Source organism: Streptomyces sp. NPDC027663, from assembly GCF_055566415.1.
Genome location: NZ_JBVHSK010000009.1, coordinates 1 through 115,343, shown reverse-complemented (window position 1 = coordinate 115,343; position 115,343 = coordinate 1). Strand labels below are relative to the sequence as shown.

At 72.2% G+C, this 115,343-nt stretch carries 90 protein-coding genes and 3 pseudogenes (1 of these 93 running past the window's edge); 42 read left to right on the top strand and 51 right to left on the bottom strand.

Annotation, left to right across the window (positions count from 1 at the left end; all coding sequences use genetic code 11):
• A protein-coding gene (locus ACZ4SF_RS23790) for an ABC transporter substrate-binding protein (protein WP_468387768.1) crosses the window boundary here: on the top strand, positions 1-951 show its 3' portion. It extends 324 nt beyond the left edge of the window; the window shows 951 of its 1,275 coding nt (coding positions 325-1,275); its start codon lies off the left edge, out of view; it ends in the stop codon at positions 949-951.
• 85 nt (positions 952-1,036) lie between these two features.
• Positions 1,037-2,266 carry a macrolide-inactivating glycosyltransferase gene (gene mgt, locus ACZ4SF_RS23785; RefSeq protein ID WP_468387766.1) on the top strand — a complete coding sequence of 410 codons (1,230 nt, stop codon included), beginning with the start codon at positions 1,037-1,039 and terminating at the stop codon, positions 2,264-2,266.
• A gap of 225 nt (positions 2,267-2,491) precedes the next feature.
• Here mgt and ACZ4SF_RS23780 read toward each other — a convergent pair whose 3' ends face one another.
• Positions 2,492-4,741: an MMPL family transporter gene (locus ACZ4SF_RS23780; RefSeq protein ID WP_468387764.1), complete on the bottom strand. Its 2,250-nt coding sequence runs from the start codon at positions 4,739-4,741 to the stop codon at positions 2,492-2,494.
• Between the two features lie 409 nt (positions 4,742-5,150).
• Between ACZ4SF_RS23780 and ACZ4SF_RS23775 the strand changes: the two genes are divergently transcribed.
• From ACZ4SF_RS23775 to ACZ4SF_RS23765, 3 genes are all read left to right on the top strand, one after another.
• The gene (locus ACZ4SF_RS23775) at positions 5,151-5,702 is read left to right on the top strand and encodes a DUF1697 domain-containing protein (RefSeq protein ID WP_468387762.1); all 552 of its coding nucleotides are present in this window, start codon (positions 5,151-5,153) and stop codon (positions 5,700-5,702) included.
• Between the two features lie 266 nt (positions 5,703-5,968).
• Positions 5,969-6,985, top strand: coding sequence for a ketopantoate reductase family protein (locus ACZ4SF_RS23770; protein ID WP_468387760.1), 1,017 nt, complete (start codon positions 5,969-5,971; stop codon positions 6,983-6,985).
• A 1,368-nt stretch (positions 6,986-8,353) separates the two neighbouring features.
• The gene (locus ACZ4SF_RS23765; RefSeq protein WP_468387759.1) at positions 8,354-8,677 is read left to right on the top strand and encodes a hypothetical protein; all 324 of its coding nucleotides are present in this window, start codon (positions 8,354-8,356) and stop codon (positions 8,675-8,677) included.
• A 42-nt stretch (positions 8,678-8,719) separates the two neighbouring features.
• Here ACZ4SF_RS23765 and ACZ4SF_RS23760 read toward each other — a convergent pair whose 3' ends face one another.
• The 22 genes from ACZ4SF_RS23760 to ACZ4SF_RS23655 all read right to left on the bottom strand — a co-directional run bounded on the left by ACZ4SF_RS23760 (position 8,720) and on the right by ACZ4SF_RS23655 (position 35,031).
• Positions 8,720-10,057 (bottom strand): protein kinase domain-containing protein, encoded by a 1,338-nt coding sequence (locus ACZ4SF_RS23760; protein WP_468387757.1) that lies wholly within the window; start codon positions 10,055-10,057, stop codon positions 8,720-8,722.
• 26 nt (positions 10,058-10,083) lie between these two features.
• Positions 10,084-10,908: a protein phosphatase 2C domain-containing protein gene (locus ACZ4SF_RS23755; RefSeq protein WP_468387755.1), complete on the bottom strand. Its 825-nt coding sequence runs from the start codon at positions 10,906-10,908 to the stop codon at positions 10,084-10,086.
• A gap of 8 nt (positions 10,909-10,916) precedes the next feature.
• Entirely contained in the window at positions 10,917-11,585 is a 669-nt protein-coding gene (locus ACZ4SF_RS23750; protein ID WP_468388074.1) for a vWA domain-containing protein, read from the bottom strand.
• Between the two features lie 173 nt (positions 11,586-11,758).
• A complete protein-coding gene (locus ACZ4SF_RS23745) occupies positions 11,759-13,450 on the bottom strand; it encodes a TRAFAC clade GTPase domain-containing protein (protein WP_468387753.1) in 1,692 nt (563 codons plus the stop codon).
• Positions 13,447-16,248 (bottom strand): GTPase-associated protein 1-related protein, encoded by a 2,802-nt coding sequence (locus ACZ4SF_RS23740; RefSeq protein ID WP_468387751.1) that lies wholly within the window; start codon positions 16,246-16,248, stop codon positions 13,447-13,449. Before ACZ4SF_RS23740 ends, ACZ4SF_RS23745 begins: the two co-directional genes overlap by 4 nt.
• Positions 16,245-17,486: a TRAFAC clade GTPase domain-containing protein gene (locus ACZ4SF_RS23735; protein WP_468387749.1), complete on the bottom strand. Its 1,242-nt coding sequence runs from the start codon at positions 17,484-17,486 to the stop codon at positions 16,245-16,247. Before ACZ4SF_RS23735 ends, ACZ4SF_RS23740 begins: the two co-directional genes overlap by 4 nt.
• 3 nt (positions 17,487-17,489) lie before the next feature.
• A complete protein-coding gene (locus ACZ4SF_RS23730) occupies positions 17,490-19,688 on the bottom strand; it encodes a hypothetical protein (protein WP_468387747.1) in 2,199 nt (732 codons plus the stop codon).
• A gap of 159 nt (positions 19,689-19,847) precedes the next feature.
• Positions 19,848-20,600 carry a sirohydrochlorin chelatase gene (locus ACZ4SF_RS23725; protein ID WP_468387745.1) on the bottom strand — a complete coding sequence of 251 codons (753 nt, stop codon included), beginning with the start codon at positions 20,598-20,600 and terminating at the stop codon, positions 19,848-19,850.
• Between the two features lie 5 nt (positions 20,601-20,605).
• A complete protein-coding gene (locus ACZ4SF_RS23720) occupies positions 20,606-21,490 on the bottom strand; it encodes an ABC transporter permease (protein WP_468387743.1) in 885 nt (294 codons plus the stop codon).
• Positions 21,477-22,280 (bottom strand): ABC transporter ATP-binding protein, encoded by an 804-nt coding sequence (locus ACZ4SF_RS23715; protein WP_468387741.1) that lies wholly within the window; start codon positions 22,278-22,280, stop codon positions 21,477-21,479. Before ACZ4SF_RS23715 ends, ACZ4SF_RS23720 begins: the two co-directional genes overlap by 14 nt.
• 11 nt (positions 22,281-22,291) lie before the next feature.
• Entirely contained in the window at positions 22,292-23,401 is a 1,110-nt protein-coding gene (locus ACZ4SF_RS23710) for an aliphatic sulfonate ABC transporter substrate-binding protein (RefSeq protein WP_468387739.1), read from the bottom strand.
• A gap of 273 nt (positions 23,402-23,674) precedes the next feature.
• Entirely contained in the window at positions 23,675-25,009 is a 1,335-nt protein-coding gene (locus tag ACZ4SF_RS23705) for a sulfate adenylyltransferase subunit 1 (protein WP_468387737.1), read from the bottom strand.
• Positions 25,010-25,011: 2 nt separating this feature from the next.
• Positions 25,012-25,947 (bottom strand): sulfate adenylyltransferase subunit CysD, encoded by a 936-nt coding sequence (gene cysD / locus ACZ4SF_RS23700; protein WP_468387735.1) that lies wholly within the window; start codon positions 25,945-25,947, stop codon positions 25,012-25,014.
• The gene (gene cysC / locus ACZ4SF_RS23695; RefSeq protein ID WP_468387733.1) at positions 25,944-26,480 is read right to left on the bottom strand and encodes an adenylyl-sulfate kinase; all 537 of its coding nucleotides are present in this window, start codon (positions 26,478-26,480) and stop codon (positions 25,944-25,946) included. Before cysC ends, cysD begins: the two co-directional genes overlap by 4 nt.
• Before the next feature lie 86 nt (positions 26,481-26,566).
• On the bottom strand, positions 26,567-27,283 hold the full coding sequence (locus ACZ4SF_RS23690; RefSeq protein ID WP_468387731.1) for a phosphoadenylyl-sulfate reductase: 717 nt from the start codon (positions 27,281-27,283) through the stop codon (positions 26,567-26,569).
• Complete coding sequence (locus tag ACZ4SF_RS23685) at positions 27,280-27,462, bottom strand: hypothetical protein (protein WP_468387729.1); 183 nt, start codon at positions 27,460-27,462, stop codon at positions 27,280-27,282. The genes ACZ4SF_RS23690 and ACZ4SF_RS23685 overlap by 4 nt, the downstream gene beginning before the upstream one ends.
• Before the next feature lie 28 nt (positions 27,463-27,490).
• On the bottom strand, positions 27,491-29,188 hold the full coding sequence (locus ACZ4SF_RS23680) for a nitrite/sulfite reductase (protein ID WP_468387727.1): 1,698 nt from the start codon (positions 29,186-29,188) through the stop codon (positions 27,491-27,493).
• Between the two features lie 126 nt (positions 29,189-29,314).
• Positions 29,315-29,398 carry a putative leader peptide gene (locus ACZ4SF_RS23675; protein ID WP_310739661.1) on the bottom strand — a complete coding sequence of 28 codons (84 nt, stop codon included), beginning with the start codon at positions 29,396-29,398 and terminating at the stop codon, positions 29,315-29,317.
• 127 nt (positions 29,399-29,525) lie between these two features.
• Complete coding sequence (locus ACZ4SF_RS23670; protein ID WP_468387725.1) at positions 29,526-30,098, bottom strand: GNAT family N-acetyltransferase; 573 nt, start codon at positions 30,096-30,098, stop codon at positions 29,526-29,528.
• Positions 30,099-30,157: 59 nt separating this feature from the next.
• Positions 30,158-31,492 carry a hypothetical protein gene (locus ACZ4SF_RS23665; RefSeq protein ID WP_468387723.1) on the bottom strand — a complete coding sequence of 445 codons (1,335 nt, stop codon included), beginning with the start codon at positions 31,490-31,492 and terminating at the stop codon, positions 30,158-30,160.
• Positions 31,493-31,677: 185 nt separating this feature from the next.
• On the bottom strand, positions 31,678-32,964 hold the full coding sequence (locus ACZ4SF_RS23660; protein ID WP_468387721.1) for a helix-turn-helix domain-containing protein: 1,287 nt from the start codon (positions 32,962-32,964) through the stop codon (positions 31,678-31,680).
• Between the two features lie 429 nt (positions 32,965-33,393).
• Positions 33,394-35,031 carry an acyl-CoA dehydrogenase family protein gene (locus tag ACZ4SF_RS23655; RefSeq protein ID WP_468387719.1) on the bottom strand — a complete coding sequence of 546 codons (1,638 nt, stop codon included), beginning with the start codon at positions 35,029-35,031 and terminating at the stop codon, positions 33,394-33,396.
• A 130-nt stretch (positions 35,032-35,161) separates the two neighbouring features.
• Here ACZ4SF_RS23655 and ACZ4SF_RS23650 point away from each other — a divergent pair, with 130 nt between their 5' ends.
• Complete coding sequence (locus ACZ4SF_RS23650; RefSeq protein WP_468387718.1) at positions 35,162-36,334, top strand: YihY/virulence factor BrkB family protein; 1,173 nt, start codon at positions 35,162-35,164, stop codon at positions 36,332-36,334.
• Positions 36,335-36,515: 181 nt separating this feature from the next.
• On the opposite strand, the gene ACZ4SF_RS23645 is transcribed toward ACZ4SF_RS23650, so the two are convergent.
• On the bottom strand, positions 36,516-37,400 hold the full coding sequence (locus ACZ4SF_RS23645; protein ID WP_468387716.1) for a Rossmann-fold NAD(P)-binding domain-containing protein: 885 nt from the start codon (positions 37,398-37,400) through the stop codon (positions 36,516-36,518).
• A gap of 105 nt (positions 37,401-37,505) precedes the next feature.
• Between ACZ4SF_RS23645 and ACZ4SF_RS23640 the strand changes: the two are divergent.
• Positions 37,506-38,441, top strand: a pseudogene (locus tag ACZ4SF_RS23640) (cupin domain-containing protein); the annotation flags it as partial.
• 312 nt (positions 38,442-38,753) lie between these two features.
• Here the strand turns inward: ACZ4SF_RS23640 and ACZ4SF_RS23635 are convergent.
• A complete protein-coding gene (locus tag ACZ4SF_RS23635) occupies positions 38,754-39,623 on the bottom strand; it encodes a DUF817 domain-containing protein (RefSeq protein WP_468387714.1) in 870 nt (289 codons plus the stop codon).
• A 259-nt stretch (positions 39,624-39,882) separates the two neighbouring features.
• Here ACZ4SF_RS23635 and ACZ4SF_RS23630 point away from each other — a divergent pair, with 259 nt between their 5' ends.
• The 4 genes from ACZ4SF_RS23630 (at position 39,883) to ACZ4SF_RS23615 (ending at position 43,847) form a co-directional block, all read left to right on the top strand.
• Positions 39,883-40,449 carry a membrane lipoprotein gene (locus tag ACZ4SF_RS23630; RefSeq protein WP_468387713.1) on the top strand — a complete coding sequence of 189 codons (567 nt, stop codon included), beginning with the start codon at positions 39,883-39,885 and terminating at the stop codon, positions 40,447-40,449.
• A gap of 393 nt (positions 40,450-40,842) precedes the next feature.
• Positions 40,843-41,706: an isocitrate lyase/PEP mutase family protein gene (locus tag ACZ4SF_RS23625; RefSeq protein ID WP_468387711.1), complete on the top strand. Its 864-nt coding sequence runs from the start codon at positions 40,843-40,845 to the stop codon at positions 41,704-41,706.
• Positions 41,703-41,981 carry a hypothetical protein gene (locus tag ACZ4SF_RS23620; RefSeq protein WP_468387709.1) on the top strand — a complete coding sequence of 93 codons (279 nt, stop codon included), beginning with the start codon at positions 41,703-41,705 and terminating at the stop codon, positions 41,979-41,981. The genes ACZ4SF_RS23625 and ACZ4SF_RS23620 overlap by 4 nt, the downstream gene beginning before the upstream one ends.
• Positions 41,982-42,278: 297 nt before the next feature.
• Positions 42,279-43,847: a carboxylesterase/lipase family protein gene (locus ACZ4SF_RS23615; RefSeq protein WP_468387707.1), complete on the top strand. Its 1,569-nt coding sequence runs from the start codon at positions 42,279-42,281 to the stop codon at positions 43,845-43,847.
• A gap of 48 nt (positions 43,848-43,895) precedes the next feature.
• Here ACZ4SF_RS23615 and mmuM read toward each other — a convergent pair whose 3' ends face one another.
• Positions 43,896-44,816: a homocysteine S-methyltransferase gene (mmuM, locus tag ACZ4SF_RS23610; protein WP_468387705.1), complete on the bottom strand. Its 921-nt coding sequence runs from the start codon at positions 44,814-44,816 to the stop codon at positions 43,896-43,898.
• Positions 44,817-45,078: 262 nt separating this feature from the next.
• Here mmuM and ACZ4SF_RS23605 point away from each other — a divergent pair, with 262 nt between their 5' ends.
• Entirely contained in the window at positions 45,079-46,845 is a 1,767-nt protein-coding gene (locus ACZ4SF_RS23605) for a DUF2264 domain-containing protein (protein ID WP_468388072.1), read from the top strand.
• A gap of 126 nt (positions 46,846-46,971) precedes the next feature.
• Here ACZ4SF_RS23605 and ACZ4SF_RS23600 read toward each other — a convergent pair whose 3' ends face one another.
• The 3 genes from ACZ4SF_RS23600 to ACZ4SF_RS23590 all read right to left on the bottom strand — a co-directional run bounded on the left by ACZ4SF_RS23600 (position 46,972) and on the right by ACZ4SF_RS23590 (position 51,986).
• Complete coding sequence (locus ACZ4SF_RS23600) at positions 46,972-47,556, bottom strand: TetR/AcrR family transcriptional regulator (RefSeq protein WP_468387703.1); 585 nt, start codon at positions 47,554-47,556, stop codon at positions 46,972-46,974.
• Between the two features lie 178 nt (positions 47,557-47,734).
• Positions 47,735-50,629, bottom strand: coding sequence for a glycoside hydrolase family 2 TIM barrel-domain containing protein (locus ACZ4SF_RS23595; RefSeq protein ID WP_468387701.1), 2,895 nt, complete (start codon positions 50,627-50,629; stop codon positions 47,735-47,737).
• Positions 50,630-50,744: 115 nt separating this feature from the next.
• Positions 50,745-51,986 (bottom strand): ROK family protein, encoded by a 1,242-nt coding sequence (locus ACZ4SF_RS23590; RefSeq protein WP_468387699.1) that lies wholly within the window; start codon positions 51,984-51,986, stop codon positions 50,745-50,747.
• Between the two features lie 298 nt (positions 51,987-52,284).
• Between ACZ4SF_RS23590 and ACZ4SF_RS23585 the strand changes: the two genes are divergently transcribed.
• The 6 genes from ACZ4SF_RS23585 to ACZ4SF_RS23560 all read left to right on the top strand — a co-directional run bounded on the left by ACZ4SF_RS23585 (position 52,285) and on the right by ACZ4SF_RS23560 (position 60,235).
• Positions 52,285-53,295, top strand: coding sequence for a hydroxyacid dehydrogenase (locus tag ACZ4SF_RS23585; protein ID WP_468387697.1), 1,011 nt, complete (start codon positions 52,285-52,287; stop codon positions 53,293-53,295).
• A gap of 162 nt (positions 53,296-53,457) precedes the next feature.
• Positions 53,458-54,822, top strand: a complete 1,365-nt coding sequence (locus tag ACZ4SF_RS23580; RefSeq protein ID WP_468387695.1) for a radical SAM protein — start codon at positions 53,458-53,460, stop codon at positions 54,820-54,822.
• Positions 54,823-55,095: 273 nt separating this feature from the next.
• Positions 55,096-56,577, top strand: a complete 1,482-nt coding sequence (locus tag ACZ4SF_RS23575; protein ID WP_468387693.1) for a cellulose binding domain-containing protein — start codon at positions 55,096-55,098, stop codon at positions 56,575-56,577.
• 279 nt (positions 56,578-56,856) lie between these two features.
• Positions 56,857-57,951 carry a ribosome small subunit-dependent GTPase A gene (gene rsgA, locus ACZ4SF_RS23570; RefSeq protein WP_468387691.1) on the top strand — a complete coding sequence of 365 codons (1,095 nt, stop codon included), beginning with the start codon at positions 56,857-56,859 and terminating at the stop codon, positions 57,949-57,951.
• A 359-nt stretch (positions 57,952-58,310) separates the two neighbouring features.
• On the top strand, positions 58,311-59,705 hold the full coding sequence (locus ACZ4SF_RS23565; protein ID WP_468388070.1) for a DNA-3-methyladenine glycosylase 2 family protein: 1,395 nt from the start codon (positions 58,311-58,313) through the stop codon (positions 59,703-59,705).
• Positions 59,702-60,235, top strand: a complete 534-nt coding sequence (locus ACZ4SF_RS23560) for a methylated-DNA--[protein]-cysteine S-methyltransferase (RefSeq protein ID WP_468387689.1) — start codon at positions 59,702-59,704, stop codon at positions 60,233-60,235. Before ACZ4SF_RS23565 ends, ACZ4SF_RS23560 begins: the two co-directional genes overlap by 4 nt.
• 122 nt (positions 60,236-60,357) lie before the next feature.
• Here ACZ4SF_RS23560 and ACZ4SF_RS23555 read toward each other — a convergent pair whose 3' ends face one another.
• The 3 genes and pseudogenes from ACZ4SF_RS23555 to ACZ4SF_RS23545 form a co-directional block, all read right to left on the bottom strand.
• Positions 60,358-60,531 (bottom strand): hypothetical protein, encoded by a 174-nt coding sequence (locus ACZ4SF_RS23555; RefSeq protein ID WP_468387687.1) that lies wholly within the window; start codon positions 60,529-60,531, stop codon positions 60,358-60,360.
• A 77-nt stretch (positions 60,532-60,608) separates the two neighbouring features.
• Positions 60,609-61,265, bottom strand: a complete 657-nt coding sequence (locus ACZ4SF_RS23550; protein ID WP_468387685.1) for a maleylpyruvate isomerase N-terminal domain-containing protein — start codon at positions 61,263-61,265, stop codon at positions 60,609-60,611.
• Positions 61,266-61,543: 278 nt separating this feature from the next.
• A pseudogene (locus ACZ4SF_RS23545) lies at positions 61,544-61,909 on the bottom strand (PPOX class F420-dependent oxidoreductase); the annotation flags it as partial.
• A gap of 169 nt (positions 61,910-62,078) precedes the next feature.
• Here ACZ4SF_RS23545 and ACZ4SF_RS23540 point away from each other — a divergent pair.
• The 4 genes from ACZ4SF_RS23540 (at position 62,079) to ACZ4SF_RS23525 (ending at position 67,490) form a co-directional block, all read left to right on the top strand.
• The gene (locus tag ACZ4SF_RS23540; RefSeq protein ID WP_468387684.1) at positions 62,079-63,260 is read left to right on the top strand and encodes a GDSL-type esterase/lipase family protein; all 1,182 of its coding nucleotides are present in this window, start codon (positions 62,079-62,081) and stop codon (positions 63,258-63,260) included.
• A 143-nt stretch (positions 63,261-63,403) separates the two neighbouring features.
• A complete protein-coding gene (locus ACZ4SF_RS23535) occupies positions 63,404-64,861 on the top strand; it encodes a protein phosphatase 2C domain-containing protein (protein ID WP_468387682.1) in 1,458 nt (485 codons plus the stop codon).
• Positions 64,862-64,929: 68 nt separating this feature from the next.
• A complete protein-coding gene (locus ACZ4SF_RS23530) occupies positions 64,930-66,672 on the top strand; it encodes a pyruvate dehydrogenase (RefSeq protein WP_468387680.1) in 1,743 nt (580 codons plus the stop codon).
• Positions 66,673-67,046: 374 nt separating this feature from the next.
• Positions 67,047-67,490, top strand: a complete 444-nt coding sequence (locus ACZ4SF_RS23525; protein WP_468387678.1) for an ATP-binding protein — start codon at positions 67,047-67,049, stop codon at positions 67,488-67,490.
• A 94-nt stretch (positions 67,491-67,584) separates the two neighbouring features.
• On the opposite strand, the gene ACZ4SF_RS23520 is transcribed toward ACZ4SF_RS23525, so the two are convergent.
• Positions 67,585-68,634, bottom strand: a complete 1,050-nt coding sequence (locus ACZ4SF_RS23520) for a DUF2637 domain-containing protein (protein WP_468387676.1) — start codon at positions 68,632-68,634, stop codon at positions 67,585-67,587.
• A 320-nt stretch (positions 68,635-68,954) separates the two neighbouring features.
• Positions 68,955-69,794, bottom strand: coding sequence for a (2Fe-2S)-binding protein (locus ACZ4SF_RS23515; protein ID WP_468387674.1), 840 nt, complete (start codon positions 69,792-69,794; stop codon positions 68,955-68,957).
• Between the two features lie 178 nt (positions 69,795-69,972).
• Here ACZ4SF_RS23515 and ACZ4SF_RS23510 point away from each other — a divergent pair, with 178 nt between their 5' ends.
• The 3 genes from ACZ4SF_RS23510 (at position 69,973) to ACZ4SF_RS23500 (ending at position 72,491) form a co-directional block, all read left to right on the top strand.
• Complete coding sequence (locus ACZ4SF_RS23510; protein WP_468387672.1) at positions 69,973-70,758, top strand: GntR family transcriptional regulator; 786 nt, start codon at positions 69,973-69,975, stop codon at positions 70,756-70,758.
• A gap of 329 nt (positions 70,759-71,087) precedes the next feature.
• A complete protein-coding gene (locus tag ACZ4SF_RS23505) occupies positions 71,088-71,483 on the top strand; it encodes a peptidase inhibitor family I36 protein (RefSeq protein ID WP_468387670.1) in 396 nt (131 codons plus the stop codon).
• Between the two features lie 126 nt (positions 71,484-71,609).
• Complete coding sequence (locus tag ACZ4SF_RS23500) at positions 71,610-72,491, top strand: hypothetical protein (protein ID WP_468387668.1); 882 nt, start codon at positions 71,610-71,612, stop codon at positions 72,489-72,491.
• A gap of 297 nt (positions 72,492-72,788) precedes the next feature.
• On the opposite strand, the gene ACZ4SF_RS23495 is transcribed toward ACZ4SF_RS23500, so the two are convergent.
• Positions 72,789-73,553: a hypothetical protein gene (locus ACZ4SF_RS23495; protein ID WP_468387666.1), complete on the bottom strand. Its 765-nt coding sequence runs from the start codon at positions 73,551-73,553 to the stop codon at positions 72,789-72,791.
• Between the two features lie 167 nt (positions 73,554-73,720).
• Positions 73,721-75,394 carry a PucR family transcriptional regulator gene (locus tag ACZ4SF_RS23490; RefSeq protein ID WP_468387664.1) on the bottom strand — a complete coding sequence of 558 codons (1,674 nt, stop codon included), beginning with the start codon at positions 75,392-75,394 and terminating at the stop codon, positions 73,721-73,723.
• Between the two features lie 338 nt (positions 75,395-75,732).
• Here ACZ4SF_RS23490 and ACZ4SF_RS23485 point away from each other — a divergent pair, with 338 nt between their 5' ends.
• The 6 genes from ACZ4SF_RS23485 (at position 75,733) to ACZ4SF_RS23460 (ending at position 83,298) form a co-directional block, all read left to right on the top strand.
• Positions 75,733-76,626, top strand: coding sequence for an FAD binding domain-containing protein (locus ACZ4SF_RS23485; protein ID WP_468387662.1), 894 nt, complete (start codon positions 75,733-75,735; stop codon positions 76,624-76,626).
• A complete protein-coding gene (locus tag ACZ4SF_RS23480) occupies positions 76,626-77,225 on the top strand; it encodes a (2Fe-2S)-binding protein (protein WP_468387660.1) in 600 nt (199 codons plus the stop codon). Before ACZ4SF_RS23485 ends, ACZ4SF_RS23480 begins: the two co-directional genes overlap by 1 nt.
• A 2-nt stretch (positions 77,226-77,227) precedes the next feature.
• Positions 77,228-79,651 carry a xanthine dehydrogenase family protein molybdopterin-binding subunit gene (locus ACZ4SF_RS23475; protein WP_468387658.1) on the top strand — a complete coding sequence of 808 codons (2,424 nt, stop codon included), beginning with the start codon at positions 77,228-77,230 and terminating at the stop codon, positions 79,649-79,651.
• Positions 79,652-79,860: 209 nt separating this feature from the next.
• Complete coding sequence (locus ACZ4SF_RS23470; RefSeq protein ID WP_468387656.1) at positions 79,861-81,315, top strand: NCS2 family permease; 1,455 nt, start codon at positions 79,861-79,863, stop codon at positions 81,313-81,315.
• 47 nt (positions 81,316-81,362) lie between these two features.
• On the top strand, positions 81,363-82,514 hold the full coding sequence (locus ACZ4SF_RS23465) for an XdhC family protein (RefSeq protein WP_468387654.1): 1,152 nt from the start codon (positions 81,363-81,365) through the stop codon (positions 82,512-82,514).
• Between the two features lie 142 nt (positions 82,515-82,656).
• On the top strand, positions 82,657-83,298 hold the full coding sequence (locus tag ACZ4SF_RS23460; protein WP_468387652.1) for a LysE family translocator: 642 nt from the start codon (positions 82,657-82,659) through the stop codon (positions 83,296-83,298).
• Positions 83,299-83,475: 177 nt separating this feature from the next.
• Here ACZ4SF_RS23460 and ACZ4SF_RS23455 read toward each other — a convergent pair whose 3' ends face one another.
• Positions 83,476-83,916 (bottom strand): SRPBCC family protein, encoded by a 441-nt coding sequence (locus tag ACZ4SF_RS23455; RefSeq protein WP_468387650.1) that lies wholly within the window; start codon positions 83,914-83,916, stop codon positions 83,476-83,478.
• Positions 83,917-84,066: 150 nt separating this feature from the next.
• Positions 84,067-84,885, bottom strand: a complete 819-nt coding sequence (locus ACZ4SF_RS23450; protein ID WP_468387648.1) for a polysaccharide deacetylase family protein — start codon at positions 84,883-84,885, stop codon at positions 84,067-84,069.
• Between the two features lie 111 nt (positions 84,886-84,996).
• Here ACZ4SF_RS23450 and ACZ4SF_RS23445 point away from each other — a divergent pair, with 111 nt between their 5' ends.
• From ACZ4SF_RS23445 to ACZ4SF_RS23420, 6 genes are all read left to right on the top strand, one after another.
• Positions 84,997-85,641 (top strand): phosphoribosyltransferase, encoded by a 645-nt coding sequence (locus ACZ4SF_RS23445; RefSeq protein ID WP_468387646.1) that lies wholly within the window; start codon positions 84,997-84,999, stop codon positions 85,639-85,641.
• A gap of 255 nt (positions 85,642-85,896) precedes the next feature.
• Positions 85,897-87,588, top strand: a complete 1,692-nt coding sequence (locus ACZ4SF_RS23440; protein WP_468387644.1) for a S1 family peptidase — start codon at positions 85,897-85,899, stop codon at positions 87,586-87,588.
• On the top strand, positions 87,585-89,831 hold the full coding sequence (locus ACZ4SF_RS23435) for a serine/threonine-protein kinase (RefSeq protein ID WP_468387642.1): 2,247 nt from the start codon (positions 87,585-87,587) through the stop codon (positions 89,829-89,831). Before ACZ4SF_RS23440 ends, ACZ4SF_RS23435 begins: the two co-directional genes overlap by 4 nt.
• Positions 89,832-89,863: 32 nt before the next feature.
• On the top strand, positions 89,864-91,786 hold the full coding sequence (locus tag ACZ4SF_RS23430; protein WP_468387640.1) for a VWA domain-containing protein: 1,923 nt from the start codon (positions 89,864-89,866) through the stop codon (positions 91,784-91,786).
• Positions 91,783-92,871, top strand: a complete 1,089-nt coding sequence (locus ACZ4SF_RS23425) for a hypothetical protein (RefSeq protein WP_468387638.1) — start codon at positions 91,783-91,785, stop codon at positions 92,869-92,871. The genes ACZ4SF_RS23430 and ACZ4SF_RS23425 overlap by 4 nt, the downstream gene beginning before the upstream one ends.
• A complete protein-coding gene (locus tag ACZ4SF_RS23420) occupies positions 92,868-94,184 on the top strand; it encodes an extracellular solute-binding protein (RefSeq protein WP_468387636.1) in 1,317 nt (438 codons plus the stop codon). The genes ACZ4SF_RS23425 and ACZ4SF_RS23420 overlap by 4 nt, the downstream gene beginning before the upstream one ends.
• A gap of 19 nt (positions 94,185-94,203) precedes the next feature.
• Here the strand turns inward: ACZ4SF_RS23420 and ACZ4SF_RS23415 are convergent, their stop codons facing one another.
• The gene (locus ACZ4SF_RS23415; protein ID WP_468387635.1) at positions 94,204-95,046 is read right to left on the bottom strand and encodes a patatin-like phospholipase family protein; all 843 of its coding nucleotides are present in this window, start codon (positions 95,044-95,046) and stop codon (positions 94,204-94,206) included.
• 65 nt (positions 95,047-95,111) lie between these two features.
• Positions 95,112-95,294 (bottom strand): annotated as a pseudogene (locus ACZ4SF_RS23410) (CorA family divalent cation transporter); the annotation flags it as partial.
• A 722-nt stretch (positions 95,295-96,016) separates the two neighbouring features.
• Between ACZ4SF_RS23410 and ACZ4SF_RS23405 the strand changes: the two are divergent.
• The gene (locus tag ACZ4SF_RS23405) at positions 96,017-96,655 is read left to right on the top strand and encodes an NAD(P)H-dependent oxidoreductase (protein ID WP_468387633.1); all 639 of its coding nucleotides are present in this window, start codon (positions 96,017-96,019) and stop codon (positions 96,653-96,655) included.
• A 637-nt stretch (positions 96,656-97,292) separates the two neighbouring features.
• Here ACZ4SF_RS23405 and ACZ4SF_RS23400 read toward each other — a convergent pair.
• Positions 97,293-98,951 carry an ISAzo13 family transposase gene (locus ACZ4SF_RS23400; RefSeq protein WP_468388068.1) on the bottom strand — a complete coding sequence of 553 codons (1,659 nt, stop codon included), beginning with the start codon at positions 98,949-98,951 and terminating at the stop codon, positions 97,293-97,295.
• A gap of 726 nt (positions 98,952-99,677) precedes the next feature.
• On the opposite strand from ACZ4SF_RS23400, the gene ACZ4SF_RS23395 reads away from it, so the two are divergent.
• Entirely contained in the window at positions 99,678-100,658 is a 981-nt protein-coding gene (locus tag ACZ4SF_RS23395) for an Lrp/AsnC family transcriptional regulator (RefSeq protein WP_468387631.1), read from the top strand.
• Between the two features lie 341 nt (positions 100,659-100,999).
• On the opposite strand, the gene ACZ4SF_RS23390 is transcribed toward ACZ4SF_RS23395, so the two are convergent.
• The 10 genes from ACZ4SF_RS23390 to ACZ4SF_RS23345 all read right to left on the bottom strand — a co-directional run bounded on the left by ACZ4SF_RS23390 (position 101,000) and on the right by ACZ4SF_RS23345 (position 111,268).
• Positions 101,000-102,514, bottom strand: a complete 1,515-nt coding sequence (locus tag ACZ4SF_RS23390) for a GMC family oxidoreductase (RefSeq protein WP_468387629.1) — start codon at positions 102,512-102,514, stop codon at positions 101,000-101,002.
• A gap of 114 nt (positions 102,515-102,628) precedes the next feature.
• Complete coding sequence (locus ACZ4SF_RS23385) at positions 102,629-103,993, bottom strand: aldehyde dehydrogenase family protein (RefSeq protein WP_468387627.1); 1,365 nt, start codon at positions 103,991-103,993, stop codon at positions 102,629-102,631.
• On the bottom strand, positions 103,993-105,093 hold the full coding sequence (locus tag ACZ4SF_RS23380) for a phenazine antibiotic biosynthesis protein (RefSeq protein WP_468387625.1): 1,101 nt from the start codon (positions 105,091-105,093) through the stop codon (positions 103,993-103,995). The genes ACZ4SF_RS23385 and ACZ4SF_RS23380 overlap by 1 nt, the downstream gene beginning before the upstream one ends.
• A gap of 105 nt (positions 105,094-105,198) precedes the next feature.
• Positions 105,199-105,837 (bottom strand): phenazine biosynthesis FMN-dependent oxidase PhzG, encoded by a 639-nt coding sequence (gene phzG / locus ACZ4SF_RS23375; protein WP_468387623.1) that lies wholly within the window; start codon positions 105,835-105,837, stop codon positions 105,199-105,201.
• 14 nt (positions 105,838-105,851) lie between these two features.
• A complete protein-coding gene (locus tag ACZ4SF_RS23370) occupies positions 105,852-106,673 on the bottom strand; it encodes a PhzF family phenazine biosynthesis protein (RefSeq protein ID WP_468387621.1) in 822 nt (273 codons plus the stop codon).
• An 11-nt stretch (positions 106,674-106,684) separates the two neighbouring features.
• A complete protein-coding gene (locus ACZ4SF_RS23365) occupies positions 106,685-107,038 on the bottom strand; it encodes a hypothetical protein (protein ID WP_468387619.1) in 354 nt (117 codons plus the stop codon).
• Entirely contained in the window at positions 107,035-108,900 is a 1,866-nt protein-coding gene (locus ACZ4SF_RS23360) for an anthranilate synthase family protein (RefSeq protein WP_468387617.1), read from the bottom strand. The genes ACZ4SF_RS23365 and ACZ4SF_RS23360 overlap by 4 nt, the downstream gene beginning before the upstream one ends.
• Positions 108,897-109,520, bottom strand: coding sequence for an isochorismatase family protein (locus ACZ4SF_RS23355; RefSeq protein WP_467760770.1), 624 nt, complete (start codon positions 109,518-109,520; stop codon positions 108,897-108,899). The genes ACZ4SF_RS23360 and ACZ4SF_RS23355 overlap by 4 nt, the downstream gene beginning before the upstream one ends.
• Before the next feature lie 24 nt (positions 109,521-109,544).
• The gene (locus ACZ4SF_RS23350) at positions 109,545-110,711 is read right to left on the bottom strand and encodes a 3-deoxy-7-phosphoheptulonate synthase (protein ID WP_468387615.1); all 1,167 of its coding nucleotides are present in this window, start codon (positions 110,709-110,711) and stop codon (positions 109,545-109,547) included.
• A gap of 47 nt (positions 110,712-110,758) precedes the next feature.
• Positions 110,759-111,268, bottom strand: coding sequence for a PhzA/PhzB family protein (locus tag ACZ4SF_RS23345; RefSeq protein ID WP_468387613.1), 510 nt, complete (start codon positions 111,266-111,268; stop codon positions 110,759-110,761).
• A gap of 337 nt (positions 111,269-111,605) precedes the next feature.
• On the opposite strand from ACZ4SF_RS23345, the gene ACZ4SF_RS23340 reads away from it, so the two are divergent.
• The 3 genes from ACZ4SF_RS23340 to ACZ4SF_RS23330 all read left to right on the top strand — a co-directional run bounded on the left by ACZ4SF_RS23340 (position 111,606) and on the right by ACZ4SF_RS23330 (position 115,016).
• A complete protein-coding gene (locus ACZ4SF_RS23340) occupies positions 111,606-112,004 on the top strand; it encodes a transposase (RefSeq protein WP_468387611.1) in 399 nt (132 codons plus the stop codon).
• Positions 112,005-112,532: 528 nt separating this feature from the next.
• On the top strand, positions 112,533-113,891 hold the full coding sequence (locus ACZ4SF_RS23335) for an FAD-dependent oxidoreductase (protein WP_468387609.1): 1,359 nt from the start codon (positions 112,533-112,535) through the stop codon (positions 113,889-113,891).
• 12 nt (positions 113,892-113,903) lie between these two features.
• The gene (locus ACZ4SF_RS23330) at positions 113,904-115,016 is read left to right on the top strand and encodes a hypothetical protein (protein WP_468387607.1); all 1,113 of its coding nucleotides are present in this window, start codon (positions 113,904-113,906) and stop codon (positions 115,014-115,016) included.
• Positions 115,017-115,343 lie beyond the last annotated feature (327 nt).

Below are 115,343 nucleotides of genomic sequence, written 5' to 3'. Positions count from 1 at the left end.
GGCCTGCTGCCCGGCCGGCTGAAGTCCGCCATACCGCGCAGCAGCTGGGACACCGCCACCTTCGGGACCGGCGTCTACGGCGTGCCGTTCCTCCAGGAACCCCGGGTGCTGATCGCCAACTCGGACCTGCTGCGGGCGGCGAAGGTGCGCATACCCACGCCCGGACACCCCTGGACCTGGACGGAGTTCCGGCAGGTCGCCAAGCGGCTCAGCGGACCCGGGCGGTACGGCGTGGCCTGGCCGCTGAAGGAGCCCGTCTCCGCCACGCTCAACCTGTCCCTGTCGGCGGGCGGGCGACTCTTCCACCGGGGCGCGGACGGCAAGGTCACCGTGCGCTTCACCGAGGGGGACGCCATCGTGCCCCGTACCGTCCACGACCAGGTCGCCGTCGACCACAGCGCCCCTGCCTCGACGCTCGGCAGCGGCGGTTCGGACACCCTGCCCGGCTTCTTCGGCGGCCGGTACGCGATGGTGCCGCTGGGCTTCTCCTACCGGCAGCAGATCGTGCAGCAGGCACCCCGGGGCTTCCGCTGGGAGGTGCTGCCGGCCCCGGCGGGCGCCGACGGGCTCGCCCAGGGCGTCAGCCCGCAGACGCTGTCCGTCTCCGCCGACTGCCCGCACAAGAAGGAGGCCGTGGCGTTCATCGACTTCCTGCTGCGGCCGCAGAACATGGTCCGCCTCGCCCTCGGCGACTGGATGCTGCCCACCGGCACCCGGGCCCTGCAGGACCCGGCCCTGCACACCACGAAGTACGGCTGGGCCACCGGCACCGCCCTCGCGGACCGGCTCCGCCCGGCGCCCGCGCAGTCGGTCCGCGGCTACCCGGAGTGGAAGGACAAGGTGGCGACCCCGGCCTACCAGGAGTACTACAGCGGCGCGATCGGCCTCGCCGAGCTGCGCGGCCGCCTCCAGCGGGACGGCAATCTCGTGCTGGCCCGCTACCAGCGCTGAGAGTTCCTGCCCCCGGCTCCCGGAAGAACAGCGGGCACGGAAAATGAATTAGACGATACGTATCGTCTCGTCTAACCTCTGTGGCATGACTCCAGTGACCGCACCCGCCCACATCGCCATGTTCTCCATCGCCGCGCACGGCCATGTGAACCCCAGCCTGGAGGTGATCCGGGAACTCGTCGCCCGCGGCCACCGGGTCACGTACGCCATCCCGCCGGTCTTCGCCGACAAGGTGGCCGCCACCGGCGCCCGGCCCGTGCCCTACGCCTCCACCCTGCCGGGGCCCGACGCCGACCCGGACGCCTGGGGGAGCACCCTGCTCGACAGCGTGGAGCCGTTCCTGGACGACGCCGTCCAGGCGCTGCCCCAGCTCATCGCGGCCTACGGCGACGACACACCCGACCTCGTCCTGCACGACATCGCCTCGTACCCGGCCCGCGTCCTCGCCCATCGCTGGGGCGTCCCGGCGGTCTCCCTCTCCCCGAACCTGGTCGCCTGGGAGGGGTACGAGGAGGAGGTGGCCGAGCCGATGTGGAAGGAGCCGAGGCAGACCGAGCGAGGACGGGCCTACTACGCCCGGTTCGAGGCCTGGCTGGCCGAGAACGGGATCACACAGCACCCGGACGCCTTCGTCGGCCGCCCGGCCCGCTCCCTCGTGCTCATCCCCAAGGCCCTCCAGCCGCACGCCGACCGGGTCGACGAACGCGTCCACACCTTCGTCGGCGCCTGCCAGGGCGACCGCGCCGGCCAGGGCGCCTGGCAGCGGCCCGCCGGTGCGGAGAAGGTCGTGCTGGTGTCCCTCGGCTCGGCCTACACCAAGCGGCCCGCTTTCTACCGGGAGTGCGTGCGCGCCTTCGGGAACCTCCCCGGCTGGCACGTCGTCCTGCAGGTCGGCCGGCACGTGACCCGCGCCGAACTGGGCGACGTACCCGCCCATGTCGAGGTGCACAGCTGGGTGCCTCAACCGGCGGTCCTGCGGCAGGCCGACCTGTTCGTCACGCACGCGGGCGCCGGCGGCAGCCAGGAGGGGCTGGCCACCGCCACGCCGATGATCGCCGTACCCCAGGCCGTGGACCAGTTCGGCAACGCCGACATGCTGCAGGGCCTCGGGGTCGCCCGGCACCTGCCCGCCGAGGAGGCCACCGCCGACCGCCTCCGCGAGGCCGCCCTCGCGCTGGTCGACGACCCCGAGGTCGCGCGCCGGCTCAAGGAGATCCAGGCGGAGATGGCACAGGAGGGCGGCACCCGGCGGGCCGCCGACCTCATCGAGGCCGAACTGCCGGGCAGTCGCGCGAGCCAGGCCACGCAGCGGTGAGCGGCGGCCACGGGCACACCGGCGGCGGCCGGAGACGCACCGTGGTGCCGGGCCGGGCCTTGCGGACGAGGGGCGGCCGCTCTCGGCCCGGCCGCCGTCCTGGCCCTTCGCCCGCGGCCGACGGCCACGACCAAGCCGGTGCCGCAGGCTCGCTCGATGGCCTGAGCACGGACAGGGCCCGTCGGCTCCTCCCGGAACCGACGGGCCCTGCGTCGACGGACGGAATCAGACAGTCAGCCGCTCGCCCCGGTCGTGCACCGGCGTCACGACCGCCGCCGGCGCCTCGTCGTGGGTCAGGTCCGGCAGCCGGTGCAGCCACTTCGGCAGGTACCAGTTGCGCTCGCCCAGCAGGGCCATCACCGCCGGCAGCAGCACCCCGCGGATGATCGTGGCGTCGATGAGTACGGCCGCGGCCAGGCCCACGCCCATCTGCTTCATGGACTGCATGGACAGCGTGCCGAAGATCGCGAACACGGCGACCATGATGACCGCGGCGCTCGTGACGACCCCGGCCGTGGTGACCACACCGTGCCGGATCGCGTCCTTCGTCGTACGGCCGCGCATACGGGCCTCGCGGATCCGGGAGACCACGAACACGTGGTAGTCCATGGACAGCCCGAACAGGATCACGAACAGGAACAACGGCAGCCAGGTCACGATCGCGCCGACTCCCTCCGCGCCCACCAGCGAGGCGCCCCAGCCGTGCTGGAAGACGGCGACGAGGATGCCGTAGGCGGCGGCCACCGACAGCAGGTTGAGCACGATCGAGGTGATCGCGACGGTCAGCGAGCGGAAGGACAGCAGCATCAGCAGGAAGGCGAAGACGACCACGAACACGAAGACCGGGACGACCGAGCCCATCAACTGGTCGTTGAAGTCGTGGTTGCCCGCGACCTGCCCGGTGACCGGGGCCTGCACGCCGTCGACCTTGCCGAGCGTGGCGGGCCGCACCTCGTCGCGCAGCTTCTGAAGGCTCTGTGTCGCCTTGTCCATGTCCGAGCCGCCGACCAGCGGCACCGAGACCAGGGCCAGGTTCTGCGCGTCGTGCAGCTTGATGTCGACCGGGCCGCGCGAGGCCCCCGAGGCGATCGCCTGCTTCTTGAAGTCCGCCAGTGCCCGGCGTACTTCGGGTGCGTCGATGTCCTTGGCCTTGACGACGACCTGGGCCGGCTCGCTGCCGCCCGGGAAGGCGTCGTTGATGCGGTTGTAGGTCTGCACCATGGGCAGCGAGTCGCCGAACTCCTGGTCCAGCGTCAGCTGTTGCGTCTTCATGCCGAGCGCGGGCGCGGCAATCGCGAGCAGTGCGCCGGCCGCGACGACGACCGAGACCAGCGGCTTGGCCAGCACGCCCCGCAGCACGGCCGTCCAGAAGCGGCTGCCGTCGTCCGTGCCGCGCCGGCGTCCCCGGCGGCCCAGGAACGGAATGCGGCCCTTCTCGACGCGCTCGCCGAGCAGTGACAGCAGCGCGGGCAGCACGGTCACCGACCCGACCATGGCGACGGCCACGACCATCAGCGAGGCCAGGCCCATCGCCTCGAACTCGGCGAGCCCGGTGAACAGCATGCCCGCCATCGCCACGCACACCGTGACGCCGGAGACGATGATCGCGCGGCCGCTGGTCGCGGCGGCGATCCTGAGGGCTGTGCCGGCGTCCCGGCCGGCCTCCCGCTCCTCCCGCTCGCGGCGCAGGTAGAACAGGCAGTAGTCGACACCGACGGCCATACCGACCAGCAGCATCACGGAGTTGGCGGTGTCGCTCATCGGCTGCAGATGGCTGACCAGGCCCATCAGGCCCATCGTCGCCATGATCGCGGTGATCGCCAGGGCCACCGGCAGCAGTGCGGCCACCAGTGCGCCGAACGCGATCAGCAGGATGCCGAGCGCCACCGGCACCGCCGAGTACTCGGCCTTCTGGAAGTCGTCCCCGAAGGCGTCCTTGTACTGCTTCTGCATGCTGGCGCCGCCGATCTCCTCGATCCGCAGCGAGCCGTGGTCCTTCTGCACCCCGGCGACGGCCTTCAGCACCGGCTCGATCCGGTCGGCGGCGGTGTCCGCATCTCCGCGCAGGTCGAACTGGACCAGCGCGCCGCGGCCGTCCCGGGAGATGGTGCGCGTGTCGTAGGGCGAGGTCACGCCCGTGACCCTGCCGGTGCCTTCGACGGCCTTCACGACATCGGCGACGGCGGCACGGAATTCGCCGCTGGTGGCCTTCAACGCCCCGTCCTCGGCCTGGATCAGGACGGTCTCCGAGGCGGGTTCCTCGATCCCGGCGTCGTCGATGATCTTGGCGGCGGTGTGCGTCTCGCCCTTCAGCTGGTCGCTCTCGTCCACGTCGACCCGGCCCGCCGCCGAGCCGAGCCCCATCGCCAGGACGACGAACAGCACCCATATGCCGACGGCCGCCCAGCGGTGCCGGGCGCTCCAGCCGCCGGCCCGGGCGGCCAGCCCCCGCACCCGCACCTCTGTGTTCCCCATGACGGGTCTGCCCCCTCGTGTGCGGTGACGGCCCCCTGCCGCCACGTCTGTGCTTGCTCCGGTCTCGACGGTAGGCGCGCGACACGGCCGTCTCGTCGTGCTGCCCGGTGAAGTGCGCGGGGCCTGGATCACCGCTGGGTAGGACGGCGGCCCCTTACATCTATCGCTGGTTCTCGGGGGTGCGTCTCGGGGACGAGGGGTGGGAGCCCGGGGCGAGGAACCCGGTGTCCGTTCCGGCCGACAGAGATCCGCTTTGTGATTACGAAACCTTGTTGAACAAGTCACAGGTGCGTGTAGAGGTTGATCCGGCCCCCGCTCATCGGCCAGAGTTTCGCGCAGCCCGTCCTGGCGCGGGCGCGGCCGTCGTGCCCGCCCCCACGGGGCACGACGGCCGCTCTAGGGTGGCCGGATGACCACCTATGCGGCGCTGTTGCGCGGAATCAACGTCGGCGGCAGCAAGAAGCTCCCCATGGCCGAACTCCGCACGCTCATGACCGGCCTCGGCCACACCGGTGTCCGCACCCATCTCCAGAGCGGTCAGGCCGTCTTCGCCGCCGGCCACGGCGACGAGGAGTCCCTCGCGGCGGAGCTGGCCCGGGCGATCGAGGAGAGCTTCGGTTTCTCCGTCGACGTGCTCGTGCGCGACCACGCCTACCTGAGGGCGGTCGCGCAGGCCTGTCCGTTCCCGGCCGCAGACCTGGCGCCCAGGCAACTGCACGTCACCTACTTCTCCGCACCCGTCACCCCCGACCGGTTCGCGGAGATCGACCAGGCCGCCCACCTCCCGGAGGAGTTCCGGCTCGGCGACCGCTGCCTGTATCTGTACGCCCCGGACGGCGTCGGCCGCTCCAAGCTCGCCGAGGCGCTGGCCCGGCCCCGGACGACCAAGGGCCTCGTCGCCACGAGCCGGAACTGGAACACCGTGCTCAAGCTGGTCGAACTGACCGCTCCGGGTGCGTGACGGTCCGCCGGCCGCAGCGGGTGCCCGGCGGCGCCCCGGCCCGTCCAGGCGGCGTCTCGGCACACCTGGGCCGGGCGGGCCGGTCGACGGAGGCCGCGGGCCGGCTCACCGCGCAGGTGGGCTGCCCGCATATCTGATGTAACGTCACATCGTGGGGTGCCAACCGCGGTTCGGGCCTCCCGTGGATGCCGTCGGCCGTCCGCCCCGCGCCGAAGGGCAGGGGGGCGACCAGCGAGCGCCCAGGAGCGGTGTGCGAGGCTCTGCCCATGCGCTACATCATCATCGGGGCCGGCGCGGTCGGCGGCACCGTCGGTGGCCGGCTGGCCCAGGCCGGGCGTGAGGTCGTCCTCGTCGCCCGCGGCCGGCACCTGGCGGCCCTCCGCGAGCACGGGCTGCGACTGCGGGTCCCGCAGGGGGAGTCGACACTCCGGCTGCCCGCCGTGGACGGACCGGCCCCGCTCGGTGAGCTGCGCGCCGACGACGTCCTCGTCCTCGCCGTGAAGACCCAGGACACCGTGGCCGCCCTGGACACCTGGGCGGACGCGCCGGTCGCCGGCGGCGGTACCGCGGCCGCACGGCTGCCGCTCGTCTGCCTGCAGAACGGCGTCGAGAGCGGACGGCTCGCGCTGCGCCGCTTCCGGCACGTCCTCGGCGTCTGCGTCTGGCTGCCGTCGGCCTTCGTGGAACCCGGGGTCGTCTCCGCCGCCGGTACCCCGCTCACCGGCATCCTGCACCTCGGACGCCTCCCGCACGGCACCGACGACACCGCCCGCCGCATCGCCGCCGACCTGGCCGACGCGCACTTCGAGGCACCGGTCGTGGCCGACGTCGCCCGCTGGCAGTACGCCAAGCTGCTCGGGAACCTCGGCAACGCCCTCGAAGCGGTCAGCGGGCCGGTCGCCAGCGAGGAAGCCCAGGCCCTGTACGCGCGCGTACGGTCCGAAGGAGAGGCCGTGCTCCGGGCGGCCGGCATCCCGTACGCGAGCGCCGAGGAGCAGCGCGCGGTACGTGGCGACAAGGTCACCCTGGTCCCGCTGGACGGGGCCCCGCGCGGCGGCGGCTCCTCCTGGCAGTCCCTCGCCCGGGGCACCGGCACCATCGAGGCGGACTACCTCAACGGCGAGATCGTCCTGCTCGGCCGGCTGCACGGCGTACCCACCCCGCTGAACGAACTGCTGCAAGACCTCGCGAACCGGTTCGCGAAGGAGCGCAGGGCGGCCGGTTCCCTGCCGGTCACCGAACTGGCCGGGCTGGCCGAGGACGCCGCACGACAGGGCGGTTGACCGTCCGGCGGGGGCCGGCGCTTCAGCAGGCCCGCAAGAGAAGCATGCATCAGTACCGGACGGGGAGCGTGCGCACGGAACAAACGGGGGACATGGTGGAAGAACTCGCAGGGGACGCGGGGGAGCGGCTGGTCGCGCCCGACGCCGCAGGGGAGTCGGGGCAGCGGCCGGCGCAACCCGGCGTCACGACGGACGTGGGCAGCGGCTGGTCGCGCCCGGTGTCTCGACGGACTCGCAGCGGCTGGTCGCGTCCGGTGTCGCGGGGGACGCGGGGGAGCGGCTGGTCGTGCGGTTCCAGGCGGGCCGGGTGCACGTGACCGCCGTGGCCGTACCGGCTGCTCGGTCCGGCCGCCGAGGCCGACGACGCCCTCCAGGAGGCCTGGCTGCGCGCGGCAGGCCGACGGGCCGGCCCGGCAGCCAGACTTCTTCGAACTGAAGCGCACCCGCACCGGCGCGCTGTGCTTCGACCGACCCCCGATCACGGAATGGCCGATAACCGCCCCTGCGGAGCCCCTACGTCACCACACGTGTGACACCAGGGCGGCACCAGGCGCAGAACGAAGAGCCGACGCGGTCCGACGGCACAGGGGAGCGCCGGACCGCGTCGGCCATAGCACACCCAGGCTCCCCGGCGGCCCGGCTCGCCGAACCCCGCGACAACCACGTGAGGCTGTCCCTAGGGTGAAGCGCGCCGAACGCCGGAAGAGGGGGGACGGGTGAGGATGACGGGCCGACCATCACCGTCGTCGCCGCGGTGCCGCGAGGACGGCGTGCCCCGGCGCCCGGGCCCCTCCGACCGCCTCGACGACGGCTCCACCCGCCACGCCGCCCGGACGCTCACCGCCGACGGGCTCGGACGGCCGTGTCTCCCGCGCTCCCTGACGGGGGTTCGGGGACCGGTCAACGGACACCGCTCACCCGGACGGGTGGCGATTTTCGGCCCTCTCGGCGGCAGGCTCCCCAGCACCGGCGGGCCCTCCCGGGTCACACCGGCCGACGCACCGGCCCCGAACCGCGCGGCACCCGCACCCCACGGCGTCACCGGCAGCGCCGCAAGGGCGTTCCCGCCGCGGCAGAACGGTTCCCGCGGCACCACGACATCGCCACCGGCACCGTCGGCAAGGCCGTACAGGTCATCAACACGCAGAGCCGTGACATCGGTAACGTCAGCGGTCCCAGCAACATCGGCGCCCACGGGACGCACCCTCCCAGGCGGGCGGCAGGGGCCCGGAAACCACGGCGGCCCGGGAGCCCGGGGCGGACCCGGGCCCGCGGGATCCGCTCCGCCCACGCCGAAACCGTAACCCCAGCCTCCCGGCGGCTCCTCCGGTCCGGAAACGAGCCGCCGGCCAGAACCGAGGGCAGGACATGAGCACCTACCACTACGGAAACGTCAACGACCCGGGTAACTTCACCGGCCACGGCCGGATCCGGACCAGCTACACCACCCCCGACCTCGACATGCTGATGGACGTCGCCGACCAGCTCACCGACACCCTGCACGCCGAGTACCCCGGACTCGTCGGCAGCGGCGAAGTCATCCAGCGCGAGCTGGCCCGGTCCGCCGAGGACGGGCTGCCGCCCAACCGGGGCCGGATCCGCTCCGCACTGGAGACCATCGCCATCGCGGCGTCGGCCGGCACCGGCAGCCTCGCCTTCACCCGCGAACTCACGCAGGCGCTCGGTCTCTGAGCGGCCGGAGCCCCGCCGCCACGGGGCCCCGGGCCCGCCCGGTCACTGCGCCCGCACGACCGCCCGTACCCCGCCACCGAGGTCGAGATCGAGCCCCGCCCGCAGCGGCACGGTCTGACCGGGCTCGACCTTCTGCACGGTGCCGTCCGAACGGGCGCCCGTCCACGTCTCCTGCGAGCGGTTGGCGAGCCCGAACCGCCCAGGCCTGTCGGGATGTTCCACCAGCTCCGCCACGAGCGCCGCGTCCGAGCAGTCGTGCCGCGCCGGCTCCGGCAGCAGATGGTGCGCCTGCACACGGGCGGCCCGGCGCAGCCGGATGTGGTGCTCGGAGCGGGGCGGCGGAGTGGTCACCGTCAGCCGCGGCGGCAGCACCAGCAGGGCCCCGCACCCCCAGCAGTCCCGCGGCGGCGGATTCTCACCCGGCTCGGTCATGTTCTGCCGCCCGCACGAGGCGCACTCCACCACCGCGTCCAGCACCGCACGCAGCGCATCACGCCACTCCGACTCCCGCACCCGGGCCGCCGGATCGTGCAACCCGGTCGTGAAGGAGCGCCGGAACAGCTCCCGCAGCCGTACCGCAGCCGCGTCCCAGGTGGCCAGTACGGTGGCGTGCTCCACCGGATCGGGAGCGTTGGAATCGTCCACCGGGTCGAACACGAACAACGGGCTCCTGCCGTACAGCCTGCGCTCCGCGGCGTCGTCCAGGCAGTGGATGCCCAACTCGCGCCTGCCCTTGAGCGGGTGATGGTTCATCAGCAACATGAACAGCAGCACGGCGAGCGAGTGCAGATCGGACTGGGTGCCGGGGCACGCCCCGGGGCCGCCGCGCACCAGCTCCGGGGCCATGAACTCCATGGTCCCCGAGATACCGCTGACGTCGCCCTCCACCACCGCGTTGTCGTTGTCGCACACCAGCACGTCACCGGTGTACGGGTCGAAGAAGATGTTGCCCCAGGAGATGTCCCGGTAGGCGATGCCCCGGGAGTGCAGCGCCTGATAGGCCTCCACCGTGTACAGGCAGGCCGTCAGCAGCGCCCGGGGTGTGGTGCGCAACTGCCGCCGGAACAGCGCAGGAAGGCCCTTGAAGCGGTCCGGACGCAACCCCATCAGATAGCCGAACGAGCCGCGGTGCTCCGGTACGAAGGCCTCCGGCCACAGGAACCGGTCATCGGCGAAGTCCCGGGTCACCAGTTCCCGTACGATCGCCTCCTGCTCCGGGGTCGCGCACGTCGGGTAGTACCACTTCAGGGCCCGCTCCCCGTCCGGCGTCCGGACCCGGTACACCTCGCCCTGCCCGCCGGCGCCGAGAAGGTCCACGATCTCGACGTCGTCACCGTTCTCCGCCGCGAGGTACGTCCCGCCGTCGAGCATGCCGCTCATCTACGTCTCCGTCTTCCGTTCCGTGGTCACTCGGTGCCGGCCACCGCCGCCGCCAGGGTCGTGTCGTCGCCCGAGTAGCGGGAGGCCTGCGCCAGCCAGTCCGGCAGGGCCGTGCGGACGCCGGCGCTGCCCTGAGCGGCGAGGCGACCGGCCAGGTCCGTGACGAACGCGCGGTACCCGTCCGCCGAGGCGAAGCTCTTCGACAGTCCGTCCGTGGAGAGCACGACCAGCCGCGGAGCGCGGGCCGCGTCGAACACCGGCGCCCAGTGCATCCGCACCGACCGCCAGGCCTGCCGCCCGCACAGCGACTCGGTCTCGTCGCCCAGGTCCTCCTGGGCGGGCGCGAGCGGCCGGCGCAGCGTGCCGTCGTGCCCGACCACCGCGAGGTCCCCGTCGCCGATCTGCCAGGCCACGAACAGCCAGGGCGTGACCACCGCACCGAGCAGGGTCGTGCCGTACAGCAGGAGTTTCTCCCCGGGGTCCGGCTCCCGGCCGGCCACCCCCACCGCCGGCCGGTGCCGGTCCCAGTGGCCGAGGGCCGCCTGCTGCCATTCGTGCACCACGGCGCGCGGGAAGCCGTCCCGGGCGTAGGCCATGAGCCGGGCCAGCCGGCCCCGCTCCTGGCAGCCGTGGGCCGCCCGCCCGAACCCGGCGGCCAGGGACACGAACCGGTCCACGGCGAACCGCGCGCCCAGCCCGCTGCGCGCGTGCGCCGCCGAGCCGTGCCCGTCGGCCACGGCCAGCACCAGCGGATCCGTCTCCGAGCCGGTGCCCCGGCACTCGTACCAGTCCTGATTGCAGTGCTTGCCCACGCCCTGGACGCTCCCGGCCAGCGTCTCCCACCGTCGCACCCGGAGCGTCACCACACGTCGTCGTCATCGTCGTCGTTCAGCACCGGCGGCGCATACGGCTGCTTCGCCATGTTCACCGTGAAGCCTTCGTCGGCGACCGGCCGGGAGGCCGCCTTCACGGCCGCCGTCGACGCCCAGCGGATCGCGGCCGCCAACTGCTTGGGGCTGTTGGCGTCCAGCGGCTGCAGTTCGGGGTTGCCGAGGAACTCCTGCAGGACCCCGCGGTCCGCGTCCGCGCCGATCGCGACGGCCACCCGCACCGCCTTGCGCCCCCAGGGGGTGGCGTCCACGGCCTTCAGGCCGGCCCTCCAGTCGTCGGTGGGCGAGCCGTCCGAGACCAGCGCCAGCACCGGCTTCAGCGCCCGCTGCGGCATCGGCGGGGTCTGCAGCTCCCGGGCCACCAGGTGCAGCGCGTCACCCATGTTCGTCATGCCGTCGACCTGCACGTCCTGCCAGGTGAAGTCGTCCACGGGAACCGGCGTCCCGTGGTGCCACCGGGCGGTGGTTGAGAAGGTGACCGTGCGCAGCAGGAGTTGTGCCGCGGGGTTGTCGTGGGCCACCGACCGCATTTCCGGGACGGCTTCCCTGATCGCGTAGTTGAGTCGGGCGATCTTCTCGCCCTGCATCGAGTACGAGCAGTCGAGCAGCCAGATGAAGTGGACCGGCCGGTTGGCCATCGGCCCGCCGGGAATGTCGCTCACGCCGCAACGTCCTTTCGTGTCGGAGGGGTGGGAACGGTCAGGGCAGCAACAGCCAGACGCCGAGGGCGATGGACGCCACCGCCAGCAGCAGTGCGATGCCGAACAGGCCCGCCATCGCCTGCCGGCCCCGGCCGACGGGCGGGGTCACCTCAGTCATGCCGGGCCTCACCTGCCGTCGTCGTCGCCGTTGCCTTCGCCGGCCGCCGCCGCGGCCACCGCAGCCGTCGCGCACCGCCCCCGGCACGCCCGGTCAGCGGGCCGGTGCGCAACCCGGAGGCCGCGAGCAGCCACAGCACCGGTTCCGCGGCCCGGCGCTGCTCGCTCATCAGCGGCCCGGTGCCGGTGGCCGCGTGGGCGCTGACCGACCAGTAGCGGGCCGCCCGGAAGTCGTGGCCGAGGGACCGCACGAGTGCACCCAGCCCGATGTCACCGAGCCAGTGGTCGATCCTGGCGCCCGGCACCGGCAGCGAGGTCAGCTGGTCCAGCACGTCCCGCTTGGTGACCACGGCGGCCACCGGCAGCCGGGGCCGCCGCCCGCTCAGCGCGGCCAGTTCACCGGTCACCCGCTCGTACGTCTCCCGCGGCCCCTGGAGCGAGGGCCGCGCCCGCTCCGCACGCGCGGTGTCGGCCGGGCCCAGCCGACGGCGCACCGTGGGATCGGCGAGCACGTCGACGAGCAGGACCACCCCGTCCGCGTGCGCCAGGTAGCCCTGGGTCCGTGCCCGTCCGGCGTCGCTCACCGACTCGCCCATCGGGTCGTACAGGTACAGCAGCCGCCGCCGAAGCCCCCGCGACACGACGAGCATCAGAGCGCGCGGCGGCCCTCCGGTCGTGGCGTGTGCCCAACTGGCCCGCTTCAGCTGCTGGTCGACCGAGTTTTGGGAGACCTGGTCGAGGTCGGAGGCGTACTCGACGCGCAGTTCGCCCTCCCGGGCCCAGCCGTGCAGCCCCTCGACCACGGCCGCCACCAGCATCGTCTTGCCCGACGAGGTGCCGCCCACCACCGGGGCGTGCACCACCCGGGTGGTGGCCAGCGCCTGCGGCAGGTTGTCTTCGCAGCGCGGGCACAGCGTGGACAGTCTGCCCCGGCCGGTCAGCCGCGTGGCCGGCAGCCGGCGCCCGCAGCGGCACACATGCCACAGGGCGCCGTACGGACCCGGCCGCATTTCGGCGTGCCGCGAGCCACAGCCGTCGCAGCGGTGCAGCGCCAGCGGGACCAGCGCGTAACAGCCCGGGTGCGGGCAGGCCGGGCGGATGCCCCGCAGCATCGCCCAGCCCCGGTCCAGCCCGCGTAGCAGGAATACACTCGCCGCCCAGCCGAGCCAGACCAGGCCCAGCAGCACCGCGAAGACCAGCAGCACCCAGCCGAGCAGCACGGTGGCGAGCACCGCGCCGATCAGCGCGCCCACCGCCGTACCGGGGGCGATCAGTGTGGCCAGCAGGAACCGGCTGAGAGGCATCGCCGGACGCTGCCCGCGCGGGTACCGGCCCTGTGCCAGGTTCAACACGAAGTACATCCATCGTTGGACGAACGCGTGCCAGAGCGACCGCATACCGTTGCCGCCGGCCGAGGCCGCGTCCCTCCACGACTGCCGCCACCAGTAGGCCGGGTGGGCAGGCTCCGCACCCCGGGTCGGGGGCAGACGCGGGTCCACCATGCCCGTGTCCCATGGCTCGAGCCCCTGCCACACCCCGTCCACGCCCCGAGCCACGTACTCCCAGAGCGTCCGGAACAGACAGACCGCGACGGCCACCAGCCCGGTCCAGGCGAGCAGGGCGAGCACCACCTGCAGGGTGATGGACAACTGCCCACCGCCCCAGATGCCGTCGCCGCTCTTCACCGGACGTCCCCGCCGGCGGGCGGCCCGGCGTCCCCGGGCCCCGGCGGCTGCCGGTCCTCGTGCCGGCCGCGCCCGGACGCCCGGCCCGCCAGCCGGCCGGCCAGCCGGACCAGGGCGCCCGGCCGGTTCCACGCGCGGTACGCGTCCAGCCGGCCCCCGCCCGTGCGGCGCAGTGCCTCCTCGACCGCGGCCTGCTCCTTGTCGGGCAGCGTCCGTACCACCGGCCGCAGCACCTTGGCCAGCAACGTCGTGCGCGTCGCCTCCCAGCGGGGGTGGGTGCCCGGGTAGGCGCTCCAGTCGCAGAAGCGGGCGGCCAGGTACGACGGCGACATGGAGAGGCGGTCGGCGACCTCGATTCCGCGCGCCACCCGCTGGTAGGCCGCCAGCATGTCCGCGTCGTCGGAGCGGGCCAGCGCGTACAGCTCGCCCGGGGGCACCGGTACGCTCAGCAGCCGCCGGGCCAGGGCGTCGTACACCCGCCGGGTCACCTGCGCGGGCACGGGCTCGATCGCGCCGTCCCGCAGCGCGCGTACCCGCTCCACCCAGTTCTCGCCCTCGCCGCCGGTGCCGAGCAGCGCCGTGAACTCCAGCAGGAGCAGGGGCGGGCGGTGCGCCGGGGCCAGCTCCGTGGGGAAGCGGCGCAGCAGATCGACGGCGAGCAGGGGGGCGGCGGCATCCGCGACGGGGGCGGCGAGAGCGGCGGCCACCAGCAGGTCCCGGGTGCCTGCGTGGCGGTGCGCGTCCGAGCCCAGCTGGTTCAGCAGCAGGCTCGCCTCCTCCCCGGTGGGCAGGTCGTCGGGCCACACCAGGTGGAACGCCGTGCGCAGGACCGCCGGTTCGGCGTGCGGCGAGACCCCGGCGGTGCGCAGCACCGCGTGGAACCGCCCGAGCCGGTCCCCGTCGGGCGGGCCGGCCGTGTCGCCGAGCACGCACATCCGCAGGTGCGGGAAGCCGGGCCCCGCTGTCACGGGCAGCCAGGACCCCGCGAGCCGCGCGGCCACGACGGGCGGATTCGCCACGGCCAGCGCGTCCAGCGCGCCGAACAGGGCCGCACGCAGGGCGGGGTGCGTGTGCAGGGCGTCGAGGAGAGCGGGGGGACAGGGGGAGGCGGGGTGGCCGGCGGGTGCATGATGCCCCTTCCCGGCGGGCTCCGGCGCCTGCTGTTCGCCGCCCGGCCGGCCCTGCTTCTCGTCCCCGGACGTGCCCGGCCCGTCGTCCTTCGCCGCGGCCCGCGCGTTCACCAGCCCCTGCGCGATGCGGCCCGCGAACACCGGCAGCACGTCCGTGCAGTCGACATCGAGCAGGTCGGCGATGTGCAGCAGTTCCAGGGGCCGGCCGGTCGCCGGTCCCGTCGCATCGGCGATGCCGTCGCGCAGGGCCGGTGCCAGATCCCGGGCCAGCGCGGCTCGCACCCCGGGGGTCAGCGAGGCCGCACCCAGCGCGGGGACCGGGCCCCGTCCGTACACGGCCAGGGCCAGCACCCGCGCGGCGAGCGGCGCGGACACGGCCGTGGGCACCTTTCCGTCCAGCCGCGCCAACAGCACGGCCAGCGCCACCGCTTCGTCGTCCCGCGCGCCCCGGCCGGAGCCCTCACCGGGAGCCTCCCCGGCACCACGGTGGGCATGCTCCCCGGCGCCCCGGCCGACAGGCTCTCCCGCACCGCGGTCGGCATACCCCCCGGCGCCCCGGCCGGCGAGCCTCCCGGCGTCCGGGCCATCGCCTCCCACGGCGCCACTGCCGGCCTCGGACTGCTGCTCGGCCCCGGCGCCCCACCCCCCGTCACCGGCGGGCTCCCGGGCCAGCTGCGCCACCAGCGCCACGAGCGTCGGGCCGGGCATCCGGAACGCATGCTCCGTGGCCCACCGGGCGGCGGCCGCCCGGCCGTCCGGGCGCAGGGGGATGCCTTCGGACAGGGCGCTGGTCGCCAGCGCACCGGGGTCGCGGCAGGTGTCCCCGACCTCGCGGGCCGTCTCGCGGAACAGCTCCGGGCGCCCCGCCGTCCAGATCCGCGCGCACACGTCGGCCCAGGTGTCCGACACGGGATCCCCGGTGGCCCGGCCGATGCAGTCGTGCACCCGGAACCGGTGGTCGTGCCCGACCGGCTCCGACGAGGGCAGCGCGCCGACGATCTGCTGGCGGGCCTGTTGCGGTCGCCGGGTGTACGTCGTGAAGGTCAGCAGGTGTGCCTGCTCCCGTGGCAGGACCGCGCAGGCGAGCGCGATCCACCGGGCCACGTCCGCGCTGTCCCGCTCCACGACGACGATCTGCCGGGCGTCACTGCCGTCGGCCAGGGTGTGCAGGTCGGCGAAGAACGCGGCCAGCCGGTCCGCCCGGGACCGTGCGAACGCGACGAGCGCGTCCCGGCGCAGCAGTCCCGACGGCTCGAACCGGCCGACCGGCTCCGGCCGGCCGTCCGGGGGTGTGGTCTCCGCCCAGCGCGACGACTCCCAGGCCGTGATCGGCAGCGCCCCCTCCGGCAGCCGGGTCCCGGCCGGGAGATGCACGGCGTGCGCGTGGAAGTTGCCCCACCGCCCGCTGTAGTCGGCGCCGATGTACACGGACCGGCACAACAGGCGGCCGCCGTCGGACAGTTCACTGCACGAGAAGGCCTTCGGGAAGGACTTCAGCTGCTCGGTGTCCGGGCGGTCCGGAAGATCGCGCGGCGGCTCGTACCCGATGAGCTGTTCGGCCTCGCGCAGCACCGGTGCCGGTACGCCGGAACTGACCGCGGTGAAGCGGAAGCCGGAGCCGTCCGGACCGGGCGGAGCCGAGGTGTAGTGCAGCTGGGTGAAGCTCACCGGGCCCCCTCCTTCCCGGCCGTGCGGACCGGCAGCAGCCCGCGCAGGGCCAGCAGCCACAGCAGCGGATCCTCCACCCGCACCGGTTGCGGCCCCGACTTCGGTACGTCCGCCGGGGCGTCCGGGGGTGGCGGCGCCCCCAGCGCCGACAGCCCGAACAGCGACAGCCTCGCGAAGTCGTGCTCCAGCTGGCGCAGCAGCGCGCCGCAGTCCCAGTCCACGAGCAAGGCCCGGAGTTCCTCGTGGACGGCGAGCCGGTCCTCGGCGTCGTAGGCGCCGCCCGTGTGCGCGGCGTTGCGCAGCAGCGGCGAGTGCGGGTCGAGCAGGGACCTGAGCATGTCCGTCTTGGTGACGGCCACCGCGATGGGCGTCGTCACCCGTTTGTCCGTCCCGCCCTTGCCGTGCGTGCGCAGCTGGGCCGCGAGGTCGGCGGCGATCTGCCGGGGCGCGGTCTCCACCACGGGCAGCGGCGGCCCGTCGTGCACGGGCAACCGGTCCCGCACGGAGCCGAGCTGCAGCGGATCGACCAGCAGGATGATGCCGTCCGCGGCGCTCAGATAACGGGTGTAGCGGTCGATCGCCTCGGCGCCCGCGAGATCCTCGCCGGCCGCGTCGAAGAAGACGAGCGTGGTGTGCCGGGTACCGGAGACGCGCAGTCGCCCGCGCCGGGGCAGGCTGAGCCGGTACAGCAGCGGGTCGTTGAAGCCGAGCGCGGACGGCCGGGTCGCGTCGGGCAGCCGCAGCCGGTCGTACAGGTCCTCGGCCATCTCCTTGTCACGCGACTGCGTGTGCTGTCCCATGGCGGCCAGCGAGGCGTGATAGGCCTGTCCCACCCTGTGGTCCAGCTCGTTGCGGAGCACGGCCACATAGGTGCTCTTCCCGGAGGCCTTGGCCCCGACCAGGGCGATGATCCGGCTGTCCTGGTCGCAGTAGTCGCTGGGCAGATCGTTGTGGCACTCCGCGCACACCCGGACCGGCGTCGGTACCCCGCATCTCGGGCAGGGCACGCTGCTGCCGGCGCCGCCGAGCCCGGGGAGCCTGCGCGTGGGCGTGAACACGGGCCCGCGCTCCTGGGCACCCCGAGGCGTCCGCGGTCCCTGGAACGCGGCCCAGGCTTTGTCGGTCTCGGCCGCGCAGGGGGCACCGCCGCGCACCCCGGTCGGGGTCATCAGACAGCGGTACGGCAACCGGGCCGCCGATGCGCGAGCGAAGCAGTAGGGGCAGATCACGGTCGTCATGGCTCAGCGCACCACCAGGCTCGCGAGAGGGGGTTCTTCGAGTCGCACCGAGGCCGCGTGCTCCCCGAGCAGGAAGCCGCGCAGGAAGTAGGGGGCGGGGCAGGGGGTGGCCGGCAGTTCCTTCTCGAGGCTGCCGAGCCGGGTCAGTTCGGGGCCGGATATCCGCAGCACGGTCGTGCCGTCGGAGGCGTTCCGGGGGAGCAGGGTGCCGCTGCGCGCGACGCACACGAACTCGGGGGCCTGGGCGAGCCCTCCTGGCGCCGACAGCGTGACCCGCAGCAGTGTCGTGCGCTGCCGTCCGAACAACCGCCGGGGCACCCGCACCAGTTGGTAGGAGACCGCGGCGTCCGGCGGCACCAGCACCTCGGCCGCGTCGGGCACCACGACCACCGCACCGGGCACCCTGGGCACCGACACGGCCCGCACCCGGACGGCACCCCGGCCCACGGGCAGCTGCAGCCCGCCGCGCCGGTAGGCGTGTGCGGTGACGGTGCGTTCCCGGCCGTCCGCGGAGCCCACCGGCTGCCAGCCGACGACGAGGTGCGGGGCGTCCTCGGGCCAGTCCAGGACGATCCTCGCCTCTCCGCCGGGCAGCCGGTGAGCGGCGAGCCCGGGCACGGGGCGTACGGCCTCCACGCCGACCGTCGGACCGGCCAGCGCCCGGGCGCCGCGCACGGCCACCGCGGCGACCTCGGTGTACGTGCCGGGCGGCGGGCACAGGGCGCCCGCCGCCTCGGGCCAGTCCAGCGCGGGCGGCAGGTCGTCGGTGCGCAGCTCGGTTCCCGGCGCGGGCGCCCTGCCGGGCCACGTCACCAGCCTGACCTCGGCGTCCCGGGCGCCGGTCCAGGCGAACCGTACGGCCCCGTCGGCGGGGCCGGCGGTCAGCGTGCCGACCGGTTCCGGCCAGGGATGCACGGTGGCGGCGGCGTCGACGCCCGGCGAGGAGACCGTGCGGCCGTCCGCCGTGCCGTAGTGGCACACGATCCGGAAGCCGTGTTCGCCTGCCGGCAGTCCGGTGGCGGTGAAACCGTGTTCACCGACGGCGAGTCGGGCGGTCCGTCCGTCGGGTCCGGTGTGCTCGACCGTGATGTCGGTGGCGCCGGCCGGCCGTCGCCAGGAGCAGTCGATCCGCCCCGGGCCGTCCCTGAGCACCGGATCCTCCACCTCGGGGGCGACGACCAGGGGCCGGGACACCAGCGGCGGGCCGTCGACCCGCCCGTTGCGCAGCGGCAGGGCCGCGTACCGGACGGTGGCGCCCGGCTCGGCGTCGGTGTCCCGCACCGTGCCCGCCGTGGCCGTGGAGGCGCCGAGCACGCTGCGTACGGAGGGCTCCTCGCGCTCGTTCCTGCGGAGCCGGAGCAGCTGCCACTCACCCGGTGTGTCCCGGCGGTCCTCCCAGCTCAACTCCACGTGATAGGCGTGAAGTTCGGCTCCCAGGCCGGAGTTGCGGCCGTGTACGCGGATCAGTCCGTCCAGGGCGCGCAGGTCGTCGGCGGCGTCGCACAGCGCGCGCAGATACGCGGCGCTCGCCTCGTCCCGGTCGTCCCGCGCCTCGGCCTCCTGCGCCGCCCGCAGAGCGTCCTCGGTCGCGCGCAGCCGCTCGGCGGCGTCGGCGCGCAAGGCCGCGAGGGCCGGGTCGCCGCCGTTCGAGGGGAGCCGGTCGAGCAGGGCGCAGAGCCGGTGCAGCCGGCCCTGCGCCCGGGCGTCGGCCAGGGATTCGGCGGCGTCCCGCTGCCGGCCGTCGAGCCGGGGCCGCAGCCGGGCCGCCGCCACCAGGCCCGCAAGCTCGGAGCGATGGATCCCCGACTCCGCCGCGAGCGCGGCGCGTCGGTGCGCGGGGTGGTCCTGCAAGAGGTTGATCAGCTGGTAGAGCACGACCCGGCGCGGTGCCTGCGGGTCGGCCCGGTGCAGGGTGGCCAGCTGGGCGGCGAGCGGGGCGACGGCGGGACCCGAGGACTCGGCCAGCACCTCCAGCAGCACCGCGTCCACTCGGCGCCGGCCGCGCGGCCCCATGGGCACATACAGCCCGTCCAGGACACGTAACCCGCCGGGACCGGCCCGCAGCACCTCGCCGATGTGGCGTAAGCCGGCCGTCCGCTGGGCGGCGGCGAGGGTGTCGTACTCGCGCATCAGCGGGGTCAGCGGCAGACCCGACAGAGCCCTGGGCAGCCCCAGGTGATGCCCGAAATCCTGACCGGCCACACGCACCGTTCTCCCCCGATCGTGCTTCCCGGACCATCCCAGCAGATCCGGAGGTGGCCAGGAAGGGTTTTCGGGGAAACCGAGCAGGTCGCGGCCCGCCGTGGCGAAAGGCCCGCAGGCGGGCGCGGTGTGCGCCGGGAACGGGGCGCCGCGTGCGGATCAGGCGCCGAGCGCCTCCAGGGCCGGACGGCGGGCCGCGTCGTACCGTTCCAGCAGCACCCGCGCCACCTCCGGCGCCGGACCCAGCACCTCGGCCAGTACGTCCGCGCCGGCCGAGCCGCGCGCGATGCGGTCCGGCAGGAAGCCTGGGGCCAGCACGTACGGGGCCACGGCGATCCGCTCGCAGCCGAGTTCCCGCAAGTCACGGACCGCGTCCTCGGTGCGCGGGAACCGTGCGGGAGAACCGGCGGAGGCGAACGCAGGCCGCACGGCGCACCAACCGGTGTGCCACCACTCCCGCGCGATGTCGGCGATCACTGCGATCGCCTCCGGGTCGGAGGACCCCGCCGAGGCCAGCACGACCCCGGTCGAGGACTTGTCGCCGGGCCCCAGCCCCGCCTCGTACAGGCGCCGTTCCAGCGCCGACAGCAGCAGCGGGGACGGGCCGAGCACGTCCGCCTGCCGGATCCGCAGCCGGGCCGGCGCCTCCCGCAGCACGGCCGGGATGTCGGCCTTGGCGTGGAACGCGCGGGTCAGCAGCAGCGGCAGGGCCACCACGTTCCGGACGCCCTCCGCCGCCAGCGACTCCAGCACCCCGCTCACCGAAGGGATGTTGAAGTCCAGGAAGCCGGTCTCCACGCGCACTCCCGGCCGCAGCGACCGCACCCGCTCCACCAGGGCGTGCACGGTCGCGGCGTGCCGCGGATCGCGGCTGCCGTGGGCGATGACGAGGAGAACCGGCTCGTGGTGCACGGGACTCAGCTCTTCACCAGCAGGCCGCGGCTGCGCAGCACCCGCCGCTCCAGGGGACTGAAGATCAGCAGGTCGATGGCGATACCGACGAACAGGATGAGCAGGATGGCCTCGAAGATCATGGGCATGGAGCTGGCATTGCGGCCGTTCTCCAGCAGGGCGCCCAGCCCGATGCCCAGGTCCGGCGAGGAGGCGATGATCTCCGCGGCCATCAGCGAGCGCCAGGAGAAGGCCCAGCCCTGCTTCAGGCCGGCCAGGTAGCCCGGCAGCGCGGCCGGCAGGACGATGTGCAGGGCGCCCTTCAGGCCGGTCGCGCCCATGGTGCGGCCCGCCCGCAGGTACAGCGGGGGCACCTGGTCGATGCCGGAGACCAGGCCGTTGGCGATGGACGGCACCGCGCCGAGCAGGATCACCGCGTACATCATCGAGTTGTTCAGGCCCAGCCAGAGCACCGCCGGCGGCACCCAGGCCACGGACGGCAGCGACTGCAGACCGGACAGCACCGGCCCGATGGCGGCGCGCACGAACTTCACCCGGGCCACCAGCAGACCGAGCGGGGTGCCGATGGCCAGCGCGAACAGGAAGCCCAGCAGACCGCGCGAGACACTGGTCCAGATGTAACCCAGCAGCTTGCCCTCGAGCCAGGCGCGCTTGAACTCGTTGCCGACGTCGGCGGGCGACGGCAGCTTCGTCGGGTCGTCGACGATCTTGAAGGAGATCAGCGCCTGCCACGCGACCAGCACCAGCAGGGTGGCGACGAGGGGCGGCAGGATCTTGCTGGCGAAGGTCTGCCGGAAGGGTGTACGGCCGGTGGCGGAGGTCTCCAGGGCGTCCAGGCCGGCCTCGACGCTGCCCGCGTCCGTGGCGGTCTTCGTCTCAGTGCTGGCCATGACGGCGGATCTCCCCACGCAGTACTTCGGTGATCTCGAGGGACAGTTCGGCGACCGGCGCGTCCTCGATGCGCCGCGGCTGCGGGATGTCCACCCGCCACTCGCGGGCCACCCGGCCCGGGCGGGAGGACAGCAGCACGACACGCTGGGCGAGCCGTACCGCCTCGCGCACGTTGTGCGTGACGAACAGCACGGACACCCCGGTCTCGGCCCAGATCCGGGTCAGCTCGTCGTGCAGCAGGTCCCGGGTGATCGCGTCGAGCGCCGCGAACGGCTCGTCCATGAGCAGCAGCTGGCTGTCCTGCGCGAGCGCCCGGGCCAGGGCCACCCGCTGCCGCATGCCACCGGACAGCTCGTGCACCCGCTTGCCGTACGAGCCCTGCAGCCGCACCAGTTCGAGCAGCTGCTCGGCCCGCGTGCGGCGCTCGTTCTTCGGAACTCCCCTGAGTTTCAGGCACAGTTCGATGTTCTTGCCCGCGGTCAGCCACGGGAACAGGGCGTGCTCCTGGAACATCAGAGCCGGACGCCCGTCGGTCGTGATGCGGCCGGCGGAGGGCTGGTCCAGCCCCGCCACCAGGTTCAGCAGCGTCGACTTGCCGCAGCCCGAGGCCCCCAGGAGGGTGACGAACTCACCCGGCGCCACATCGAGGCTGATGTCGTCCAGGACGAGCTGCTGCCCGCCCGGCGTCACGAAGGACTTCGAGACGTGCTCGAGGCGTGCCGCGTACTCGACCGACTGCTCGGCCTTGGCGAGGGTCGTGGCCATGGTCGTCACCTCCTGGGAACTCATCGGCTGGGAACTTACTTCGCGCCGAGCCCGGCGTCGCTGACGGTCGGCTTGCCCTCGGCCGCGAGGACCTTGTTCAGGAGGGTGAGGTCATAGATGCCGGACAGCTTCGGGTTCTCCAGCAGACCGGCCTTGACGGCGTGCTGCGCCTCGGTGTCGAGGGTCGCGGCCAGCGGGTCGTCGGTGATCTGGATGGACTTCCACGCCGGGTCCAGGACGTTCGCCGGCAGCGCCTTGCCGGAGTCGGACTCCAGCTGCTTGTTCGCCGCGGCCTTGGCCTCGTCGGGATTGGCGTTGATCCACTTGTTGGTCTCGACCGACGCCTTCAGAACCGCCTCGACGGCCTTCGGGTGCTCCTTCAGGAACTTCTGCGACACGATGATGTTCGTGATCACGAACTTCTTGCCGGGCCACAGCGAGGCCTCGTCCAACAGCACCTTGCCGCCCTCGGCGACCAGCTTGGACGCGGTCGGCTCCGGCACCCAGGCGCCGTCGATGGAGCCGGACTTGTAGGCGTCCGGGGTCACCTTGTTGTCCGTGCGGATGACGGACACGTCACCCTTGCCGCTCTCCGCGTCGACCTTCCAGCCCTGTTCGGTCACCCAGTTGAGGAACGCCACGTCCTGCGTGTTGCCCAGCTGCGGGGTGGCGATCTTCTTGCCCTTGACGTCCTTCAGGGACTTGATCTTCTTCGGATCGACGACCAGCTTCACGCCGCCGGACGCCGAACCGCCGACGATGCGCAGGTTCTTGCCGTCGGACTTGGTGTAGCCGTTGATCGACGGGGACGGGCCGATCCAGCCGATGTCGATGGAGCCCGAGTTCAGCGCCTCGATCTCGGAGGGTCCGGCGTTGAAGAGCCGGTAGTCGGCCTTGGTGGCGCCCAGCTCCTTCTGGAAGAAGCCCTTCTGGTTGCCGACGAGCGCGGTCGCGTGGGTGAGGTTGCCGAAGTACCCGATCTTGACGGTGTCGAGCCCGTCGATCTTCTTGGACCCAGCGGCGATCTTGGCGGTGTTGTCGTCCTTGGCCTCGGAACCGTAACCGCAGGCGGCGAGGGCGAGGAGGGGGAGCGCGGCGAGCGCGGCCAGGGCGCGGCGGCGTATGGTCGAGCTGTTGGCAGGCACGGGAGGCTTTCCTCTCGTTGGCCCGGCGGTCACGGTCTTTCAGGTCGTGGCCGGGAGTTCGGCAAAAGGTCTTCGTCGCTTCGGGGGCGGCGGTACCTCCCTGCTCGGGCGAAGCCGAGAACTCGGGGGAGGGTCGGGCAACTGGGCGCTCGAGCGGTGAGCGTACGTCAGCACACACATCGCGCGACCCCGCCCTGCCCGCTGCCGAGGGCGCCGCTGCCGACGCGGCCGCCCTCCTTCGCGAACGTCGAGTAGACGTCGGTCCTCTTCATGTCAGAAGTCCCAGCCGTCGTCGTCGGCCTCGTCCTTGACCGGCTCGGGGGCGGCGAACGACTCGCCGACCATGCCCGCGGTGAGCGTGGTGCCGTCGGCGGGGTCGATCAGGATGAAGGAGCCGGTGCGGCGCGAGTCGGCGTAGGAGTCGACCGGCAGCGGTTCGGCGGTACGGATCTTCACCCGGCCGATGTCGTTGGCGACCAGCTGTCCCGGATGCGGGTGCAGGGACAGGTCGTCGAGCGTGAGCCGGGACGGGATGTCCTTCACGATCGCCTTGACCGTGCGGGTGCCGTGCTTGAGCAGCACCCGGTGGCCGACGGTCAGCGGGGCGTCGGCGACGTGGCAGACGGTCGCCTCCACGTCCTGTGTGGTGGCCGGGGCGTCCTTGGCCGGGACGATCAGGTCGCCGCGCGAGACGTCGATGTCGTCCTCCAGCAGGACCGTCACCGACTGCGTCGTCCAGGCCACGTCGACCGGCTCGCCCAGCAGGTCGATCCCGGCGATCCGGGTGGTCCGGCCGGACGGCAGGACCGTGATCTCCTCGCCGACCCGGAAGGTGCCGGCCGCGATCTGGCCCGCGTAGCCGCGGTAGTCGGGGTGCTCGGCGGTCTGCGGACGGATCACGTACTGCACGGGCAGGCGCGCGTGGCAGTGCGCCAGGTCGTGGCTGACCGGCACGGTCTCCAGGTGCTCCAGCACGGTCGGACCGCCGTACCAGTCCATGTTCGCGGAGGGCTCCACCACGTTGTCACCGGCCAGCGCCGAGATCGGCACGGCGGTGACCTCGGGGACGCCCAGCTCGGTGGCGTACGCCGTGAACTCCTCGGCGATCGCCGCGAAGACCTGCTCCTCGTACGCGACGAGGTCCATCTTGTTGACGGCCAGCACCACGTGCGGGACGCGCAGCAGGGCGGCGATGGCCGCGTGCCGGCGGGTCTGCTCGACCACACCGTTGCGGGCGTCGACCAGGATCACCGTCAGCTCGGCGGTGGAGGCGCCGGTGACCATGTTGCGGGTGTACTGCACATGGCCGGGGGTGTCGGCGAGGATGAACCGGCGCCGGGGTGTGGCGAAGTAGCGGTAGGCGACGTCGATGGTGATGCCCTGCTCGCGTTCGGCGCGCAGGCCGTCGGTGAGCAGCGCGAGGTCCGGGCCGTCCTGGCCGCGGCTCGCGGAGGCACGCTCCACGGCCTCCAGCTGGTCGGTGAGGACCGACTTGGAGTCGTGCAGCAGCCGCCCGACGAGTGTGGACTTGCCGTCGTCGACGGAGCCGGCGGTGGCGAACCGCAGCAGGGTGGTGGCCGAGAGCGCCTCGGTCGTGGTCGTGCTCATGGCTAGAAGTACCCCTCGCGCTTGCGGTCTTCCATCGCGGCCTCGGACATCTTGTCGTCGGCGCGGGTGGCGCCGCGTTCGGTGAGCCGGGAGGCGGCGATCTCGGTGATCACGGCGTCCAGCGTGGTCGCGTCGGAGTCGACGGCGCCGGTGCAGGACATGTCACCGACCGTGCGGTAGCGCACCTGGCGCTTCTCGACGGTCTCGCCGTCCTTGGGGCCGCCCCACTCGCCGGCGGTCAGCCACATGCCGCCCCGCCGGAACACCTCGCGCTCGTGCGCGAAGTAGATCTCGGGAAGCTCGATGCCCTGGCGGGCGATGTACTGCCACACGTCCAGCTCGGTCCAGTTGGACAGCGGGAAGACGCGCACGTGTTCACCGGGGGCGTGCCGGCCGTTGTACAGGTTCCACAGCTCGGGGCGCTGGCGGCGCGGGTCCCACTGGGAGAACTCGTCGCGCAGGGAGAAGACGCGTTCCTTGGCGCGGGCCTTCTCCTCGTCGCGGCGGCCGCCGCCGAACACGGCGTCGAACTTCTCCGACTGGATCTTCTCCGTCAGGGGGACGGTCTGCAGCGGGTTGCGGGTGCCGTCGGCACGCTCCTTGAGCACACCACGGTCGATGTAGTCCTGGACGGAGGCGACATGCAGGCGCAGTCCGTGTGCGGCGACCACACGGTCCCGGTAGTCGAGGACCTCGGGGAAGTTGTGTCCGGTGTCCACGTGCAGCAGCGAGAAGGGGATCGCGGCCGGCGCGAACGCTTTCAGCGCCAGGTGCAGCATGACGATCGAGTCCTTGCCACCGGAGAACAGGATCACCGGCCGCTCGAACTCGCCCGCCACCTCGCGGAAGATGTGCACCGCCTCGGACTCCAGCGCGTCCAGGTGAGACAGGGCGTACGGGCTCTCCGTGCCGTCCTCGGCCTTGGCCACGGTCGTCATGCCAGTCCCCTCTCGCTCAGCAGGTCGTAGACGGACGCCGCGGACTCCTGCACGGTCTGGTGCTGCGACTCGATCCGCAGATCGGGCGTCTCGGGCTCCTCGTACGGGTCGTCCACACCGGTCAGTCCGGTCAGCCGGCCCGCGGCCTGCTGGGCGTACAGGCCCTTCACGTCGCGCACGCTGCAGACGTCGACCGGGGTCGCCACATGGATCTCCAGGTACGGCGTCCCGTTCTCGTCGTGCCGCCCCCGCACCGCGTCCCGGCTGTCCGTGTACGGCGCGATCACCGGCACCAGCGCCTTGACGCCGTTGCGGGCCAGCAGTTCGGCGACGAAGCCGATGCGCTGGACGTTGGTGTGCCGGTCCTCCCGGGAAAAGCCGAGGCCCGCCGAGATGAACTCGCGGATCTCGTCGCCGTCGAGCACCTCGACGCGGTGGCCCTCGGCACGCAGGCGGCCGGCCAGCTCATACGCGATCGTGGTCTTGCCGGCGCTCGGCAGACCCGTGAGCCAGACGGTGGCTCCGGTCGTCACGTGGTTCTCCTGTGTCGCAGTGGTCGTGTCCGTCGCAGCAGCCTCGACAGCCGCTGCGGACGACGTGTGAGTTGCTGTGCGCGCCGTCATCCGTGCAGCCCGCACTCGGTCTTGGCGCGGCCCGCCCAGCGCCCGGCGCGTGCGTCCTCGCCCTCCAGGACCCTGCGGGTGCACGGGGCGCAGCCGATGGAGGTGTAGCCGTCCATCAGCAACGGGTTGGTGAGCACACCGTGTTCGGCGACGTACGCGTCCACGTCGTCCTGGGTCCAGCGGGCGATCGGCGCGATCTTGACCTTCTGCCGCTTCTCGTCCCAGCCGACGACCGGGGTGTTCGCCCGGGTCGGGGACTCGTCGCGGCGCAGACCGGTCGCCCACGCCTGGTAGTCCTTCAGACCCTCTTCGAGGGGCTGCACCTTGCGCAGTTTGCAGCACAGGTCGGGGTCGCGGTCGTGCAGTTGCGGGCCGTACTGCGCGTCCTGCTCGGCGACCGTCTGCCTCGGCGTCAGGGTGATGACATTGACGTCCATGACGGCCTCGACGGCGTCCCGGGTGCCGATGGTCTCCGGGAAGTGGTAGCCGGTGTCGAGGAAGACCACGTCCACCGGGGCCTCGCCCTTTACGCGCGAGGCAAGATGGGCGACCACGGCGTCCTCCATCGAGGAGGTGACGCAGAACCGCTTGCCGAAGGTGTCCACCGCCCACTGGAGGATCTCCAGCGCCGAGGCGTCCTCCAGGTCACGGCCCGCCTGCTCGGCGAGCGCCTTCAACTCCCCGGCCGTGCGTACGTCCTGAGCCGTCGTCATATCCGGTCGTCCCCTCCGTGGTCGGCTCGCGTCAGCCCACGGGACAGCAGCCCGAGGAACTTCAGCTGGAATGCGCGGTTGCACGCCCCGCACTCCCAGGCCCCGTGACCCTGCTCGCTCGGACGCAGGTCCTCGTCGCCGCAGTAGGGGCAGTGGAAAGGTGCGGCCCGCTCGCTCATGCTGCGTCCTTCGTTCCGTTCACCGCGCTCACGACAGAGCCTCCTCGGAAGCACGTGCGGCCCAGGTGGCGAACCGCTCGCCGGCCTCGCGCTCCGCCTGGAAGCGCTTCAGCACCCGTTCGATGTAGTCGGGCAGCTCGTCCGACGTCACCTTCAGGCCGCGCACCTTGCGGCCGAAGCCCGGCTCCAGGCCGAGGGCGCCACCGAGGTGCACCTGGTAACCCTCGACCTGCTCGCCCTGGTCGTTCAGGACCAGCTGGCCCTTGAGGCCGATGTCCGCGACCTGGATGCGGGCGCAGGCGTTGGGGCAGCCGTTGAGGTTGATCGTGAGCGGCTCGTCGAACTCCGGCAGGCGGCGCTCCAGTTCGTCGATCAGCTGCGAACCGCGCTGCTTGGTCTCGACGATGGCGAGCTTGCAGAACTCGATGCCGGTGCAGGCCATGGTGCCGCGCCGGAAGGAGGACGGCCGGGCGGTGAGGTCCAGCGCCTCCAGGCCCTCGACCAGCGAGTCGACCTGGTCCTGCTCGACATCGAGGATGATCATCTTCTGTTCGACGGTGGTGCGGACCCGGCCCGAGCCGTGCGCCTCGGCGAGGTCGGCGACCTTCGTCAGGGTGGCACCGTCCACCCGGCCGACCCGCGGCGCGAAACCGACGTAGAACCGGCCGTCCTTCTGCCGGTGCACACCGATGTGGTCGCGCCACTGCTGCACCGGCTGCTCGGGGGCGGGCCCGTCGACCAGCTTGCGCTTCAGGTACTCGTCCTCCAGCACCTGCCGGAACTTCTCCGCGCCCCAGTCGGCGACCAGGAACTTCAGCCGGGCCCGGTTGCGCAGCCGGCGGTAACCGTAGTCACGGAAGATGGAGATGACGCCCTCGTAGACGTCCGGGACCTCGTCGATCGGCACCCAGGTGCCGAGCCGCACGCCCAGCTTGGGGTTGGTGGACAGGCCGCCGCCGACCCACACGTCGAAGCCGGGGCCGTGCTCGGGGTGCCGTACGCCGACGAACGCGACGTCGTTGATCTCGTGCACGACGTCCAGCAGCGGCGAGCCCGAGATGGCCGTCTTGAACTTCCGGGGGAGGTTCGAGTACGCCTTGTTGTTCAGGACGCGGCGCTTCATCTCTTCCAGCGCCGGCGTGGCGTCGATGATCTCGTCCTCGGCGATGCCCGCCACGGGGGAGCCGATCATCACGCGCGGGGTGTCACCGCAGGCGGTGACCGTGGACAGGCCCACGCCCTCCAGCCGCTCCCAGATCTCGGGCACGTCCTCGATCCGGATCCAGTGGTACTGGACGTTCTGCCGGTCGGTGATGTCCGCCGTGCCGCGCGCGAACTCCTGCGAGATCTCGCCGATCACCCGCAGCTGCTGCGTGGTCAGCGCTCCGCCGTCGATGCGGACGCGCAGCATGAAGTGCTCGTCGTCCAGCTCCTCCGGCTCCAGGATCGCCGTCTTCCCGCCGTCGATCCCGGGCTTGCGCTGAGTGTACAGCCCCCACCAGCGCATCCGGCCACGCAGATCGTTCGGGTCGATGGAGTCGAAGCCCCGCTTGGAGTAGATCGTCTCAATGCGTGTCCGCACATTGAGACCGTCATCGTCCTTCTTGAACTGCTCGTTGCCGTTGAGCGGCGTGAAGTGGCCGGCGGCCCACTGGCCCTCACCGCGGTGACGGCTCACCTTGCGGCGGGGCGCTGAGGCGGCGGGGTTCTGTGGGTTGGCGGCCATGGTTCTACGTCCTTCGGGACAGACGGAAAGATGCTCTGGCCTGCGCGTCTGGGCGCATGCAGGCATGCGTGCGCGTCCTTGCGCAAGCAGGGTTCAGATACGGGGTTCTCGGCGGTGCTGGGAGACTCAGCTCGCCGGACAGATGGCGCTGGACATGCGGCCGAGGTCGACGTGCCGCCGACTCACCAAGGCAATTCCAGTTCCAGGCATGACCGAAGCGTGTCACGGCGATCTGGACAGAGTCCAGCTTCGTCCATCATGCGGACATCCTTGTCCCGGAATATGGGACAAGGGTGTCGTCGCTCACATGCGCCGTGGGAAGTCTTGTCCTGCCAGGTCAGGCCGGGTATGCCCCCGGCCACGGCCCCGGTACGGCCACTTCCGGTTCCAGCTCCACCCTGGTGTCGAACAGCTTGAACCCCCGCCGCTGGTAGTTGGCCATGGCGTGCTCGCCGTCCTTGCTGCACGTGTGCAGCCACACCCGCTTGGTCGGCGTCCGCCCCGGCCACCGCTCGGCCAGGTCCCAGGCGCGGGCCGCACCGTACGCCAGCAGGTGGCCGCCGATGCGCCGCCCGCGGAACGCCGGCACCAGCCCGAAGTAGACGATCTCGACCGCACCCTCGTCCTGCGGTTCCAGCTCGACGTAACCGGCCGGGGTGCCCCGGTCGTAGGCCACCCAGGTCTCCACACCGGGCCGCTCCAGGTACTCCTGCCACTGTGCGTAGGTCCAGCCCAGCCGGTCGGTCCAGCGGATGTCGCCGCCGACCGAGGCGTACAGGAACCGGCTGAACTCGGGGGAGGGCACCTCGGCGCGAACGATACGGACGTCGCCGTCGGGCGCGGCGGCGGGCAGGAGGTCGGCCGGGGAGGTCTGCTCCAGGGACCAGGTGGTGACAGGGATGCTGCTCATGCCGGCCAGGGAATCATCCCGGAGTGCGGTCTGTCGATCGGTTCCCGGGCGGGGCGGGGTCAGTCCACGGAGCGGTCGAGCCCGGCCAGGGGCAGGGCGAACAGCATCCGGTCCGACAGCGACCAGACCTCGCCGGTCCCCTGCCAGAGGGACAGGGAGCCCGCGCCCTGTGCCCAGCAGCGGCGCGAGGCGTCGGCGCCGCAGTGGGCGGCCCGGGCACCCTCGGTGTCCTGCCGCCACAGACCGCCGTGGCCGTCCTGCCCACTGGGCAGCCGTCCCACATACCAGGACGGACGGTCCGCCCCGGGTTCCCGGTACGACAGCACCCCCCGGATCCCGGACGCCCGGGTCCGGTACGCCTCCACCGCGTCCGCCCGGCCCGCGGCATCCGTGGCGAGCAGCCCGGTGCGTGCCGGGTCCGTGCTGAACGCGTACCGCCACAGTCGTGCCTGCCGGTCGCTGCCGGGAGCGGTCCACTCGGCGGCGACCATGCTGTCGGGTGCCGTACCGCGGTCGAGGGCGAGCGCGCCCGGACAGGGCGGGCCGGAGGCGGAGCAGGAACCGGCGGTGAAACGGTACGAACCGACCGCCGGCAGGACATAGCGGTAGCCGTCTGCGGACCAGCCGCCCTGCACCCGGCCGACGGCGGGCCCGTCGACCGTGGTGCGCTGGATGCGGTCGAGGTCGTAGACGTAGAGCGCGTCGGCGCTGCCGGCCGTGGTGGTGACGAGCAGCTTGTTCCCGTACCAGACCATGCCGGAGATCCCGGAGGTCAGACCCCGGTAGTCCCGGCCGCCCCGGACCGGCACCACCAGCAGCACCCAGCGGTAGGCGAGGCGGGCGGGGTCGTCCGCGTCGACGAAGGCGACCCGGGCCAGACCGCGCTCGGTGGCGCGGCCGGTGCCGGTGTCGTGGGTCCAGCCGGCGAGGACGACCCGGTGGGTGCCCCACACGCCGTCCTCGTCGGCGTCCCCCGAGGTGGTCACGGAGGCCGGCCGCCAGGCGGTGGCGGCGGTGTCGGCCGGGTCCCAGCAGTAGGCGCGGGCCGCGGCCGGGGCGACGGGCAGCGAGGCGCGGTCGGCGGAGGAGCAGTCGCCGGCCTCGTGCAGGGCGCGGTCGGCGCTGCGGAGCACGGTGTCCACGCCCACCGGAGTGCCCATCGCGGCGGAGAGCCGGTCCAGCGTGCGTGCCGGGACCAGGTCCTCCTGGAGCCGGAGCCGGTCGGCCTCGGCCGGAGAGGTCAGCGCCTTCAGTGCGCCGGGATCCTCGGTCATCTGGGCCTGGGACGCGCTGATCAGGGTCGCGGCGGCGGTGAGCGCCAGCGCGGTCCCGGCCAGCACGGCGCGCAGGGCCGCGCCCCGTCTGCGCCGGCGGTGTCTGCCGCGATGCTTCATCTCTCCTCCAGAGGGCGGGCCAACTGCGCCTCTCGGTCCGTACGTTGACGCGAGGAGCAGGTGGGGAGGCCCGTACGGGATGCTACGGCAGGAACGGGCCGGGCAGGGCCAAGACCCCGGACATGGACGAAAGGAGTGCTCGGACGGCAGCGGGCCGCCGGGTCCGCGAGGTGCTCCGCCCGTGCTCAGGGAGAGCCGGCCCGGCCGTCCGGCGGGGCGTTCCGTTTCCGGGCCACTGCCGGTGCCGTCGACTGGGGGAGCAGGTCGCGGGGGTCGCCGGGAAGCAGCACCTCGACTTCCACGTCCTCGCAGAAACGATACGGCCGATGGCACAGGAGATCCCCGAGGTACCGCCGGACCCTGGACATCTCGGCCCTGACGGTCACCCTCTTGGAGGGGTCCCCGAACAGGTCCTCGGCCAGCCCTGCCGCCCCCCGTCCGCCCCGGTGCTCGGCGAGCAGGAACAGCAACTCGGCATGCCGCGGACTCAGTTCGCTCGACCAGGAGGTCGCCGAAGCCATGACCGTCACCGTGCAGCGGCCCGGCCGGGCGAGGTCCAGCACGACCCGGCGGGCGGTGGTGAGCGGTGCGTCCTCCGTCCGCAGCAGCCAGCCCCCGGCCAGCGGCTCCACCGCGCACGAGCCGAGCGAGGGCAGCCACCTGCGGCCCGGCGCAAAGGACTTCGGCAGCGTCACCCGCCGCACGTACGGCATCCCGGTCACGGCCGCCGTCCAGCCGGCCCGGTCCACCACCAGCGCCCGCCCGCCCAGCCGCGCCAGCACCGGCGCCGCCACCGCCCGCAGCTGCTCCAGCGAGGCCAGATGCAACTCCCGCAGCCGGGCCTCGGCCAGCTTGGCCACCGAGTCCACCCAGGCCAGGGTCGCCGGATGCATGGTCTCCAGCGGACCGCTCACATCCACCACACCGAGCAGCCGGCCGTCCCGCGGATCGGTGATCGGGGCGCCCGAACAGGTCCAGGTCGAGTGCGCACGTACGAAGTGCTCGGCGGCGAAGACCTGAACGGGCCGCCGCACCACCGCCGGCGTGCCCACCCCGTTGGTGCCGACGACGTCTTCGCGCCAGTCCGCTCCCGGTTCAAAACCGAGCGAGTCCGCCTTGCGCAGCACCGGCGCCGCCCCCTCCCGCCACAGCACCCTCCCGTCGGCGTCCGCGACGACCATGATGTGCTGGGTCACGTCCGCGACCGAAAGCAGACCCTCCCGCAGTACCGGCAGTACCTGTCGCAGCGGCGACTCCTCCTGCCGCCGACGCACTTCGTCGGACGACAACAACCGTGACCCCAGGCCTCGTTCGGGGTCGACACCGCTGCGCAGCATGCGTCCCCACGACTGCTCGATCACCGGTCTGGGAGCGATCCGCGCACGTTGTCCGGCGAGCGCGGCCTCGCGTATCTCGCTCAGCAGCCGCGCCGCCTGTGCCGCGTCCACGGTTGCCAGGCGGGCCACGTTCATCGGCGGGTTCCCCACTGAGGTCCTCCCGGAAAAGGGCATCGAACACACTTGTCAAGCCGTCCGGGCGGCGGTTTCCGGTCCGGCTGTGCCTCTCATACTGCCGTTCCGGACCGGTCGGTGGCACAGACTCCGCGCATGTGCCCCCATAAGTTGCAACCCCCTGCAACCCTGGTGAACCGGCGAGGGGTGGCTGAGACTTGACTCACGACGCATCACGCGTCCGCGGGCTCAACGGGGCCCCGGATGGTGGGGGTGGTGCCGTGTCGGCGCAGCACCACCCCCTTCCGCGGTGGTGCCGTTCGCGGCAAGGAACGCCGGCTTGCCGTGCGTCGGCGGTCGCCGGCCGGGGCGGGCCGGGCGCGGCCACCCGGCACAGCCGCATGCCAGGCGGAGCCCCGCGGCCCTGGGCCGGTCAGGCCGGCCGGCGCTTCACAGCGCCGGGCGGGCCCGGTCCACCACCGACTCCAGGTCCAAGCCCGCGGGCAGTGTGCCGAACGACGCGCCGTGGTCGCCGCCCAGGCGAGAGGCGCAGAAGGCGTCGGCCACCTCCGGCGGCGCGTGCCGCACCAGCAGCGAGCCCTGGAGGACCAGCGCCAGCCGCTCCACCAGCCGCCGGGCCCGGCCCTCGACGCCGGCCAGGTCGGCGAGTTCGCTGAACAGGTCCTTCACCGCCCGGTCCAGCCGGTGGTCGGCGCCGTGCGCCCGGCCGATCTCCGCGAGGCAGGCGTCCAGTGCGCCCGGCTCCCGCTGCAACGCCCGGAGCACGTCCAGCGCCTGCACGTTCCCGGCGCCCTCCCAGACGGAGTTCAGCGGCGACTCGCGCACCAGCCGGGGCAGGCCGGACTCCTCGACGTACCCGTTGCCGCCCAGGCACTCGGCGGCCTCCACGGCCACCGGCGCACAGCGCTTGGTGATCCAGTACTTGGCGGCCGGCACCGCGATCCGCAGGAAGGCACGCTCCTGTTCGCCGCCGTCGTCGTACGCGGCGGCCAGCCGCACGGCCAGCGTGGTCGCGGCCTCCGACTCCAGCGCGAGGTCGGCGAGCACATTGCGCATCAGGGGCTTGTCGACGAGCCTCCCGCCGAACGCCTCCCGGTACGTGCAGTGGTGCACGGCCTGCGCCACCGCCTGCCGCATCAGACCCGCCGAGCCGAGCGCGCAGTCCAGCCGGGTCGCGGAGACCATCCCGATGATCGTGCGCACCCCGAGCCCCTCCTCGCCGACCCGGCGCGCCCAGGTGCCGTCGAACTCGACCTCGGCGGAGGCGTTGGACCGGTTGCCCAGCTTGTCCTTCAGCCGCTGGACGAGGAAGACGTTGCGGCTGCCGTCGGGCAGGACCCGCGGCACCAGGAAGCAGGTCAGCCCGCCCGGAGCCTGCGCGAGCACCAGGAACGCGTCCGACATGGGCGCCGAGCAGAACCACTTGTGCCCGGTCAGCACGTACGTGCCGGGCTCCGCGAGGGGCTGCGCCGCGGTGGTGTTCGCGCGGACGTCGCTGCCGCCCTGCTTCTCGGTCATGCCCATCCCGAACAGCGCGCCCGGCTTCTGCCCGGCGGGCCGCAGCTGGCGGTCGTAGATCGTGGACGCGAGCCGGGGCTCCCACTCGGCCGCCAGTTCCGGATCGGTGCGCAGGGCCGGCACGGCTGCGTGCGTCATGGACAGCGGACAGCAGGTGCCCGCCTCGACCTGCGTCCAGACCAGGAACCCGGCCGCCCTGCGCACGTGCCCGGCCGGCCGGGTCCAGGCGCCGGTCAGCCCGGCCGAGACGCCCTTGCCGAGCAGCCGGTGCCAGGCCGGATGGAACTCGACCTCGTCGACCCGGTGGCCGTACCGGTCGTGCGTGTGCAGCCGCGGCGGGTGCTCGTTCGCCTGCGTCGCCCACTCCTGCAGCTGCGCCGAGCCGGCGGCCCGGCCGAGCGCGCTCAGCTCCGCGCGCACCTCGTCCAGGACGTCCGGGGCGGTGTGGCGGCCGACGGCCTCGGTGAGGGCGTGGTCGGCTGCGAAGACGTCGTAGCCGATCAGCGGAGGCGGCTGGTTCGTCACGGTGTGGGTGGAGGTGCCTGCCATGATTGCGAACCTACCCGGGAAGGCGGCGGTGATGGCCACCAGAGTGGCACAGGGACGCCGCCCGGCGCCCCGATGCGGTCACCTGCCCCGAAAGGTGAGGGCGGTCCCGTGCTGCGGATACCTTTGGGTCGTGCAGCCAGCAAGTGAACCCCCCGAGCGGCCGGCCGGTAGGCTCCACCGGGCCAGAGCCCTCTACCGGAACGTCTCCAAGCGCAGGACCGCCTGGCTGTTGCTCAAGGACACCGTCGACTCCTGCATGGAGTACCGCATCCTGGGGCTGGCGGCCGAGGCGGCGTTCTTCACGCTGCTGTCCGTGCCGCCGCTGCTGCTCAGCCTCATCGGGCTGCTCGGCTACGTCGACGACTGGACCGGCGCCGACACCATCCACAGTCTGGAGACCAACCTCCTGGAGGCCTCCCGGACGGTGCTGTCCGACAAGGGCGTGAAGGAGATCGCCGAGCCGATCCTGCACGACGTGATGCAGGGCGGCCGGCCCGACGTCATCTCCATCGGTTTCCTGTTCGCCCTGTGGTCCGGCTCGCGCGCGGTGAACGTCTTCATCGACACCATCACCGTGATGTACGGGCTCGACGGCGTCCGGGGCATCGTCAAGACCCGGATCATGGCGTTCCTGCTGTTCATCGTGGCGCTGCTGATCGGCTCGGTGGCGCTGCCGCTGATGGTGGCCGGGCCGGACGCGGTGGTGCGGGTGGTGCCCTGGTCGGAGACGGTCGTCCAGGTCCTGTACTGGCCGGTCGTGATCGTTCTGTCCATCGTCTTCCTGACCACCCTCTACCACGTCTCCGTACCGGTCCGCTCCCCGTGGATCGAGGACGTGCCCGGTGCCCTGGTCGCTCTCGGCATGTGGGTCCTGGGCAGCTTCCTCCTGCGCATCTACCTCACGAACACCATCGAGGGCGCCACGATCTACGGCTCCCTGGCCGCCGCGGTCGCCGTGCTGCTGTGGATCGGCGTGTCCGCCTTCGCCGTGCTCGTCGGCGCCGCGGTGAACGCGGCGATCGACCGGGTCTGGCCCGCCGCCGCGACGGCCGCCGCCCGCGAGGCCAACGAGCGGATTCGGGAGGCCCAGGTCGCCGAGTACGTCGCCCGTGCCGCCGCGGCCCGCGAGGCCGACCCCGACGACCCCGACATGCCGTCGGAGTTCCCCGAGCGCTGGTCCCGCTTCCTGCCCCCGGAGGACGTCACGGCCCGTCTCCGTACCCACGCGAAGAACCCCCACCACGCCCACCGGGGCAACGGGACCGACACGAGCAAGGGCGACACGCCACATCCGGAGCGGTGACGCCCCGGGTGGCCGGGGACGGGGCCGGGGCGGGGCGAGCCGGACCGGTGAGGCCCGTGGGCGGCCGGCCGGATCCGGACCGGTGAGGCCCGGGGCGGCCGGAGACGGACCGGTGAGCCCGTGGGCGGCCGGGGCGGGGCCGGAGTGCCCCGAGCGTGACCGGGGGTGGGCCGGGGAACCGTCAGCTCTTCCATGTGCCGGCCGCGGCGGCCTCCCGGACGAAGTCACCGAAGTCCCTCGGCTCACGGCCGAGCACCTGCTGCACGCCGGCCGAGAGGCGGGCGTTGCGTCCGTCGAGCAGGGACCCGAACAGCTCCACCAGGAACTCCGCCTCCTGCGGCGGCACCCCGAACCCGGCCAGCCGGTCACCGTAGGCCCGGGGCGCCACCGCCCGGTACGACAGCTCGCGCCCCGTCACCGCCGCGATCTCCGCGACCGCCTCACCGAAGCTCAGCAGCCGCGGCCCGGACACCTCCAGAATCCGTCCCGCGAACCGGTCCGCGTACCGTTCCCCCTCCGTGAGCACGGCCGTCACGACATCCGCGACGTCCCGCAGATCGACGAACGGCTCCTGGACCCCGCCGCCGGGAAAGACCAGTTCCCCGCTCTGTTCCAGTTCCTCGACCAGCGGGCCCTCGCTGAAGTTCTGTGCGAACCACGAGGCACGTACGACCGTCCAGTCCGCCCCCGAATCCGCTAGCGCCTGCTCCGCCGGCCGGGCCTGCTCCTCGCCACGGGCCGACAGCAGCACCAGCCGCCGTACCCCGAGCGTCACCGCCTCGCGGGCGAGAAGCCCGACCGCCTCCGCCGCGTCCGGCGCGCCCACGTCCGAGGGGTACACCAGGAAGGCCGCCTGCGCGCCCCGCAGCACTCCGTCCCACGTCGACCTGTCCCGCCAGTCGAAGCCATGCGCGCGCGTCGCGGCGCGTACCGTCAGTCCGGCCGCCCGCGCGGCCGCCGCGACCCGGCTCCCCGTACGACCGGTCGCGCCGGTCACCACCACCGTCGACACCTCGGTGCCCTGCGTGTTCGCCGTGTCCGCCGTGTTCTGCGTGTTCTGCGTCATGCCTGCCAGTCAACTGTCCGGCGGCGCAAGGGAACATCGCCGGACGGCTCGTTTCCATAAGCGTGCGTCTACGCTGACTCCATGGACGCTCCTCCACGCTCGGACATGCTCACGAGGGGCGACCCCCTTGCAGGCCTGCTGGACGGTCCACGCGCCCGTGGTGCGTTCATGATCCGGGCGTGTTTCGACCCGCCGTGGGCCGTGCGCGTGGCGGACCGGGCGCCGCTCACGGTGATGGTCATGGCCCGTGGCAGCTGCTGGATCACCCCGGAGGCCGGCGACCCGGTGCGACTGGGGCCGGGCGGCCTGGCGATCGCCCGCGGGCCGGAGCCGTACACCTGCGCCGACACCCCGGACACCGCCCCGCAGGCGCTGATCCTGCCCGGCGGAGAGTGCCGCTGCCCCGACGGCGGCTCCCTGAACGGTTCCATGGACCTCGGGGTGCGCACCTGGGGCGACCGCCCCGACGCGGGCACCGTGATGCTGATCGGCACCTACCTGATGCGCGGCGAGATCAGCACCCGTCTGCTCGACGCCCTGCCGCCCCTGCTGACCCTCCCCGCCGAGGTGTGGGAGTGTCCGCTCACCGCGCTGCTGACGGAGGAGATCGTCCGTGACGAGCCCGGTCAGGAGGTCGTCCTGGACCGCCTTCTGGACCTGCTCCTGATCAGTGCCCTGCGGGCCTGGTTCTCCCGGCCGGAGGCGACCGCGCCGGCGTGGTACCGGGCCCTGGCCGACCCGGTCGTGGGCCGTGCGCTGCGCCTGATGCAGGACGCCCCGGCGCACGGCTGGACGGTCGCCTCGCTCGCCGCCGAGGCCGGCGTGTCCCGCGCGGCACTCGCCCGGCGCTTCACCGGCCTGGTGGGCGAGCCCCCGATGACCTATCTGACCGGCCGGCGGCTCGCCCTCGCCGCCGACCGCCTGCGCGACACCGGTCTCACCCTGGACACCATCGCCGGCCAGGTCGGTTACGGCAGCGCGTTCGCCCTGTCCACGGCCTTCAAACGCGTGTACGGGGTGAGCCCCCAGGAACACCGGGCGGGGAACGCACGGCTCCGTGCGGAGGCTGCGGGACCGCCTGACGGCGGCCGAGGACCCGGCGAACACGCTGGAGGACACCGCCCTGGCCCTGGCGGCGCAGGCACCCGCCCCCGAACCGGTGCTGCGCCGGCTGGTGGAGCGCCTGGGCGAGGGGCGACCGGTCTCCGCCACGGCCGATGAACTCGGCGTCGGCGAACGCCGCTTGCACCGCCGCTGTCCGACCGCGTTCGGGTACGGTCCGAAGACCCTGGCCCGCATCCTGCGCCCGCGGCGCGCGCTGACGGTCATGCGGCCACCGCAGGCGGCGGCCGGTCAGCCGGTCTTGAAGGAATCGGACACCGGCGGCGGACGCCGGCCCGGCTCCCCGGACCCCGCGCGGTGCCCGGGACGCGCCCCCGCGAGGTGTTCGACGAGCACGAAGGTCACGCTGATCAGCAGGGACCAGGCGCCGAACTTGGTCAGCGGCACCGGCTGCCAGCCGCCGGTCTGCTGCGGGTAGCTCCAGGCGCCCGCGTAGGTCGCGGCGTTCTCGGCGACCCACAGGAAGAAGCCGATCAGCACGAAGGAGACGGCCAGCGGCATGCGGTAGCGGTGTGCGCCCACACTGAAGCCGACCCACGTGCCGGCGGTCGCGGCGGCCATCGCCAGCGCGAGCGGCCAGCGCAGGTCCGGCATCCAGTGATGGGTGAAGAAGTTGAGGTAGACCGCGGCGGCCACCAGGGTCGTGGCGGCGGCGCGATAGCGGGTGTAGTGCAGCCCCATCAGCCGCCGGGCCCGGCACACGTAACCGGCGACCGCCGCATACATGAAACCCCCGTACAGCGGCACTCCGGCGACCTTCGTGAGGGCGTCCTCCGGGTAACTCCACGAGCCCATGCGCACCTTGACCAGTTCGAACAGCAGGCCTACCCCATGGCACACGGCGATCACGACGGTGTCCCGCCCGGTCTCCCAGCCCACCCGGCGGGCGACGAGGGTGAGCAGGACGCCGTAGACCAGGACCAGGTCGTAGCGGGCGACGGGCAGCGGGGGCAGCAGCCGGGAGGCGCCGATGCCCGCCAGCAGCGCCACGGCGAAGGCACAGGCGCGGGCCTGGACCACCCCGAACCGCACCAGTTGCCCGAGCGCGTCCCCGAGTAGGTGCCGGAGTCTCCGCGTGATGTGCCGCTCCTCGTGCCGCATGCCCCCTCCTTCACGCCGACGGCGAGAGCCCCGATCCTAGAGGGGCAATTGAACGCGTTCAAATGCCTGGCGATCATGGTTCTTCAGGCTGGGGGCGGAGGCGTTGCGGGTCGGCGCGGCGGCAACGACGATCCGTGGTCCGGGTCGGGGGAGCGGCAGTTGGCGATGTGGCCGCCGGGTCGTGGCCGTTCGAAGGCGACGGGGCGACCGGCCCGAGCCGGCCCGGCCCCATGGAACACCTGTGCGGCACCATGGGCGCATGACCCGTCCCGTACGCGCCCTGCCGCTGTTCCTGCTCCTGCCCGCGCTCCTGACGGCGTGCGGCACCGAGAAGGCGGATGCCGGTGACACCGGCACGCCGACGCCCGGCGCCACCGGGCGGCAGACCACCGAGCGGAAGGCCGAACTCGACGAACGAGTGCGCGCGTTGGGCATCGCACCGGAACTCGTCTACGTCACCGACGTACCGGGCTTCACGCCGGCGCAGCAGTCCGTCGGGGTGAACGGGGACGACGGCTTCTCCGTCGCCTACTGGGCGCAGGGCGGTGCCGTCGTGCATCTCTACGCCGAGCGGGGCAGCGCCGTCGGCTGTCCCGACGGCTCCACCTGTGTGGCGCCCGCGAAGGGCCAAGTGGTGCGGATCGACGGCGAGAAGGTGTCGGCCGCGGTGCTCCGGAAAGCCGCGGACGCCGTCCACCGCCCCTCGCCCGCCGAACTCGCCGCACTCCTGCCCCCGGTTCCCACGGCCACGGCCCCGGTACAGCGTGGTGACCTGCCCTCCTACGGGGAGGGAGCGCCCGACAACAGCGTCCCCGAAGGCGGTTGAGCGGTCCCGCCCCGCCGGGGACGGGAAGGCGACGGCGGTGAACCCGTCCAGCGGCCGTTCGGGGGCTGTGGGCTCCTCGGTGTGCTCGGCCGTGAACGGGCCGGCGCCGGTAGCGGGTACCGGAGGTGGACGCGCGTTCGATGCGACCCTCGGTCGCCCCGCCGCGGCCGGCCGCGATCCGGTCTTGCCGAACCACCTGAACGGGGGGATCACCTGGGCGGGACGCTCGTCGAGTGACGTTTCTGCGGTGAACCGGATCCGCCATTGAGGTGAGTAAAGCTCGCATAGAAGGAAGGTCACGTGACTACCTAGAGATGCTCTTGTCTTGGCAAAGGGCGTCGAGACGCGTCGGCCCTCCGCCGCGCGTCACCCACCCACAGGAGGAGCCGGACCTTGACTTACGGTAAGAAGCTGCGCGAGCGCATCGCCGGGCCCGGGACCACACCGCTGATTGGCGTGTACGACATGTACTCGGCGTCGATCGCGGCCAAGCACTACGACGGGATGTTCGTATCGGGCTTCGGCTTCGCGGCCTCGTACTACGGGCTGCCGGACATCGGATTCATCGCCTGGCCCGACATGGTGGCCTTCGTCCAGCGGCTGCGGGGCGCCTTCCCGCACCACCACCTGCTGGTCGACATCGACGACGGCTACGTCGATCCCGAGGTCGCCTGTCACGTCGTCGAGGGTCTGGAGCGCATCGGCGCCTCCGGCGTGATCCTGGAGGACCAGAAGCGGCCCCGCCGCTGCGGCCACGCCGACGGCAAGCAGGTGCTGCCGCTGGAGGAGTACCTGGAGAAGCTGCACAAGGTCCTGGAGACCCGCAAGGACCTGGTCGTCGTCGCCCGTACCGATGCCACGGACGAGCACGAGATCCTGCACCGCGCCGAGCGGCTCGCGGCCACCGACGCCGACGTGGTCCTGGTCGACGGTGTGCGCAGCGTCGAGTGGATCGAGCGGATCCGCAAGGTCGTCGGCGACAAGCCGCTGCTCTTCAACCAGATCGCGGGCGGCAAGTCGCCCCGCCTCTCCCTCGGCGAACTCTCCGACCTGGGCGTCGACGTGGCGATCTACAGCACCCCGTGCCTGTTCGCCGCGCACGAGGCCATGGACTCCGCGCTCACCCATCTCAAGGCGGCCGACGGCCGGCTGCCGGAGGTGGACCCCGCGAGCGGGGTCGGCGTGAAGGCCTCCACCAGCCTGCTGGAGCGCAACATCGACCCTGAGCGGCTCACCCCCGAGGGCGTGGGCGTGTGAGCGGTGCCCTGCCGCGGCTCGGCGTGGCCACGGCGGTCGCCGCCGCGCTCCTCGGAGCCGGTGTCCTGCCCGCCGCCGCGTCCGGCAGCCTGATCACCGTGATCGACAACTCGCGGACGGACACCGACAATTCCGAGAACGACGCGATCGTCGAGATCGACCGCACCGGCAACCTCCAGACCGGCAGCGGAACCGCCGGCAGCGACCACGACGGCAGTGCCGTGGACGTGGTCGAGGCCTTCTTCGGTGCCGCCGGCCAGAGCGGGGAGGACTGAAGGACAACCGGACAGGACGACGGCCGGGCACCCCGTGCGGGTGGTGCCCGGCCGTCGTGGTGTCCGCAAACGCTCCCTGCCTCGTTCCTCCCCGCGCGTCTCGACACCCCTGCGCCTCCCGCCGCCGCGCCCGCGAAGCGACGGCGGGAGGCGCTCCCCCCGTGGCCGGGGTACACCGAACGGCCCAGCGAAAGGTCTGTGCACCGGAATACGACCGCGCGCTGTGGTGCTCTGATGTGAACGGCGTACATGCGCCCCTGCGCACGGCGCAGGACCGCGGCGAAGGGCTGGTGGGCGATGACGGCAGACCGGACGGACCCCCTGGTCAGAACGCCCCACGGGGTCGTACGCGGCCGCTACGAGCAGGGCATCGCGGTGTTCCGGGGCATCCCGTACGCCGCCCCGCCCTTCGGCCCCCTGCGGTTCCGCCCGCCCGCGCCGGCCGAGCCGTGGGACGGCGTGCGCGACGCCGGCGCCTTCGGGCCGACCGCCCCGAAACCGCCGTACTCCGAGGCGTTCGCCCAGTACCTCTCCGACCCGGTGATCCCCGGCGACGACTGCCTCAACCTCAACGTGTGGACCCCCGAGCCCGGACCCGGCGCCCGGCTCCCGGTGCTGGTCTGGCTGCACGGCGGCGCCCTGACCAGGGGCTCCTCCGCCGTGCCGGTGTACGACGGCGTCGCCTTCGCCCGCGACGGAGTCGTCTGCGTCTCCGTCAACTACCGGCTGGGCGTCGAAGGGTACGGACTGTTCCCGGACGCGCCCCCGAACCCCGGTCTGCGCGACCAGCTCGCCGCCCTGCGCTGGGTGCACGACTCGATCGGCGCCTTCGGCGGCGACCCCGACCGGATCACCCTGTGCGGGCAGTCGGCCGGCGCGATCAGCGCCGGTGTCCTGCTCGCGGCGCCCCGGAGCCGGGGCCTGGTCCGGCGGGCGGTGCTGCAGAGCGGGGCGCCCGAGATCGCGGACCGGGACAGGGTGCGGCGGATGGTGCGCCGTATGGCGGCCCGGCTGAAGGTCCCCGCCACCGCGGAGGCGTTCGCCGCCGTCGACCGCGAGCTGCTGCTGCGTACACAGGCCGAGGCGGGCCGGCTCAGCAGCCCGGTACTGGGCGGACCCGCTTTCGGCATCGTCGTGGACGGCGACCTGGTGCCCCGCGACCCGCTGAAGGCCCTGGTCGAGGGCGACGCCGCCCCGGGTGTGGACCTGCTCATGGGCTGGACCCGGGACGAGTACCGGCTGTGGCTGGTGCCCGGCGGGCTGGTGGAGCGCGTCGACCGGCTCGGCGCGGTGGCCCTGGCCGGGGCCATGGCCCGCTGCCGCACCGGCCACGACGTGCCCCGTGGCTACCGTGCCCTGCACCCCGACGCCGGTGCCGCCGAGATCGTGGGCCAGATGGTCACCGACCACCTGCTGCGCGTCCCGCTGCACCGGCTCGCCGACGCCCGCCCCGGCACCTCGTACCTCTACGAGTTCGCCTGGCCCTCCGGCCTTCCCGGCCTCGGCGCCTGCCACGCCCTGGAACTCGGCTTCGTGTTCGCCACCGGTGACGCGCCCGAGGCGAAGAAGCTGGCCGGTGAGGGCGCGCCGCAGGAACTGTGCGATGCGATGCACACGGCCTGGGTGCGGTTCGTGACGACCGGGGACCCCGGCTGGCCCGCCTGGGACGCCACGCATCCGGTACGGATCTTCGACGACGGCGCCCCGGACGTCGCACTCGGTCCACGGGACGCGGAAGTCGCGCTGTGGTCGACGGCAGCCGCCATCTCGCCGCCCCCACCGGCCTCCGTCCCCCGCGCCCCCGGCGCCGAACTCGCCGCCGCCATGCGCCGCCTGCGCCGCTCGGTGGGCACGCTGCGCCGGTGAGGGGCGAGCGGTCCACCGGCGGCCCGGCCGGCCGCCCGCGGGCGGAACTCACGCCACGGCGGTCGCGATCGACGCGATGGCGTCCGGCCCCACCCGGCAGCACCCGCCGATCAACCGCGCGCCCGCCACCCGCCACGCCGTGACCTGCGCCGCGCTGAACGTCGTACGACCGGCCCAGGCGCCCGCCTGCGCATCCCAGGACTCGCCGCTGTTGGGATAGACCACGACCGGCTTCCCGGTCACCCTGGCCGCGATCTCCGCGGCGGGCGCCACGTCCTGCGGAGCACAGCAGTTGACGCCGACCGCGATCACCTCGTCCGCCTCGGCGGCGAGGGCGAACGCCTCCTCCAGAGGCCGGCCGGCCCGCGTACGCCGGCCGTCGACCGTGTACGACAGCCAGGCCGGCACCCCCACCCCGCGCACCGCCCGCAGCAGCGCGGCCGCCTCGTCGGCGTCCGGGACGGTCTCCAGTGCGAGGACGTCCGGCGCGGCGGCGGCCAGCGCCTCGATCCGCGGCCGGTGGAACCGCTCCAGCTCGGCCACGCTCAGCCCGTACCGGCCGCGGTACTCGGAGCCGTCCGCGAGCATCGCCCCGTACGGGCCGACCGACGCCGCCACCCACAACGGCCGTGCGACGCCGCGGTCCGCCGCCTGCCGGGCAGCCTCGCGAGCCAGCTCCACGCTGAGCCCGAGCAGTCGCGTGGCCTCCTCGTGGCCGATGCCGCGCTTGCCGAAGCCCTCGTAGGTGGCCTGGTAGCTGGCGGTGATCGCCACGCTCGCGCCCGCCAGGAAGTAGGCGAGGTGGGCCTCGGTCACCGCCTCGGGCCGTTCGGCGAGCAGCCGCGCGGACCACAGCTGGTCGCCCAGGTCGTGCCCGGCCGACTCCAGCTGGTTGGACATGCCGCCGTCGAGCACGAGCGTCCCGGCGGCGAGGGCATCGGCGAGGCTGGGGGAGGTGTCGCTGGTCATGTCATGACGCTAGTCGAAGCGGAACGCGCACGGCCGGGGTGGCCGGCGGCGCCTCCCGGGACCGCTGCGCCGGCTGCAAGGCCGACGGTGTCCCCGTATCCGGCACCGTGAGGGGGAGCGGCTGGGACGAGACGCGCACAGGGGACCCTCCCGGCCCGCATCCGGCGCCCGTGACCGCGGTACGGATGGGGGGAGCCCCCAGGGTGCCCCGACCGGAACCGGGGTGCTCCGCGTCCCGTCAGGAAGGACAGCCACCGCCGTGATCGAACTGCCCGCCGACGACCGCGCGTCGAGCCCGTACACCGGCTACACCCGCGCCCACTGGGAGGCCGCCGCCGACGCGCTGCTCGCCGCCGTCGAGCCGTACGCCACCCCCGACCGTGCCCTCTACCACCTGCCCGGCAGGCATGTCAGCCAGTCCGGCCGGCTCTCCGACGGCCTGGAGGGGTACGCCCGCACCCTGCTGCTGGCCGCCTTCCGCCGCGACGAGAAGGCGCTCGGCCGGTACGCCGAAGGCCTCGCCGCCGGACCCGGCGGCGTCTGGCCGCGCATCAGGGACCGCAGCCAGCCGCTGGTCGAGGCCGCCTCGATCGCGCTCGCCCTGCGGCTGACCCGGCCGCTGCTCTGGGACCGCCTGGACGACACGGTGCGGCAGCGGACCGCCCACTGGCTGGCCGACGCGCTCACCGCGCGGCCCTGGCCGTGCAACTGGGAGCTGTTCCCGGTCACCGTCGGCGGCTTCCTCGCCGAGACCGGCCACCAGCAGGCGGCGGCGCGCAAGGCGATCGACCGCGGGCTGGAACGGGTGGAGGGCTGGTACCTCGGGGAGGGCTGGTACACCGACGGTGACGGCCGGAAGTTCGACTACTACAACGGCTGGGCCATGCACCTGTACCCGCTCCTGCACGCATGGCTGGCGGACGACGGCGAACTGCTCTCCCACTACGGCCGCCGGCTGTCCCGCCATCTCGCCGACTACGCCCACCTGTTCGGCGCCGACGGCGCCCCGCTCCACCAGGGCCGCTCCCTCACCTACCGCTTCGCGACCACCGCCCCGCTGTGGCTCGGTGCCCTGACCGGACACACCCCCCTGCCTCCTGGCGAGACCCGCCGCCTGGCATCCGGCACCCTGCGGTACTTCCTCGACGGCGGCGCGGTCGACGAGCGGGGCCTGCTCCCGCTCGGCTGGCTCGGCCCCGACGAGTCGCTCGTCCAGGACTACTCGGGCCCGGCCTCCCCGTACTGGGCGAGCAAGGGCTTCCTCGGTCTGCTGCTGCCACCCGGCCACGAGGTGTGGACGGCGCCCGAGGAACCGGCCCCGGCCGACCGCGCGGACGTGGCCCGTCCCGTCCCGGTCCCTAACTGGCTGCTGCAGTCCACCCGTTCGGACGGCCTGGTCCGGCTGCACAACCACGGCAGCGAGGAGGTCCGCTACGACCCCCACTACACCCGGCTCGCCTACTCGACCGCCACCGCACCCGTACCGTCGTACGACAACAGCGTGATCGTCGGAGGTGATCCGAGCCGTACGGAGATCGAGCCGCTCGGCACCGGCGAGGGCTGGATCGCCTCCCGCCACACCGTGCGCGCCGGGATCACGGTCACCAGTGTGGTGGCCGTCCGGGGAGCGGTGGAGGTGCGGGCCCATCTGGTGGCCGGCGCGGCGCCCGGAACTCCGGTGCGGGTGACGGGCTGGCCGGCCGGGAAGGGCGTACGGGCCGAACTCGTCCCGGTGACCGGCCTGGCGTCCGACCTGACCGGTGCGACGGCCGGGCCCGGCCCCACCCTCTTCGTGGCGCTCGCGCGGCTCACCGGGGACCCGGATCCGCTGCCCCTCCCCGGCCTGGTGTCCGTGGCGGTGCAGGAGCCCGGCGCCGCTCACGCCGGCCATGAAGTGCGTGTGACCTGGGCGGCGGGCCCGGAGGCCGTCTTCCGGTTCACGGCGCCGGACGGGCGGTCCGCAGGGCCGTCGTGGTCGGTGACGCCGGTGGCACCTCATCACGAGGGCACTCGAGAACTCCGCACGTGACCGCCGGGCCCGCGAGAGTCCCGTGCATGACCGCCGGGCCTGCGTGGCCCCCATCGGGGCGCCCGGCCCGGACCGGACCGATCCGGAGCGCCGGACCGCTGCCGTTGACGTCGTGATGAGGTGTGTTCAGTCCTCGTTCTTCGCGTCCCGGGGCCAGTGTTCGAGGGCGATGTGCAGGGCGTCGACCGCCTTGTCCCAGGAGGCCTGTACGTCCCGGTCCGCACCGAAGCCGCCCGCGCTCTCCAGGACGCAGTAGCCGTGGAAGGTGCTGCGCAGCAGGCGCACCGCGTCGGTCAGGTCCGGCTCCGCCAGGCCGTAGGCGCGCAGCATGCCGTAGGTGATCTCGCCCGTGCGGCGCAGGGCGGGGGAGTCGGCCACCAGAGTCTGGTCGATGCGGATCTGGGTGGCCGCGTACCGGCCCGGATGCCGAAGGGCGTACTCCCGGTAGGCGCAGGCGAACGCCGTCAGCGCGTCCCTGCCGGCCCGGCCGGCCACGGCCGCCGCGATCCGGTCGATGAGTTCTCCGCCCGCGTGCAGCGCGAGCCGGGTGCGCAGGTCCTGCAGGCTGCGGACGTGCGAGTACAGGCTCGCGTCCTTGACTCCGAAGTGCCGTGCCAGCGCGGAGATGCTGACGTTGTCGAAGCCGGCCTCGTCCGCCATCTCGGCTGCGGCCGCCACCAGCCGCTCCACGGTGAGCCCCGCCCGGACCATGCCTCGCCTCCTGGGTCGCCCAGGGGAAATCCTAGATCACCTAGGAGGGGGGAGCGTCAACCGGTGTGCGTGCCGGAGTCGCTTCGCGGTGCGGTTCGTTCCCCGCGGCCCCGCGGGAAGACGCCCGTCCGGACGACCGCGGCCGGCCGGGCGAGGAGCCGGCCGGCCGCGGTGAGCGTCAGCACTCCTCGGTGCCGGCCGCCGTGGAGAAGACGAACGAGAACTCCGCCGGCTCGGCCCTCAGGTGGTACTGGGGCAGCGGGGCCGGGCCGCAGGACTGGGAGCCGATGCCGTGCTGGGCGTGGTCGAGGTTGACCCAGACCCCCGCGGCGGCACCGCGGTCGGTGGCGGCGCCGGGCACCAGGTCGGTGCGGTGCCCCGCGGCGTCCAGCTGCTCGGTGGTCCACCGGCGGGCGGTGAGGAAGAACGCCGGGTCGCCCTCGATGCGCAGGCCGCCCAGCTCCGCCCAGCGGACGTCGATCCGGGCGCCGTTCTCCTGGGGACGGACGTACGGGGTCTGCATCTCGTCCACGGTCGACTGCCAGCGGCCCACCACCGCCGCCAGCCGGGTGTCGGGGTACGCCTCGCCGGGGCCGCCGCCGTACCAGCGCACCCGGCCGGCCGCGGGCAGCCCGAAGCGGATGCCGAGGCGGGGCAGCGGGACGGTCCAGTCGCCCTCGGGGGTGGTCGATACGGTGAGCCGGAGCCGGTCGCCGTCCGACGTCCAGCGGTACACCGCCGACAGGCCCAGCTCGCGGGCGGCCGGAGCCACCCGGGTGCGGACCGTCAGCGTGTCCTCGTCCACCTCCACCGCGTCCAGGCGGTGCCGCATCCGGTGCAGGCCGAGTTTGCGCCACAGCAGCCCGTGGCGCGGGTCGCTCTGCCAGGCGGCACCGTCGTCGTTGTCCGTGGTGGCCCGCCACACGTCCAGACGCAGACCGGTGAACGGCACCTCGCCGACCGCCCGCAGCGCTCCGGTGCGGGCGTCGAAGACGGCGGGGCCGAGGCTGATCACCCCGTCGCCGGGGGCCGGCCGGGCGGTCGCGGCGACGTACGGCACCCGGCGCTCCGACACCGGGATCTGGCCCCAGGCGACGACATGGTCCCGCGGCGCCCATGCCGTGTCGGACGCGAGCACCGCCCGGACGGTCCAGTGGGCCTCGCCGGCCGGCGCCCCGGCGGGTACGGCAGGCAGCTTCACCTCGGCCGACTCGCCGGGCGTCAGCGCGGGCACCGGCAGGGTGCCGGACGCCACCGGCTCGCCCTCGACCTCGTACGACCAGGTGAAGGCCAGAGCCGACAGGCCGGCGAAGTCGTACTTGTTGGTCACCCGGACCGTGCCGTCCGCCGCGTCGCCGGTGAGCGCGACCGGCTCGATCACCTTCTTGAACTCGAGCAGGCCCGGGGAGGGCTGCCGGTCGGGGAACAGCAGGCCGTCGCAGACGAAGTTGCCGTCGTGCAGCTCCTCGCCGAAGTCACCACCGTAGGCGTAGCCCAGCTCGGGGTGGGCGATGCCGTGGTCGATCCACTCCCAGACGAAGCCGCCCTGCAGCCGGTCGTGGCTCTCGAAGAGGCGCTGGTAGTCGGCGAGCCCCCCGGGACCGTTGCCCATGGCGTGCGCGTACTCGCAGAGCACGAACGGGAGTTCGCGACGCCTGCCGGGCCCGCCGTCGAGGCCGCGACCGATCCGCCCGACCTCGGCATGGCCGGCGTACATCCGTGCATACATGTCCGTGTCACGGCAGTTGTGGTCGCCCTCGTAATGGATCAGCCGGGAGGCGTCGCGGCCGCGGATCCATTCGGCCATCGCGGTCAGGCCCCGGCCGGTGCCGGCCTCGTTGCCGAGCGACCAGACGACGACCGACGGGTGGTTCTTGTCCCGCTCGACCATGCGGGCCGCCCGGTCCAGCAGGGCCGGCGTCCAGCGGTCGTCGTCCACGGGGTTGTCCCGCCAGCCCTGCTCGGTGAAGCCGTGCGTCTCCAGGTCGCACTCGTCGATCACCCACAGCCCGTACTCGTCGCACAGGTCGAGGAAGGCCGGGTGCGGTGGGTAGTGGGAGGTGCGCACGGCGTTGATGTTGTGCCGCTTCATCAGCAGCACGTCCTCGCGCATGGTCTCCAGGTCCAGCGCGCGGCCCCGCTCGGGGTGCCACTCGTGCCGGTTGACGCCCTTGAAAAGCAGCGGGCGGCCGTTGACCTTGATCAGGCCGTTCGACAGCTCGACCGTCCGGAAGCCGATGCGCAGCGGCACCCGCTCGCCCTCGGTGGCCAGCACCCCGTCGTACAGCTTCGGCGTCTCAGCCGTCCAGGGCGCGGCCGGGACGGTCACCGGCTCGCCGGTCGCGATGTCGATGCCGAGCTCCGGGACGGAGACCCGGCCGGGCACGTCGGAGTCGACGCGCAGGGTGCCGGTGCCGGCCGGACGGTCGTAGGAGGCGTGCACGAAGAAGTCCAGGACGCCGCCCGCGGGGCGGTGCAGCAGGGTGACGTCCCGGAAGATGCCCGGCAGCCACCACTGGTCCTGATCCTCCAGGTACGAGCCCGCCGACCACTGGTGCACCCGGACCGCGAGGACGTTGCCGCCGGATTCGAGCAGGTGCCCGACCGCGAACTCGTGCGGCAGCCGGGAGCCCTTGAACTCGCCGAGTTCCGTGCCGTTCAGCCAGATCCGGGCGCAGGACTCCACGCCGTCGAACCGCAGCACCGCCGCGCCGTCGGCCGGCCAGTCCGCGGGCAGGTCGAAGACCCGCAGATGGTCGCCGGTCGGGTTCTCGGTCGGCACCCGGGGCGGGTCGACCGGGAAGGGGTAGAGGTGGTTGGTGTAGATCGGGGTGCCGTGCCCCTGGAGGACCCAGTGGCCGGGGACCTGGATCTGTGCCCAGTCGCCGGCGTCGTAGCCCTTTCGGGCGAAGGAGTCGTCCTCGGCGTCGGCCGTCTGCGACAGCCGGAACCGCCAGCTGCCGTTCAGGGAGAGGGACTTGGCGTCCGAGGTGGCGTACCAGGCGCGGGGCGGCAGCGCCCCGGAGCCCGGTGAGACGTCCTCGACGTAGTCGACGGGATGACGGAAAGACATCGGTCTCCTCGCTCAGCCCCTGACGCCGGTCCGTTTGCTCCCCGGCACCCGCCGGTGCCGGGGGAAGCGGGTCACGACAGCAGGGGCAGGACGGACATGGCGGTCGCCATGAGGATCAGGTGATGGTCGACGGTCTGGTCGGTACGGGGGTGGCGGTACGGGTGCGCCGGCCGACGGACCGCAGCGCACCCTCCAGCGCGAACGTGGCCGCGCCGAGGGACACCGGGTCGGTGGGGATGGGGGAGAGGACGATCTCCGTGGCGGCCAGCGGCCGGCGCAGGGCGTGCCGGGCGACGGCCCTGCGGACCTCGGCGAGCAGCGGCTCGCCCAGCCGGGACGCGACCCAGCTGCTGAGGACGACCACTTCGGGGTTGAGGAGGTTGATCAGGTCGGAGAGGCCGGCGCCGAGGTGGCGGGCGGTGGCCCGGACGACCTCGAGCGCGACCGGGTCCCGGCCGGCGACGGCCCAGGCGAGTGCGTCGATGGTGGCCGTCTGGTCCGCCGGGTGCAGCAGCGGCGACCGGGGGCTGAGTTCACGCAGGTTCTGCATGATGCCGGGCGCGCCCACGTACGTCTCCACGCACCCGTGGTTGCCGCAGCGGCACAGCCGCCCGTCCGGCACGAGCGTGGTGTGCCCCCACTCGCCGGCGCTGTTGCTCACCCCCCGGTGCAGAGCGCCGCCGAGGGCCAGACCGGCGCCGACGCCGGTGCCGAGGTTGACCACCACGGCGTCCTCGCGGCCCCGGGCCGCCCCGAACCACAGCTCGGCCACCGTGCAGGCGCGCAGCGGGTTGTCCATGTACAGCGGCCAGGGGATGTGTTCGGCGAGCAGGTCGAGCAACGGTACGTCGTGCCAGTCCCAGTTGGGCGCGTACGCGGCCACTCCCGCGTCCCGGTCCACCTGGCCGGGCACGCTCACGCCGACGCCCAGCACCCGGGCCGCCGCGACGCCTGCCTGGGCGACCACCGAGCCGACGGCGTCGGCCACGTGCTCGACCACCTGCTCGGGCCGGCTCTCACCCGGCCGCACGTCCTCGTCGGCGCGGGCGAGCACGCCCAGGGTCAGGTCGAACAGTTCGACGTGGACGTACGTCTCCGCGATGTCCACGCCGATCAGCGCGCCGCCCGACGGGTTGACGGCGACCAGGCCGCGCGGCCGGCCCCCGGCCGAGTCCTGGAACCCGACCTCGGTGACCATGCGGAGGTCCAGCAGTTCTCCGACGAGCGTGGCGACCGTGGCCAGGCTCAGCCCGGTGGCCGCCGCCAGCTCCTGCCGGGAGGTGGGAGACGCGGCGATGATCTGGCGCAGCACCTCGTAGCGGTGAGCGGTGCGGATGTCACGCGAGGTGCGCTTCACGCGGCTGCCCTCCCCTCCCGTGCGGGCCGGACCGGACCAGAGCGGGCCGGGGCGGCAGGGGCACCGGCACGGGCGTCAGGCTATGAGCCTGCGCCGGCTTTCGACAAGGGTTGGGAAAGGGGCTGGAGAAAGTCCCGCCCGGGCGGCTGCCAGTGGCCGAGGAGGTCCCGCACGAAGGCGTCGGCGGACGCTCCCGACGTCCCTCCCGGAGGGGCTGCGTGTCCGTTGACCCTCTCAACTGCGGCGACCTACGGTAGAAACCGATTGCTGCCAGCCGCCGAGCCGGAGGATCACGTCCTTGACCGAGCGCCCCGAGGCTTTGCTCGCCATGTCGGCCCAGAACGTGCCCCACCTGTTCCCGCCGGAGCTGCTCGCGCGGCTGGGTGCGTGCGTGGAACTCGACCCCGCCCTGGTGGCGCAGGACTTCACCGGTGCCCGGGTGCGGGAGACGCTGGCCCGCACCGAGATCCTCATCACCGGCTGGGGCTGCCCCCGTCTGGACGCGGCCGTCCTGGACGCCGCCCCGAAGCTGCGGGCCGTGCTGCACGCGGCCGGCTCGGTCAAGGGGTTCACCACTGCCGAGGTGTGGGAGCGGGGCATCACCGTCTCCTCGGCCGCCGCCGCCAATGCCGTGCCCGTCGCCGAGTACACGCTCGCCATGATCCTGCTCGCCGGCAAGGACGTCTTCGCCTCCCGTGACCGGCTGCGCGCCGGGCGCGCGGCCCACCCCTACGGCGAGATCGTCCCGGGCGTCGGCAACCACGGCCGCCGCGTCGGTGTCGTCGGCGCCTCCCAGGTCGGCCGCCGCCTGATCGAGCTGCTCCGCCCGCACGACCTCACGGTCGCGCTCGCCGACCCTTACGTGGACGCGCCGGAAGCCGCCCGCCTCGGCGTGGAGCTGCTGCCGCTGGACGGCTTGCTGCGCACCTCCGACACCGTCACCCTGCATGCCCCCGAGACCGCCGAGACGCGTCATCTGATCGGCGCCCGCGAACTCGCGCTGATGCCCTCCGGCGCGGTGCTCGTCAACACCGCGCGCGGTGCCCTGGTCGACCACCGGGCGCTGATCGCGGAACTGAGCACCGGGCGCCTCAGCGCCGTCCTGGATGTCACCGACCCCGAACCGCTGCCCGCCGACTCCCCCCTCTACGACCTGCCGAACGCCTTCCTCACCCCCCACCTGGCCGGCTCCCAGGGCAACGAGCTGACCCGCCTCGGCCGCACCGTGGTGGAGGAGGCCGAGCGGCTGGCGGCGGGCGAGGAACTCCGGTTCGCGGTCGACTACGCGGCGCTGGCCCGGACGGCGTGACGGCGGAGAGCGGGAGAAGCGGACCCGTGCCTCACCGGGCACAGCCCACCGGGACCGCCGTACCGGAACACATCGCGCGGCGGGCGGGGACCCGGCACGGCCGAGCCGGTGGCGGGGGCATACGGTGAGAGGCGTACGCCTGAGCCGGGAGGAGACAGACGGATGGGCAGTCGTACCGCGCTGGTCGAGGATCTGATGGAGCGGTTCCCGCAGGTGCCGCGGGAGGCCGTCTTCAAGGAGGACCTGCTCCGGGGCGGTGTCGCCTTCGACGAATCCGCTCTCAGTGATACCGCCAACGAGGCAGCCGGGGACGTCAAGCCGAAGTCCTACTTCATCTTCTCCTTCGACCACGGCACCCTGCCCGAACTGGGCGAGGCCGCGCTGCGCCGGCCCCCGGAGGAGATCATCCTGACCGGTGGCCCGTACGACCTCAGGCGTACGGTCGTCTCCGTACGGGTGAACCCCGCCTCGCCGTACCGGGTCGCCGCCGACGAGGAGGGGCTGCTCGGGCTGTACCTCGACGGCAAGCGCATCGCCGACGTCGGGGTGCCGCCGATGCCCGAGTACTACCGGCACACCCTCTCCAACGGGAAGTCCGTGATGGAGGTCGCCCCGACCATCCAGTGGGGCTACCTGATCTACCTGACCGTCTTCCGGGTCTGCCAGTACTTCGGCGCCAAGGAGGAGTGCCAGTACTGCGACATCAACCACAACTGGCGCCAGCACAAGGCCGCCGGACGGCCGTACACCGGCGTCAAGGACGTGGAGGAGGTCCTGGAGGCGCTGGAGATCATCGACCGGTACGACACCCAGAAGGCGTCCACCGCCTACACCCTCACCGGCGGTGCCATCACCAAGACGGTCGCCGGCCGGGACGAGGCCGACTTCTACGGCCACTACGCCAAGGCCATCGAGGAGCGCTTCCCGGGCCGCTGGATCGGCAAGGTCGTGGCGCAGGCGCTGCCCAAGCCGGACGTGCAGCGGTTCAAGGACTACGGCGTGCAGATCTACCACCCCAACTTCGAGGTGTGGGACCGGCGGCTGTTCGAGCTGTACTGCCCGGGCAAGGAGCGGTACGTCGGCCGGGACGAGTGGCACCGGCGCATCCTGGACTCCGCCGAGGTGTTCGGGGCGCGCAACGTGATCCCGAACTTCGTGGCGGGCGTGGAGATGGCGGAGCCGTTCGGCTTCACCACCGTCGACGAGGCCATCGACTCCACCACCGAGGGCCTGCGCTTCTTCATGTCGCACGGCATCACGCCCCGCTTCACCACCTGGTGCCCGGAGCCCACCACCCCGCTCGGCAAGGCCAATCCGCAGGGCGCGCCGCTGGAGTACCACATCCGGCTGCTCCAGGCCTACCGGCAGACGATGGACGACTTCGGCCTGTCCTCGCCGCCCGGCTACGGCCCGCCCGGCCCCGGCCGCGCGGTGTTCTCCGTCAGCTCCTTCATGGACAGCCTGCCCGCGGACGAGCAGGCGGAGGGGACGGCCGACGGGACGGCGGGGGCGCCGGCGCGGGTGTGACCGGGCCGCGGGCGGGACCCGTGCGGGGGCTCGCCCTCGCGCCCGAGGACCCGCCCGGGCGGTGAACCGGGCTGCGCCCGCATCCGTACCAGAGGCCGGAGCCGGGAGTTCGTCGCGGCGTGCACCCGTTCCGGCACCCTGGGTAACCGGATCTGAACAGGCCGCTTGTCAGTTGTGTCGGCGACGTGAAAGGCTCTGTGCCCTGCCGCGGGGTTCCTCGCAACTTCCTTTTTCCCGTGGGGAGTTGACCTCGCTCGTGGATGCGGGAGTGCCATGCCCGACCTGCCGACCCCCCAGGACGACTCCGAGGCCGTGCTGTTCGCGGAGTGCTGGGACGCGGTGCTCTCGTACGCGGATCTGTGCACCTCCGGGTCCCTGACGGCTCACCAGCTGGCGACCGAGGCGTTCACACTCGGCATGCGCGAGGTCCGCGCCGCCGCGCGCACCCATGTGCGCGGCGCCGGCCGTCGCACGGCGCGGCTGCCGACGATCCCGGCGCTCCTCACGGCCGTGCGCGGCACCGCCGCCGCCTGGGAGGCCGACGGGCAGGGGCACAAGCTCGACCCCGACCTGAGGCTGTGGCTCAACTCGGAGAACGCCGCCCGGTTCTCCGGACCGCCGCTGCGGCGCCCGATCGCGCTGCGCGGCCTGCGCGACATGCAGGAGGCCGATGCCGCCCTGCTGTGGCTGGCCGAGGTCGAGGCGCTGCCCCTGCCCACCGTGGCCCGCAGGCTCGGCCTGGACCCGGCCATCGTCGCCGGCGAACTCGACCAGGTCCGCACCCTGTTCCGGGACCGCTGCCACCGCGCCCACCTCGACTCCCCGATGGACGCGCAGTGCCGCAGCTACGCCCGTCTGCTGGACGCGGTCACGCGCTCGCCCGTCGCCGAGACCCCCGGCGACCTCTCCCGGCACCTCGCCACCTGCGTGCAGTGCGCCGAGGCCGCCGCCTGTCTGCGCCTGCACGGCGGCGGACTGCCCGCCGCCCTGGCCGGCGGGGTGATCGGCTGGGGCGGCCTCGCCTACCTGGAGCGGCGCCGCCGCGCCACCGAGGTCCGGCTCGGCGCGGGCGGCCCGGGCACCCACGACCCCGACACCGCGGACCCGGAGGAGGGCGCAGGCCGCACCAAGGTGCTGCGCCGCGGCCTCGCCGCCGCCGCGGTCCTGCTGTCGGCGCTGGCGCTCGGCGCGTCGCTGATGCCCTTCGACGGCTCCGGCGGCGACACCGCCGCCGCCCGTGACGAGCGGCAGCCGGTCGCCGACCCGGGCGTCCCCGGCATGGACGCCGGCCCCACCGCGACGCCCACCTCGTCCACCACCCCCTCCCCGAGCAGGACCAGGCGCGCGCCCCGCGGGACGAAGCCCGGCCCCGAACCCCAGGGCACCTCCTCCGCCACCCGCCACGCACCCCGTACGAGCGCCCCCGCCACCACGCGGACCACCGCCTGCCGGGTCACCTACGACATGGCCAGCCAGTGGACCGGCGGCTTCCAGGCCACCGTCACCGTCGTCACCGACCGGGCCCTCACCGGCTGGCAGGTGTCCTGGACGTTCCGCGACGGCCAGCGGGCCGGCCATACGTGGGATGCCACGGTCCATCAGAACGGCCCCCGCGTCACGGCCGTCGCCGCCGACTACAACAAGACGGTCGCCGCGCACGGCACCCTGTCCTTCGGCTTCATCGGCACCTGGCAGGACACCAACCGCGACCCGTCCGCCTTCACCCTCAACGGCAGTCCCTGCGCGACCGATTGACACAGGGCGGAGCACGAGCCGCGGCCGGCGCGGGCGGAGGACCTCCGGCCGCGCGGAATACGCTTTGACACACGGCCCCGCCCGCGGGCTAGAGTTGCCGGGCACGCCGAGGTGGCGTGCGCACAAACGAGCGAGAACGAGGAGGTGCCGATCGATGGCTGTCACCGTGCCGGGCTCCGCCCCCACCCAGGAACACCTCAAGTCCACCTCCGTGGCCACCGGCTGAACCGACCGCGCATCGCACGCGCCGCCCGGGGCCACCCTTGTGAAGGGTCTCCCTTGACTTCCACCTCTGCTGTGCACGCCGCGCTGACTCCCTACGGCTGGGACGAGGCCTGGGCCTCCGCGTTCACCCCGTACGACGCCCAAGGGCTGCTGCCCGGCCGTGTCGTCCGCGTCGACCGCGGCCAGTGCGACGTCGTCACCGCTGACGGAGTCGTCCGCGCCGACACCGCCTTCGTCACCCCGCACGACCCGATGCGCGTCGTGTGCACGGGCGACTGGGCCGCCGTCGACCCCGACGGCCACCCCCGCTACGTCCGCGCGTACCTGCCGCGCCGCACCGCCTTCGTCCGCTCCACCTCCTCCAAGCGGTCCGAGGGACAGATCCTCGCCGCCAACGTCGACCACGCCGTCGTCGCCGTCTCCCTCGCGGTGGAACTCGACCTCGGCCGCGTCGAACGGTTCCTCGCCCTCGCCTGGGAGTCCGGCGCCCAGCCCGTCGTCGTCCTCACCAAGGCCGACCTCGTGCCGGACCCGGTCACCCTGGCCCACCTCGTACAGGACGTGGAGACCAGCGCGCCCGGGGTGCCCGTCATCCCCGTCAGCGCCCTGCACGACGACGGGATCGACGTCCTCGTCGCGCTCGTCGGCTCCGGTACGAGCGTACTGCTCGGCCAGTCCGGCGCGGGCAAGTCCACCCTCGCCAACGCACTCGCCGGCGCGGACGTCATGGACGTGCAGGCGGCCCGTGACGTCGACGGCAAGGGCCGGCACACCACGACCACCCGCAACCTGCTCCCCCTGCCCTCCGGCGGAGTGCTCATCGACACACCGGGACTCCGGGGCGTCGGCATGTACGACGCCGGGACCGGGGTCGGCCGGGTGTTCGCCGAGATCGAGGAACTGGCCGAGGGCTGCCGGTTCCACGACTGCGCCCACGAGACCGAGCCCGGCTGCGCGGTCCGTGCCGCCGTGGAGGACGGCGACCTCCCCGACCGGCGACTGGAGAGCTACCGCAAGCTCGTCCGGGAGAACCGGTGGACCGTGGCCAAGGCGGACGCCCGGCTCCGCTCCGAGATGCAGAAGGACTGGCAGCGCAAGGTCGCCGCGGGCAAGGCGGCCGGGGAGGCCAAGCGCAGGCGCTGGAACTAGGGCTTGCCTTCCGGACCCGAAGCAAGCGCGGGGGGAAGAGGTCGGGGGCCCAGGGCAGGCGCTGGAACCAGGGCTTGTCTTCGGGTCCCGAAGCAAGCTCGGGGGAGAGAGGCCGGGAGTCCCAGAACAGGCGCTGGAACCAGGGCCTGCCTTCCGGAGCCGGGCGAGCTACGGGAGGCAGGCCGGGAGTCCCAGAACAGGCACTGGAACCAGAGCCTGCCTTCCGTACCGGGGAGGCGCCGGGAGAGGGGCCCCCGGCACCCCCCGCGCCGTTTGCGTACGGCCGCACCGGCGCGCCCAGCTCCATGTCCGATTCCCGCTAGCCGCCACCCCGCCCCGGGCCCACACTGGAACACGTGATGGACGAGGACACCAGGTACGAGGCGGTGCGCAGCCGGGACGGCCGGTTCGACGGCGCGTTCTTCTTCGCCGTCGAGACCACCGGAATCTACTGCCGGCCCAGCTGCCCGGCGGTGACGCCGAAGCGGCACAACGTGCGGTTCTTCCCGACGGCCGCCGCCGCCCAGGGCTCGGGCTTCCGGGCCTGCCGACGGTGCCGGCCGGACGCCGTGCCCGGCTCGGCGGACTGGAACGCCCGCGCGGACGTCGTCGGCCGGGCCATGCGCCTGATCGCCGACGGCGTCGTGGACCGCGAGGGCGTCGCCGGACTCGCCACCCGGCTCGGCTACAGCGCCCGGCAGGTGCAGCGGCAGCTCACCGCCGAGCTGGGCGCCGGACCGGTGGCGCTGGCCCGGGCCCAGCGGGCCCACACCGCACGCGTGCTGCTGCAGACCACCGGCCTGCCGGTCACCGAGATCGCCTTCGCCTCCGGGTTCGCCAGCGTCCGGCAGTTCAACGACACCGTCCGCGAGGTGTACGACGCGACACCTACCGAGGTCCGGGCCGTCGCCCCCCGCGGCCGGGGCACCCGCCGGGCCGCGCCCGGCGCCGGTATCCCGCTGCGGCTCGCCCATCGCGGCCCCTACCAGGCCGCCGCCGTCTTCGACCAGCTCGCGCGGGAGGCCGTGCCGGGCGTCGAGGAGGTCACCGGCACCCCGGGCGACCGTACCTACCGGCGCAGTCTGCGACTGCCGTACGGCACCGCGCTCGTCGCCGTCCAGGAACGCACCCGGCTCCCCCGGGCCGGCGCCGGCACCCACCCCGGCGGCTGGCTCGACGCCCGGCTGCACCTCACCGACCCCCGGGACCTCGGCACGGCCGTGCAACGGCTGCGACGGCTGTTCGACCTGGACGCCGACCCGTACGCCGTCGACGAGCGGCTCGGCACCGACCCGCGGCTCGCCCCGCTGGTCGCCGCTCGGCCCGGCCTGCGCTCGCCCGGCGCCGTGGACCCGCTGGAGCCCGCCGTACACGCCCTGGCCGGTGTCGAGGGCGCCCGGGAACTGGTGCGCCGCTACGGCAAGGCGCTCGACGCGCCCTGCGGCAGCCTCACCCACCTCTTCCCGGAGCCCGCCGTCCTCGCCGAGGCCGAGCCCGGCGGCCCGCTGGTCGCGCTCGCCGCCGCCCTCGCCGACGGCACCGTACGGCTGGACGCGGGCGCCGACCGGGACGACGCCCAGGCGGCGCTGCTGGCCCTGCCCGGCATGGACCCGGCCACCGTCGCCCGCCTGCGCGTGCGCGCCCTCGGCGATCCCGACGTGGCCCCGCCCGGCACGGACGCCCCCGACACCTGGCGGCCCTGGCGGTCGTACGCCGTACAACATCTGTGCGTGGCAGGAGAGTTGAGCTGGTGACCACCGTGTACTTCACCCATCTGGAATCTCCCGTCGGGCGGCTGCTGCTCACCGCCGACGCGGACGGCGCCCTCACCTCGCTGTCCGTGCCCGGCCAGAAGGGCGGGCGGACCGTGCAGGAGGGCTGGCAGTCCGATCCCGGGCCGTTCCGGCCCGCCGCGCAGCAGCTCGCCGCCTACTTCGCCGGTGAACTCAAGGAGTTCCGGCTCCCGATGCGCACGCACGGCACCGAGTTCCGGGAACGGGTGTGGGCCGCGCTGGACGAGCTGCCGTACGGCGCCACCGCCGCCTACGGCGAGATCGCCGCACGGATCGGCGCACCCCGCGCGGCCGTTCGCGCCGTCGGCACGGCGATCGGCGCCAACCCGCTGCTGATCCTGCGGCCTTGCCACCGGGTGATCGGCGCGAACGGCTCGATGACCGGGTACGCGGGCGGGATCGAGCGCAAGATCCGGCTGCTCACCCTGGAAGGCGCCCTGGGCGACACCTCTCACCACGTAGGACACGGTGTTACCGCCCCGACGCGGTGAAGCAGTCCTGACGCCGCCCGTGAGCGCGGCCGACCAGTTCCGGCGACCACCCTGTGCCAGGACTCTGTCCGCGTGCCGGGTACACCGCCCGGGCTCTCGGGTGGTGGTCTTTGGGGCGCTGCTCAGCCCGCCGGCAAACCCAGCAGCGAACCGAAGCTGACGGCCCGACCGGCCTCCCTGACGATCCGCGTGGCCGCGGCGTTCACAGCAGCCGGTACATCACCGCGTTCCTGGACGAGCCTGTCGTAGATCGGTGCGTCACCCCAGGCATGCCGGGTGCCGTCCTGCTGGCTCACTGCTCTGTCCCTTCCTCGCCTGTACAACGGCTAGTGCCCCCGACCGGACCTCTCCTTTGCGGCGGAGACGCCTGAGCCTATGCCCGGGGTGTGCCGTCCCAACGCCATGTGGTGAGTCGAGGGTGTCCGGGTAGTTCGGCCCGTCCGGTGGCCCACAAGAGGGTGGACCAGGTATCCGCGGACGTAGGTACGTCCGGAAACAACCGGGCGAGCACCCGCGAACACAGATCGGCCGGCGGGCTCCACGCGAGATTGAGCCCTTGTGCCAGGTCGTGCGTGTGCACCAGGGTCTCCACGATCCCCATCGCGGCGAAGCCCTCGGGGTCCGAGACTCCGAAGACGTGGTGAGCGCGGGTCTGCGGAGGCGTCGTGCGCACCATGGCGACCAGCAGCGCGCCGCTCGCTTCCAGGACCTGCAGCAGGCCGGCGGGCCCCGCCTTGCGGTCCGCGTGAATGGCGTTCGCTGGTCCGCCGGGCCGTTGGCTCTCCCATGCGAAGGGCACCTCGCTGTCCAACGGTGGTTTCTTGGGACCCAGTTGCGCAGCGTAGGCGAAAAGGTCGTCGCTGAGGTGCTCGACGGTTTCCCAGCAGTCCCATTCCAGCGAACCGGCCCTGCCTTCCCAAGCAGCTGGGGGCGCTTCGCGAAGGACTGCCACAGCAAGCTGCACGGCAAGGTCGAGGTCATCCGCGGTGACGGCGGGCTGGGAGAGGTCAACACCGGCTGATCGGGACATGGCAGGACCGTACCGCGACCGGAAGGAGCCACCCCTCCTATTAATCACCGGGCCGGCAACCCGGCGAAGGTTCGCGGTCACAGCACTAGCGAGTGTACGGGTGCAGGGCGGGGCCCAGCATGAAGATCACGCCACCGCGGAACGGACCGGCTGCGAAGCGAACAACTCCGGTTCGAGCGGGGCGGCGACCGGATCGACTGCCCGTCAGAGGACGCGCTGCTCATGCTGACCGACGACCTCAACGACCCGAACAACACCTTGCAAAACACGCTTAAGGCGTCCTCCAGCCCCCAGCTGCGCACCCGGCGTGGCAGGATGCGGCTCACTTCCTTGCTGAAGCGGGCGCCCAAGTCGTGCGGTCCGAGAAGGAGTTCGGCCTCATCGCGGACGCCGACCCCGCGCACCCGCCCGGGCCGTACGCTCACGACCGCGTTCACGACCAGTGCGATCCCGGGGTGCTTCTGCAGGTTGCGCCACTTCTTCGTGGTGCTCATGGCGTAGCCGCCGATCAGGATCGTGCCGTCGTCCTGGAGGAACAAGCCGACGGGGTTCGCCTGCGGCTGCCCCTGCGGGTCGGCGGTGGCCGTCCGGCCGAGCCGCTGTGACGCCGGACACGCCCGCTCGGCCCCGCTGAATCCGGTCATGGCAGCAGCCGGGCATGGCCGTCCGGCCCGCACACCGGCACAGCGACCTGGGCCTGCCGTCCTGGACCCCATTGCGCCGAGCGGGTGGACCGTGCTCGGTGTTGCGTCGGCGTGGCTCCGCCGTGTGGCACGGTCACCTCCGGCGCATCACGGGGAAGGGCGGGCGCACATGGCCAGGGTCGTACGGGTTCTCGCGGTCCTCTTCGCGGCGTCGCTGCCGGTACTCACCGCGCCGGCCTCCGCCGAGCCCGCCGTATTGCCCTGGGCCGGCAGCTGGGAGACGGCACCTTCCGGTGCGGCCGAGGCGCTGCCCGGGGCCGCCGTCCGCAACGTCGTCCACCTCAGCGTCGGCGGTATCGCCGTCCGCGTCCGGCTCAGCAACCGGCTCGGCACCAGGCCTCTGCACCTGGGCGCGGTCACCGTCGCCGTGCGCCGTGCGGCCGGCGCCGACGCCGTGCCCGGCAGCGTGCGCACCGCCGCCTTCCACGGCGCCCCGGAGGTCGTCGTCCCGCCCGGCGCGGACACGGTCACCGATCCGGTGCTGCTGCCGGTCCGGGCCGGCGCCGATCTGCTCGTCACCGTGTACACCCCGGACGACTCCGGTCCCGCCACCTACCACCGCACCGCCCTGCAGACCAGCTACCTGGCCCCGTCCGGCGCCGGCCGCGCGGCCGACGAGCACGGCACCGCGTACACCCTGACGACCAGCCGCTGGTACTACGTCACCGGCGTCGACGTGCGGGGGACCGCCGCGGGCAGCATCGTCGCGTTCGGCGACTCCCTCACCGACGGCAACGGCTCCACCCCCGACGCCAACCGCCGCTGGCCCGACCGGCTGGCCCAGCGGCTGCGCCGGCACCGGCTCGGAGTCCTCAACGCCGGCATCGCCGGGAACCGGCTGCTGCGCGACGGCACCGGCCCCAGCGCCCTCGCCCGCCTGGACGCCGACGCCCTGGACCGGGCCGGGGTGCGGATCCTGGTCGTCTGGGAGGGCATCAACGACATCAAGGGCACCCCGCAGGCGAACGACGCCGGTGCATACGCGGCCGCCTACCGTGCCCTCGTCGCCCGTGCCCACGCCCGCGGCATCCGCGTCGTCGGAGTCACCCTCACCCCGTTCGGCGGCTACTCCGCCTGGACCCCCGCCCGGGAGGCCGTACGGCAGCAGGTGAACGCCTTCATCCGCACCGGCGGAGCCTTCGACGCGGTCGCCGACGCCGACGCCGCCGTCCGCGACCCGGCGGACCCGGCCCGCATCCGGCCCGCCTACGACCCCGGCGACCGTCTGCACTTCAACGACACCGGCATGGCTGTCGTGGCGGACGTGGTCCGCCGCGCCCTCACCCGCTGACCGCGCGGCCACCCGGCGGCCACCACCCGTTTCTCGTACGGCTGTTCACCCGCTCACCCGACACGCGGTGCACGGCGGCCGGGTGCGCCGGAATTTCCTGATGCCCCGTTTTCACGCGGCCCGTGCGGTGGACAATGAGCGGCATGAGCCAGCAGGGGGGAAGACCCGTCCGTCCCGAGGACGACTGGTGGGGGCAGCTGTACGACGACTCCACCCAGGACACGGGTCCCACGGCAGCGCCAGATTCCCTGGACGACCGCTTCGCCTCGGCGCGGAACGCGGTGGCCGGAGCGCCGGCCGCGACACCGGCGGCGGACGGGCGGGGCGACGGGGACGGCACCGGTACGGAGAGACCGGCGCGCCGGGAAGCGGCGGTACCGGCACAGCGCGCCGCGCCCGTCGCGTCACCGGAGGCCGCCGCAGCGCCCCCCGGCCCCACCGAGCCCTCTCCCGCTCCCGAGGCGCCGAAGACGCCGCCCCCCGCAGTGGTCCCGCACACCACCGAACCCCCTCCGCCTCCCGAACCACCGCCCGCCCCGGAACCTTCCGCAGCGCGCAGGGACTCCTCCGCTCCCTCCCCGCAGCCGGCCGCCTCCGTCGACTACGTCGGCTCCGGGCCCCCCACCTACGACCCCGAGCCCACCGCGCTCCCGCTCGCCGACCCGGACGGGCTGGACGAACTGGTCGCCGACACCGTGCTGGACGGCGCACGGTACGGGGCGTGCACGCTGCGGGCCGTGTCGCTGCGCGGGGACTCGGCCCGCTTCCGGGGCGAGCCGCGCCGTGACGCGCTGCTCACCGCGCGGTTCGGGGCGGGGGAGCAGGCGCTGCTCCTCGTCGCGATGGCCACTGGCGCGCGGGCCACGCCGGGCGCGCACCTGGCGGCGGCCGAGGCGTGCCGGTGGATCGGCCGGGCCGTCGGCCGCAGCCACCAGCGGCTCGTGGCGGACCTCCGCGCGGCCCGGCGCGACGACCTGAAGTCCGGCCTGCACCGGCTCACCGACCGCAGCCTCGGCAAGCTGCGCGCGAGCGCCGCCGAACAGGGCATCGCCCCCGAGGAGTACACGGCGAGCCTGCGCTGCCTGCTGCTGCCCGCCGACCCGGACTGCCGTACCCGGGTGTTCTTCGGCGTGGGCGGCGGCGGGCTGTTCCGGGTGCGGGACGGCGCCTGGCGGGACATCGAGCCTGCCGTGCCGTCCGCCGGCACCACCGGTACCACCGGCACCCCCGTCGCCGGCCTCGGCTCACCGCCGGAGCAGACACCCGAGGGCGACCGGCTGACGATGGACCTCGGCATCCCGACCCCGCCGAGCCCGTACGAGCCCGCGCCGGCCCCGCACGACCCTGCGGGCACTCCCGCCGACCCGCCCCGCGAGCCGTTCCGGTTCCGCGCCTCGGTAGCCCGGCCGGGTGATGCCCTGGTGATGTGCACCGCAGGCCTCGCCGACCCGCTGCGCGGCGAGCCCGCCCTCTGCGCCTACCTGACCCGCCGCTGGTCCGGCCGTACGCCACCCGGCCTCGCCGCGTTCCTCGCCGACGCCCAGGTACGGGTGAAGGGGTACGCCGACGACCGTACGGCGGCGGTCGTGTGGGAGGCGTGAGCGCGGTGCCTGTGGATTGATGGGACGGGAGGCCGTATCCCGGGACAGCGAAGGGGCAGACGAGAGCCATGGCCAAACAGAACGTCGCCGAGCAGTTCGTCGACATCCTCGTCCGCGCCGGAGTGCGCCGCCTCTACGGTGTGGTCGGCGACAGCCTCAACCCGGTCGTGGACGCCGTCCGCCGCAACTCGGCGATCGACTGGATCCACGTGCGGCACGAGGAGACCGCGGCCTTCGCGGCCGGCGCCGAGGCCCAGCTCACCGGCAAGCTGGCCGCCTGCGCAGGCTCCTGCGGTCCGGGCAACCTGCACCTCATCAACGGCCTCTACGACGCCCACCGCTCCATGGCCCCGGTCCTGGCCCTCGCCTCGCACATCCCGTCCAGCGAGATCGGCCTCGGCTACTTCCAGGAGACCCACCCGGACCGGCTGTTCCAGGAGTGCAGCCACTACAGCGAGCTGATCTCCAGCGCGAAGCAGATGCCCCGGCTGCTGCAGACGGCCATCCAGCACGCGGTCGGCCAGAGCGGGGTGAGCGTCGTCTCGCTGCCCGGGGACATCGCCGCCGAACCGGCCCCCGAGAAGGCGGCCCAGAGTGCTCTCGTCACCTCCCGGCCCACCGTCCGGCCCGGCGACGCCGAGATCGACCGGCTGGTGGAGATGATCGACGCGGCTGGGAAGGTCACCCTGTTCTGCGGCAGCGGCACGGCCGGCGCGCACGCCGAGGTGATGGAGTTCGCCGGGAAGATCAAATCACCGGTGGGCCATGCGCTCAGAGGCAAGGAATTCATCCAGTACGACAATCCTTATGACGTCGGCATGAGCGGACTGCTCGGCTACGGCGCCGCCTACGAGGCCACCCACGAGTGCGACCTGCTGATCCTGCTCGGCACGGACTTCCCGTACAACGCCTTCCTGCCGGACGACGTGCAGATCGCCCAGGTCGACATCCGGCCCGAGGTGCTCGGCCGGCGCTCCCGGCTCGACCTCGCGGTGTGGGGCGACGTCCGCGAGACGCTGCGCTGTCTGATCCCGCGGGTGCAGGAGAAGACCGGCCGGCGGTTCCTCGACCGGATGCTGAAGAAGCACGCCGACGCGCTGGAGGGCGTGGTCAAGGCGTACACCCGGAAGGTCGACAAGCACGTCCCGATCCACCCCGAGTACGTGGCCGCCGTGCTCGACGAAGTCGCCGCCGACGACGCCGTGTTCACGGTCGACACCGGCATGTGCAACGTGTGGGCGGCCCGGTACATCTCGCCCAACGGCCGCCGCCGGATCATCGGTTCGTTCTCGCACGGCTCGATGGCGAACGCGCTGCCGATGGCGATCGGCGCCCAGTTCACCGACCGGCGCCGGCAGGTGGTCTCCATGTCGGGCGACGGCGGTTTCTCCATGCTGATGGGTGACTTCCTGACGCTCGTGCAGTACGACCTGCCCGTGAAGGTCGTGCTGTTCAACAACTCCTCCCTCAGCATGGTGGAGTTGGAGATGCTGGTCGCCGGCCTGCCCTCGTACGGCACCGCCAACACCAACCCCGACTTCGCCGCCGTCGCGCGGGCCTGCGGCGCCTACGGGGTGCGGGTCGAGAAGCCCAAGCAGCTGGCCGGGGCGCTCAAGGACGCCTTCCGGCACAAGGGGCCGGCCCTGGTGGACATCGTGACCGACCCCAACGCCCTGTCCATCCCGCCCAAGATCAGCGCGGAGATGGTCACCGGGTTCGCGCTGTCCGCCTCGAAGATCGTGCTGGACGGCGGTGTCGGGCGCATGCTCCAGATGGCCCGCTCCAACCTGCGGAACGTGCCGCGGCCCTAGGAGAGGGGGCACTCCCCGCCGGGACGGAGGCCGTCGAGGCTCCGCCCACCCGCCGGGGGGAGCGGATTTCGGCCAGTTTCACGACCCGTGACGGTATGCCGACCGACCGTGCCGGGCGCAGCTTCGCTGCCTTCACGGGGCGTCAGTGGCGGCCCGGCGGGGATCCGGGCCCCCGCGGGACGGGGGCCGCGGCCCCGTGGAGCCGGTGCGGCGAGCCGCCGCCGTGGCCGAACCACCGGTCATCGGACATACGCCATGACTGGCTGTGAGCCTGCTGGGCAAGCATCCCCCGTGAACGTGTTCGACCAGGAGGGGCAGGGTCCGGCGGCGTGCAGGCGGGGGTCATGAAGAGGCAGGCACGAGGGGGCGGTCCCGTGACCGCAGGGGCCTCCTCGGCGAATACGGGGGAACAGGCCGACACCATCACCGAACACGCGCGGCGGTTACGGCGCAGGCTGGGCCGGGCCGATCTCAGGGCGGTGCCGCAGGCCCGCCGGGAGCTGCGCGAGCTGCTGCGGCACTGGGGCAAACCAGGCCGCTCGGAGATCGCCGAACTGCTCACCAGTGAACTGGTCACCAACGCCCTCGTCCACACCGACGACGACGCCGTCCTCACGGCCGTCGTGGAACCCGGTGGACTGCGAGTGGAGGTACGGGACTTCGTGGCCCGCAGACCCGAGGTGTGGGCACCCGGCACGGACGACGACACCCATGGCCGGGGCCTGGTGCTGGTGCAGTCCCTCGCCGACGCCTGGGGGGTACGGCCGCACGGGGTGGGCAAGTCGGTGTGGTTCGTGCTCGGCGCCGAGGCGGCGTGAGGCAGGACGGCGACGGGACGGGGCGTGACCCGCCTGGCCACGCCCCCATGCCGAGATGTCCGGCCGTGGACCCGTGCGCCGGGTCACCGGACGGTCAGCCGAACTGCTGCTCCAGGTCCTTGAGCTTGCGCTCCAGGGACTCCAGGCGTGGCAGGGCCATGGTGTCGTCCTCCGCGGTGAGGTCGACGGTCACCGGGTCAGCTCCGCTGCGGACCGGCTGCAGGGAGGGCCGAGCGCGTACGGGCAGTTGCTCCGCGGTGGATATGGCAGGCTCCGCGGTCGCCGGGGCGGGGCTGCGCTCCACCGCCTGCACCTCGACCTCGACCTGCCGGCCCGTGCCCCGGCCGACGAAGCCGCGGTGACCCCGGCTGATCGCCTTCAGCTGGGCGCGCTCCACGCGTTGCTGGTCGCGCCGCCGCTGCCGGGTCTCGTCCTTCTGCCGCTTGTCCTCACGGACCTCCTCGACCGCCTCGTCGAGGCTGCGCACGCCCTCCAGGAGCATCAGCGACCACGCCTTGTAGGTCTCGCGGGGTGCCCGGACCCAGCGGACGATCCGGATCTGCGGCAGCGGGCGCGGCACCAGGCCCTGCTCGCGCAGCGCGGCCCGGCGGGTCTGCTTCAGCGCCCGGTCGAAGAGCACGGCCGCCGACAGCGACATGCCGGAGAAGAACTGCGGGGCGCCGGCGTGCCCCAGGCCGCGGGGGGCGTGCACCCAGTTGAACCAGGCGGCCGCCGCCGCGAACAGCCATACGAGTATCCGGGAGCCGAGTGCCGCGTCACCGTGGCTGGCCTCGCGCACCGCGAGCACGGAGCAGAACATCGCCGCACCGTCCAGACCGAACGGCACCAGGTACTGCCAGCCGTCGGTCAGCCCCAGGTTCTGCTCGCCGAAACCGACGAGCCCGTGGAAGGACAGGGCGGCTGCGACCGCCGCACAGCAGAACAGGAGCACATAGGAGGCCGTGCCGTAGATGGCCTCCTTGCGCCGTCGGCGCTCCTCGCTGCGCTCCCACGAGTCGTCCGCGCCGGCGTTCTCCCCGGAGGAGCGCTTGCCGCGCGCGAGCACCGCCACCGCCACCAGCATGCCCAGGAGCAGTACGGCGCCGGGAAGAAGCCAGTTCAGCGATATGTCGGTCAGTCTCATCAGGGGTCCCTTGCATTGGGATAGGGCGTAACGCCCGCCATAGTGGCCCACTCCCGAGGGCCCTCTGGGGGTTTCGGGGCAAGAGGCCGCCAAGGAAGTGCGTGGGACACGCCCGGAGCGGCATTCCGCTCGAACTGCCGTATGACATGCGGCAGTTGAGTTCGAATAGAACTACCGGCGCGGGTGGTTCCGCGAATGGCTCCTGCGACAGGTGAGGAAGCTGTGAATCCCCGTCCAGGAGGCCGGTCCACGGGCGGGGAGGGCCGCGCGGTGGTGATCCCGGTGGGCCCGCGACCCGGCGGGGGTCCGCTGACGGGACCTCAAGCGGCGGCGGCCGTGAGTTTGGCGATCCGTTCGCTGTCGCAGGTGCGCGGGCAGGTGGCGCAGGTGTCCTCGGGGCGCACGGTGTAGAACATGCAGCAGCTGGCCCGGTCCCGGGTGGGCAGCGGGGTGCCGTCCGGGCCGGTCAGCTCCCGGAACGCGGCCGAGCCGGCGTACGGCCGGGTCGCGCCGGGCAGCAGCAGTTCCAGCTCCCGCACGGCCCGCCGCTCCTCGTCCTCACCGAGCAGGTGGGCGACGTACCACAGCCCCTCCACGACCTCGTCGGTCGCCATGCCCCACAGTGCCCGTCCGCGCCGCCGCATCCGGGGCCCGAAGGCGGCCAGCACCGGCTCCAGGTGCTCGGCCACGGCCGCCCGCACCTGCGCCCGCAGCGCCTCCTCGTCCGGTACGACGACCGTGTCGGGCAGCGCGGCGGCGGGGTCGCCCGGCAGGCAGGCGAGCGTCACCGGCGGGCGTACGGCCATCCGGCCGGCCGTGCGGTCGTACGAGACATGTGTCACGGGCAGCCGGGGGACCCGGCGGTGCAGGAACCACGGGACGGTGATCAGCAGGCAGGCGGGCCAGGCGTAGCGGTGCAGGCCGAAGCTCGCGACGACGTCCGGGCGGGCCCGCCGGCCGTAGTCCCGCAGCACCTGGGCCTCGTCCCACGCCAGGAAGGCGTCCAGCTCCGCCCCGCCCGCCGCGAGCCCGCCGGCGGCGGCCCAGCCGCCTCCTCGGGGCGCCGGGGCGTCAGGGGCCAGCTCGGTCACGGTGAGCCCCGGGAAGGCGGCCGCGAGGCGGTCGTACGCGGCGGTGAGCGGCGAGGCCGCAGCGGGCATGGCGGGACACCGACCCTTCGACACGTCCTTGATCGAGGACTGGGCTGTATAGGTAAGCCTAACCTTACCCACCTCGCCCGGAGTTTGACCTGCCGCCCGGTCCGCCTATGGTGCTTGACGGACAAGTGACAAGCCGTCGTCAATGACCCCAAGTGCCGACAAGCCGCCAGGAGGACCCGTGAAGCAGGGCGCGCAGGGCTCCGCGGGCCCGCAGAGCGCCGCCCGGGTGCCGGAGCAGGAGCATCCGGTGGCGCGGGCCGGGGAGCCCGCCCGGGAGCGGGACGCCGTGGTGCCCGCTGCGGCGCGGGGCGAGCACACGCACGGTGAGCGGCCGATTCCGGCGCCGCGGGCGGCTGTGCAGCGCTCCTCGGTACGCGGGCAGATCCTGGACGCGCTGCGCACCGCGCTGGTCACGGGCGAGCTGCGGCCCGGCGAGGTCCATTCGGCACCGGTGCTCGCGGAACGCTTCGGCGTCTCGGCGACGCCCGTCCGGGAGGCCATGCAGCAGCTCGCCCAGGAGGGTGCCGTCGAGGTCGTGCCCAACCGCGGCTTCCGGGTGGTGCGGCGTGGCGCGCGGGAGCTGGCCGAGCTGGCGGAGGTGCGTGCGCTCATCGAGGTGCCGGTGATGCTGCGGCTCGCCCGCACCGTGCCGGTCGAGCGATGGGCCGCGCTGCGGCCGCTCGCCGAGGAGACGGTCCGGGCCGCCGCGACCGGCTGCGCGGCGACGTACGCGGAGTCCGACCGCGCCTTCCACCGCGCGCTGCTCACCCTCTCCGGCAACGAACAACTCGTCCGGATCGCCGAGGACCTGCACCGCCGCTCGCAGTGGCCGCCGGTACGGCAGGGACGGGCCGGCCTGGTCGCGGACGCGGCAGAACACATGGCGCTGCTGGAGGCGTTGGCCGCCGGGGACGTGGAAGTGGTGCGCGAGCTGGTCGGGGAGCATTTCGCGGGCGCCGGGTGAGCGGTGCCTGTCCGGCGCCACGGGGGCGAATGGTTTCGGCCTGTCGTTTGCCGGTCAAAGCGCGGTGTGTTATCCGTGCGGAACGCGTCGTGATGCGTGACGATACCGCGCTCCCGAGGCCCGGTATCCGGTGCGTTCCGGCGCGGACTTCGGTGGTTCAGCCGGAGCGGAGCGGCCGTTGCCGTCCGATGTCACGAAGGTGTGCCGTGGCCGAAGATCCGGTTAGTCCGAACCTCCTTTGCCCGTAGGTTTCTTGGCGCAGTGGCCGGGAAACGCCGTCCCGTTCAGGTCACGGCACGCGACCAGAAGTGCAACGGGAGGAACGTTCCATGAAACGCACCATCGCAGTCGTCTCCGCCTCGGCCGCCGTGGCCGCCGGCCTGCTCTTCGCGGGCTCGGGAGCGGCGAACGCCGCCGAGGCGAAGGGCCGTGAGTGCGCGCAGACCGGTGACTACATCTACCTGTTCGTCGACAAGGAGTGCGGCGGTGGCTGGGCCCGGTTCAAGGCGGACGACAAGAACCTGAAGAACAACAAGACGAACCGGGGCGCCGCGATCGACAACCGCCCCAGCTCGATGATCAACCGTTCGGGCCACGACGCGTGGCTCTACACGGGCGCCAACTTCACCGGCTACAAGTACGTGGCCAAGAAGCACAGCGTCGACATGAGCTTCGGGAACAACCCGCACATCGACAACGCCGTCAGCTCGGTCGACTGGCGCTGATCCGCCGCTCACGTCGTCCTCGGCCCGGCTGAACGCCCACTCGGCGTGAAGCAGCCGCGCCGTCTCGTCCCGGGTCCCCGCATCCACCGTGGTGCGGGGGCCCTCCTTCGTCCGGAGCCGTTCGCCTTGAAGCTGAAGTCTGTCGTCTGCACCGTACTGCTGCTGGCCGCGGCGGCCGGCTGCTCCCCTGGAGCGGGGGCCAGGCCGCCCGAGGCGGTGAAGACGGTGCGACCCGTCCCGGCCCGGGACGCCGTGGCCCCGAGCGGGAACGTCACGTCGCTGGTCCTGCCGCTGGACGCCTACGACCTCACCGACTCGCAGTTCGCCGAGGTCGAGAACGCCCGCGACGTCCTCGTCGGTGCGTGCATGCGGGAGCGCGGCCGGCCGTGGACCGTCGTCGCCCGGCCGGTGCACGTCCCCCAGGTGGCCAACCGTCGCCGCTACGGCGTCCTGGAGGCCCGTGTGGCTGCCAAATGGGGGTACCACGCGCCGGAAGCCCTGATGGACCCCCAGGGGGTGAAGGCGGCCGTACAGCGGCGCGAGAGACTCTTCACGCGGGCCCAACGGAGGGCTCTGGACGGTGAGTCGGGCTGTGAGCGGCGGGCGCAGGACGGTCTCGGCGGCCCGGAGGCGGATTTCGCCCTGCTCAACCGGACAGGGGCCGACGCCTTCGACAAGGCGCGGCGCGGCGGGCCGGTGCGGCGTGCGACCCGGGCGTGGCAGGGGTGCATGCGGTCGGCCGGCTTCCGGTACCCGGATCCGCTCGTGGCAGCGGCGGATCCGCGGTGGAGCGCCCGAGCGGCGGCCGGGGCGTCGGCGGCGGAGAAGAAGGCGGCCGTGGCGGACGTGCGGTGCAAGGCGCGGTCAGGCTATACGGAGGCGTTCCGGGACGCGGAACGGCGTCTTCAGGCCGCGGCCGTCAAGGAGCACCCGGAGTACTTCGCGGGCCTGGCCGCGGCCAAGCGCAGGGAACTGGCCAGGGCGCGGGCGGTGCTGCGGGAGCAGTAGGCGCCCGGCGCCGCCGCAGGACCGGCCGGTGACCGGACGGGCGCAGCGGGTCGGCGGTCGGCGTCCGGACGATCGCACCAGGTCGGCGGCTGGCGTCCGGACGGGTGCAGCGGGTCGGCGGTCGGCGTTCGGACGATCGCACCAGGTCGGCGGCTGGCGTCCGGACCGGCGCACCGGGTCCGCGGTCGGCGACCGGACCCGCGCGCCCCCTACGCCGTCGCGCCGCCCGCTACGCCGTCGCCGCTACGCCGTTGCGTCGCTCCCTACGCCGTCGCGCCGCCCGCTACGCCGCCGCCCCTACGCCGTCGCCGCCCCCGGCGCCGGCGGTGCCAGCTGGCGGGCCAGCCAGGTCGGTACGCCCCCCAGGAGCCGGAACAGCCGCCGTGCCTCCTCGCGCAGCCGGGACGCCTCCGGTTCCTCCTCCGTGTCCGCCAGGGACGCCAGCGCCGGGGCCGTGCCCACCAGGTAGCCCAGCTCCTCGCGGATGCGCAGGGATTCGGCGAAGCCGTGCCGGGCCTCGGCCAACTCGCCGTCGCGTAGGGCGATTCCGGCCAGGTGCCGCCAGGTGAAGGACAGGAGCAGAGGGTCGGCGTGGGCGGCGGCGCTCGCGTGGGCGCGGCGGTAGGCCGCACGGGCCGCCTGCGGGGAACGCGTCAGGTTCTCGGCGATCAGACCCCGGCGGAAGTCCAGCAGAGCCCGCCCGGCCGCCCCCGGAGGGATCAGTGCCGCCGCCCTGCCGAGCGCGGCCCGCGCCTCGTCGGCGCGGTCCCGGACGCCGTGCAGCGTGGCCGTGTAGGCCAGTTGGCCGCGCTCGCAGGCGGCGGCCCCCCGCTCGTCGTCGGTGTGTGCCAGCGCCTCCGCCGTCCGCAGCGCGTCCTCGGCCTCCTCCCAGCCCCGCTCGGTGTACAGGCACCGTTCCACCAGGAGCGCGGCCCGCTGCAACGCCGTACCGGGACGGTCGGCCGGCAACAGGGCCGCCGCGTCGGCCCAGCAGGCCCGGCTGCGCAACCGCCATACCGCGGTCTGGAGCGGATCGTCACCGGTGGTTCCGTTACCAGACATGGCGGTAAGCGCCACGTTGCCCTCCCCGAGCACGCCATCGAGCTGTTGAGTGGTGGCGGCATTCCAGCACCAATCGCGGCGCTGGGCCAAGAGGGTGGGTGAAAGATTTCACAAAGTAGTGGGGCGTGGGCGTGACCGGGTTTGGCCGCCGCACGCCCCCGCTGACCTCAGCTCATGCGCAGCGCGAGGAAGAAGTCGAGCTTGTCCTCCAGCCGGGAGAGGTCACGTCCCGTCAACTGCTCGATCCGGCCAACCCGGTAGCGCAACGTGTTGACGTGCAGGTGGAGCCGGGTGGCGCAGCGGGTCCAGGAGCCGTCGCAGTCCAGGAACGCCTCCAGGGTGGGGATCAGCTCCGCCCGGTGCCGGCGGTCGTAGTCCTTCAGCGGGTCCAGCAGGCGGGCGGTGAAGGCGCGGCGGACGTCGTCCGGGACGAACGGCAGCAGCAGCACGTGCGAGGCGAGTTCCTGGTGGCCGGCCGCGCAGACCCGGCCGGAGCGGGCCGCGGCGACCCGGCGGGCGTGCCGGGCCTCCTCCAGGGCGCCGCGCAGGCCCTCCGCGGAGTGCACGGCGGCGCTGACGCCGAGGGTGAGCCGGCCGTCGTCGTCCAGGCCCGCCGACAGCGGCTCCCGTACCGACTGCAGGAGCGAGTCGGCGAGCAGGCCGGTCTCGGAGCCGTCGTGCTCGGAGGCGACCGCGGGCAGCGGGACCAGGGCGATCGCCTCGTCGCCGGTGTGCGCGACGGCGATGCGGTCGGAGGGCTCCGGGCCGGTGGCCAGCGGGTCGACCAGCACCTCCTCCAGCAGGGACTGGGCGACCGTGCCGCCCTCGGCCTCCTGGCCCTCCCACTCGACGCGGGCCACCACGACCTGCCAGTGCGGGGCCGCCCCGAGCCCGGGCAGCAGCACCGGCGCGGCCACCCGGAGGCGGGCGGCGATCTCGGCGGGCGGGGCGCCCGTCTGCACCAGTTCCAGCACCTCCTGGGCCAGCCGGCGGCGGACCGTGCGGGCCGCGTCCCGGCGGTCCCGCTCGACGGCGATCAGCTGCGTGACGCCCTGGAGCAGGTCCAGCCGCTCCGCGGGCCAGTCGCCCGCGTCCGCCTCCACGGCCAGCAGCCAGTCCGACAGGACCGTCTGGCGCACGTCGCGGGAGGCCTGCGGGGAGCGGCCGGAGGAGCGGACCGGGAACAGCGAGTACGTGCTGCCGTTCAGCAGGACCCGGTGCGGCCCGCGGCGGCCGGTCCGGGTGGCGGCCAGATGCTCCGCGGCGAGCCTCGCGCAGGTCTCGGCGGGCAGCGCGGGGCCCGTGACCTTGGAGCCGGCGATCAGGCGGCCGGTGGGGGAGAGCACCCAGGCGCGCAGGTCCAGGTCGGAGCCGAGCAGGTCCAGGACCACATCCGGGCCGCCGCCCGCAGGGCCCGAGGTCATCATCCGGCGGTGCCGGTCCACGACGGCCGCCAGGTCCCCGGCGCGCTCGCTGGAGACCTGCCGGACGACATGCTCGGTGATCGTCGCGAACGCCACCGACTCGTGCACCGCGAACAGCGGCAGCCGGTGCCGGGCGCAGGCCAGCACGAGGTCGTCCGGCACATCGCCCAGCTCGGCCTCGCCGGCCGCGAGCGCCGCCACCCCGGCCTGCACGAGGATGCGCACGAAAGACTCGGAGTCGTCGGCGTCCCGGCGCCAGGCCAGGCCCGTCAGGACCAGCTCACCGCCGGAGAGGTAGCGGCTCGGGTCGCGCAGGTCGGTGGTCATGACCCCGCGGACCGAGCGGTCCAGCTCGTCCTCGCCGCCGAGCAGCCGCAGGCCCAGCGCATCGGTGTCCAGCAGTGCGCGCAGCCGCATCTCGTCGCCGCCGTTCTTTGTCTCGAAACCTACGATGGATCTTTGAGGGTGACGTGGGAGTCGCCCGGAGCGGGTCGCGCGGGCGCGCATTCCGGGCTCTCCGTGCTGTTTCCTGCGTTTCCCCAGGAAAACCGAGAGGTTAGCGATGACCTCTGTTCATACGAATCTACAAGATGCTCGGCCTGGCCAGCGAACTCCTTCATGGTTTCGGTGACTGACCCCGCCGGAGTACGGGGCGGTGTACTGAGTCCACTCCGCGTTAACAGGACATGAACGAGCCGGGCCCGCCGCACACGGATTGGCTCAATCCGAACCACCCACGAAGAAGAGAGCCGGTCATGGACTTCCTTCGTCCCGCCACCTGGGAGGAGGCGCTCGCCGCCAAGGCGGAGCACCCCACCGCTGTGCCGATCGCGGGTGGCACCGATGTGATGGTCGAGATCAACTTCGACCACCGCCGTCCCGAGTACCTGCTCGACCTGACCCGCATCGGCGATCTCTACGCGTGGGAGGTCGGTGAGGAGAGCGTACGGCTGGGCGCCTCCGTGCCGTACACCAGGATCATGGAGGACCTGCGTGCCGAGCTGCCGGGCCTGGCGCTCGCCTCGCACACGGTCGCCTCCCCGCAGATCCGCAACCGCGGCGGCGTCGGCGGCAACCTCGGCACCGCCTCGCCCGCCGGCGACGCCCACCCCGCCCTGCTCGCGGCCGGCGCGGAGGTGGAGGCGGAGTCGGCGGCCCGCGGCACCCGGCTCATCCCGATCGACGAGTTCTACACCGGCGTCAAGCGCAACGCGCTCCGGCCCGACGAGCTGATCCGCGCCGTTCATGTGAAGAAGGCCGACGGCCCGCAGCAGTACTCGAAGGTGGGCACCCGCAACGCCATGGTCATCGCCGTGTGCGCCTTCGGACTCGCCCTGCACCCCGGGACCCGGACCGTGCGCACCGGCATCGGCTCGGCCGCGCCCACCCCGGTGCGGGCCAGGACCGCCGAGGAGTTCCTGAACGCGGCCCTGGAGGAGGGCGGCTTCTGGGACAACGGAAAGATCATCACCCCGTCGGTCGCCAAGCAGTTCGCGGACCTGTGCTCCGCCGCCTGCAACCCGATCGACGACGTCCGTGGCACCGCGAGCTACCGCCGGCACGCGGTCGGCGTCATGGCCCGCCGGACACTCACCTGGACCTGGGAGTCCTACCGCGGCGCCCGCCGCGCATCCGAGGGAGCTGCGTAATGCGCGTCAACTTCACCGTGAACGGACGTCCGCAAGAGGCCGACGACGTCTGGGAGGGCGAGTCCCTGCTGTACGTCCTGCGTGAGCGCCTCGGCCTGCCGGGTTCCAAGAACGCCTGTGAGCAGGGCGAGTGCGGCTCCTGCACGGTCCGCCTCGACGGCGTACCGGTCTGTTCCTGCCTGGTCGCGGCCGGCCAGGCCGAGGGCCGGGACGTGGTGACCGTCGAGGGCCTCGCGGACTTCGCCCGGCAGCGCGCCGAGGGCGGCTGCGCGACCGGCGCGTGCGGCACCTCGCCGGACGAGGCCAAGGCGTGGCAGGCCAAGGGAACCGACTCGCAGACCGGCGACGACACCGGCTCGTCCCCGCGCGCAGCGCTCTCTCCGGTCCAGCAGGCGTTCATCGACGCCGGTGCCGTCCAGTGCGGCTTCTGCACCCCGGGCCTGCTCGTCGCCTCCGACGAACTCCTGGAGCGCAACCCGAACCCGACCGACGCCGACATCCGTGAGGCGCTGTCGGGCAACCTGTGCCGCTGCACGGGCTACGAGAAGATCATGGACGCGGTGCGCCTGGCGGCCGCCCGTCAGTCCGAGGAGGTCTGAGGATGTCCTCCCCCGAGTTCTCACCCGCGTTCGCGCAGGGTGGTGCCCCCGCCGGCGCCCCCACGAAGATCACCCAGGGCTCCCGGACCAAGGGCGGCATCGGCGAGTCCACGCTCCGCCCGGACGGCACCCTCAAGGTCACCGGCGAGTTCGCCTACTCGTCCGACATGTGGCACGAGGACATGCTGTGGGGCCAGATCCTGCGCTCCACCGTCGCGCACGCCGAGATCGTCTCGATCGACACTTCCGAGGCCCTCGCCACGGCCGGTGTCCACGCCGTCATGACGTACGACGACCTGCCCACCGAGGTGAGGAACTACGGTCTGGAGATCCAGGACACCCCGGTCCTTGCGCACGGCAAGGTACGCCACCACGGAGAGCCGGTCGCGATCGTCGCCGCCGACCACCCGGAGACGGCCCGCCGCGCCGCCGCCAAGATCAAGGTCGAGTACAGGGAACTGCCCGTCATCACCGACGAGGCCTCCGCCACCGCCCCGGACGCGATCCTCGTCCACGAGAACCGCGACGACCACCACTCGGGCCACGTCCCGCACCCGAACATCGTCCACCGCCAGCCGATCGTCCGCGGCAACGCGGACGAGGCCGCCGGGCGCGCCGACGTGATCGTCAGGGGCGAGTACACCTTCGGCATGCAGGACCAGGCCTTCCTCGGCCCCGAGTCCGGCCTCGCCGTGCCCGAGGAGGACGGCGGCGTCCACCTCTACATCGCCACCCAGTGGCTCCACTCGGACCTGCGCCAGATCGCGCCCGTGCTGGGCCTGCCCGAGGACAAGGTGCGGATGACGCTCTCCGGCGTCGGCGGCGCGTTCGGCGGCCGTGAGGATCTGTCGATGCAGATCCACGCCTGTCTGCTGGCGCTGCGCACCGGCAAGCCGGTGAAGATCGTCTACAACCGGTTCGAGTCCTTCTTCGGGCACGTCCACCGTCACCCGGCGAAGCTCCACTACGAGCACGGCGCCACCAAGGACGGCAAGCTCACGCACATGAAGTGCCGGATCGTCCTGGACGGCGGCGCCTACGCCTCCGCCTCCCCGGCGGTCGTCGGCAACGCCTCCTCGCTGAGCGTCGGCCCGTACGTCGTCGACGACGTCGACATCGAGGCCATCGCCCTCTACACCAACAACCCGCCCTGCGGCGCCATGCGCGGCTTCGGCGCGGTACAGGCGTGCTTCGCCTACGAGGCGCAGATGGACAAGCTGGCGGCGAAGCTGGGCATGGACCCGGTGGAGTTCCGGCAGCTGAACGCGATGGAGCAGGGGACCATCATGCCGACCGGGCAGCCGGTCGACTCCCCGGCCCCGGTCGCCGAACTCCTGCGCCGCGTCAAGGCGATGCCGCTGCCCCCCGAGCGGCAGTGGGAGTCCAGCGAGGGCGCCGACGTACGGCAGCTGCCCGGCGGTCTGTCCAACACCACGCACGGCGAAGGCGTCGTACGGGGTGTCGGCTACGCGGTCGGCATCAAGAACGTCGGCTTCTCCGAGGGCTTCGACGACTACTCCACCGCCAAGGTGCGCATGGAGGTCATCAACGGCGAGCCCGTGGCCACCGTGCACACCGCGATGGCGGAGGTCGGCCAGGGCGGTGTCACCGTCCACGCCCAGATCGCCCGCACCGAACTGGGCGTCACCCAGGTGACCATCCACCCGGCCGACACCCAGGTGGGCTCGGCCGGCTCGACCTCGGCCTCCCGGCAGACCTACGTCACCGGCGGCGCCGTGAAGAACGCTTGCGAGATCCTCCGCGAGAAGGTCCTGGACATCGGGCGCCGCAAGTTCGGCTCCTACCACCCCGCCTGGGCCACCGCCGAACTCCTGCTGGAGGGCGGCAAGGTCGTCACCGACGGCGGCGAGGTCCTCGGCGACGTGGCCGACGTGCTGGAGGGCGAGGCCGTGGAGGTCGAGGAGGAGTGGCGGCACCGGCCGACCGAGGCCTTCGACCTGCGCACCGGCCAGGGCAACGGACACGTCCAGTACTCCTTCGCCGCGCACCGTGCGGTCGTCGAGGTCGACACCGAACTCGGACTGGTCAAGGTCGTCGAACTGGCCTGCGCCCAGGACGTCGGCAAGGCCCTCAACCCGCTCTCCGTCATCGGCCAGATCCAGGGCGGTACGACCCAGGGCCTGGGCGTGGCCGTCATGGAGGAGATCATCGTCGACCCCAGGACGGCGAAGGTCAGGAACCCCTCCTTCACGGACTACCTGATCCCCACCATCCTCGACACGCCGACCATCCCGGTCGACGTGCTCGAACTCGCCGACGAGCACGCCCCGTACGGGCTGCGCGGCATCGGCGAGGCCCCGACCCTGTCGTCCACGCCGGCCGTCCTCGCGGCGATCCGGAACGCGACCGGGCTGGAGCTCAACCGCACTCCGGTGCGGCCCGAGCACCTCACGGGCACCGCGTAACACCGAAAGCTCTCCGGGCGGCGCAGGGAACGTCACACACTCCGCCGCGCCGCCCGGAGGAACCCTCTTTGAGTTCCGCACCGCTCGCGGTCCTTGAAGTACCAGGAAATTCGTTCGTCTCGGGCCGTCCCCCGGGTCGTCCATTCCCAAATCCCGTGACCGCCAGGGCGGTTGCACGGGTGCCCCTGTGAACCTTGGGAGATGGCACCATGACCCAGCAGTCAGTGGAGCCCAGGACCGCAGCCGACGACGCGGGCGATGGCAGCCGCGTCCCGGCCGGGCGTTCCTGGCTCGACCGGTACTTCCACATATCCAGAAGAGGATCCACGGTCGCGCGTGAGGTGCGCGGCGGCATTACCACCTTCATGGCGATGGCCTACATCCTCCTGCTCAACCCCCTCATCCTGTCCGGCAAGGACTCGGCGGGGGACACGCTCGGCCAGAAGGCGCTGATCACCGCGACCGCGCTCGCCGCGGCCGTCACCACCCTGCTGATGGGCTTCGTCGGCAAGGTGCCGCTCGCCCTCGCCGCCGGCCTCTCCGTCTCGGGCGTCCTCTCCTCGCAGGTCGCCCCCCACATGACCTGGCCGCAGGCCATGGGCATGTGCGTGATGTACGGCGTCGTCATCATGCTGCTGGTCGTCACCGGCCTGCGCGAGATGATCATGAACGCGATCCCCCTCGCGCTCAAGCACGGCATCACCATGGGCATCGGCATGTTCATCGCCCTCATCGGCTTCTACAAGTCCGGCTTCGTCCACAAGGGCGAAGGCACCCCGGTCAGCCTGGGGCCGGCGGGCCAGCTCACCGGCTGGCCGGTGCTGCTCTTCGCCGGCACCCTGCTGCTGATCTTCATGCTGCAGGCCCGGAACGTCCCCGGCGCCATCCTGATCGGCATCGTCTCCGGAACGATCGTCGCCGCCGTCCTCAACGGACTCGGCGTCATCGACCCCAAGCAGTGGGCCAACGGAGCGCCCGAGCTGCACGGCGCGGTCTCCATGCCCGACTTCTCGCTCCTCGGAGAGGTGGAGTTCGGCGGCTGGGAGAAGGTCGGCGCGATGACGATCGGCATGATCGTCTTCACCCTCGTCCTCGCCGGCTTCTTCGACGCGATGGCCACCATCATCGGCGTCGGCACCGAGGCGAACCTGGCCGACGACAAGGGCCGGATGCCGGGCCTGTCCAAGGCGCTGTTCATCGACGGCGCCGGCGGCGCGATCGGCGGTGTGGCGGGCGGCTCCGGCCAGACGGTGTTCATCGAGTCGGCCACCGGTGTCGGCGAAGGCGCCCGCACGGGTCTCGCCTCGGTCGTCACCGGCCTGTTCTTCGCGGCCTGCCTGTTCTTCACCCCGGTCACCGCGATCGTCCCGCAGGAGGTCGCCTCCGCCGCCCTGGTCGTCATCGGAGCCATGATGCTGATGAACGCCCGGCACGTGGACTGGGCCGACCGCGCCACCGCGATCCCGGTCTTCCTGACCGTCGTCCTGATGCCGTTCACCTACACCATCACCACCGGTGTGGCCGCGGGCGCCATCTCCTACGTCGCCATCAAGGCGGCCCAGGGCAAGGCCCGCGAGATCGGTGCCTTCATGTGGGGTCTGACGGTCATCTTCCTCGTCTACTTCGCCCTTCATCCCATCGAGAGCTGGCTCGGCGTGAAGTAGCCGGCCCGCCAGGCACTTCCCCGCAATTCCGTTAGGAGCACCGAGAGATGCTGGACATCGCCGACGAACTGAACCGGTGGGTCGAGCAGGGCCGTGACTTCGCCGTCGCCACCGTGGTGGCCGTCGGGGGCAGCGCCCCGCGCCAGCCCGGCGCCGCCCTCGCGGTGGACGCCGACGGCACGGCCATCGGCTCGGTCTCCGGCGGGTGCGTGGAGGGCGCCGTGTACGAGCTGTGCCGGCAGGCCCTCGATGACGGGGAGACCGTCCTCGAGCGCTTCGGGTACAGCGACGAGGATGCCTTCGCCGTCGGCCTGACCTGTGGCGGTGTCATCGACATCCTCGTCACTCCGGTCCGGGCGGACGGTCCCGCCCGGCCGGTGGTCGCGACCGCGCTGGCCGCCGCCGCTCGTGGAGAGGCGGCGGCGGTCGCGCGGATCGCCGAGGGGCCGGCCCGGCTGCGGGGCCGGGCCCTCCTCGTCCGGCCCGACGGGTCGTACGACGGCGGCTTCGGCGGACACCCCGAGCTGGACCGCACCGTCGCCGCCGAGGCCGGCGCCTTCCTGGACGCGGGCCGCACCGGCACCCTCGAGATCGGCGAGCAGGGCTCGCGCTGCGGCTCCCCGCTCACGGTCCTCGTCGAGTCCTCCGTCCCCGCCCCCCGGATGATCGTCTTCGGCGCGATCGACTTCGCGTCGGCACTCGCCCGGATCGGCAAGTTCCTCGGCTACCACGTGACGGTCTGCGACGCCCGCCCGGTGTTCGCCACCAGGGCCCGCTTCCCGGAGGCGGACGAGATCGTCGTGGAGTGGCCCCACAGCTACCTGGAGCGCACGCAGGTCGACGGCCGTACCGTCCTGTGCGTCCTCACCCACGACGCCAAGTTCGACGTACCGCTGCTGCGGCTGGCGCTGCGGCTGCCGGTCGCCTACGTCGGCGCGATGGGCTCCCGCCGCACCCACCTCGACCGCAACGAGCGCCTCCGCGAGGTCGGCGTCACCGAGCTGGAGCTGGCCCGGCTGCGCTCCCCGATCGGCCTCGATCTCGGCGCCCGTACGCCCGAGGAGACCGCGCTGTCGATCGCGGCGGAGATCGTCGCCTGCCGGCGCGGCGGCAGCGGCGTCTCGCTGACCGGCGCCCACACCCCGATCCACCGCTACGCGGCCGCCCGGCCGCCGGCGCGGATCGGCTGGGTGGCCTGAGAGCGGTCGCCCGGGCGGACCCGCCCGCACGAGCCACGCACACCCGCCCGGGGGGCAAGCGGCGGGCGGCCGGGGCAACCGGTTCGCGGTCCGTTCGGGAAACGGTTTGCGGTCCGCCGTCACCGCTGTGTTGCATGACGGCATGATGTCCCCCGACCGGCTGGCGGCCTTCGCCGCCCTCTCCTTCCTGCTGATCCTGGTGCCCGGACCCAGCGTCCTGTTCGTGATCGGACGGGCCCTGGCCCACGGGCGCCGCGCCGCGCTGACCACCGTGGCCGGCAACACGCTCGGCGCGTACCTGCTCGTCGTGGCCGTGGCGCTCGGCATCGGATCGATCGTCGAACGCTCGGTCCTCGTCTTCACCGCGCTCAAGCTCGCGGGCGCCGCCTACCTCGTGTACCTCGGCGTCAAGGCGTGGCGGCAGCGCGGCTCGCTGGGGACCGCGGTCGCGGAGTCCGGCGGCCCGGCGCAGGGCAGCCTGCGCACGCTCTGGGAGGGGTTCGCGGTCGGCGTGGCCAACCCCAAGACGATGGTGTTCTTCGCCGCCGTGCTGCCCCAGTTCGTGGACCGCGGCGCGGGGCACGTCCCGGCGCAGATGCTGTTGCTCGGGCTGGTCTTCAACGCCATCGCGGTCATCTCCGACAGCGTGTGGGGGCTGGCGGCCTCGGCGGCCCGGGACTGGTTCGCCCGGTCGCCCCGACGCCTGGCCGCTGTCGGCGGCGCGGGCGGGCTGACGATGATCGGCCTGGGCGTGACCGTCGCGGTGACGGGCCGCAAGGACTGAACGCCGCAAGGACTGAACGCCGCAAGGGCTGAACGCCGCAAGGACTGAACGGTCGCGAGGACTTGCCCGCCGCCCAGTCCCGGGGGAGGACGGAGCGTGCGTCCGTCCAAGCCGCAGCCGCAGCCGCACCCGCAGCCGCACGCGCACCCGCAGCGCGGCGCAGCCGTAGGGTCCGGCTCAGGCCGTCCTGAGCAGCCGGTTCACCGCCCGTCCGAACATCCGGCGGGACACCGTCTTCAGGGCGCCGTCGAAGGCGCGGGGCAGCAGGCGCACCCGTAGCTCTTCCCGCCACACCACCCGGCTGCGGCCCCCGGGCCCCGCCAGGACCTCGATCTCCGCCCAGCCGAGGATCATCCGGCCGCGCTTCTCCAGCCGGCACAGGCCGCCCTCGCCGGCGGCCGGCGGGCGCCAGACCGTCACCTCCATGACGTCCTCGAAGGCGAGCGGGCCCACCCCGGAGCGGGCCACGAAGCGCGTTCCCTCGCGGGTCGGCGCGGGCGTGAGGACCCTGATCCGGGTCAGCGGGACCGCGTCGGCGTGGCGGGGCCACTCCGTGAGCCGGCGCCACGCCTCCTCGAGCGGGAGGGGGACAGTGCGTGCGAGCGAGAAGGTGGGCACGGCACGATCGTAGGCAATGTCCGCCGGTCAGCAGCGTTTCCGACCCGGGTCTCGGCTCGTCCGCGTAGTGCGGTGTCCGTGAGGAGTCGTACCCGGAAACAGTCGCGGCGTGCGGGGGCCGGCCGGTGGTGTCCTGAGCGGAGCGACGGTCTACGGGCGGTACACCTTGCCGGGCTCGGCCTTGCCGGGCGCCAGCAGCTGGGGGACCGTCACGAAGACGTAGCCGCGGGCCTTCAGCGCGTCGATGATGCCCGGGACGGCCGGCACGGTGCCCTGGTAGATGTCGTGCAGCAGGATGATCCCGTCCCGGGAGGCCTGGTCGAGGACGCGCTTGGTGATGAGCGCCGAGTCGTTGGTCGTGTAGTCCTTGGCGGTCACGCTCCACAGCACCTCCGCCAGGCCCAGTTCCTTGCAGATCTCGTGCACGTTCGCGTCGGTACGGCCCTGCGGCGGGCGCATCAGCCTCGGCTTGCGTCCGGTGAGCCGCTCGATCGCGTCGTTGGGCCGCTTCAGTTCCTCGCGTATCTGCGCGTCGGATATCCGGGTGAGGATCTTGTGGTCCCAGGTGTGGCTCGCGACCTCGTGGCCCTCGTCCGCCATCCGCTTGACCAGCTCGGGGTACTTCTCGATGTGCCGCTTGCCGAGCAGGAAGAAGGTCGCCGGCACCTTCTTCTCCTTGAGGATGTCCAGCAGCCGCGCCGAGTTCTCGCTGGGCCCCGCGTCGAAGGTGAGCGCGATGCACTTGGCCTCGCGGCAGTCGACGGTCCCGAACCTCGCCGGAGCCCCGTGCGCCGCCTCGGCGCGTGCCGTGCTGGGCGCGGTCGTGTCCACCTGGGCGCAGCCGGACAGGGTGAGGGCCAGACAGGCCGCCGCGGACGCGAGCGCGGAGAGACGCAACCTTCGGCGCGTCCCGTGCATCTTCCTGGTCGCGTGGTCCGGGGTCGAGATCGTTTCGGTCAGTTGAGGCATGCCCGGACTATACACTGTGTGTATAGTGCACCCGTTCGAATTCCGGGAGCGTGCGGCGCTGTCGTAGCACCATGGGAAGCAGGGGGCAGCACCCCGGCGGAAGGACCACCCATGCGCTTCCGGGACCGCGCCGAAGCCGGCCGGAAACTCGCCGGAATCCTCGTCGGCCTGCGCGAACAGGGCGCACTGGAGGACCCCGTCGTCGTTCTCGCCCTGCCCCGCGGCGGGGTCGCCGTCGCCGAACCGGTCGCCCGGGCTCTCGGTGCCCCCCTCGACGTGCTCGTCGTCCGCAAGATCGGCGCTCCGCACCACCGGGAGTTCGCCGTCGGTGCCCTCGCCGCGGACGACCCGCCGCTCTTCGACGCCGGCACCCTGGCCGGGCTCGGCCTCACCGAGGACTCCCTCGCCGGGGCCGTGGCCCGCGAGCGGCAGGAACTGTACCGCCGGGAGCGGCGCTACCGCGGCGACCGGCCGGCGCCCGACCTCAAGGGCCGCACGGTGATCGTGATCGACGACGGTCTGGCCACCGGCGCCACCGCCCGCGCGGCCCTGCGCCACGTCCGCCGCCGCGAACCCGCCCGCCTCGTCCTCGCCGTGCCCGTCGGCGCCCCCGGCTCCCTCGACCGGCTCGCCGCCGAGGCCGATACGGTCGTCTGTCCGTACCGTCCGGCCGCCTTCTGCGCCGTCGGCCAGTGGTACGACGACTTCGAGCAGGTCAGCGACGCGGCGGTGCTCGCGGTGCTCGGCGGGAGCTAGGGGCTGCCGGCGACCGTGCGGGCGAAGGAAGGCGGCGCCGCGAGCGCCTCTCCCCGCCCACCGACCCGAACGGCATCGTCGTGCATCCCGTCGAGCGGGTCACCCCGACGAGTCCGCCGGCGGCCGCGGAGCCCGGCACCACCCCGGGCGCCGGGCCCCCACCGGACCCGCCCGGCCGCACCGGCACCCGTGCCTCCGCAACGACACCGCGCACACCAGTAGTACCGGGCGGGTACGCGGAGTAACCTCGGGACCATGACGCGCACGGGGGAGCGAGTCGTCACATCGCGCTTACGGACGCCGTCCTGGATCGCGCGCATCGAGGCGCCGGACGGGCGGGTGCTCGGCGCGGGGGTGCTCCTCGCCCCCGACCGGGTGCTCACCGCCGGCCACGTGGTCGGTCCCGGCCGGTCCTACGCCGTCCGCCTCGTCGGCGTACCCGGCCTGGCCGCCGTAGCCGCCACCGTGCGCCCCGACGAGCACGTGCCCCCGCGCGCGGACGCCTTCGGCGACCGCATCGGCGACCTCGCCCTGCTGCGGCTGGCCGCGCCGCTGCCCGCCGAGCACACCACCCGGCTCTACCGGCTCGCCGCACCCCACGGGCCCGTCAGCATGTACGGCTTCCCGGCCGGCGACGACGGCGGCCGCTGGCACGGCGCCACCCTGGTTGCCGCCCGCGGCCGGGACAGCCAGGTGCAGCTGCGCCCGCTCACCCCCGACGAACGCGCCGCCCCCGGCTTCAGCGGGGGCGGAGTCGTCGACCACGCCACCGACGAGGTCATCGGCATCGTCCTCAGCGTGGACGAGGGACCGGGCTCCCTCTTCAGCTACATGAGCCCGACCGAGACCATCCTCAGCCACCTGCCGCAGGTCGCCGCCTGGACGGACGGCGCCGAGGCAGTGGACCCGCGGCTGCGCACCAGCACCAGCGCCGCCGCCGGCCGGCTCGACGTCCCGTTCGCCACCGAACTCACCGCCTGGTTCCGTGGCGAGGGCTGGCCGGTCCTCGTCACCGTCGTCCCCGCCACCGGCGACCGCGCCTTCACCCTGCAGCGGGCCGTCACCCTCGCCGACCGGGAACTGCGCACCCACCGCAACACCAGCGCCGTCAGCCACGACCCGCCCGAGACCGTGCCGCCCGTCGGCGCCCACGATCTCGCCCTGGACGTCAAGGGACTCACGGCCGCCGAGGTCATGGAGCGGATCGCCGAACGCCTCGGCATCCGCGACGACCCCCGGCCCGAACGGCTCAGCACACTGCGCCTCCCGCTGGCCGCCGTCCTGGTGGCCGTGGACGAGGCGGCAGAACCGGATGCCCTGCTCGGCCTGCTGGACCGGCTGGCCCGGCAGGGGGCCCGGCTGCTGCTGGTGTTCCGCCGCCCGGGCCACACGCACGGCCGGGCCGCCGAGTTGCTCGTCCACCGTCCGCTGCGCGAGCGCTGGGTCCGCCTGCACACCGAACTGCGCCGGGTCACCGACGACTTGGGACCCGCACTGGAGATACGCCGCGACCGCGTGCTGCCCGGCCCCGGCGACCGCCCGCTGCTGGAGCGGGCCTCGGCCGGCGTGCGGCGCACCGTGATGCTGCGCGCGTGGGTCGCCCACACCCCGGAACAGGAACGCGAACCGGGGCGCGCCGGCCTGCTGTTCACCTTCGAGGCCGCCGTCGGCCGCCGGCGGCGGCGCCTGGAAGAGGCCATCGACCTGCTCGACACCCGGCTGCGGCGCCGCGACGAACTCCTCGGCCGGGTCGGCGCCGAGTGGCCGCTGTGCCGGCAGCGGGCCGCCGCCCACGGCGACCGGGTCATGGAGGCGTACCGGCTCTACGAGGACGCCCTGTCGCTGCTGCGGCACAGCCCCTGCGACATCGAGCGGGCCGAGGCAGCCGTCGAGCGGTTCGTCGGCTTCTGCTCCGCCACCGCATCCGGAAAGGAGGGCGCGCCGTGACCTCGTGCATCCGGCCCGGCTGCGCGGGCCACATCATGGGCACCGGCTACTGCGACACCTGCGGCCACCGGCACGCCGAACCGCGCACCGCACCACCGGCCCGGCCCCCGGCCGCCGCCGCGGACGAGACCCCCGGTCCGGCGACCGTGCACGCCGTCGCCGGCGTCGGCGAACTCGACCAGCACGGCCTCGTCGTCCTGCCCGAGGTGCCCGTCCCCGACGACGTACTGGTCGAGGACCCCCGCCCACCCACCGAGGGCCGCCGCTGCGGCGCCGACGGCTGCACCATGACCATCGGCGTCGGCTACGGCGGCCAGCCCGCCCGCGCCACCGGCCGCTGCCCCCGCTGCGGCACGCCCTACTCGTTCCTGCCCCAGCTCGCGACCGGCGACATCGTCGCGGACCACTACCGGGTCCTCGGCTGCCTCGCCCACGGCGGCCTCGGCTGGGTGTACCTCGCCGAGGACACCCGCGCCGACGGTCACCGGGTCGCGCTCAAGGGCCAGATCAACGTCCACGACGCACTCGCCCGCCGCACCGCCGTCGAGGAGCGCCGCTCCCTCACCGATCTGCACCACCCCGACATCGTCCGCATCATCACCTACGCCGAACACCGGGCGCCCGGCAGCTCACCCACCGGCTACCTGGTCATGGACTACATCGGCGGACGCTCCCTGCAGCAGCTCCTGGACGCCGACGACGTCGAGCGGATCTTCCACGGCCGGCCCCGCCTCGACCACGTCCTCACCTACGGCTGCAAGATCCTCGGTGCACTCCAGTACATGCACGAACGCGGGCTGCTCTACTGCGACATGAAACCCGCCAACGTCATCCACTTCGGCCGGGCGATCAAGGTCATCGACCTCGGCGCCGTCCGTGCCATCGGCGACCGTACCTCCGCCTACGTCTACACGGCCGGCTTCGCCCCGCCCAAGGAGGAGATCGACCGCCGTGGCTGGCACGTCGACAGTGACCTCTACACCGTCGGCATGACCCTCGAGACCCTGGCCCGCGGCATCGAACCCGCCCGCGGCCTCGCCCCCGACTCCTTCCGCCGGCTCATCGACCGCGCCACGCACGCCGAGCCCCGCGCCCGGTTCCGCTCGGCCGCCGAGATGTCCCGTCAACTCTGGGAAGTCCTGCGCGAGTTCCGTTCCCTGCAGTTCGGCGAACAGCTGCCGGAGAGCTCCACCCGGTTCCGCGCCACCGGCGCCAGCCTGGACGCCGGACTCGGTGCGATACCCGCCCTGGACCACTGGACCGCCCGGTCCGGCGAACAGCCCGCCGGCCTGGACGTCTCCCCGCCGGCCGCCGCCGAGGTCGCCGGCGCCCTTCCCGAGCCGGTCCCCGACCCCGACGACGGCGCCGCCCTGCTGCTCGACACCTTTCCGCCCGACGCCCCCGACCGGGTCGCCCGGCAGTGGCCCCACGAATCCCGCCTGGGCACCCCCGAGACCGCGCTCTGGCTGTGCCGCGCCTACCTGCGCAAGGGCGAGCAACAGGCCGCGGAGAGCTGGCTCGGCGAGGCCGAGACCCAGCTCGGCGAACGCGCCCTGCACGACTGGCGCATCGCCTGGCACCACGGCGTCCTGCACCTCAGCAAGGGCGAGGTGGACCGGGCCGGCGCCTGCTTCGACGCCGTCCACCACGCGCTGCCCGGCGAGTACGTGCCCAAGCTCGCCCTCGGCTACTGCGCCGAACACACCGGCGGCGGACGCCCGGCCCGGGCCATGCGGTTGTACGAAGCCGTCTGGAAACGGGACTCCGCGCACACCGCCGCCGCCTTCGGGCTGGCCCGCGGTCACCTGGCCGGAGGCGACCGGGACGCCGCCGTCCACGTCCTGGACGAGGTCCCCGCCACCTCCCGGCACCACGACGCCGCCCGCATCGCCGCCGTACGCGTCCGCGCCGGCATCCTGCACGGCAGCGCACCCAGCCCGGCCGGCCTGCGGGACGCCGCCCGGCGACTGCCCGAACTCCGCCTGGACGGCGGCGCCGCGGCCGGCGAGTCCCGGGCCCGGCTGGTGGCCGAGGTCCGGGAGAACGCCCTGCACAGCCGGCCGGACCAGGGCTGGGGACCGGAGTTCCCGGCCGGGGACCTCCTCGGGTCCGGCGACGAGGACAGCCTGCGCACCCTGCTGGAGCAGTCCTTCCGGCAGCTGGCCGCGCAGGCCCGCACCGCCGGCCGGCACGGCCGGCTGCTCGACCTGGCCCACGCGGTCCGGCCGATGACGACGTTCTGATCCATCCACGACCTTTCAGGGGAGAAGCACCGATGACCGTGGCCGAGGAGACCGAGGTGACGCTCGCGGTCGGCCAGCAGAAGGAACTTCCCGCCGTGCCCGACCCGGCCCGGCGCGGGACCGACCGGGACATGCACGCCATCCTGGAGATCGGCGTCCGCGGCCCGGACGGCCCGGAACAGGCAGGCGCCCCCGTGACCGGCACCGGGCCCGCCCTGGCCGAGGTGCTGATCGTCGACACCTCGCGCTCGATGCTCCACCCGGCCGCCAAACTGCACGCGGCCAAGGACGCCACCGTGGCGGCGGTCCGGATGCTGCCCGACGGCACCGCTTTCGCCGTGCTGTCCGGGCGGTTCGACGCCACCCTGGTCCACCCCGGGCCCGGCCGCCCGGTGCTCGCCGTCGCCGGACCGGCCGAACGGCAGGCCGCCGAGCGTGCCATCCGGATCCTCGACGCGGACGGCGGCACCGCCATCGGCAGCTGGCTCGACCTCGCCCGGTGGCTGCTCAAGGACCACCCCGCCCCCGTCAAGCACGTCCTGCTGCTCACCGACGGACGCAACGAGCACGACGACCGGGCCGCCATGTCCCTGGACAGCGCGCTCGACGCCTGCGAGGGGCGGTTCGTCTGCGACGCCTGGGGCATCGGCGACGACTGGGACGCCGACCTGCTGCTGCGCATCACCAAGCGACTGCACGGCCGGGCCCGAGCAGTGCGCGCCGAGTCCGAACTGACGGCGGCCTACGAAGAATTGGTGGCCGGACTGCTCGGCACGGCGGTGCCCGAGCTGCGCATCCGGCTCACCCCCACCCCCGGCACGGTGATCCGCCAGGTCAAACAGGTCGTGCCCGGCGAACAGGAACTGCTGCCCGTCACGGCCGGGTCCGGAGGGCGCGGCGCGGAGTACGTCACCCGCGCCTGGGGCGACGAGGTACGGCACTTCCAGGTCGTCCTGACCGCCGACCCGACCGGCCGCGAGACCGGAGAGGACCTCCAGCTCGCCGCCGTGGAGATCGTCGTACCCGACTTCGGCCGGCCGGTGCGGCTGCCCGCGCCGCAGCCCGTCCTGGTGCGCTGGACCGACAACCCGCTCGACGCCTCCCGGCAGTACCCCGGCGTCCGCCGGCACGAGCTGTACCAGCAGGCGAGCGCCGCCGTCGTCCGCGCCTACCGCGCCTGGCTGCGCGGCCCGGACGGCAACGCCATGGCCGACCGCGCCTTCGCCCACGCGCTCGCGCTGGCCGGCGAACTGGACGACGCCCAGCTGCTCGCCGCGCTCCGGCAGATCGAGGCGGCACCGGGCACCGCCCGGGTCCGCTCCGGCCTCAAGAGCGTCGACTGGCAGCACCTGATCCTCTCCAGCGCCCTGACGACGGCGTCGGAGCAGTCATCGGCCACACCGCCGCCACCCTCGGCGCGGGCCGGGGGTGCGGACCTCGGGGTGCCAGGGGACGGCGCGGCGGTCGGGGCCCGGGGAGGAGGAGCGTCCGCACTGCCCGGGGACGGTGTCACGGGTCCGGGAAGGGACGGTGCGGCGGGTCCGCGGGGGGCCGATGCTCACGGGCTTGCCGGGACCGGTGCTGCCGGGCCGCGAGGGGACGGTGTTGCGCCTCGGGGCGGGGACGGTGTGGGGGGCCCGGGCGGGACCGGTGCTCACGGGCGTCCCGGGGAGGGCGGTGCCGGGTCGCACGCGAACGGTGGTGCCGGTTCGCGCGGGGCCGGAGTTCCCGGGCGTGCACGAGGAGGTGCCTCCGGACCGCCGGGCGGCGGGGCCGGAGCCGGTGCCGGATGCGGTGCCGGGACGGACGCCCCCGCTTCGCCCGGTGCCGCCGATCCCCGCTTCCCCGTCCGCCCCGACGGACTCATCGAATGCCCGTACTGCACATGGCTCGGCCCCGCCGACTCCGTGTACTGCGGAGGCGATTGCGGGCGGCTGCTGAGGGGGTCTGCATGAGCACCGGCAGAAGCACGGTGCCCGGCCCCGGCACGGGCGGCGGAACCGCCCCCGCGCCGGGTGCCGCCACCGGCGCGTCCGCGGCCCCGGCCGCCCCACCGGGCCACCGCACACCGGCCCGCTCACCGCGCCGCCCGCTCGCCCGGCTCCTCGGCGTCGGGCAGCGTCCGCCGGAGAGCGGCAGCACGACCGCCCACGACCTCACGGTCCGGCACCGCCTGCTACTGACCCTGTCGGCCCTGCTCACGCTGTCCCTGTTCCTGTCGTACCAGGGCGTCCACGGTGACGCGAACCCGCTGCGCACCTCCAGCGCCCCGGCCGTGATCTCCCTCGACACCGCGCTCTACGCCCTCGGCCAGGCCCAGAAGGACGCCAGGTCGGCGGCACCGACCAGCGACTTCCAGAAGCAGATCTCCGTCGCCGTGCAGAGCCTCTCGGCCGCCGCGGCGGACGACGTCGGCGGACCGGCGGGCCGGCAGGCCCTGCAGACGATCGCCGGACTGATCACCGTCTACGCCGTCAAGGTCCAGCAGTCCCAGCTCCAGCCCGACGGCAGCGCCTTGCGCGAGGCCTACCTGAGCTACGCCACCAGCATCCTGACGGAGGAGCACTCCGGCATCCAGGCCCGCCTGAAGGCCCTGCAACGCCAGCAGCGCCACGCCGTGGAGCGGCAGACCTCGTTCGGCCCGTTGATGTGGCTCGTCTGGAGCGTGACCCTGCTGCTGACCCTCGCCCTCGCCGCGGCACTCCTGGAGACCCAGCTCTTCCTCCGCCGCCGGTTCCGGCGCCGCTACAACCGCCAGCTGCTGGGCGCCCTGATCCTGTCGGCCGGCGGAGTCGTCACCGCCGTGCTGTTCACCGTCTGGACCCAGCAGGGCATGACCGACACCCGTATCCTGCTCGACCGCTCGCTGACCGGGCGGGACATTCCCGAGGCGGGGCAGGACACCGCCTCGTACCTGGCGCACACCGGCTTCCGCGCGGCAGCGGCGGTGTGGATCCTGATCGGAGGCATCCTGCTCATGGCACTGGCCGAGACGGGCCTGCGGCGGCACATCGCCGACTACCGGTTCAGGCCCCGGTGAGCGCGCACCCCGGCGGCCCCGCGACGGCCGCCCCCGGCACCGGATCCCGCCCCTCCCGCCGTCTGGTCCGCACCGTCACCGTGGTGGCGAGCTGTCTGGCCCTCCTGGCGGCGGCCGTCGTGGTGGGCGTACGCGCCCTCGCGCAGGAGCCGACCGTCACCCTGCTCGCCAACTGGACCGCCGACGACGAGGACCACTTCCGCAAGACGGTCATCGAGCCGTTCGAGCGGAAGTACCACATCCACGTCGACTACCAGGGCAGCAACGCCGAGAGCCAGGTGCTCGGCGCCGACGTCGAGGCCGGGACGCCGCCCGACGTGGTGGTGCTCACCGGTCCCGGGGAACTCGCCGAGTACGCCCGGCAGAAACACCTCGTGCCGCTCGAAGGCCTCGTACGACGTGAGGACTTCGGCACGTCCTGGGCCACCCCGCTCGCGGACGGGCACGTGTACTGGTTCCCCCTCAAGGCCGACCTGAAGAGCATCGTCTGGTACCCGGCCGACGTCGGTGACAAGCAGCGCAGACAGGCGGTGGACCGGCCGGCCTCGTGGTGCGTCGGCATGGGATCCGGCGCCACCAGCGGCTGGCCCGGCACCGACTGGATCGAGGACATCCTGCTCCAGCGATCCGGCCCGCGCGTCTACGAGGAGTGGGCGCGCGGCGACCTGCCCTGGCACTCGACGCAGGTGAAACAGGCGTGGACCACCTGGCGCGACCTGGTCGGTGCCGGCGACCCCGACCTCGTCCGACGGTCCCTGAAGACGCCGTACGGGAGTGCGTCGGAATGGGTGACCACGAACCCACGGGGCTGCACGCTGGAGCACCAGGCGTCGTTCATCCGCAGCAAGCCTCCCTGGCAGCGTGCCGACGGCCGCTACGAACCCTCCGCCGGGCTGCTGTTCGGGATGCCCGCCAACCGGGCGTGGGAGGTCTCCGGCGACCTGGTCGCCCTGCTGCACAGCACCCCGCAGGCCGAGCAGCTGATCCGCTACCTGGCCTCCGCGGACGCCCAACGCGCCTGGAGCGCCGCGGAGTCCGGCTTCTCCGTCCACGCCGGAGCCCAGTCCGCCCCCGGAACGGCCGGCTCCGCCTGGCACCGTTCCCTCGCCGCCACCCTGCTGGACGAGAACGCGGTGCACTGCTTCGACGCCTCCGACGCGATGCCGCCGTCGGTACGGGACGCGTTCGCCGAGGCGGCGATCGAATTCCTCGCCGACCCCCGGCACCTGGACGCGTTGCTGCGGTCCCTGGACACCCTCAGCGACACACCGGGCCTGACCTGGCTGCCATCGGTCTGCGACGGCAGATCCTGAAGCGGTGCGCCCGAGCAGGTCAGCTGTGCGACCAGGGGAGGGTGAGCGTCCGCCCCTGCGCCCGGCCCGCCTCGGCGGCCGGGCGCCGGGTGGCCGGGTCCAGGGCGTTGTCGCCCATGGCCGCGGCCGACGCCTCGTCGGGAACGACGACCACGACCTGGGCGCCCCGAGCGCGCAGTTCGTCCACGGACCGCTCCAGCGGCTGCTCGCTGGGGAACGGCTCGGTGCTGCCCAGCGGCGCCAGCACCAGCACCCGGCCGGCGCCGGCGGCGAGATCGGCGTTGGCGACGGAACGCACCCCGCCGTCCACGTACCGGCGTCCGCCGATCGTCACCGGCGGCCACACCCCGGGCACGGCACAGCTCGCCGCGACGGCGTCGACCAGCGGTACGCCCGAGGTCCGGTCGAAGACCCGCGGCTCACCGCTCTCCGCGTCCACCGCGACGACCTTGACCGCCCTCTCCGGCCACCCGTGGGAGGGCAGCCGGGACTCGATCACCGCGCGCCGTTCGGGCTCGGAGACCGTGCGCGCCTCGAGGGCCACGCGTCCGACGGCGCGCCGCAACTCCGGTACGGAGGCGGCCGATGCGGTGGCGGCGCCGATCGTCGCGGCGAACTTCTCCAGGTCCATCTCGGCCATGATCTCGGCGGCCTGGAGCGCGGGGTCCACCTGCCGGGCGTACAACTCCTCCAGGCCCAGCCCGCTGCCCAGCTGAGCCGCCACGACCGACCCGGCGGATGTCCCCACCAGCAGACCGGCCCCCGTCACGTCCCGCCCGGCACCGGCCAGTCCCGCCAGCAGCCCGGTCATCCAGGCGATCCCGCTCACACCGCCACCGCCCAGCACCAACGCCTCGCTCATCCCCGCCCCTTCGCACAGTCATCGGCCCATTCGTACGACACCGCACGGACCATGGACATTCCCCACAGCCAGTCCCGCATCCTGAAGACCAGGTACGGCGTCTGACACACCAACCCCATCGGCCCGATGCCGAAGGGGTGTCCGAAGCTCCAGCTCAGCTCCGGCAAGTGCCGGAAATTCATGCCGTAGATCGTGCCGACGAGGGTGGGTGCGAAGAGGATGGCCGCCCAGGACGAGATCTTCTTGAAGTCGTCACCCTCACGCCGTTGACCTGCAGAAACCGGCAGTGCAGGCGGTCCGACCTGCGACGATCGGCCTTTCCGACCCTTTCGCCTTGCTGCCCGCTTGTACGGCCGATCCTCCCCAGCCGCTCCCCAAGGCGGCTTCATTCTCCCCAGATTCTCCCCAGCGGAGGCTGCTTCTGAAGGAGGGTCGCCGCTGGCAGGGACCGTGATCCCGCGTGCCATGACGGGCTACGGGGCGCAGTGGCAGCACGGGAGCCTCGGGCGGCCTTGCCGTCGACGGCCACCGAGTCCGATCCGGCAGGATCAGCGCCGGTCAGGTCGGCCAGGCCGCCGGGGCAGACCAGGCCGACAACGCGCCGGATCGTGGCGGCACTCGGTGCGACCGCAGGCAGACGGTGGCAGAATGGCGGCACATCGAAGCTCCGGCGGTTCAGGGCGACTTGGGAAGGTCACCCTGTTCACCGGAGCTTCGTTGCATCGGTGACGGCCCGACCGGCACTTCTCGCACCACCGCGACCTGCGGACTCACGTGATCACGGGACTTCGCAACGCCCCTGGGGCGTTGGGGGTGCGCGTGAATATCCACCACCCGGACGGTCGCCGGTGGAACGAGTCCGTCAATATTGCGTGATAAACGCCGCTCGGATCACCGACCGCCTTTACTTACAGAGACACAGCCGCTCGTTCCGAAACGATCGCCCTTTCAAAGCGCTCGAGAAGAACGCATGACCGCGGACACGGCCGGCCCGCTCGCCAACATTGACAGTGAGGACACGGGTTCGCGTCCTACACGAGAAATGGAAGAGTCAGTGACCACCAATCGCACCCTCGTCATTGTCGCCCACCCGAACCTCACGGAATCCCGCGGCAACGCCACCTGGCTCGCCGAGATCAAGGACTTGGACAACGTCACCGTCCACGACCTCTACCAGACCTACCCCGATTTCAAGATCGATGCCGCACGCGAGCAGCAGTTGCTGCGCGAGCACGACACCATCGTTCTCCAGTTCCCGGTGTACTGGTACAACGTAACCCCGCTTCTCAAGGCCTGGTTCGACGCGGTGCTGGTTCACGGTTTCGCCTTCACCTTCGACGGTTCCGCCTCCGCGCTGCAGGGCAAGAAGGCTTGGCTGGCCGTCACGGTCGGCAGCACCCTGGAGACCTACGCCGCGGAAGGCCTTGCCCGACGGACCCTCGAGGAGTACCTCGCCCCGGTCGCTCAGACGCTGGCGTTCTGCCAGCTTGACTATCAGGGTTTTCACTCCGTCTACGGCATGATCTTCAACCCGTCGGACGAGGACCTCGTCCTGAACGCCAAGGAATACCGCAGGCTCATCGCGACCAGTGAGACGCCGGCCGGCTGACCTCGATTATTCGTGAAATTCTTCGAGTTTTCACGATTAATGGCGATGTTTGCTATGGGGCCCAGCCCCAGGCCGCGCGTTCCTGCATGTCACCGCCGCTTCCTTCGCTGAACTCGACGGGAGTTCAGCGAAGGAAACTCGACTCAGGCTCGGTGAAGCAGTCGTGAAACCCTACGGGCGGCGGGCGAACCAACTCCTCCTGTGCTTGCCGGCGTCGCGTGACCGCGCGCCCGAAGCTGACACGGGCGGATCGGGCGTTGTCCGCCGCGTTCCTGGCTCTGACAGCTCGAGCCCGGCACGCGGGCCTTCGACTTCCCGTCAACCCCGAGACGATCCTCAAGTGGCACCGGGACCGGGTGAAACGACGCTGGGCGGGGAAAACGCGGCACAAGAACCCGGGGCGTCCGCGCCGGCATCCCTAGATCAAGAGGCTCGTGCTGCGCATGGCCCGCGAGAACGACGGCTGGGACTATCGCCGCATCACCGGGGATTCGGCAGGTCTCGGGATCACGGTGGCGTCTTCCACCGTCTGGGAGATCCTCAAGAGGCACGGTATCGACCCGGCCCCACGACGTAACGGACCGAGTTGGGCTACGTTCCTGCGTTCCCAGGCCGAGGCCAGGGAGCTGCCGGAAAATTACTTCGGGATCTTGGTGCTCTCCGGGACGAGGGTGTGTCCGGCGATGGCGGCGAGTTGCTCGGCGGTGGTCACGGTGATGGCACCAGTGGGTACGGTGTGCCCGAGAGCCGCGAGGTCGCGGCCGACGTCGCGGACGGCGGCGCCGATCATGGCCTTGGAGACGCCGAGGAGGGACGCCAGCGCCGGCTGGGGCAGGGACCAGCGGGTCTTGAGGACGCAGACCAGGAGGCGGTCGGCGATGGAGAGGTAGTGGTTGCCGGTGCCGGGGCCGGTCTTCTTGCCGGGGATCGTGATCGGCGGGTGCTCGTCCAGGTAGTCGCGGTAGCGGCCGAGCAGAGTCTGCCAGTCGGCGGGCTCCATGCCGGTCAGGCTGGGATGGTGCAGCCATGCGGGGGCCTTGTCCCCCGCGGTGAAGCGGCCGAACTCCGTTGACGGGCACGGGGGTTCGTGGCCAAGCGGTTCGGGTCTGATGCTGTAGTTCCAGGTGCCGTGCCACTCGTGCGGCTCCAGGGGGAGCCGGTCCATGACGTGGTCGGGAACGGTGGTGCCGGTCGGGTGGGCGCCGGGGTCGGGTTCGGCGCGGACGGTGGGCCCGGTGCGGGTCGTGGACGCGCCTATGGTGTTGACGACGACTTCATGGCTGGTGAGCGGCCTGCCGCGCCAGTTGGTGCTGATCCGGGAGAACAGGCGGTGCTCGATCTTGTTCCACTTCGATGTTCCCGGAGGGAAATGGCAGACCGTGACCTCCAGGCCGGCCGCGCAGGTGAAGTCGGCGAGCTCCTTCTTCCAGGCCCGCACCCGGCAGCCGTTCGCGCCGCCGGCGTCCGCGGTGATCAGCAGCCGGGTCGCGTCCGGGTAGCGGGCCCGTCCCTCCGCCTCCCACCAGCGGCGCAGGGTGGCCACGGCGAACGCCGCAGTGTCCCCGTCGCAGCCCACCGAGACCCACCCGGCGTCCGCGGCCAGGTCGCAGATCCCGTAGGGCACCGCCTTCTGCGCGCCCTTCTCCGGGAAGTCGTGCGCGCGGACCTGCACGGGCTGACCGGCGTGGTGCCGCTCGCGACCGGCCACCGCGTAGTCGCCGAGCAACTCCTTCTTTTTGGTGTCCACGCTGATCACCGGCTCGCCTGCCTGCGTGAACTCGCAGACCTTGTCGTTGATGTAGCGGAACTGGGCGTCCCGGTCGGGATGCCGGGCACCCTCGGTGGTCCGCGAGGTCGCCTGCAGGGAGAAGCCCTCCTCCTTCAGCATGGCGGCCACGGTGTCCGCGCCGATGCGGTACCCCTGAGCCGACAGCTCGGCGGCCAGTTTGCGGGCCGACTTGGTCGTCCACCGCAAGGGGGACTCCGGATCTCCGCGCTTCCCGGGCTCCACCAGCGCCAAGAGCGCGGCTACCAGGCCGGGGTCGTGCTCGCGCAGCCGCTTGCGCCCCGCCCCGGGCCGACGCACGCGCACCGAGGGCGGCATCCCTGCGTCCAGTTCAGCCGCCCCGCGCGAGACGGTGTCCTCCGAAACCCCTGCGGCACGCGCCACCACACGGATCCCGCCGTGTCCCAGCGCCCGCGCATCCGCGCCGAGTACCAGACGCCGGCGTCGCTCATCCAGATGCGGCAGCAACCGTGCGAACTTCTCCACCAGCGCCGCCTCGATCCCCTCCATCACACCGGGATCCTACGAGCCAACCACCTTACAGAGCACCGAAGTTATTAATCGTCAGCTCCCTGGGCAGGCCGCCGTACCCACGCAGAGCGAGAACATGTACACTCGCCTACTAGATTGACCTAGTGGATTTCGCCGACCGAGCCCTGGCGATGAGTCAGGACCCCGGCGAGTTCCTCTTGACCTATCGACGTCCACTTCGTGGTGATGGTCATGGTCCGTAGTTGTTCATGAGCTGGTCGGGGGGCTGGTGGAGTGACAGCGACTGCATTGGAATGTCAAGTCGTGCAGGGTGGGGGGGTTCCCAGGCAGGCGTGTAGAGCAGGCCTGGCGGCGCTCCTCCTCGAAGGTGCCATCCAGAACGTGATGCCGGTATTCGGTGGACCAGTGCAGCTGTTGACGGACCGCCAGGTCGCTGTGCCTCGCGTCCGAGGCCGGCAGGCTGGTCATACGGAACACGTATTCCTCAAACCACGATCGTGCGACTCCATGCCCGCGCGCCAAATCCGGCAAAGCATGACCGATCACGAGAACTGACTGACCATCACCCTGGCACTGAACTCGCCGGGGCCCTGGTGATGAAAAACGGCGTCGCCGACAGCCCTTGACGAGGTCATGTCCCATGCTACCCGAGGAAAACTGGTGCCGCAAACCTTGCTGAGCGTACCTGGCCCTAGACGGCTAGAGGGCGATTTCTCTGAGTCAACGGTCCCCGCAGTCGATGAATTGGACCACTGCATTATTCACGCCCTGCGTATCGACGGCCGGGCGCCGTTCAGCCGGATCGCCGAGGTTCTGGGCGTCTCCACGCAAACAGTCGCCCGTCGCTACGGACGGCTGAGCAGCGAGCTGTCGCTTCGCGTTGTCGGGGTGGTGAACCCGCGGCAAGCGTCAGGTGGGAAGTGGATTCTGAGGCTCACGGCCAGCCCGAACACCGCTCAGAGTGTCGCGCAGAGCCTGGCTCGGCGGGACGACACCACCTGGGTCCGGCTCGTGTCCGGGGGGACCGAAATTTGCTTCGTCATGAGTTCCGCGGCGCACCATACGCTGTTGTTCCGCGAGATCCCTCGTGTGGCCAACATCGCCGAGGTGTCGGCGCACCGCCTGCTGCACACCTATCTGGGCGGTCCCACCGCATGGCAGGGGCACACCACCGCTCTCACCAACGAGCAGCAGGAACAACTGCGCCGAGCACTCGACTCGTCAGATGACGCTGACGAGCCCAAGTTCCGCTCAACCCTGACCCAGGCGGACTGGCACCTCCTGGCCGCGTTGCAGAATAACGGCCGCATCAGCTACACAGACCTCGCCGCGGAGACCGGCCAGTCTCCCTCGACCATTACGCGCCGACTCGCTGCTTTGCAGGCCAGCGGCATGCTCACCTTCGACGTCGAGATCAGTGCGGAGGTATACGGCATCACCACGCAAGCCCTGCTGTGGATGTCGGTCGCCCCTGCGCACCTGAACCAGGTAGCGAGCACCCTGATCCAACACAGGGAGCTGGCCTTCCTGGCCTCTACCACCGGCCCGACCAACCTGGTGGGCCTCGTCTTGTGCAAGAGTCCCAGTGAACTGCATGACTACCTGGCCGACAGGCTCAGCGCGCTGGACTCCATCCGCATGCTCGAAACAAGTCCTGTCCAGAGGACCCTGAAGACCTGCAGTCCGTTCCTGCAGAGCAGCCCCAGACGCAGCAATTCGGCCTGACGCGGGTTCGGAGCCTCCATCAGTCGATCAGTCCAGGGTTTCAGCATCGTGCGAAGTGTCGGGTGGTCCGGGAATCTCACCCCCGGCTCGTCCCGCAGATCCGTGGCGTGAGCCTCGTTTCCTCAATCAGAGGTCTGACCACGTGGACTGGCCTGCGTGAAGTGCGCCGAACCACCGCACCCATCGGATGCGGCGCTCGCCGCGCCCCAAGCAGAGCTTCCCGAGCTGAACTCCCGTCGAGTTCAGCCAGGGAAGCGGCGGTGACGTGCAGGAACGCGGGACCTGGGCTCGGCCCCAGAATGATCAAGGTGAGTGGCCGGCCTCTCGGCAGCCCATGGTCATCAATGGTTGTAGACGAGGTGGGCGATGCGTTCGGCGAGCATGATCGTGGTGAGGTTGGTGACGCTGGAGGGCACGTACGGAATGATCGAGGCGTCCACGACACGCAGGGCGGCGATTCCGTGCACGGCTCCGCGGGAGTCGACGACGGCCTGAGGCAAGTCGGCGGCACCCATGGGGGCGGTTGAGGTGGGGTGACCGTAGATGGAGAGGCTGGATTCGATCACCCGCGTCAGTTCCTCGGCGTCGTCGGGCAGTTCGCGCGGCATCAGAAGCCCGGCGAGCGACGGCGCGAGTGCCGGGTCACGGGCCAGATCACGGGCGATTCGTACGCCTTCGAGCATGCGCCGGCGGTCGCGCTCTGTGCCGAGGTAGTTGTGGTCGATCAAGGGCTGGGCAAGCGGATCGCGGCTGGCGAGGCGCACCGTGCCCTGCGCCTCGGGGAGCACGAGAGCCGTGGACAGGGCGATGACGCCGCCGGCGGGCATGAACGGAGCCCCGTTGGGATGCACGGCGACGACGTTCAGGTCGAGTTCACCGTCCGCGGCCTCGCTGGAGGCGGTCCACAGCAGCGCGCCGAGGGCCGGAGCCATCTCCCCTCGCCCCGGGGCGAGTGCATAGACCGCGGGGCAGAAAGGGTGGTCTTGCAGGTGTTGTCCGACGGGTAGGTCGGCGAGGGGCTCGATGCCGAGCGACGCCAGTTCGCCGGCGGGGCCGATGCCGGAGCGCAGCAGGATCGCCGCGCTTCCGTAGGTCCCGGCAGAGAGGATCACCTCGTCGGCACTGTGCACGGTCCCGTCGGCGGTGACCACTCCGGTCGCACTGCCACCGCGGAACAGGACCCGGTCGACGGTGACGGCACCGTGCACCGCGAGATTCGGGCGAGCGCGCACCTCAGCGGTGAGGTAGACCAGTGCGGTGTTCTGGCGGACCCCATCGAGGACGTTGACCGCGAAGGCTCCGACGCCGTCCTGCTCGGCACCGTTGAAGTCGGTGATCCGCTTGTGGCCAAGGGCGACTGCGGCGTCGATGAAGCCACGATGCGCGGGGGTCAGCTCGGAGTCGGTCAGTTGGCGCACGGGCATCGGCCCGCTTCGCCCGTGAAACTCGTCCTCGCCGGTGGGGGTGTTCTCCAGGGCGCGGAAGTACGGCAGGACGTCGGCGAAGCTCCAGTCCTCGAGCCCGTTCTCGGTCCAGCGGGCGAAGTCGCGGGCGCGGGCGCGGAGGGCGGCGCCGGCGTTGACGGCGGAACTCCCGCCCATCACCTTGCCGCGCAGGGCGACCATCGAGGGGCTCAGTCGCCCGCCCCGCGAGGTGTATCCCCAGTCGTGATCGAGATCGGCGATGCGGTTGGCGTCGAGCAGTGCGTCGGGGAACCGGGTGGGGCCGTAGTCCGGCCCGGCCTCGAGCAGTACGACGCGCCGGGCGGGGTTCTCGCTCAGGCGCGCGGCGAGCACTGCGCCGGCCGACCCGCCGCCGACGATCAGGACGTCGGCCGGTTCGACGGAGTGGGACAAGGTAAGGCCCTTTCGATCTCGTGGGAGTTGGAGGGAACGTCCCGGTGGCGAGCCGCCGCGGGCGACATCGGAACCGCGCTCACGGTGCGAACGTGAGCGTCGCCAGAACCACTTTCAGTTCCGGATGACACCCTTGTTCCGCATGAGGAAGTCGGCCAGGTAACCATCGTGCGGTACCGAGGGATCCATCCAGTGGGTGTGCCGGCTTCCCAGGTACAGGTTGCTGATGGTCGGCTCGCCGAGCAGGCGGTCGATGAGCTGGGTGTCGTGGGTCATCGCGTTGAGCACGAGCGTGTTCTTCAGCGGTTCCGTGCCGGCCTCGGGTGTCCACGGCGCGATCCACACGCACGGGAACGGCAGTTCCACGCCTGCCTGCGGAGCGGCCGGATCGTCGAGTTGGAAGACGGCGGGCAGCAGCGCGGCGCTCCCGTCCCCGAGTTCGCCCACGACGCCGTCGCCGCCGAGCCAGGGCCGGACGCCGGCCGCCTTCTTGAGCAAGTGCGTTTCGATAGCCTTGGCGACCGCGACCGGCTGTACGGGGACTACGGCCTTGTCATCCTCGGGCGGCAAGGGCGTCGCGGCGGACAACCGCGCCGCGACCGCCTCGGCGAGCGGAGTCGGGTCGCCCTCCACGAAGACGGCTGTCGTGTTCACGCATCCGGTCCCGCCGTGGCCGCTCACGGATGAGACGATCACGTCCAGGTGGTCGCGCCAGTCCACGTCGGCCGTGATGAGGATCTTCGACCGACCCGGCCCCTGCGGCAGCACCGTCGCGGCCCCGCCGTACTTGCGGGTCACCTCCTCGCCGCCATACACCATCCCCAGGTCGGCGCCGCGCAGAATGGCGTCGGCACCGGCGTGGTCGGTGGGCAGGAGCACCACCTGGTCGTCGGCGAATCCCGCGCTCCGCAGTGCCGCCACGAGCCGGTGCGGGGTGAAGGGATCGCGGCTCGACGGGCGGACCGCGACGCGGTAGCCCAGCGCCAGTGCCTCCGGCCAGATGCTGTGGGTGCCGGGATGGTTGCCCGCGGCGTGCACGGCGAACACGTCTCCGCGCCGTGTCCACACCGAACGCCCGGTCCGCGTCAGCGGATCGCGCCAGTTGTCGACCGCCCCCCGCGGGCGCGCGTACTGGACGCTCGCATGAGCCTTCGCCACCCGCTCGGCGACCGTCGTGGTCGCCGCGACGACGGAGGAGATCGGGACGCCACCGACCCTGCTGACAGCGTGTTGGTACTCCTCGACGGTCAGGCCGTCGATCGTCGCGGTCGCGAAGAGCTTGGCCGCACGGATCATCGCGTCGGCCCGTTCGTCGGCCGGCATGATGCTGCTCCGGCGCAGCGCCGCCATGGTGCGGTTGACGTACAACGGCGGCACGAGGCTCAGTTCCGCGAGGACAGTGCCTGCCACATCGGTGACCGTCTGTATGTTCCTGGAGCGGTAGGCACCCGTTGCACCGAGCGCGGGCAGGTCGATCATCAGTAAACCCCCTCGATGACGTCCTCGTCCTCGAAGACCCCGACCGTGGAGATGTCGGCGACCGAGTCCCCGACCAGGCCGTTCACCTGAGGAATCCGAGTGGCGAGGTCACGTTCCAGGTTGCTGGGCAGCAGGAAGGACTTGCTGACGTGGTTGACCAGCACCCGGCCCCGCTCTCCGTAGGACACCGGCTCGAGGTTCTTCGGGTCGACGACCGTGAAGGTCACGTAGGGGGAGAACGAGTCGAAGACACACGGATCGTCGACGGAGATCCCGGCGCGCTCGCCCGCGACCCCGATGATCATCGTGCTTCCGTACTCGCCGCACAGCGCGACCTCGGGGAACACCTCGGTCTTGAAGAGGTGCCGGGAGTCGGCGTCCATCTGAGTGCCTCCCCACCTGATGCACTTCACCCGCTCGTTCACCAGGGCGACCAGCTTCTCGTCCCTGGCCAGCCGTTCCAGCAGCGGGGGCGTGATGGTGAGCAGGCCGATGTCCTGCGTCCGCAGGACGTCGGCGGCCTGGTCGATGAGGTGCTGGGCGTAGGCGTCGACCTGCCCGAACTGACCCTCGGCGATGAGCCGCTTCACCCAGCGCGGATCGAGGTCGATCGTGAAGCCGTGGCGGCCGTGCGTCACGGCGTGCTGCCGGAACAGGGTGCCCACGACGTGCGGCCCGGTCGGGATGACTCCCAGCCAGTTCCCTCCGCGCGGCACACCGTGGCGGTCCAGGTTCGCGTTGCTCCAGCTCACCATGCGGTCAAGCCAGTCCCGCATCAGAACGACCCGCTTCGGAGCGCCGGTGGTGCCGCCGCTTTCGAAGAACCCGACCACGTCGGGCTGATTTCCGTATCCCCTGGGAATCAGGTCCTCGCCACGGACGTCACGAAGCTCCGCGGCCACGTTCGGGAAGAGCCGGAGGTCCTCGTGCGTCTTGACATCGGCTCGCGGATCGAAGCCGAGAGTAGCGGCTCGGTCCAGCCAGAACGTGCAGCCGGTCTCGGGATTGAAGTGCCACTCCATGGCGGCGCGGATGAACTCGTCCGGATCGGGCTGGACGTCGAACGGAAGATCCAGGATCTGGTCTGCGGTGAGAGGCATTGTCTCTTCCTCATGGAAAGGGTCGGGTGTGTCCGGGCACGACGACGATGCCGCCGAGGCCGTGAAAGGCGGTGGCGCCAGGAGGGTTTGTCGAAGGAGCGGGGACTACGGTTGCAGCCGGCTCGTACGCCACTCGAGCGAGTCGCGGTCATAGCGCAGCCTGCGGTGCAGCCGGTCCGAGCTCGCGGACCAGAATTCGACGACGTCGGGCTGCAGCCGGTAGCCGACGAAGAACTCCGGTCGTGGCTGGGGCTCCCCGGTCAGTTCCAGGCTGCGTGCCCTGGCGCGCAGAGCCTCGACATCCTCCAGCGGCTCGCTCTGCTCGGTGACCGTCGACATGGCGTGCAACGGAATCGGCCGGGCGGACCACAGGGCGTCCGACTCGGCGTCGGGCAGCAGCTCGACCGGACCGGAGACGATGATCTGCTGACCGGTCTCCCGCCAGTACAGCAAACCCGACGCCCACCCCGTAGCAGCGATTTCACGTCCTTTCTGGCTGCAGCTGTGGCTGCTGAACACCAGACCGAGGTCGGTGACATCGATGATGGCGACCACCCGGTTGGAGGCGCGGCCGCGGGAGTCCGCAGTGGCCAGCGCCAGCGCGGTGGGCTCGCGGACTCCGATTTCCCGTGCCTGGGAAAGCCAGCTGCGTACCAGCTGGAGAGGCTCCGCCGGCGGCTTGTCGTACTCGGGGAAGGGGAGGTCGACCTTCCCGCTGAGGGACTCGTATCCACTAGCGTCCATGAAAGGCCCCACCACTAGACATTGATTGTTCCCTCGGCAACCATGACGGCGTGCCCGCCGACGTGTACCGAGCTGATTGACTCGCCGACCCCTTCGGCGGTCGCCCTCATGACCGACGGGCGTCCCATTTCCACTCCCTGGGTAATTTTGATCTCTTGCCCGTACCCGGCGAACCCGTGTCTGGCGAGGTGAATCGCGAGAGGCCCGGCAGCGGAACCGGTCGCCGCGTCCTCGACCACGCCGTAGGCGGGGGAGAACATCCGCGTCCGCCAACCCCCGTCCGCCTTGGCGAAGCAGTTGGCGGCCATGTCGGGGAAGCGCGAGAGGGCGCGGTGATCCGGGTGGAGAGCGGAAAGCGCCTCGACGTCGCTCAACCCCACGAACACGTGACGCGGCCCGTTGTGGTAGATCTCGACCGGGGCCGTCGATGACCCGACCCCGAGTGCGGCCAGGAGCTCCGTGGCGAGATCGTAGGGCTTCGAACTGGGCACCGGCTGCTCCATCTGGACCCACGCGGCGCCGTCGCGGGTGCCCAGCTCGAACGGGATGGCACCCATAGCGGTCTCCAGCAGCAGCCTGTCGCGTCCCCAGGTCCGAGCGAGCGCGAAGGCTGTGCCGAGCATCGGGTGCCCGGCGAACGGCAGTTCGTTCACCGGGGTGAAGATCCTGATCCGTGCGTCGCCGTCCTGCTCGGCCGGCAGCACGAAGGTGACCTCGGAGAGGTTCATCTCCTTCGCGATGCGTTGCATCGTCTCACCGGTCAGATTCTCGCTGTCGAAGAAGACGGCGACCGGGTTGCCCAGCAGGGGCTCGCTGGCAAAAGCGTCTACGACCATGTATCGGTGCATTACCGGCGCTCCAGGGCTTGTGCCGGTACCGAGGGCCCGGCGGAGAAGGCGAGGCCGAGCGAGTCGATCCCCTCGGCCACCGCTGCGACGTCGAAGCTGGCGCGGTGGTCGGGTGCGTACCCGATCAGCTCGGCCGCCCGGTTGGGGGGCAGCTGCTGATCTGCCGGAACGTCCGAGTCCCACCACATGACCGCGCCCCAACGGCCGCGTTCACGGTCGGCGATCCACAGCTTCAGGCGCAGTCCCTTGACCTCGTGCCACGGCTCGACGGAGCCGTCACGAAGATCCTTCTCCAGGGATTCGACGGTCTGGTGGGACCTTGCCAGGTCCCACCAGACGACATCCACTCTCATCGGCCGAGCACCCCCTGTATCGCCTCTCTGATGATGCGCGGGCCGTCGACGGTGAGCACCGACTCGGCGTGGAACTGAACCGAGGCGAAGCCCGGCCCGCGTAGCGCGTTCACCTCGCCGGTCTCCTGGTCTCGGCTCACCTCGACCACGCCGATCCCTTCCACGGTTCGCTCGCTCACCGCGCTGTGCGCGGCGAACGTGTTGTAGAAGCCCACTCGTTCGGGCACGCCGAACAGTTCGATCTCACGCTGTACGCCCTGGTTGGGTACCTCGCGGCGGTGCAGCTCGAAGCCGAGCTTCGTGCTGAGCACCTGATGGCTCAGGCACACGGCCAGCATCGGCCGGCGACTCGCCAGCGCGGTGTCGATCGACTGCCGCAACTTGGCGATCTTGGGGTGGGAGGTCATCTGCGGATCTCCCGGACCGGGACCGAAGACCGTCAGGTCATAGGCCGCCACGTCGTACGGCTCGTCGAAGCGGCGGACCTCCACGGACAACCCCAGTGACCGCAACTGCTGGTCGAGCATCGCGGTGAAGGTGTCCTCCGCGTCCACGACCAGTGCCGTCATGCCGTCGAGCGAGGCCTCGGCCGACGGGCGGTCATCCTTGTCCCGGAGCCAGAAGTCCGCGATCCCCTCGTTGCGGCGCTCCAGGGCGGCGCGGACCTCCGGGTTGGCCGCGTAGCCGGATGAACGGTCGGACTTGAGCGCGTTGAGCAGGGTCGCCAGCTTGATGTGGGTCTCGGCGGCCTCAGCCATCGGGTCGGAGTGGCGCACCAGTGTGGCCCCCACGGAAATGTTCATCCGGCCGCCGGGATCGATGTCCGCCGTCCGGATCAAGATCGCCGAGTCAAGTGTCTGCTGTCCGGCCGCGTCCCGTCCGATCAGCGCGGCGACCCCGCTGTAGTAGCCGCGTCCTTTCGGCTCGTAGCGCGAGATGACCTTGGCGGCGCTCTCCAGCGGGCTCCCGGTGACGGTCGGGGCGAACATCGTCTCGTGCAGGACCTCGCGCACATCGCGGCTGGTCCTGCCTTCGATCAGGTATTCGGTGTGCGCCAGCCGCGCCATTTCCTTCAGGTACGGCCCGTGGACGCGCCCCCCGTCATCGCACAGCCGGGCCATCATCTTCAGTTCCTCGTCGAGGACCATGTAGAGCTCGTCGGTCTCCTTGGTGTCGGCGAGGAACTCCATGACCCCCTGCAAGGTGGGGCCGCCGGACGGATACCGGTACGTGCCGCTGATCGGGTTCATCACGGCCGTGCCGCCGGCGAGCGAGACGTGGCGCTCCGGTGTCGCACCGACGAGAGTGTTGCGGCCGGTGTGGATGATGAAGGTCCAGTAGGCCTTCTCCTCGCGCTCCAACAGCCGCCCGAAGAACGACAGGGCGCTGGTCAGCGAGTAGTCGCCGATGTCCGCGACGAACGAGCGCTTCATCACGAAGTTGGCGCCCTCGCCGGTGCCGATCTCCTTGGTGACGATCTGGCGCACCATCTGCGCATAGGCGTCGTCGTCCACGTCGAAGTGTCCGTCGGTCAATTCCGTCGGTACCTGCGGGAAGCCGGCGAGCGCTTCGGCAACCGGCACCGTGTCGCGAGCGGTGAGGCTCATCCCGAGCAGGGGCGTGGCGTCGTCCCGCGCGGCGAAGCCGCGATCGGCCAGCTGCCGGTAGGGGACGAGCACCAGCGTGTCGAGCGCGGGACCCGGCCCGGAGTCGTCGGCCAACGGGATGTCGTCCAGCGACTTGTACTCGGTCACCTGGCCGGTCAGGACGTCCAGCGTGCCGGGGGAGCCGCTCTCGGGACGGTGGATGATCGCGAAGGCGGGGAGTTCCAGCGCGAGAACCTGCTCAAGCAGGGCGCTCATGCGAGCACGTCCTCGGTTCGGACCACCATGGCGCAGCACCGTGCCGCGTATTCGAGGGTCATCTTGTGGCGGTCTTCGGAGAAGTCGCCGAGCGCGTCGGCGACCAGGAAGGGCTGGATGTCGTTGGAGAACGCCTCCAAAGCGGTCGACAGCACACCGATGTGCGCGTAGACGCCGCAAATGATCAACTGGTCACGCTGTAGCGCGCGCATGCGCTGCAGCAGCTCCGACCCGAAGAACGCGCTGTAGCGCCATTTCGTGCTCACCCAGTCGTCCGCGTCGGGTTCGAGTTCGGGGACGACCGCGCGTTCGGTCTCGTCAGTGCGCATGCCGGGGCCCCAGAAGTCCTTCAGGAGCCCACGCTGCCGGTCCGTCATCCCGCCGGGCTGGGCGGTGTAGGCCACCGGCACCCCCAGCGCTCCGCAGCGCTTCTTGAGGTCGGCGATGTTACTCACCAATTCGCTGCGCATGCCGTCCTCAAAGGGCTTGAGGAAATAGCTCTGCATGTCGTGGATGAGGAGCACCGCCCGATCCGGGTCGACGGTCCAGCGCACGGTGTTTTCCGGCAGCGCATCCCTCGGCGGCAGTCTGTAAGGCGCGATCGGCGGTATTCCCGTCATCACAAGGCTCCCTCTCTAGGAATCTCAGTACTCGGACCACGCCGAGACCACCTTGATGGCCTGGGGGGTGTTGAGTCGCGGATCACACAGGCTGGTGACGGGGCCCGACCCCAGCTCGGCCGTGTCCAGCACGCACTCGGTCACGTCGTCGGGGGTCGCCTCGAGGTGAAGCCCCCCGGCCGGAACCCCCGCCAGGTCCAGGACCCGCCGGAAGCCGCGGACTTCCCGGGCGACGGTTTCCACGAGCCGGTACTTGGTGCCGTCAGCCGCGCAATCGGTGTTCCCGTGCATCGGGTCGCTGAGCCAGACCACCGGGTGCCCGGCCGACTGCACAGCCTCGACGAGCCGGGGCAGCCTGTCAGCGACGAGGTCGGCGCCCATGCGCACGATGAGTGAAAGCCGGCCCGGCTCCCGCTCCGGGTCCAACCGGTCGCACAGCTCGACGATCTCGCCGGCGGTCATCGACGGGCCGACCTTGCAGGCGACCGGGTTGGCCACCTGGGCGAGCAGTGCGACGTGCGGGCCGTCGACCTGCCGGGTCCGCTCGCCGATCCACGGCCAGTGGGTGGAGCCCAGCAAGTGCCGACCGCCGTCGCGCTCTCGGAGCATCGATACCTCATAGTCCAGAAGCAGCGCTTCATGGCTGGTCCAGACAACAGGCCCGTCAAGCCGAGGTGCTGACCCGACCCACCCGAGCTGCGTCGTGATCTCCCGCGCCGCCATGTAGCCCGTGAGCATGCGCAGTGGATCGGGACGCCTGCTCTCGTGGGTGGGCTCCGGCCCGTTGATCATGTGCCCGAAGAAGGACGGCAGTTCGCCATCGCCGAGTTTTTCGACCTGGCTGGAGCGGGGCTTGGAGAACTGCCCTGCGATCCGCCCGACCCGCAGCGTGTGCTTGCCGGTGGCGGTCTCCAGGTTCTGGGCGAGCAGATCGATGAGTCCGGTCTTGCCTTGAATGTGCCCAGCGGTGCACTCGGCTGGGTCCTCCGCACAATCCCCGGCCTGTAGCACCTGCATCTCGCCGGTGGCGACGCGGGCCAGGTGGGAGCGGAGGTTCTCCACCTGCGCCGCGGTCACCAGCGGTGTGACGGATGACAGCATCGCTCGTACGAGCTCGACCTGTGAGGGATTGTCCCATTCGGGCTGATGGCGCGCCTGGGCCCTATCGATGTCGGCAAGGATGTTTCCCATAACGACCTTCTCCGTTGATTGATAAGAAGACGCCCGGCGAACGGCGTTCAGGTCGGTATGTCGGCCCGCTTGACCTGAGGGACGGCGATGCCCAGAGCCCTGAACTGCTGGCAGGGGTTCATGAACTCGCGCTGGCGCTTGATCTTCCCGTTCTCGAACAGGAAGGAGTGCAGGAAGTGGTTGCGGTAGTGGCCGTCGGGATAGTCGGGGAAGCGGATCGTTCCCTCGCCGTCGCATTCGACCCAAAACTGGTTGGGGTCCTGCGTGTCGAAGATCTCGACGTTCGTCCAGACCCAGTCGGGGAAGCACTTGAGCGACCATTGGCCGTGGTCACCCAGTCGGTCTCTGCCCGTGATGACGATCGGCTGCCCAGTTTCGGTCGTCCAGAGACCACCGGTGCCGTCTTCGGTGAACAGAAGGTGCCGACGCAGGCGATCCTCCCCGCGGGTATTCATGTACTGCTCCACGATCGCACGGTTGCTCGCTCGCAGTTCCGCGTCGCCGCGGGACCTCGACAACGTATCGGTGGTTTCAGCGGTGCCGGTGATGTCGGCCATTGGCTCTCCTGTAGTGCCGAAGTAAAGCGGGATCACCGCGCGCACAAGGGCAGACCCAACAAGTCATGACGACGCCGAAAGAGCACAATCATGCATTGGTTCATGAGATTTTGTTGAACCCCCCTCCCGCGCTCGGCGGGTAGGCGGAATCTTGTTCATACCGTGGCTGGTTCGGGAAGCCCATCACCGCTGTCTGGCCGAAAAATTCCAGCCGGTATCACCGTCTGATGGATCTGCTCCATGGCGGGCGCGACTCTGCCTGAGTACTCGTAACACGATCTTGTGGCTGTGGGCTGGTGGGCCGTGTCCGGTGTGACGATTCGTCCGTTGTGGTGGTGTGAGTGCACCGTGGATGGTCGATGACGAGCTGTGGGCGCTGATCGAGCCGGTCCTGCCGCCGTGGCCGGAGCGCTCCCCGGGACCGCGGCCGGTGGACGACCGGCTGTGCCTGCAGGGGATCCTGTTCGTGCTGTTCACGGGCGTCACGTGGCAGCAGTTGCCGCCTGAACTGGGCTTCGGCTCGGGGCAGACCTGCTGGCGCCGGCTGTGCCGGTGGACGGAAGCGGGAGTGTTCGATCAGGTCCACCGCACACTGCTCGCGGAGTTGAACGCGGCCCGGCGGATCGACTGGACGCGCGCCTGCGTGGACTCCTCCCACGTGCGGGCGCAAAGGGGGGTGCCGGGGTTGATCCGTCGCCGGTCGATCCCGGCAAGTCGGGCAGCGAACACCACCTGATCCGCGACGGCAGCGGCACGCCGCGGCATGCGCCCTCATCTACTGACGCTGGATCAACAAGCCGACACCATGATCGCGTTACGAGCTCTGAGCCCCGATCCACCGATCGGGGCTCAGGGCGACGGCCAGTCGACCGTCCGGGAGCCGACCCGCCTGCCTGCCGGCCGGCCTGCACTCCTGTCCTCTGTATGAGGGGACGCCCTCGCCTACTACCGGCAGCCCGGAGCTCCGGCCCGGCACCGGTGCCCGGACACGTGCCGCCGGCCTGGCCGCCGGCGCGCGCTGGAGCCTCGCATCCGACGTGAATTTCGGCCACGCGAGCCGCGCTCGATGGAACGAACAAGCCAATACTGCGCCACGTACGGTGGCCAAACCTATGGGGCACTTATGTTCGCGGTGCGCACCGCACACCTCGATGATTTCTATATCGAAGGATTCGGGAAACTCTCGCCCGAGCATCGGCCGCGATCACCCATATATTGCATGACTGCCCCACACAAGACACTTGCCCAACCGGAAGGAATTCCAGTGAAGCGTATCGGTGAACATGCGGTGGTGCTGGGAGCGAGTATCTCGGGTCTGCTTGCCGCCCGGGTGCTCTCCGAGGCATTCGACCGGGTAACGGTGGTAGAGCGTGACCAGCTGCCGGAGGGGGAGCGGACTCAGCGGCGAGGTGTGCCGCAGGGCCGCCACGCTCATGGCCTGCTCTCCAAGGGTGCGAAGATCTTCGAGGAGCTGTTCCCCGGGATACTCGACGACTTCGTTGCCGGTGGCGCGCCCGTCATCGACGGACCTGCCGAGCTGCGGATGAGCTTGGGCGGGCACTTGTTGTGCATGGACGGCGAGTACGCCGATCTGTCCCGCACCTACCAGCCGAGCCGGCCGCATTTGGAGAGTCGGCTCCGCGCCCGGATCGGGGATCTTGCGAAGATCAAGATCATCGACGAGTGCCAGGTCACCGGCCTCGAGACCACCTCGGACAAGGGCGCTGTCACCGGTGTGCGTGTCAGGTACGTGGGCAGCGGCTCTGAGGATGTGATCCCCGCCGATCTGGTGGTGGACGCGACCGGCCGGTCTGGACGGACCACCAAGTGGCTGGTCGAGATGGGATACGAGCCGCCGCTCGAGGAGCGTATCGACGTCGACATCATGTACACCAGCCGGTATCTGCGGCCGGCCCCTGGTTCGATGGGCCGTGAGAAGGTCGTGATCATCGGGCACGCACCGGGGAGCCCCAAGGGCGCGGAATTCCTGGAGGAAGAGGACGGCCGCTGGGTCCTGACGCTGATCGGTTACCGCGACCACCATCCGCCGACCGACCCGGCCGGGTGGGTGGAGTTCGCCAGGCCGTTGGTTCCCGAACACGTCTTCGCGGCGATCCGCGACGCTGAGCCGCTCAGCGAGATTTCCGCGCACCGGTTCCCGGCGAGCGTGCGCCGTCGCTATGAGAAGCTGACCCGATTCCCGCGCAGGCTGCTGGTGGTGGGCGATGCGATATCCAGCTTCAACCCCATCTACGCCCAGGGGATGACGGTGGCCTCGCTCCAGGCGATGGCGCTGCGTGACTCGCTGAGCGGTGACCTGGATCAGGTCGCACAACGATTCTTCCGCAAGGCCGCCAAACCCATCGGCGTCGCCTGGAAGATGGCGACCGGCAGTGACCTGGCCCTACCTCAGATCGAAGGCCCGAGGCCACTTCCCGTGCGGCTCATCAACTCCTACATGGACAAGGTGCTCGCCGCAGCCGAAACGGACATGGTCGTGACCGAGAAATTCCTGAAAGTCCAGTACTTGCTCGAACCGCCGACAACATTGTGCACCCCGGGCATCATGTGGCGCGTTTTGACGGGAAATCGCCGGCGGCGCTTCCCGGCACACACCAGCTAATGGAGGTAACAAATGCCCGTCTCCATCGCCGACAAAATCCTTCGGCTCTCCCTGACCACGTTCCCGTTCATTGACGCGTCGCAGTTCTTTCCGGCGCTCTCGACGTACAAGGTTGACAGGGCCTTCGATCTCGCCGAGTTCGAGGGGGCCATGAAGCACTTCTTCCGGGGGAATCCGCTCTTCTCCAAGTGCCACCTGGTGGAGCTTACCTTTGACACTCCCGAGGATTTCCCCCTATCGTCCTTCCAAGGGCTCCTCGCGGAAAAGTACGAAAGCTACTACGACAGCTTTCTGCTCGCCTCCGTCACCTATCGCTCCGACCCGCACCTGCAGGGCATCTTCACGTGTATTCCGTTTCCGCTGCAGGACGGATACAAGGTTTTCCGATTCCACCAGGCGCTGATGAAGACCCTGAAGACTCGGCAGGACGGCTTCCAGATCGCCCAAGGCCTCGCAGAGCTGGGGATCCAGGCCGATGAGCTGGCAGAATTCTTGCCGCCCGCTCAGACTTCGCCCTCCGGTGCGAGCAAAGAACTCCCCGTCACGTTCACCGAAGGCTCTGCCTCGCCGGTCAAGATCGGCCCCTTCCTGGAAAAAATGAGGGCGGATTTCCTTGAGCGCGACAGCGCAAACATGTTCGTCCTCAAGAACAGTCTCTACTCGCCGAAGCTGCCCCTCGGCAACACGCTTCGGTTTCTGACGGTGCCGCGAAGCGTAATCGCGCAAAGCACGGGAATCCAGATCCGTGACTACTATCGCGCCGAGGAGCAGCGGCAGATAGATGCACTGTCTCGCGTCGAGCGGCGAGAAGACTTCATTGAAGCCGGCCAGGCCCGAATCGGGAAGATGATTGCCACGCCCGACGTCTTCGCCGTCAACAACTACGGCAACGTATCGGCGCACGACGGCTCGGACGCCCATGCGGACCGAGGCACGCTCGTGAAGTACGAGTGGCATATGCCGCTCATCGTGCTGGGACTTACCGTGGGCGAGAGGTCCGGACTCTCGTGGACGATCACCATTCGCGACAAGGCGTTCAACTTTTCGACGGTCCGTCGAACTTCCCCGCAGGATGACATCGCCAAGGCGGCTACCGGAAGCAATCCGGCAGCGTCCGTCGCATGAACCGCCGGTGTGCCGCTAGTATCTGCATGCTGCGGCGGTGACGTGCAGGAACGAGGGGTCTGAGGCTCGGCCTCGGAGTAAAATAACTTGACTATTCGTGAAAAACTCGAAGATTTCACGAATAATCAAGGCCCGCTCGTCTTCTACCGGTCGGGGGGGGGGGGGGGGGGGGCCCCCGCCCCCCCCCCCCCCCCCCCCCCCCCCCCCCCCCCCCCCCCCCCCACCACCCCCCCCCCCCCCCCCCCCCCCACCCCCCCCCCCCCCCCCCCCCCCCCCCCCCCCCCCCCCCCCCCCCCCCCCCCCCCCCCCCCCCCCCCCCCCCCCCCC

Excerpts from the sequence above, each read along its gene's own strand:
- ACZ4SF_RS23480 (WP_468387660.1), top strand. The coding sequence starts at position 76,626 with ATGCGCGTCAACTTCACCGTGAACGGACGTCCGCAAGAGGCCGACGAC.
- ACZ4SF_RS23615 (WP_468387707.1), top strand. The coding sequence starts at position 42,279 with ATGACGGCAGACCGGACGGACCCCCTGGTCAGAACGCCCCACGGGGTC.
- mgt (WP_468387766.1), top strand. The coding sequence starts at position 1,037 with ATGACTCCAGTGACCGCACCCGCCCACATCGCCATGTTCTCCATCGCC.
- ACZ4SF_RS23465 (WP_468387654.1), top strand. The coding sequence starts at position 81,363 with ATGCTGGACATCGCCGACGAACTGAACCGGTGGGTCGAGCAGGGCCGT.
- ACZ4SF_RS23505 (WP_468387670.1), top strand. The coding sequence starts at position 71,088 with ATGAAACGCACCATCGCAGTCGTCTCCGCCTCGGCCGCCGTGGCCGCC.
- phzG (WP_468387623.1), bottom strand. The coding sequence starts at position 105,837 with ATGGACGCTAGTGGATACGAGTCCCTCAGCGGGAAGGTCGACCTCCCC.
- ACZ4SF_RS23450 (WP_468387648.1), bottom strand. The coding sequence starts at position 84,885 with ATGCCTCAACTGACCGAAACGATCTCGACCCCGGACCACGCGACCAGG.
- ACZ4SF_RS23330 (WP_468387607.1), top strand. The coding sequence starts at position 113,904 with ATGCCCGTCTCCATCGCCGACAAAATCCTTCGGCTCTCCCTGACCACG.
- ACZ4SF_RS23780 (WP_468387764.1), bottom strand. The coding sequence starts at position 4,741 with ATGGGGAACACAGAGGTGCGGGTGCGGGGGCTGGCCGCCCGGGCCGGC.
- ACZ4SF_RS23675 (WP_310739661.1), bottom strand. The coding sequence starts at position 29,398 with ATGCCTGGAACTGGAATTGCCTTGGTGAGTCGGCGGCACGTCGACCTC.
- ACZ4SF_RS23380 (WP_468387625.1), bottom strand. The coding sequence starts at position 105,093 with ATGCCTCTCACCGCAGACCAGATCCTGGATCTTCCGTTCGACGTCCAG.
- ACZ4SF_RS23630 (WP_468387713.1), top strand. The coding sequence starts at position 39,883 with ATGACCCGTCCCGTACGCGCCCTGCCGCTGTTCCTGCTCCTGCCCGCG.
- ACZ4SF_RS23565 (WP_468388070.1), top strand. The coding sequence starts at position 58,311 with ATGGACGAGGACACCAGGTACGAGGCGGTGCGCAGCCGGGACGGCCGG.
- ACZ4SF_RS23665 (WP_468387723.1), bottom strand. The coding sequence starts at position 31,492 with ATGAAGCATCGCGGCAGACACCGCCGGCGCAGACGGGGCGCGGCCCTG.
- ACZ4SF_RS23445 (WP_468387646.1), top strand. The coding sequence starts at position 84,997 with ATGCGCTTCCGGGACCGCGCCGAAGCCGGCCGGAAACTCGCCGGAATC.
- ACZ4SF_RS23595 (WP_468387701.1), bottom strand. The coding sequence starts at position 50,629 with ATGTCTTTCCGTCATCCCGTCGACTACGTCGAGGACGTCTCACCGGGC.
- ACZ4SF_RS23520 (WP_468387676.1), bottom strand. The coding sequence starts at position 68,634 with ATGAGACTGACCGACATATCGCTGAACTGGCTTCTTCCCGGCGCCGTA.
- ACZ4SF_RS23635 (WP_468387714.1), bottom strand. The coding sequence starts at position 39,623 with ATGCGGCACGAGGAGCGGCACATCACGCGGAGACTCCGGCACCTACTC.
- ACZ4SF_RS23690 (WP_468387731.1), bottom strand. The coding sequence starts at position 27,283 with ATGACGACGGCTCAGGACGTACGCACGGCCGGGGAGTTGAAGGCGCTC.
- ACZ4SF_RS23575 (WP_468387693.1), top strand. The coding sequence starts at position 55,096 with ATGCCCGACCTGCCGACCCCCCAGGACGACTCCGAGGCCGTGCTGTTC.
- ACZ4SF_RS23770 (WP_468387760.1), top strand. The coding sequence starts at position 5,969 with ATGCGCTACATCATCATCGGGGCCGGCGCGGTCGGCGGCACCGTCGGT.
- ACZ4SF_RS23365 (WP_468387619.1), bottom strand. The coding sequence starts at position 107,038 with ATGAGAGTGGATGTCGTCTGGTGGGACCTGGCAAGGTCCCACCAGACC.
- ACZ4SF_RS23515 (WP_468387674.1), bottom strand. The coding sequence starts at position 69,794 with ATGCCCGCTGCGGCCTCGCCGCTCACCGCCGCGTACGACCGCCTCGCG.
- ACZ4SF_RS23360 (WP_468387617.1), bottom strand. The coding sequence starts at position 108,900 with ATGAGCGCCCTGCTTGAGCAGGTTCTCGCGCTGGAACTCCCCGCCTTC.
- ACZ4SF_RS23345 (WP_468387613.1), bottom strand. The coding sequence starts at position 111,268 with ATGGCCGACATCACCGGCACCGCTGAAACCACCGATACGTTGTCGAGG.
- ACZ4SF_RS23580 (WP_468387695.1), top strand. The coding sequence starts at position 53,458 with ATGGGCAGTCGTACCGCGCTGGTCGAGGATCTGATGGAGCGGTTCCCG.
- ACZ4SF_RS23540 (WP_468387684.1), top strand. The coding sequence starts at position 62,079 with ATGGCCAGGGTCGTACGGGTTCTCGCGGTCCTCTTCGCGGCGTCGCTG.
- ACZ4SF_RS23705 (WP_468387737.1), bottom strand. The coding sequence starts at position 25,009 with ATGAGCACGACCACGACCGAGGCGCTCTCGGCCACCACCCTGCTGCGG.
- ACZ4SF_RS23400 (WP_468388068.1), bottom strand. The coding sequence starts at position 98,951 with ATGGAGGGGATCGAGGCGGCGCTGGTGGAGAAGTTCGCACGGTTGCTG.
- ACZ4SF_RS23550 (WP_468387685.1), bottom strand. The coding sequence starts at position 61,265 with ATGTCCCGATCAGCCGGTGTTGACCTCTCCCAGCCCGCCGTCACCGCG.
- ACZ4SF_RS23765 (WP_468387759.1), top strand. The coding sequence starts at position 8,354 with ATGAGCACCTACCACTACGGAAACGTCAACGACCCGGGTAACTTCACC.
- ACZ4SF_RS23670 (WP_468387725.1), bottom strand. The coding sequence starts at position 30,098 with ATGAGCAGCATCCCTGTCACCACCTGGTCCCTGGAGCAGACCTCCCCG.
- cysD (WP_468387735.1), bottom strand. The coding sequence starts at position 25,947 with ATGACGACCGTGGCCAAGGCCGAGGACGGCACGGAGAGCCCGTACGCC.
- mmuM (WP_468387705.1), bottom strand. The coding sequence starts at position 44,816 with ATGACCAGCGACACCTCCCCCAGCCTCGCCGATGCCCTCGCCGCCGGG.
- ACZ4SF_RS23425 (WP_468387638.1), top strand. The coding sequence starts at position 91,783 with ATGAGCACCGGCAGAAGCACGGTGCCCGGCCCCGGCACGGGCGGCGGA.
- ACZ4SF_RS23430 (WP_468387640.1), top strand. The coding sequence starts at position 89,864 with ATGACCGTGGCCGAGGAGACCGAGGTGACGCTCGCGGTCGGCCAGCAG.
- ACZ4SF_RS23535 (WP_468387682.1), top strand. The coding sequence starts at position 63,404 with ATGAGCCAGCAGGGGGGAAGACCCGTCCGTCCCGAGGACGACTGGTGG.
- ACZ4SF_RS23715 (WP_468387741.1), bottom strand. The coding sequence starts at position 22,280 with ATGAGTTCCCAGGAGGTGACGACCATGGCCACGACCCTCGCCAAGGCC.
- ACZ4SF_RS23760 (WP_468387757.1), bottom strand. The coding sequence starts at position 10,057 with ATGAGCGGCATGCTCGACGGCGGGACGTACCTCGCGGCGGAGAACGGT.
- ACZ4SF_RS23645 (WP_468387716.1), bottom strand. The coding sequence starts at position 37,400 with ATGACGCAGAACACGCAGAACACGGCGGACACGGCGAACACGCAGGGC.
- ACZ4SF_RS23775 (WP_468387762.1), top strand. The coding sequence starts at position 5,151 with ATGACCACCTATGCGGCGCTGTTGCGCGGAATCAACGTCGGCGGCAGC.
- ACZ4SF_RS23720 (WP_468387743.1), bottom strand. The coding sequence starts at position 21,490 with ATGGCCAGCACTGAGACGAAGACCGCCACGGACGCGGGCAGCGTCGAG.
- ACZ4SF_RS23440 (WP_468387644.1), top strand. The coding sequence starts at position 85,897 with ATGACGCGCACGGGGGAGCGAGTCGTCACATCGCGCTTACGGACGCCG.
- ACZ4SF_RS23735 (WP_468387749.1), bottom strand. The coding sequence starts at position 17,486 with ATGACGACCGTGATCTGCCCCTACTGCTTCGCTCGCGCATCGGCGGCC.
- ACZ4SF_RS23530 (WP_468387680.1), top strand. The coding sequence starts at position 64,930 with ATGGCCAAACAGAACGTCGCCGAGCAGTTCGTCGACATCCTCGTCCGC.
- ACZ4SF_RS23475 (WP_468387658.1), top strand. The coding sequence starts at position 77,228 with ATGTCCTCCCCCGAGTTCTCACCCGCGTTCGCGCAGGGTGGTGCCCCC.
- ACZ4SF_RS23460 (WP_468387652.1), top strand. The coding sequence starts at position 82,657 with ATGATGTCCCCCGACCGGCTGGCGGCCTTCGCCGCCCTCTCCTTCCTG.
- ACZ4SF_RS23655 (WP_468387719.1), bottom strand. The coding sequence starts at position 35,031 with ATGGCAGGCACCTCCACCCACACCGTGACGAACCAGCCGCCTCCGCTG.
- ACZ4SF_RS23685 (WP_468387729.1), bottom strand. The coding sequence starts at position 27,462 with ATGAGCGAGCGGGCCGCACCTTTCCACTGCCCCTACTGCGGCGACGAG.
- ACZ4SF_RS23750 (WP_468388074.1), bottom strand. The coding sequence starts at position 11,585 with ATGGCCAACCGGCCGGTCCACTTCATCTGGCTGCTCGACTGCTCGTAC.
- ACZ4SF_RS23660 (WP_468387721.1), bottom strand. The coding sequence starts at position 32,964 with ATGAACGTGGCCCGCCTGGCAACCGTGGACGCGGCACAGGCGGCGCGG.
- ACZ4SF_RS23680 (WP_468387727.1), bottom strand. The coding sequence starts at position 29,188 with ATGGCCGCCAACCCACAGAACCCCGCCGCCTCAGCGCCCCGCCGCAAG.
- ACZ4SF_RS23370 (WP_468387621.1), bottom strand. The coding sequence starts at position 106,673 with ATGGTCGTAGACGCTTTTGCCAGCGAGCCCCTGCTGGGCAACCCGGTC.
- ACZ4SF_RS23470 (WP_468387656.1), top strand. The coding sequence starts at position 79,861 with ATGACCCAGCAGTCAGTGGAGCCCAGGACCGCAGCCGACGACGCGGGC.
- ACZ4SF_RS23495 (WP_468387666.1), bottom strand. The coding sequence starts at position 73,553 with ATGTCTGGTAACGGAACCACCGGTGACGATCCGCTCCAGACCGCGGTA.
- ACZ4SF_RS23485 (WP_468387662.1), top strand. The coding sequence starts at position 75,733 with ATGGACTTCCTTCGTCCCGCCACCTGGGAGGAGGCGCTCGCCGCCAAG.
- ACZ4SF_RS23490 (WP_468387664.1), bottom strand. The coding sequence starts at position 75,394 with ATGCGGCTGCGCGCACTGCTGGACACCGATGCGCTGGGCCTGCGGCTG.
- ACZ4SF_RS23415 (WP_468387635.1), bottom strand. The coding sequence starts at position 95,046 with ATGAGCGAGGCGTTGGTGCTGGGCGGTGGCGGTGTGAGCGGGATCGCC.
- ACZ4SF_RS23405 (WP_468387633.1), top strand. The coding sequence starts at position 96,017 with ATGACCGCGGACACGGCCGGCCCGCTCGCCAACATTGACAGTGAGGAC.
- ACZ4SF_RS23350 (WP_468387615.1), bottom strand. The coding sequence starts at position 110,711 with ATGGGAAACATCCTTGCCGACATCGATAGGGCCCAGGCGCGCCATCAG.
- ACZ4SF_RS23355 (WP_467760770.1), bottom strand. The coding sequence starts at position 109,520 with ATGACGGGAATACCGCCGATCGCGCCTTACAGACTGCCGCCGAGGGAT.
- ACZ4SF_RS23600 (WP_468387703.1), bottom strand. The coding sequence starts at position 47,556 with ATGGTCCGGGCGGGGCTCACCGTGGAGCGGCTGGTGGCGGCCGCAGCC.
- ACZ4SF_RS23385 (WP_468387627.1), bottom strand. The coding sequence starts at position 103,993 with ATGATCGACCTGCCCGCGCTCGGTGCAACGGGTGCCTACCGCTCCAGG.